Origin of the sequence: Bradyrhizobium sp. I1.14.4 (genome assembly GCF_050435825.1) — a bacterium.
GTDB lineage: Bacteria > Pseudomonadota > Alphaproteobacteria > Rhizobiales > Xanthobacteraceae > Bradyrhizobium.
Map to the genome: position 1 here is coordinate 115343 of NZ_JBNDLA010000007.1, position 113028 is coordinate 228370.

Annotated in this window: 106 protein-coding genes and 1 pseudogene (2 of these 107 only partly in view); 49 read left to right on the forward strand and 58 right to left on the reverse strand. The window is 63.3% G+C overall.

Features of this window, described 5'->3' with window-relative positions:
* On the forward strand, positions 1 to 808 hold the end of the coding sequence (locus ABIB78_RS16670; RefSeq protein WP_429026787.1) for a glycosyltransferase family 2 protein. 1472 nt of this gene lie to the left of the window's left edge; 808 of the gene's 2280 nt are visible here — the last part of the coding sequence; the start codon falls outside the window, past its left edge; it ends in the stop codon at positions 806 to 808.
* Here ABIB78_RS16670 and ABIB78_RS16675 read toward each other — a convergent pair.
* Positions 749 to 2524, reverse strand: a complete 1776-nt coding sequence (locus ABIB78_RS16675) for a glycosyltransferase family 2 protein (RefSeq protein ID WP_429026347.1) — start codon at positions 2522 to 2524, stop codon at positions 749 to 751. The genes ABIB78_RS16670 and ABIB78_RS16675 overlap by 60 nt on opposite strands.
* 27 nt (positions 2525 to 2551) lie before the next feature.
* On the opposite strand from ABIB78_RS16675, the gene ABIB78_RS16680 reads away from it, so the two are divergent.
* Positions 2552 to 2923, forward strand: coding sequence for a hypothetical protein (locus ABIB78_RS16680; protein WP_429026349.1), 372 nt, complete (start codon positions 2552 to 2554; stop codon positions 2921 to 2923).
* Between the two features lie 401 nt (positions 2924 to 3324).
* Entirely contained in the window at positions 3325 to 4632 is a 1308-nt protein-coding gene (locus ABIB78_RS16685; RefSeq protein ID WP_429026351.1) for a UDP-glucose dehydrogenase family protein, read from the forward strand.
* Positions 4633 to 4773: 141 nt separating this feature from the next.
* Here the strand turns inward: ABIB78_RS16685 and rfbD are convergent, their stop codons facing one another.
* Positions 4774 to 5685: a dTDP-4-dehydrorhamnose reductase gene (rfbD, locus tag ABIB78_RS16690; RefSeq protein WP_429026353.1), complete on the reverse strand. Its 912-nt coding sequence runs from the start codon at positions 5683 to 5685 to the stop codon at positions 4774 to 4776.
* Positions 5685 to 6239: a dTDP-4-dehydrorhamnose 3,5-epimerase gene (gene rfbC, locus ABIB78_RS16695; RefSeq protein ID WP_429026354.1), complete on the reverse strand. Its 555-nt coding sequence runs from the start codon at positions 6237 to 6239 to the stop codon at positions 5685 to 5687. Before rfbC ends, rfbD begins: the two co-directional genes overlap by 1 nt.
* Before the next feature lie 111 nt (positions 6240 to 6350).
* Between rfbC and rfbA the strand changes: the two genes are divergently transcribed.
* The 3 genes from rfbA (at position 6351) to ABIB78_RS16710 (ending at position 9053) form a co-directional block, all read left to right on the forward strand.
* Positions 6351 to 7262: a glucose-1-phosphate thymidylyltransferase RfbA gene (gene rfbA / locus ABIB78_RS16700; protein WP_429026357.1), complete on the forward strand. Its 912-nt coding sequence runs from the start codon at positions 6351 to 6353 to the stop codon at positions 7260 to 7262.
* Entirely contained in the window at positions 7252 to 8319 is a 1068-nt protein-coding gene (gene rfbB, locus ABIB78_RS16705; protein ID WP_429026359.1) for a dTDP-glucose 4,6-dehydratase, read from the forward strand. Before rfbA ends, rfbB begins: the two co-directional genes overlap by 11 nt.
* Before the next feature lie 167 nt (positions 8320 to 8486).
* Positions 8487 to 9053: a hypothetical protein gene (locus ABIB78_RS16710; RefSeq protein ID WP_429026361.1), complete on the forward strand. Its 567-nt coding sequence runs from the start codon at positions 8487 to 8489 to the stop codon at positions 9051 to 9053.
* Positions 9054 to 9189: 136 nt separating this feature from the next.
* Here the strand turns inward: ABIB78_RS16710 and ABIB78_RS16715 are convergent, their stop codons facing one another.
* The gene (locus tag ABIB78_RS16715; protein WP_429026789.1) at positions 9190 to 10434 is read right to left on the reverse strand and encodes a glycosyltransferase family 92 protein; all 1245 of its coding nucleotides are present in this window, start codon (positions 10432 to 10434) and stop codon (positions 9190 to 9192) included.
* Positions 10435 to 10659: 225 nt separating this feature from the next.
* On the opposite strand from ABIB78_RS16715, the gene ABIB78_RS16720 reads away from it, so the two are divergent.
* Positions 10660 to 11856, forward strand: a complete 1197-nt coding sequence (locus tag ABIB78_RS16720; protein ID WP_429026363.1) for a hypothetical protein — start codon at positions 10660 to 10662, stop codon at positions 11854 to 11856.
* A 109-nt stretch (positions 11857 to 11965) separates the two neighbouring features.
* On the opposite strand, the gene ABIB78_RS16725 is transcribed toward ABIB78_RS16720, so the two are convergent.
* The 13 genes from ABIB78_RS16725 to ABIB78_RS16785 form a co-directional block, all read right to left on the reverse strand.
* Positions 11966 to 12889 (reverse strand): glycosyltransferase family 2 protein, encoded by a 924-nt coding sequence (locus ABIB78_RS16725; RefSeq protein WP_429026365.1) that lies wholly within the window; start codon positions 12887 to 12889, stop codon positions 11966 to 11968.
* 8 nt (positions 12890 to 12897) lie between these two features.
* A complete protein-coding gene (locus ABIB78_RS16730) occupies positions 12898 to 15102 on the reverse strand; it encodes a glycosyltransferase WbsX family protein (protein WP_429026367.1) in 2205 nt (734 codons plus the stop codon).
* Positions 15099 to 15230 carry a hypothetical protein gene (locus ABIB78_RS16735; protein ID WP_429026369.1) on the reverse strand — a complete coding sequence of 44 codons (132 nt, stop codon included), beginning with the start codon at positions 15228 to 15230 and terminating at the stop codon, positions 15099 to 15101. The genes ABIB78_RS16730 and ABIB78_RS16735 overlap by 4 nt, the downstream gene beginning before the upstream one ends.
* Positions 15231 to 15436: 206 nt before the next feature.
* Positions 15437 to 17473 (reverse strand): SEL1-like repeat protein, encoded by a 2037-nt coding sequence (locus tag ABIB78_RS16740; protein WP_429026371.1) that lies wholly within the window; start codon positions 17471 to 17473, stop codon positions 15437 to 15439.
* Positions 17470 to 18816, reverse strand: a complete 1347-nt coding sequence (locus ABIB78_RS16745; protein WP_429026373.1) for an HlyD family type I secretion periplasmic adaptor subunit — start codon at positions 18814 to 18816, stop codon at positions 17470 to 17472. The genes ABIB78_RS16740 and ABIB78_RS16745 overlap by 4 nt, the downstream gene beginning before the upstream one ends.
* The gene (locus tag ABIB78_RS16750) at positions 18806 to 21040 is read right to left on the reverse strand and encodes a peptidase domain-containing ABC transporter (protein WP_429026375.1); all 2235 of its coding nucleotides are present in this window, start codon (positions 21038 to 21040) and stop codon (positions 18806 to 18808) included. Before ABIB78_RS16750 ends, ABIB78_RS16745 begins: the two co-directional genes overlap by 11 nt.
* A 193-nt stretch (positions 21041 to 21233) precedes the next feature.
* Positions 21234 to 21848, reverse strand: a complete 615-nt coding sequence (locus ABIB78_RS16755; protein ID WP_429026377.1) for a class I SAM-dependent methyltransferase — start codon at positions 21846 to 21848, stop codon at positions 21234 to 21236.
* Positions 21849 to 22197: 349 nt separating this feature from the next.
* Positions 22198 to 24090 carry a calcium-binding protein gene (locus tag ABIB78_RS16760; protein ID WP_429026379.1) on the reverse strand — a complete coding sequence of 631 codons (1893 nt, stop codon included), beginning with the start codon at positions 24088 to 24090 and terminating at the stop codon, positions 22198 to 22200.
* Between the two features lie 195 nt (positions 24091 to 24285).
* Positions 24286 to 25557: a calcium-binding protein gene (locus tag ABIB78_RS16765; RefSeq protein ID WP_429026381.1), complete on the reverse strand. Its 1272-nt coding sequence runs from the start codon at positions 25555 to 25557 to the stop codon at positions 24286 to 24288.
* A gap of 672 nt (positions 25558 to 26229) precedes the next feature.
* Positions 26230 to 27384, reverse strand: a complete 1155-nt coding sequence (locus tag ABIB78_RS16770; RefSeq protein ID WP_429026383.1) for a glycosyltransferase — start codon at positions 27382 to 27384, stop codon at positions 26230 to 26232.
* The gene (locus tag ABIB78_RS16775; protein ID WP_429026386.1) at positions 27381 to 29372 is read right to left on the reverse strand and encodes an alginate lyase family protein; all 1992 of its coding nucleotides are present in this window, start codon (positions 29370 to 29372) and stop codon (positions 27381 to 27383) included. Before ABIB78_RS16775 ends, ABIB78_RS16770 begins: the two co-directional genes overlap by 4 nt.
* Positions 29369 to 31555: a bi-domain-containing oxidoreductase gene (locus ABIB78_RS16780; RefSeq protein ID WP_429026389.1), complete on the reverse strand. Its 2187-nt coding sequence runs from the start codon at positions 31553 to 31555 to the stop codon at positions 29369 to 29371. Before ABIB78_RS16780 ends, ABIB78_RS16775 begins: the two co-directional genes overlap by 4 nt.
* Before the next feature lie 111 nt (positions 31556 to 31666).
* Positions 31667 to 32905 (reverse strand): glycosyl hydrolase, encoded by a 1239-nt coding sequence (locus ABIB78_RS16785; protein WP_429026392.1) that lies wholly within the window; start codon positions 32903 to 32905, stop codon positions 31667 to 31669.
* A gap of 117 nt (positions 32906 to 33022) precedes the next feature.
* Here ABIB78_RS16785 and ABIB78_RS16790 point away from each other — a divergent pair, with 117 nt between their 5' ends.
* From ABIB78_RS16790 to ABIB78_RS16800, 3 genes are all read left to right on the forward strand, one after another.
* A complete protein-coding gene (locus ABIB78_RS16790; protein ID WP_429026393.1) occupies positions 33023 to 34345 on the forward strand; it encodes a glycosyltransferase family 4 protein in 1323 nt (440 codons plus the stop codon).
* A gap of 79 nt (positions 34346 to 34424) precedes the next feature.
* A complete protein-coding gene (locus ABIB78_RS16795) occupies positions 34425 to 35735 on the forward strand; it encodes a nucleotide sugar dehydrogenase (RefSeq protein WP_429026395.1) in 1311 nt (436 codons plus the stop codon).
* Between the two features lie 8 nt (positions 35736 to 35743).
* The gene (locus tag ABIB78_RS16800; protein WP_429026398.1) at positions 35744 to 36463 is read left to right on the forward strand and encodes a class I SAM-dependent methyltransferase; all 720 of its coding nucleotides are present in this window, start codon (positions 35744 to 35746) and stop codon (positions 36461 to 36463) included.
* A gap of 21 nt (positions 36464 to 36484) precedes the next feature.
* On the opposite strand, the gene ABIB78_RS16805 is transcribed toward ABIB78_RS16800, so the two are convergent.
* The 8 genes from ABIB78_RS16805 to ABIB78_RS16840 all read right to left on the reverse strand — a co-directional run bounded on the left by ABIB78_RS16805 (position 36485) and on the right by ABIB78_RS16840 (position 46368).
* A complete protein-coding gene (locus ABIB78_RS16805; RefSeq protein WP_429026401.1) occupies positions 36485 to 37156 on the reverse strand; it encodes a class I SAM-dependent methyltransferase in 672 nt (223 codons plus the stop codon).
* A gap of 85 nt (positions 37157 to 37241) precedes the next feature.
* Complete coding sequence (locus ABIB78_RS16810; RefSeq protein WP_429026403.1) at positions 37242 to 37868, reverse strand: class I SAM-dependent methyltransferase; 627 nt, start codon at positions 37866 to 37868, stop codon at positions 37242 to 37244.
* Positions 37865 to 39184: a polysaccharide transporter gene (locus ABIB78_RS16815; protein WP_429026409.1), complete on the reverse strand. Its 1320-nt coding sequence runs from the start codon at positions 39182 to 39184 to the stop codon at positions 37865 to 37867. The genes ABIB78_RS16810 and ABIB78_RS16815 overlap by 4 nt, the downstream gene beginning before the upstream one ends.
* Positions 39181 to 40473, reverse strand: a complete 1293-nt coding sequence (locus ABIB78_RS16820; RefSeq protein ID WP_429026411.1) for an O-antigen ligase family protein — start codon at positions 40471 to 40473, stop codon at positions 39181 to 39183. The genes ABIB78_RS16815 and ABIB78_RS16820 overlap by 4 nt, the downstream gene beginning before the upstream one ends.
* Entirely contained in the window at positions 40470 to 41585 is a 1116-nt protein-coding gene (locus ABIB78_RS16825; RefSeq protein WP_429026413.1) for a glycosyltransferase family 4 protein, read from the reverse strand. Before ABIB78_RS16825 ends, ABIB78_RS16820 begins: the two co-directional genes overlap by 4 nt.
* 3 nt (positions 41586 to 41588) lie before the next feature.
* Positions 41589 to 42347, reverse strand: a complete 759-nt coding sequence (locus ABIB78_RS16830) for a methyltransferase domain-containing protein (protein WP_429026415.1) — start codon at positions 42345 to 42347, stop codon at positions 41589 to 41591.
* A 29-nt stretch (positions 42348 to 42376) separates the two neighbouring features.
* Entirely contained in the window at positions 42377 to 44650 is a 2274-nt protein-coding gene (locus tag ABIB78_RS16835) for a polysaccharide biosynthesis tyrosine autokinase (protein WP_429026416.1), read from the reverse strand.
* A gap of 584 nt (positions 44651 to 45234) precedes the next feature.
* Positions 45235 to 46368, reverse strand: a complete 1134-nt coding sequence (locus ABIB78_RS16840; protein ID WP_429026418.1) for a polysaccharide biosynthesis/export family protein — start codon at positions 46366 to 46368, stop codon at positions 45235 to 45237.
* Between the two features lie 298 nt (positions 46369 to 46666).
* Here ABIB78_RS16840 and ABIB78_RS16845 point away from each other — a divergent pair, with 298 nt between their 5' ends.
* From ABIB78_RS16845 to ABIB78_RS16865, 5 genes are all read left to right on the forward strand, one after another.
* Entirely contained in the window at positions 46667 to 46963 is a 297-nt protein-coding gene (locus ABIB78_RS16845) for a hypothetical protein (RefSeq protein WP_429026420.1), read from the forward strand.
* A gap of 93 nt (positions 46964 to 47056) precedes the next feature.
* Positions 47057 to 47335, forward strand: coding sequence for a hypothetical protein (locus tag ABIB78_RS16850; protein WP_429026423.1), 279 nt, complete (start codon positions 47057 to 47059; stop codon positions 47333 to 47335).
* 125 nt (positions 47336 to 47460) lie between these two features.
* The gene (locus ABIB78_RS16855) at positions 47461 to 48750 is read left to right on the forward strand and encodes a hypothetical protein (protein ID WP_429026425.1); all 1290 of its coding nucleotides are present in this window, start codon (positions 47461 to 47463) and stop codon (positions 48748 to 48750) included.
* Positions 48751 to 48757: 7 nt separating this feature from the next.
* Positions 48758 to 49537 (forward strand): metallophosphoesterase family protein, encoded by a 780-nt coding sequence (locus ABIB78_RS16860; RefSeq protein ID WP_429026427.1) that lies wholly within the window; start codon positions 48758 to 48760, stop codon positions 49535 to 49537.
* The gene (locus ABIB78_RS16865) at positions 49530 to 50126 is read left to right on the forward strand and encodes a hypothetical protein (protein ID WP_429026429.1); all 597 of its coding nucleotides are present in this window, start codon (positions 49530 to 49532) and stop codon (positions 50124 to 50126) included. The genes ABIB78_RS16860 and ABIB78_RS16865 overlap by 8 nt, the downstream gene beginning before the upstream one ends.
* Before the next feature lie 53 nt (positions 50127 to 50179).
* On the opposite strand, the gene ABIB78_RS16870 is transcribed toward ABIB78_RS16865, so the two are convergent.
* Complete coding sequence (locus tag ABIB78_RS16870) at positions 50180 to 51562, reverse strand: undecaprenyl-phosphate glucose phosphotransferase (protein WP_429026432.1); 1383 nt, start codon at positions 51560 to 51562, stop codon at positions 50180 to 50182.
* 155 nt (positions 51563 to 51717) lie between these two features.
* On the opposite strand from ABIB78_RS16870, the gene ABIB78_RS16875 reads away from it, so the two are divergent.
* Positions 51718 to 52023, forward strand: a complete 306-nt coding sequence (locus tag ABIB78_RS16875; protein ID WP_429026434.1) for a hypothetical protein — start codon at positions 51718 to 51720, stop codon at positions 52021 to 52023.
* Positions 52024 to 52058: 35 nt separating this feature from the next.
* On the opposite strand, the gene ABIB78_RS16880 is transcribed toward ABIB78_RS16875, so the two are convergent.
* Positions 52059 to 52433 carry a transposase gene (locus ABIB78_RS16880; protein ID WP_429026436.1) on the reverse strand — a complete coding sequence of 125 codons (375 nt, stop codon included), beginning with the start codon at positions 52431 to 52433 and terminating at the stop codon, positions 52059 to 52061.
* 656 nt (positions 52434 to 53089) lie between these two features.
* Between ABIB78_RS16880 and ABIB78_RS16885 the strand changes: the two genes are divergently transcribed.
* On the forward strand, positions 53090 to 53278 hold the full coding sequence (locus ABIB78_RS16885) for a hypothetical protein (protein ID WP_429026438.1): 189 nt from the start codon (positions 53090 to 53092) through the stop codon (positions 53276 to 53278).
* 239 nt (positions 53279 to 53517) lie between these two features.
* On the opposite strand, the gene ABIB78_RS16890 is transcribed toward ABIB78_RS16885, so the two are convergent.
* The gene (locus ABIB78_RS16890) at positions 53518 to 53727 is read right to left on the reverse strand and encodes a hypothetical protein (RefSeq protein WP_429026441.1); all 210 of its coding nucleotides are present in this window, start codon (positions 53725 to 53727) and stop codon (positions 53518 to 53520) included.
* 28 nt (positions 53728 to 53755) lie between these two features.
* Here ABIB78_RS16890 and ABIB78_RS16895 point away from each other — a divergent pair, with 28 nt between their 5' ends.
* A complete protein-coding gene (locus ABIB78_RS16895) occupies positions 53756 to 54013 on the forward strand; it encodes a hypothetical protein (RefSeq protein ID WP_429026443.1) in 258 nt (85 codons plus the stop codon).
* 559 nt (positions 54014 to 54572) lie between these two features.
* On the opposite strand, the gene ABIB78_RS16900 is transcribed toward ABIB78_RS16895, so the two are convergent.
* From ABIB78_RS16900 to ABIB78_RS16920, 5 genes are all read right to left on the reverse strand, one after another.
* Positions 54573 to 54830: a hypothetical protein gene (locus ABIB78_RS16900; RefSeq protein ID WP_429026445.1), complete on the reverse strand. Its 258-nt coding sequence runs from the start codon at positions 54828 to 54830 to the stop codon at positions 54573 to 54575.
* 179 nt (positions 54831 to 55009) lie between these two features.
* Complete coding sequence (locus ABIB78_RS16905) at positions 55010 to 56035, reverse strand: NAD-dependent epimerase (RefSeq protein ID WP_429026447.1); 1026 nt, start codon at positions 56033 to 56035, stop codon at positions 55010 to 55012.
* 97 nt (positions 56036 to 56132) lie between these two features.
* Positions 56133 to 56549, reverse strand: coding sequence for a hypothetical protein (locus ABIB78_RS16910; protein ID WP_429026449.1), 417 nt, complete (start codon positions 56547 to 56549; stop codon positions 56133 to 56135).
* Positions 56550 to 56604: 55 nt separating this feature from the next.
* Positions 56605 to 56874 (reverse strand): hypothetical protein, encoded by a 270-nt coding sequence (locus ABIB78_RS16915; RefSeq protein WP_429026451.1) that lies wholly within the window; start codon positions 56872 to 56874, stop codon positions 56605 to 56607.
* A 536-nt stretch (positions 56875 to 57410) separates the two neighbouring features.
* Complete coding sequence (locus ABIB78_RS16920; protein WP_429026453.1) at positions 57411 to 57569, reverse strand: hypothetical protein; 159 nt, start codon at positions 57567 to 57569, stop codon at positions 57411 to 57413.
* Between the two features lie 105 nt (positions 57570 to 57674).
* On the opposite strand from ABIB78_RS16920, the gene ABIB78_RS16925 reads away from it, so the two are divergent.
* From ABIB78_RS16925 to ABIB78_RS16935, 3 genes are all read left to right on the forward strand, one after another.
* Positions 57675 to 58256, forward strand: a complete 582-nt coding sequence (locus ABIB78_RS16925; RefSeq protein ID WP_429026804.1) for a hypothetical protein — start codon at positions 57675 to 57677, stop codon at positions 58254 to 58256.
* Positions 58257 to 58504: 248 nt separating this feature from the next.
* A complete protein-coding gene (locus ABIB78_RS16930) occupies positions 58505 to 59494 on the forward strand; it encodes a Ku protein (protein ID WP_429026455.1) in 990 nt (329 codons plus the stop codon).
* A 62-nt stretch (positions 59495 to 59556) separates the two neighbouring features.
* The gene (locus ABIB78_RS16935; protein WP_429026790.1) at positions 59557 to 59793 is read left to right on the forward strand and encodes a hypothetical protein; all 237 of its coding nucleotides are present in this window, start codon (positions 59557 to 59559) and stop codon (positions 59791 to 59793) included.
* Between the two features lie 31 nt (positions 59794 to 59824).
* On the opposite strand, the gene ABIB78_RS16940 is transcribed toward ABIB78_RS16935, so the two are convergent.
* Positions 59825 to 59989 (reverse strand): Flp family type IVb pilin, encoded by a 165-nt coding sequence (locus ABIB78_RS16940; RefSeq protein ID WP_429026457.1) that lies wholly within the window; start codon positions 59987 to 59989, stop codon positions 59825 to 59827.
* Between the two features lie 322 nt (positions 59990 to 60311).
* Here ABIB78_RS16940 and ABIB78_RS16945 point away from each other — a divergent pair, with 322 nt between their 5' ends.
* The gene (locus ABIB78_RS16945) at positions 60312 to 61946 is read left to right on the forward strand and encodes a thiamine pyrophosphate-requiring protein (RefSeq protein WP_429026459.1); all 1635 of its coding nucleotides are present in this window, start codon (positions 60312 to 60314) and stop codon (positions 61944 to 61946) included.
* 90 nt (positions 61947 to 62036) lie between these two features.
* Positions 62037 to 63251, forward strand: coding sequence for an NAD(P)/FAD-dependent oxidoreductase (locus ABIB78_RS16950; RefSeq protein WP_429026461.1), 1215 nt, complete (start codon positions 62037 to 62039; stop codon positions 63249 to 63251).
* Between the two features lie 130 nt (positions 63252 to 63381).
* Here ABIB78_RS16950 and ABIB78_RS16955 read toward each other — a convergent pair whose 3' ends face one another.
* The 7 genes from ABIB78_RS16955 to ABIB78_RS16985 form a co-directional block, all read right to left on the reverse strand.
* Positions 63382 to 64632, reverse strand: coding sequence for an ABC transporter substrate-binding protein (locus tag ABIB78_RS16955; protein WP_429026463.1), 1251 nt, complete (start codon positions 64630 to 64632; stop codon positions 63382 to 63384).
* A gap of 40 nt (positions 64633 to 64672) precedes the next feature.
* Positions 64673 to 66154 (reverse strand): ATP-binding cassette domain-containing protein, encoded by a 1482-nt coding sequence (locus ABIB78_RS16960; protein WP_429026465.1) that lies wholly within the window; start codon positions 66152 to 66154, stop codon positions 64673 to 64675.
* The gene (locus ABIB78_RS16965) at positions 66154 to 67080 is read right to left on the reverse strand and encodes a branched-chain amino acid ABC transporter permease (protein ID WP_429026467.1); all 927 of its coding nucleotides are present in this window, start codon (positions 67078 to 67080) and stop codon (positions 66154 to 66156) included. Before ABIB78_RS16965 ends, ABIB78_RS16960 begins: the two co-directional genes overlap by 1 nt.
* Before the next feature lies 1 nt (position 67081).
* Positions 67082 to 67957 carry a branched-chain amino acid ABC transporter permease gene (locus ABIB78_RS16970; protein WP_429026470.1) on the reverse strand — a complete coding sequence of 292 codons (876 nt, stop codon included), beginning with the start codon at positions 67955 to 67957 and terminating at the stop codon, positions 67082 to 67084.
* A gap of 94 nt (positions 67958 to 68051) precedes the next feature.
* Entirely contained in the window at positions 68052 to 69275 is a 1224-nt protein-coding gene (locus ABIB78_RS16975; RefSeq protein ID WP_429026791.1) for an ABC transporter substrate-binding protein, read from the reverse strand.
* Between the two features lie 467 nt (positions 69276 to 69742).
* Entirely contained in the window at positions 69743 to 71335 is a 1593-nt protein-coding gene (locus ABIB78_RS16980) for an MDR family MFS transporter (protein WP_429026473.1), read from the reverse strand.
* Between the two features lie 178 nt (positions 71336 to 71513).
* On the reverse strand, positions 71514 to 72050 hold the full coding sequence (locus tag ABIB78_RS16985) for a YcgN family cysteine cluster protein (protein ID WP_429026476.1): 537 nt from the start codon (positions 72048 to 72050) through the stop codon (positions 71514 to 71516).
* A gap of 276 nt (positions 72051 to 72326) precedes the next feature.
* On the opposite strand from ABIB78_RS16985, the gene ABIB78_RS16990 reads away from it, so the two are divergent.
* From ABIB78_RS16990 to ABIB78_RS17000, 3 genes are read left to right on the forward strand one after another with little or no spacing between them, the layout of a single operon-like run.
* On the forward strand, positions 72327 to 74603 hold the full coding sequence (locus ABIB78_RS16990) for a transglycosylase domain-containing protein (RefSeq protein ID WP_429026479.1): 2277 nt from the start codon (positions 72327 to 72329) through the stop codon (positions 74601 to 74603).
* Between the two features lies 1 nt (position 74604).
* Positions 74605 to 75183, forward strand: coding sequence for a DUF1214 domain-containing protein (locus ABIB78_RS16995; RefSeq protein WP_429026482.1), 579 nt, complete (start codon positions 74605 to 74607; stop codon positions 75181 to 75183).
* Positions 75180 to 75800 (forward strand): DUF1254 domain-containing protein, encoded by a 621-nt coding sequence (locus ABIB78_RS17000; protein WP_429026483.1) that lies wholly within the window; start codon positions 75180 to 75182, stop codon positions 75798 to 75800. Before ABIB78_RS16995 ends, ABIB78_RS17000 begins: the two co-directional genes overlap by 4 nt.
* Here ABIB78_RS17000 and ABIB78_RS17005 read toward each other — a convergent pair.
* Positions 75797 to 76639, reverse strand: coding sequence for an MBL fold metallo-hydrolase (locus ABIB78_RS17005; RefSeq protein WP_429026486.1), 843 nt, complete (start codon positions 76637 to 76639; stop codon positions 75797 to 75799). The two genes, ABIB78_RS17000 and ABIB78_RS17005, sit on opposite strands and share 4 nt — an antisense overlap.
* Positions 76640 to 76730: 91 nt before the next feature.
* Between ABIB78_RS17005 and ABIB78_RS17010 the strand changes: the two are divergent.
* Positions 76731 to 77587, forward strand: a pseudogene (locus ABIB78_RS17010) (LysR family transcriptional regulator).
* Here ABIB78_RS17010 and ABIB78_RS17015 read toward each other — a convergent pair.
* Together ABIB78_RS17015 and ABIB78_RS17020 are read right to left on the reverse strand one after the other, a co-directional pair.
* Positions 77584 to 78351, reverse strand: a complete 768-nt coding sequence (locus ABIB78_RS17015) for a hypothetical protein (RefSeq protein WP_429026489.1) — start codon at positions 78349 to 78351, stop codon at positions 77584 to 77586. The pseudogene ABIB78_RS17010 and the gene ABIB78_RS17015 sit on opposite strands and share 4 nt — an antisense overlap.
* A 16-nt stretch (positions 78352 to 78367) precedes the next feature.
* Complete coding sequence (locus tag ABIB78_RS17020) at positions 78368 to 78562, reverse strand: hypothetical protein (protein WP_429026491.1); 195 nt, start codon at positions 78560 to 78562, stop codon at positions 78368 to 78370.
* 237 nt (positions 78563 to 78799) lie between these two features.
* Between ABIB78_RS17020 and ABIB78_RS17025 the strand changes: the two genes are divergently transcribed.
* The 3 genes from ABIB78_RS17025 (at position 78800) to ABIB78_RS17035 (ending at position 79957) form a co-directional block, all read left to right on the forward strand.
* Positions 78800 to 79036: a hypothetical protein gene (locus ABIB78_RS17025; RefSeq protein WP_429026493.1), complete on the forward strand. Its 237-nt coding sequence runs from the start codon at positions 78800 to 78802 to the stop codon at positions 79034 to 79036.
* Positions 79037 to 79555: 519 nt separating this feature from the next.
* Entirely contained in the window at positions 79556 to 79747 is a 192-nt protein-coding gene (locus ABIB78_RS17030) for a hypothetical protein (RefSeq protein ID WP_429026496.1), read from the forward strand.
* Between the two features lie 18 nt (positions 79748 to 79765).
* Positions 79766 to 79957: a hypothetical protein gene (locus tag ABIB78_RS17035; RefSeq protein WP_429026499.1), complete on the forward strand. Its 192-nt coding sequence runs from the start codon at positions 79766 to 79768 to the stop codon at positions 79955 to 79957.
* 132 nt (positions 79958 to 80089) lie between these two features.
* Here the strand turns inward: ABIB78_RS17035 and ABIB78_RS17040 are convergent, their stop codons facing one another.
* Complete coding sequence (locus tag ABIB78_RS17040) at positions 80090 to 80323, reverse strand: glycoside hydrolase family protein (RefSeq protein WP_429026793.1); 234 nt, start codon at positions 80321 to 80323, stop codon at positions 80090 to 80092.
* Positions 80223 to 80594: a glycoside hydrolase family protein gene (locus ABIB78_RS17045; RefSeq protein ID WP_429026795.1), complete on the reverse strand. Its 372-nt coding sequence runs from the start codon at positions 80592 to 80594 to the stop codon at positions 80223 to 80225. Before ABIB78_RS17045 ends, ABIB78_RS17040 begins: the two co-directional genes overlap by 101 nt.
* Before the next feature lie 123 nt (positions 80595 to 80717).
* On the opposite strand from ABIB78_RS17045, the gene ABIB78_RS17050 reads away from it, so the two are divergent.
* Positions 80718 to 81629, forward strand: a complete 912-nt coding sequence (locus ABIB78_RS17050; RefSeq protein WP_429026501.1) for a class I SAM-dependent methyltransferase — start codon at positions 80718 to 80720, stop codon at positions 81627 to 81629.
* A gap of 134 nt (positions 81630 to 81763) precedes the next feature.
* Here the strand turns inward: ABIB78_RS17050 and ABIB78_RS17055 are convergent, their stop codons facing one another.
* Together ABIB78_RS17055 and ABIB78_RS17060 are read right to left on the reverse strand one after the other, a co-directional pair.
* Positions 81764 to 82510 (reverse strand): hypothetical protein, encoded by a 747-nt coding sequence (locus ABIB78_RS17055; RefSeq protein ID WP_429026503.1) that lies wholly within the window; start codon positions 82508 to 82510, stop codon positions 81764 to 81766.
* On the reverse strand, positions 82510 to 82869 hold the full coding sequence (locus ABIB78_RS17060; RefSeq protein ID WP_429026505.1) for a hypothetical protein: 360 nt from the start codon (positions 82867 to 82869) through the stop codon (positions 82510 to 82512). Before ABIB78_RS17060 ends, ABIB78_RS17055 begins: the two co-directional genes overlap by 1 nt.
* Positions 82870 to 83514: 645 nt before the next feature.
* Here ABIB78_RS17060 and ABIB78_RS17065 point away from each other — a divergent pair.
* Positions 83515 to 83955 carry a hypothetical protein gene (locus ABIB78_RS17065; RefSeq protein ID WP_429026507.1) on the forward strand — a complete coding sequence of 147 codons (441 nt, stop codon included), beginning with the start codon at positions 83515 to 83517 and terminating at the stop codon, positions 83953 to 83955.
* Between the two features lie 182 nt (positions 83956 to 84137).
* Positions 84138 to 85109, forward strand: a complete 972-nt coding sequence (locus ABIB78_RS17070) for a DUF2336 domain-containing protein (RefSeq protein ID WP_429026509.1) — start codon at positions 84138 to 84140, stop codon at positions 85107 to 85109.
* Here the strand turns inward: ABIB78_RS17070 and ABIB78_RS17075 are convergent.
* Complete coding sequence (locus ABIB78_RS17075) at positions 85106 to 85450, reverse strand: DUF1491 family protein (RefSeq protein ID WP_429026512.1); 345 nt, start codon at positions 85448 to 85450, stop codon at positions 85106 to 85108. The genes ABIB78_RS17070 and ABIB78_RS17075 overlap by 4 nt on opposite strands.
* A gap of 226 nt (positions 85451 to 85676) precedes the next feature.
* Here ABIB78_RS17075 and ABIB78_RS17080 point away from each other — a divergent pair, with 226 nt between their 5' ends.
* Entirely contained in the window at positions 85677 to 87320 is a 1644-nt protein-coding gene (locus tag ABIB78_RS17080; protein ID WP_429026514.1) for an ankyrin repeat domain-containing protein, read from the forward strand.
* A gap of 70 nt (positions 87321 to 87390) precedes the next feature.
* On the opposite strand, the gene ABIB78_RS17085 is transcribed toward ABIB78_RS17080, so the two are convergent.
* Together ABIB78_RS17085 and ABIB78_RS17090 are read right to left on the reverse strand one after the other, a co-directional pair.
* Positions 87391 to 88140 carry a peptidoglycan-binding domain-containing protein gene (locus tag ABIB78_RS17085; RefSeq protein ID WP_429026516.1) on the reverse strand — a complete coding sequence of 250 codons (750 nt, stop codon included), beginning with the start codon at positions 88138 to 88140 and terminating at the stop codon, positions 87391 to 87393.
* Positions 88133 to 89941 (reverse strand): PAS domain-containing sensor histidine kinase, encoded by a 1809-nt coding sequence (locus ABIB78_RS17090; protein ID WP_429026518.1) that lies wholly within the window; start codon positions 89939 to 89941, stop codon positions 88133 to 88135. Before ABIB78_RS17090 ends, ABIB78_RS17085 begins: the two co-directional genes overlap by 8 nt.
* Before the next feature lie 436 nt (positions 89942 to 90377).
* Here ABIB78_RS17090 and ABIB78_RS17095 point away from each other — a divergent pair, with 436 nt between their 5' ends.
* A complete protein-coding gene (locus tag ABIB78_RS17095; RefSeq protein WP_429026797.1) occupies positions 90378 to 90761 on the forward strand; it encodes a DUF5330 domain-containing protein in 384 nt (127 codons plus the stop codon).
* A 146-nt stretch (positions 90762 to 90907) separates the two neighbouring features.
* Positions 90908 to 91339 carry a SufE family protein gene (locus tag ABIB78_RS17100; RefSeq protein WP_429026520.1) on the forward strand — a complete coding sequence of 144 codons (432 nt, stop codon included), beginning with the start codon at positions 90908 to 90910 and terminating at the stop codon, positions 91337 to 91339.
* A 4-nt stretch (positions 91340 to 91343) separates the two neighbouring features.
* Here ABIB78_RS17100 and ABIB78_RS17105 read toward each other — a convergent pair whose 3' ends face one another.
* Positions 91344 to 91757, reverse strand: a complete 414-nt coding sequence (locus ABIB78_RS17105; protein ID WP_429026523.1) for a MucR family transcriptional regulator — start codon at positions 91755 to 91757, stop codon at positions 91344 to 91346.
* Positions 91758 to 91934: 177 nt separating this feature from the next.
* A complete protein-coding gene (locus ABIB78_RS17110) occupies positions 91935 to 92861 on the reverse strand; it encodes a DUF308 domain-containing protein (protein ID WP_429026524.1) in 927 nt (308 codons plus the stop codon).
* A gap of 284 nt (positions 92862 to 93145) precedes the next feature.
* Here ABIB78_RS17110 and ABIB78_RS17115 point away from each other — a divergent pair, with 284 nt between their 5' ends.
* Together ABIB78_RS17115 and ABIB78_RS17120 are read left to right on the forward strand one after the other, a co-directional pair.
* A complete protein-coding gene (locus ABIB78_RS17115) occupies positions 93146 to 94795 on the forward strand; it encodes a glycosyltransferase family 39 protein (protein ID WP_429026526.1) in 1650 nt (549 codons plus the stop codon).
* A gap of 169 nt (positions 94796 to 94964) precedes the next feature.
* Complete coding sequence (locus ABIB78_RS17120) at positions 94965 to 95744, forward strand: class II aldolase/adducin family protein (RefSeq protein ID WP_429026529.1); 780 nt, start codon at positions 94965 to 94967, stop codon at positions 95742 to 95744.
* A 106-nt stretch (positions 95745 to 95850) separates the two neighbouring features.
* Here the strand turns inward: ABIB78_RS17120 and ABIB78_RS17125 are convergent, their stop codons facing one another.
* From ABIB78_RS17125 to ABIB78_RS17135, 3 genes are read right to left on the reverse strand one after another with little or no spacing between them, the layout of a single operon-like run.
* Positions 95851 to 97251 (reverse strand): M20/M25/M40 family metallo-hydrolase, encoded by a 1401-nt coding sequence (locus ABIB78_RS17125; protein ID WP_429026532.1) that lies wholly within the window; start codon positions 97249 to 97251, stop codon positions 95851 to 95853.
* Between the two features lie 10 nt (positions 97252 to 97261).
* The gene (locus tag ABIB78_RS17130) at positions 97262 to 98575 is read right to left on the reverse strand and encodes a glycosyltransferase family 87 protein (RefSeq protein ID WP_429026535.1); all 1314 of its coding nucleotides are present in this window, start codon (positions 98573 to 98575) and stop codon (positions 97262 to 97264) included.
* A 50-nt stretch (positions 98576 to 98625) separates the two neighbouring features.
* On the reverse strand, positions 98626 to 100248 hold the full coding sequence (locus ABIB78_RS17135) for a helicase HerA-like domain-containing protein (RefSeq protein ID WP_429026538.1): 1623 nt from the start codon (positions 100246 to 100248) through the stop codon (positions 98626 to 98628).
* Between the two features lie 394 nt (positions 100249 to 100642).
* Here ABIB78_RS17135 and ABIB78_RS17140 point away from each other — a divergent pair, with 394 nt between their 5' ends.
* The 11 genes from ABIB78_RS17140 to ABIB78_RS17190 all read left to right on the forward strand — a co-directional run bounded on the left by ABIB78_RS17140 (position 100643) and on the right by ABIB78_RS17190 (position 111614).
* Positions 100643 to 101008 (forward strand): DUF2267 domain-containing protein, encoded by a 366-nt coding sequence (locus ABIB78_RS17140; RefSeq protein WP_429026799.1) that lies wholly within the window; start codon positions 100643 to 100645, stop codon positions 101006 to 101008.
* A gap of 56 nt (positions 101009 to 101064) precedes the next feature.
* On the forward strand, positions 101065 to 101472 hold the full coding sequence (locus ABIB78_RS17145; protein ID WP_016841850.1) for a DUF4332 domain-containing protein: 408 nt from the start codon (positions 101065 to 101067) through the stop codon (positions 101470 to 101472).
* A 100-nt stretch (positions 101473 to 101572) separates the two neighbouring features.
* The gene (gene folP, locus ABIB78_RS17150) at positions 101573 to 102430 is read left to right on the forward strand and encodes a dihydropteroate synthase (RefSeq protein ID WP_429026541.1); all 858 of its coding nucleotides are present in this window, start codon (positions 101573 to 101575) and stop codon (positions 102428 to 102430) included.
* A complete protein-coding gene (gene folB, locus ABIB78_RS17155) occupies positions 102427 to 102807 on the forward strand; it encodes a dihydroneopterin aldolase (protein WP_429026543.1) in 381 nt (126 codons plus the stop codon). Before folP ends, folB begins: the two co-directional genes overlap by 4 nt.
* Positions 102808 to 102841: 34 nt before the next feature.
* Positions 102842 to 103333 (forward strand): 2-amino-4-hydroxy-6-hydroxymethyldihydropteridine diphosphokinase, encoded by a 492-nt coding sequence (gene folK / locus ABIB78_RS17160; protein ID WP_429026545.1) that lies wholly within the window; start codon positions 102842 to 102844, stop codon positions 103331 to 103333.
* Positions 103334 to 103438: 105 nt separating this feature from the next.
* Positions 103439 to 105313, forward strand: coding sequence for a methylmalonyl-CoA mutase family protein (locus tag ABIB78_RS17165; RefSeq protein WP_429026547.1), 1875 nt, complete (start codon positions 103439 to 103441; stop codon positions 105311 to 105313).
* The gene (locus tag ABIB78_RS17170) at positions 105310 to 105780 is read left to right on the forward strand and encodes a GFA family protein (protein ID WP_429026549.1); all 471 of its coding nucleotides are present in this window, start codon (positions 105310 to 105312) and stop codon (positions 105778 to 105780) included. The genes ABIB78_RS17165 and ABIB78_RS17170 overlap by 4 nt, the downstream gene beginning before the upstream one ends.
* A 12-nt stretch (positions 105781 to 105792) precedes the next feature.
* Positions 105793 to 107949: a methylmalonyl-CoA mutase gene (gene scpA / locus ABIB78_RS17175; RefSeq protein ID WP_429026551.1), complete on the forward strand. Its 2157-nt coding sequence runs from the start codon at positions 105793 to 105795 to the stop codon at positions 107947 to 107949.
* Between the two features lie 419 nt (positions 107950 to 108368).
* Complete coding sequence (gene meaB, locus ABIB78_RS17180) at positions 108369 to 109361, forward strand: methylmalonyl Co-A mutase-associated GTPase MeaB (RefSeq protein ID WP_429026553.1); 993 nt, start codon at positions 108369 to 108371, stop codon at positions 109359 to 109361.
* The gene (locus ABIB78_RS17185; protein WP_429026556.1) at positions 109358 to 110005 is read left to right on the forward strand and encodes a pyroglutamyl-peptidase I; all 648 of its coding nucleotides are present in this window, start codon (positions 109358 to 109360) and stop codon (positions 110003 to 110005) included. Before meaB ends, ABIB78_RS17185 begins: the two co-directional genes overlap by 4 nt.
* 238 nt (positions 110006 to 110243) lie before the next feature.
* A complete protein-coding gene (locus ABIB78_RS17190) occupies positions 110244 to 111614 on the forward strand; it encodes a TIGR03808 family TAT-translocated repetitive protein (protein WP_429026557.1) in 1371 nt (456 codons plus the stop codon).
* Positions 111615 to 111699: 85 nt separating this feature from the next.
* Here the strand turns inward: ABIB78_RS17190 and ABIB78_RS17195 are convergent, their stop codons facing one another.
* Entirely contained in the window at positions 111700 to 112194 is a 495-nt protein-coding gene (locus tag ABIB78_RS17195) for a TIGR03809 family protein (protein WP_429026560.1), read from the reverse strand.
* A 558-nt stretch (positions 112195 to 112752) separates the two neighbouring features.
* Positions 112753 to 113028 carry the 3' portion of a hypothetical protein gene (locus ABIB78_RS17200; RefSeq protein WP_429026562.1) on the reverse strand. Its footprint extends 24 nt past the window's final position, so only the last 276 of its 300 coding nucleotides appear in the window; the start codon falls outside the window, past its right edge; it ends in the stop codon at positions 112753 to 112755.

A 113028-nucleotide genomic window follows, 5' to 3' on the forward strand; every position in this document is an offset into this window, starting at 1 on the left:
CGAAGCTCTTCTGAAGCTTCTCGCCGATCTCGAAATCCGGTCGCTCGAGATTGCGGAACCGAACCGCATCCCCGGCGCATGTCTGGCGCAGCTCACGCACCATTTCGCCTACGACCTCCTGATCACCGACACCGCACTCGCGATGCGCAGCGCGGTTGGATCAGGCGCCCATCCGGATTGGAAAGGCCTGATCGCCGGGACGCGGCGCGTGACAGCGATCGGTGAAGACGGGGCAGCTTTTTCGGAAACGGTTCTCGGCCTGCAAGTGGCCCGGCTGACCGATCCGCCCGCACCACGCGCACTGCATCGCGCCGAGAGCGGCCCGACGCGTCTCGGCGTGCTTGCCCTGCACGCCAGCGCGGTCGAATTCCGCTTCATAAGAGCGTTAAGCGATCGAATGGCCGACGCCGACGAAAACGTCGAGATCGTCGTGCTGGGCACCACGCTCGACGATCTCAAGCTGATGCAGCGGCCGAACGTCACGGTCAGCGGCGAAATCGCCGTCGACGAGATTGCCACGCTCATCGAAGGTCACGGCATCGCGAAATTGGTTCTCGACATCGGCCAACCGGCGTTTGGGCATCCGCTGGTGGACGCGCTCCTGGCAACCGGACTGCCGGCCGCAGCGACGGTGTGGATTCCGACACCGCCGGCGCGCGGCCGGACAACCGACCTGAGGCTGCAGCCGGGCCTTGATGCCGACCAAACGATTGCGGCCGTGCTCGGCTGGGTGGTCGAGGATGTCCAGCTACATCCCGAGCGGAGGAGCGGTCGGCACAGGCGGCAGGTTGGCACGCGGCTTCCATGATCGCGGCGGCCATGCAAGCGAAGAGAACGGCGTCGAGTCCAACCCCAGCAACGGGCTGTAATAGGGATCGTCGAGCAGCACCTCTCCCCACTTCGCGCGCAGCATCGACAGCTCCCGGTTGAAGCGCGCTCTGCGATCCGACGCGGAATCGCGACCTCGACTCGCTGACTCCAAATGAACGAGCTTCGCATCCGGCGTGAATACGATCCGCTTTCCGAGCTGGCGCAGCTTCAGGCACAGATCGATATCGTTGAAGCTGATCGGAAAGCGGATCTCATCCATCCCGCCGACGGCCAGGAAATCGCGCTTGCGCATCAGCAGACACGCTGCCGTCACCGCCGAACATTCGTGCGCCACCTGGAGGAGATCGCCGTAGCCGGGATCGCCATCCATCCGGTCGTTGAAGGCGTGCGCAGCCGAGAAATTGGCCCCCAGCACCACCCCGCCATGTTGCACGACGCTGCTCGGCCAGAGCAGCTTTGCGCCGACGGCTCCGACATCGGGAGCGGCGAGCCGCCACAGCAATTCCGCCAGCCAGCCATCGTCGAGCGCCGCGACGTCGTTGTTGAGAAGGCAGATATTCTCGGTGTCGACGCATTCGACGGCGGCATTGTTGATGGATGCGAAGTTGAAAGGACCCTCGACCGAGATGACGTCGATCTCCTCCGCGGACAGGCTTTCCAGGTAGTCCAGCGTTTCAGGCTCGGTCGAGCTGTTATCGACGACAAGAATCCGGGCGTTCGTCTCATTTGCGGCCGGCGTGACCGTCTCGATACATCGCTTGAGGAGTTCGGCTCGATTTCTGGTCGGGATAATGATTGTGGTGCGCTCGTTCCAATCGACGGCGCGCTTGACCTGAACGGCCGGAAGAAGACCTGCTTTCCTCGGCTCGACATTCGCCTCGATACCGGCTCTGGCAAAATAGGCCTTGCTTGCCGCCACCAGTTCGGTGGTCGCAGCCGGCGCATCAATCCGCGGCAATGCCGCAACCGATCCCGGAAGATGATAGGTTCGATCAGGCTCCACGCAGGACAGGAAGATATCGTAGAGCGACGCCGCCGATCGCAGCGCTTCGAGGGCGCGTTCCCGGCGCACCGCAAAACAATACGCCCCATAGCCCTGCTCGAGCGCGCGTTCGAGATCGAATGCGGAAAACGCCAGCGGCCAGACAGCGCCGGCGCCTGCCGAGACCTCGACGTCGCCATAAGCCAGATCACAGCCGGGTTCAGACGCGAAGACATCGGCGAAGCGCTGCAAGGCATCTTCGGCGAGGATCGTCCCGCTCAGGCAGAAAACAAAGAACTCACTGTTGGCGGCATCGCCATCGACAAACTCGCGCGCCGCTTTCGGATCGAACTGGCTGAACGCCCGCGCCGGCAGGCATACCGCCGACCAGGCCGAGTGCCGCTGGGCTTCGAGGCTTTCGATGCTTTCGTCCACCCTGGCATCGCCGATCAGGACGACCGCGGCTTCGGATGGAACGTCGGGCTGTTCAGACTCCGGTGTCGGCGAGAAGCGCTCCTTCCAGCCGCAATAGGCGTGAAATGGCATCGAGGCCGGCAGCACCCGGTCGAACAGCTGTCCGCGAAGCCGCTCGCTATCCCAGCGCCCGAGATCCGCGAGCGTCTGCTCCAATCCGCGCTCGAAAGCGACAAAGGCAATCGGCTCCGAGATCAGACTCCGTCCCGAAATCGTCCGCGCGGAAAGTCCACGCATCCGACCGTCCGCAAAATGCTCGGGTAGATGAAAATCGATCCGGCGACCGACGCCGAACTCGCCTCCACGCGCAACATTGGTCCATCCGGTTGGCCTCACGGTCATCACCGGCCGTTGTGCGATCAGGATCTCGATGTCTTCGTCGATGTCCTGAGCGAGCCAGCCCTCGAAGCGCAAGGCTCCGACCCATGCGATATCGCCGATGCGGTGCCACCGCGCTTCCGCTGCAGCGACATCGCACCGAATCGGAGCACCGACCGGACTTCCGATATTTGCCAGTCTCGCCTCGACGATCTTGGCGCTCGAGCTGACCTCATCCTGCACGTTGAAGGTGAAGCCAAATCGACCGTCGCCGATCCCGGCATCGGCGAGCTCTGTTACAAACTCGTCACACAATGATGACATGTATGGCTCGCCGTCGACGAGCAGTTCGACGGTGTAGCGTCGGCCGAGATCGGCGCGGTCGTAAACAAATCCAGAAAACGTCGTGCGATCGTATCTGGAGAATTGCGTTTGTAACGACGCGTATCCAGCTCCCGAGGACCTCTGCTTGCCAATCGTCATCGTGCTCATGTCCACCCCTCAAACGGCGGCTCGATTGTCGGTCGATTTCAAGTTGAGAATGTGTCCATGGCGCGCCCAAGGTGACTAGCGAGCACTCACCTGCACTGATGCGATCACCGTTTGCACAAAAAGCCGCCGACCTTCAACACAAACTATGCGTTATAAAATTTGGCGTTATCGGCGCCAATTGTGCTAGTGCTAACTCCTCCTCTCCACACTGATCGACGAGCGGATTCATGAAGATTGCAATGGTTGGAACGGGATATGTAGGTCTCGTGTCCGGAGCGTGTTTTGCCGATTTCGGCCATCAGGTCGTTTGCGTCGACAAGGACGCCGGCAAGATCGAAGCCCTGAAGCGCGGCAAGATCCCGATCTATGAAACCGACCTCGATAAGCTCGTCGAGACCAACACCGGCGCCGGACGTCTGACCTTCACGACGGAGCTCGCCGGAGCCGTCGCAGATGCTGACGCGGTGTTCATCGCGGTTGGAACACCCTCGCGGCGCGGCGACGGCCATGCAGACCTGAGCTACGTCTATGCGGCCGCCAAAGAGATCGGCGCCGCGCTCACGAAGTTCACCGTGGTGGTGACGAAGTCGACCGTTCCCGTCGGCACCGGCGACGAGGTCGAACGCCTGATCCGCGAGACCAGTCCCGACGCCGATTTCGCCGTGGCCTCGAACCCCGAATTCCTGCGCGAAGGCGCCGCAATCCAGGATTTCCGCCACCCCGACCGGATCGTCGTCGGCACCGAGGACGATCGGGCCAAGAGGGTGATGGGCGAAGTCTACCGCCCACTCTACCTGAACCAGGCGCCGATCCTCTATACCGCGCGACGCACGGCGGAACTGATCAAATACGCCGCAAATGCCTTCCTTGCCACCAAGATCACCTTCATCAACGAGATCGCCGATCTTTCCGAAAAGGTCGGGGCGAACGTGCAGGAGGTCGCGCGCGGGATCGGGCTCGACAACCGGATCGGAACCAAGTTCCTGCATGCCGGCGCGGGCTATGGCGGTTCGTGCTTCCCGAAGGACACCCGTGCGCTGTTCAAGACGGCGCTCGACCACGACGTCCAGCTGAAAATCGTCGAAGCCACCTTGACCGCAAACGACAATCGCAAGCGCGCGATGGCGCGCAAGGTCGCCAACGTGCTCGGCGGAGAGCTGCGCGGCAAGACAATCGGCGTGCTTGGCCTGACCTTCAAGCCCGATACGGACGACATGCGCGAGGCCCCCTCGATCCCGCTGATCAACGGCCTGATCGACTTCGGCGCCAAGGTTCGGGCCTACGATCCCATTGGCATGGAGCAGGCCCGCAAGGAATTGCCGGAGATCGAGTACTGCAAGGACGCCTATGCATGCGCGCGCCAGGCGGATGCGCTGGTGATCGTGACCGAGTGGCGCCAGTTCCGCGCCCTCGATCTCAAGCGCATCAGGCAGGAGATGAAGCATCCGGTCGTCGTCGACCTGCGCAACATCTACCGTCCGGACGAGATGGCCGCGCACGGCTTCACCTACGACAGCATCGGCCGGCCGCGCTGAGCGGCCGCACCTGACCGGCGACGATCGCCGCCGGTCAGCTCGATCTTTTGCTCGATCCTGGAGCCTCGTTCCGATTGAATCGAAACGGGGCTCTGGTTTTTCTGACGCGCTTTCTTCGCGCAAACCTCTCTTGATAACGCTCTAGGCGGGCGCCGGCGCGCCGAGCTGAACAAATGCATCCAGCTCGCGGGCGAGCGCTTCCTGCCAGGTCGGCATCGTCACACCGAACTGCGCCTTCAGCCGCGACAGATCCAGCCGCGAATTGCCTGGACGCACCGCCTTGGTCGGGAAATCGGCCGTGGCAATCGGAACGATGTTTTCGACCGCCAGCGTGACGCCGCGCGACCGCAGCCCGCCGACAATGGCCGTTGCGAAGCCGTGCCAGCTGGTTTCGCCGGCGCAAACGAGATTGACGACGCCGCCCCTGCGCGCGAGCTGATCGTGCAACGTGGTGAGGTTCGGCAGAACGATGCCGGCGACCGCACTGGCGATCGCTTGCGCCGTCGTCGGCGCGCCGATCTGATCGGCCACGATCCGCAGCTCCTTACGCTCGCCGGCGAGCCGCGCGATGGTGCGCAGGAAATTGGTGCCCTTTGCGGCATAGACCCATGAGGTGCGCGCGATCAGATGCGCCCCGCCCGCCGCCTGGATCGCGACATCGCCGGCAAGCTTGCTGGCGCCATAGGCCGACAATGGTTCGGTCGGGCTGTCCTCGCGCCACAGCCTGTCGCCTGAGCCATTGAAGACGTAGTCCGTGGAGAAATGCACCAGCGGCACACGGTTCGTTGCGGCCCATTTGGCGATCGCTTCAGGCCCCTTTGCGTTGACCAGGAACGCCAGCTCGCGCTCGTCCTCGGCGCGATCGACGGCCGTATAGGCCGCCGGATTGATGATGAGATCGGGCTTCAAGCTCTCAAGCTGGCCCGTCAGCATCTCCGGCTTCGACAGATCGAACTCCGCCGTCGGCGGCGCGATGATCGTGCCATGGCTTTCCAGCAGCGGCTTGAGCGCACTGCCAACCTGGCCGCGTGTTCCCGTCAACAAGATCCGCATCAGATTTGTCCATAGGTCGGAAGATTGCTGGCGTCGGCCAGGAGCGGCGCGTCCGCATCCTTCGCCGACAGCTGTGGCTTATCGACACCCCATTTGATCCCGATCGCCGGATCGTTCCACCGGATCGAGAGCTCGTCCTTGGGACTGTAGAAGTCGTCGCATTTGTAGAAGAAGTCAGCGGTTTCCGAGAGCACCACGAAGCCGTGGGCAAAGCCGCGCGGCACCCATAATTGCCGGCGGTTGTCCTCGCTCAATTCAACCGCGACATGCTTGCCGAAATTCGGGCTGCCGACACGCACGTCGACGGCAACGTCGAGCACCTTGCCGCGCAGCACGGTCACGAGCTTGCCCTGGGTGACCGGGTTTTGCAGATGCAGCCCGCGCAGCACGCCATAGGCCGAGCGGGACATGTTGTCCTGCACGAAGGGGCGCGCGATGCCGTGCTCGACATAACGGGGAGACTGGTAGGTCTCGAGGAAGAAGCCGCGCTGGTCGCCGAACAGCTTCGGCTCGACGATCAGGACTTCAGGAAGCTCGGTCTTGATGACGTTCATTTGACGAAGGTTCCAGTTTGGAGCAGGCCCGAAATGTTAATTTGCCTCTCATAACAAACTTGTGCAGCGCACGCTATCTGTTATGTTCTGATAGTCAAATTGTGAGGGACCATGAAAGGCATTATCCTTGCCGGTGGAACCGGCTCGCGCCTCTACCCCGTGACTACTGTCGTCTCCAAGCAGCTGCTGCCTGTGTTCGACAAGCCGATGATCTACTATCCGCTGTCGACGCTGATGCTCGGCGGAATTCGCGACATTTTGATCATTTCGACGCCGCAGGACAAGCCGCTGTTTCAGCGGCTGCTCGGCGACGGCAGTGAGATGGGTGTCCGGTTCGCCTATGCTACGCAGGAGACCCCGCGGGGCCTTGCCGACGCCTTTATCGTCGGACGTGACTTCATCGGCGATGACTCCGTCGCCCTTGTGTTAGGGGATAACATTTTCTACGGCCATGGCCTGCCGAGCATGCTATCGGCCGCCTCGGTCCGCAAGAAGGGCGCCACCGTGTTCGGCTACGTCGTGAACGCGCCGGAACAGTATGGCGTGATCGAGCTGGACGGGACCGGCCGGGCGCTGTCGATCGAGGAGAAGCCGAAGCGGCCGAAGTCCAACGTCGCCGTCACCGGCCTCTACTTCTACGACAACGACGTGGTGGACATCGCCGCCGGCATCAAGCCGTCGCCCCGCGGCGAGATCGAGATCACCGACGTGAACAAGGCCTATCTCGAGCGCGGCGACCTCTATGTCGAGGTGCTCGGCCGCGGCTTTGCCTGGCTCGACACCGGCACCCACTCCTCGCTCGTTGAGGCCAGCCATTTCGTCCAGATCCTGGAGCAGCGCCAGGGCTTGCGTATCGCCTGCCCGGAGGAGATCGCGCTGCGCCAGGGCTACATCTCACTCGAAGCCTTCGCGAAGGTAGCCCAGAAGACCGCCAAGAGCAGCTACGGCGAGTATCTGCTGTCGGTCTACCGCTCGTTCCAGGGCCAGCCGCGCACGGCGGAGGTATTCAGACATGCGGTTTAAGGGATCGACGATTTTCGTCACCGGCGGCGCCGGTTTCATCGGCTCCGCCGTGGTCCGCCACTTGCTGCGGGACACCCACGCCCGCGTCGTCAACATCGACAAGTTGACCTATGCGGCAAACACGGCCTCACTGCCCAGCGCCACCGAAAACCTGAACTATACCTTCGAAAAGGCCTGCATCTGCGAAGGGCCGATCCTGCGCCGGCTGTTCGAGAAATATCAGCCCGATGCGGTGATGAATCTCGCGGCGGAGAGCCACGTCGACCGCTCGATCGACGGCCCCAGCGAATTTATCCAGACCAACATCGTCGGCACCTTCACGATCCTGCAGGAGGCGCTGCGCTACTGGCGCGCGCTTTCGCCCGAGAAGCGCGACCAGTTCCGTTTCCTGCATATCTCGACCGACGAGGTGTTCGGTTCGCTCGGTGACGAAGGGCTGTTCACCGAGACCACTGCGTATGCGCCGAACTCGCCCTATTCGGCCAGCAAGGCATCGTCCGATCATCTGGTGCGCGCCTGGCGCGAGACCTACGAGCTGCCGACCCTGGTGACCAACTGCTCCAATAATTACGGCCCCTATCACTTCCCGGAAAAGCTGATCCCGCACATGATCATCAAGGGGCTCGCCGGCGAGCCGCTGCCGGTCTATGGCGACGGCCAGAACATCCGCGACTGGCTGTTCGTCGAGGACCACGCCAGGGCGCTGACCTTGGTGCTGGAGCGCGGCGAGGTCGGCGAGACCTACAATGTCGGCGGCCGCAACGAGCGCACCAACCTGCACGTGGTCGAGAGCATCTGCGACCTGCTCGACGAGGTCATGCCGGCTGCGGCAGGCCCGCGGCGCCAGCTCATCAACTTCGTCGCCGATCGGCCCGGCCACGACCGCCGCTACGCCATCGACGCCACCAAGCTCGAAACCGAGCTCGGCTGGCGCGCCGCGGAGAATTTCGAAACCGGCATCGCCAAGACGGTGCGCTGGTATGTCGACGAGCAACCCTGGTGGCGCGCGATCCTGGAGCGCGGCTACAAGGTGGAGCGCGTCGGGCTGAACCAGTAGTCCGCCGATCTCTCTAGATCACCGGCGTGGATAGCCAACAAGAAGCCGAGAAGCGCGATGACGATTCAACCAGATCTCATCGCAGCTTGACGAGCCGCGACCGTCTTCCGACGGTGGATTGGCAGCCACCCGCCAGACATCAATTCGAGAAACCACAGGATTCCGCCATGAATATCGCAATGGACGGTCAGGAACAGACGTTGTTCAAAAGCTTCGTGGATCTCTCGACGCGCTATCTGGAATTTGGCTCAGGAGGAAGCACCTGGCTGGCCTGTCAAACAAAGAAGGAGTGGGTCATTTCCATTGATTCCTCCTCGGAATGGCTCTCCAAGGTTGGCGAAGCCACAAGCGGTGCGAGCACCAAGCCGCTGCTGCTGCACGTCGATATCGGCAAGCTGCGCGAGTGGGGCTATCCGGTGGACAAGGACAGGGAGAGTTCCTGGCCCGACTATCACGAACGCATCTGGGAGCGTCCGGAGAGCAAGACGGCCGACTTGTACTTCATCGACGGCCGATTTCGCGTGGCTTGCTTCGTGCAGTGCGTGCTTCACGCCGCGCCGGGAGCCTTCATCGCAATTCACGACTTCTCGAACCGTCCCCACTACCATTCCGTGCGGACGGTCGCCCGGGAAATCGCGCGTGCCAACAACATGTCCATCTTCCAAAGGCCGGCAGAGATCAATCGCGCCGCGGCAGAGCAGCTGCTTGAGAAATACCGTCTGGAGCCTTTGTAGCTGAGCGCTGCGATCTAAAATCGTGTCAAGTACAATACGCCGTTGACCGGCTGCGCCGCCTGGCGCGCCCTCCCCCAGCGAGGGCATCGCTGTTCCGAGATTCAGATTCAGCGGTCCTGGATTCAGTGTCTTGGATTCAGCTCTGGACCAGCTTCTTCAACTCCGGAAGAAACCGTTGAATCGTTGCGTCTTCCACATCGTTGCGATCCCGCAACGTGAAGAACTCCATCGCACGGATCTTTTCAGGATCTCCGTCGGCCAACGGCCTGCCGCGCTCACGCTTCTTCAGCAATTGCTCGCGTGACTTCGTGTAATAGTGATTGATCACGAGCTTGTTCCGCTTGGGAGCAGTACAGCGCCCGCCGATCGGGAAAACAGGGGTGCCGTCTTCCTGGACGTAGCAACCCAGAACAAGGGACTGATGAGGATGCAGGTAGGACACGATGGTGTCAGGTCGCACGATTGACTTCATGATGAAATGATCCGGGAAGTCGTCCGGCGCGCGACGCGTAAAGGACTCGATGCACAAGCCGGCCGGCCGAGCGTCGTGACCGTTCGACCCGAAGTTCAGCCAGTGTACCGCAACCGCCGGCGCCGGGCCGACCTCTGCCAGGACGTCCTTGATGTTGCCGGCTTGCGTCGGAAACAGATACTCATCGGCATCGATAAAGGCACACCATTCCGAACAATTGCGATAGCTGTCTATCGCATGCGAGAAGGCACGCATCTGGCCGAATTCGCCCGCCACGAAATGATAGGTGATCATTTCGGGCCACGGGAACGACTCAATGACGGCACGCGTGTTATCGGTGCTGCCGTTGTCGTAGAGGTAGAAGTGGTCCACTCCTACCAGCCTGTGAAAGTGCAGCCATTCCAAGAGATCGTCGCCCTCATTCTTGACGGCGCACACGACAGCCAGGCCGTGCTTCTTCCGATCGACCCCGACATAGAGTTTCTTCGCCTCCATCACGCGCAGGAGGCCGGCAAACTCCCGCCGCAGATTTTCGCTCTTCGGGGCCGCAACGAGCGCGGAAAGATAGACGTCCTGCGCTTCATGGGCAGACCCCATGTTGAGATCCGCGATTGCAAGGCGATGCAATACCCGCGAGTCGGATGGCATCTGCTTGACAAGGTCGAGAAGGATTGCACGCGCTCCGGCGAAATCACAGGCCTGCACAAGCGCTGCCGCCTTTGCAAACTGGAATTCCTTGTAGTCACCGAATTGCTGCTCCAACTGCTCGACCGATTGGATGAGCTCGTCGGGCTTCGGATTTGCGATCCGCCCGGAAAAGAATTCTCTAAGCCTTGTCTCGATCTCACTTGCTGGAAGCGCATCGAGATTCACGCCTGAGCTGAAACTAGACAATGCAGGAATTTCCATGTCCAACCTGAGCCGCTCCCCACGAGATCAACAAGCTATTACCATTGGTTCGCACCACGAATTCCCTATTAGCGCACTTATCCTACAAGAATAAGGCTATAACACGCGGTGCTCACATTTAACTGTTGTAAGGTTATTTCGAGGAAAATCAATACAATAGAGTAGAGGGCTCGGTGTCATTTGCACAAAACCGTCGCACAGGACGGGAACGACCGGAGATCGCCAATGGACCATGGGAACGAAGCAGTCCGTAAGCCGTTCGCGCTTACAAGAAGGATGTTTTTGACATCGTTATCGGCAAGCCTCCTGCCCGGCTCGCTCAGCTTCCTGGGTTCCGCCCACCCGGCTGCGGCCGCGGCGCCTTCCAGACCTCTCGTCGGAGCAATTCGATGGGACGCGTGGTATTCGCCCGGCTCGCAGCCGACGGAAGCCGTCAAGCAGTCGCTCGGTCCTCAGAAATATCGTTGGCGGGCTCCCTTCTTCGGCACGCCAATCAATCGCGATCCCAACGCGCTTGATTTCTCGGCCTCGATCCAGGTCGAGATGGACAAGGAAATTGACCAGGCCATCTTTGCAGGATTGGACTATTGGGCATTTGCCGCCTACGGGGCAAACCACCCGATGTCCAAAGCCCTCTACACGTTCCGAGCCCGTCCGAAGGCAGCCGAACTGAGATACTGCATGTTTACCGAGCTCGGTCGATGGGGATCGGCAGCCAAGCTGTCCTCACTCCCCCAGGAGCACATCGGCCTGATGGCGGACAAGAACTATCTGAGGGTGGAGAACGATCGGCCGCTTTACTTCCTGGGCTTCATCAAGGGAGCGGATGTGCAGCGAAGCTGGGGAGGCGTGCAAGGTCTGCGCACCCAGCTGAGCAAGTTCAAATCCGACGCGAACGGAGCTGGGCTCGCGGATCCCTACATCGTGCTGGCAGGAGACGCGAAATTCCTGAGCCAGGAGGCCGCCAATCTGGGCGCCGACGCGGTCGGGTCATATGCGATCACAACCGGCAACGGCCGAGGAAGTTTTGCAGACCTCGCGAAGTATGCCGAAAAGGGCTGGAATGATCTTGCCGCCAGCCAAGTCCCGGTTGTGCCCACGGTGATGACAGGATGGGACCGGCGCCCGCGCATCGAACGTCCCGTGCCCTGGGAGACCAAGCAGCGTCCCGGCGATGGGATCAACAATTTCTATACAGCTCCGACGAAGAAGGAATTGGCTGGCCATCTGGCGCAATCGATCAGCTGGGTGAACAGCCGTGCGCCTGATCGCCGGGCCCCCGCGGTGCTGATCTATGCATGGAATGAGAATGACGAGGGTGGGTGGCTGGTCCCAACCCTGCCCTGCCAAACTGACCGGCTGGAAGCACTGCGCGAAGTTCTCAAAGCGACGGCACGGGCGGCGTCGAAAAACCTTTGCTAGATCCTTTCGAGCAAAGTGTGTCCGGTTTGAGTGAAGACGACGCGCCGAACCTCAATCAAGGCTCCGTTCCGATACTGACGGAACGGAGCGGCCGACTTACGCTCCTCGATCAGCGCCAACGAATCGGCCTGGTCCGATCGTTCGATTCCACCGTCCGATGTTCCAGATGGTAGGGCGCGTAGATCTGCTTGACCCAATAATTGAAGTTCGGGTGAAGCTTCACGAAGTCATAGAATGAATCGCCGAAATTGGACGGACTGAGGCAAGTCTTGTTCTGCGGCCTCGACGTGATTGCGTTCAGGCAATACGACACCATGCATGCCTTCGTCTCGCTCTCTGCCACCTTGCTCAGACTTCGGAAGCTGTTGGTTGAATGAAGTCGATACAGATAGCGGTCGGCCTCGAGATAGGTCGGCTCGACCTTGGTTACAGCGCGCAAGGCGAAGTCCCAGTCATGGCAGTATTTGAGATCGGCAAGCCAACCCACCTGCCGCAGCAATTCACGGCTGAAGACGAAGTTGCCGGTTGATGCCGCAATCTGGGAATCCAGGAATGTCCATGACAGCGGCGCCCCTGCAATCTGAGCCCGATCGATTGCATAGCGCAGGCGCGTCGGAAACTGGTAGTTGTTGATCGACTTGCCATGTTCGTCGATCGGCTCAACGGCGGAGAAACCGAAGAACAACCGTTCATCGGCGTGCTTGTCCGCGAACAGTCGAACGCGATCCTTCGAGAAGGCATCGTCCGAGTTCAAAAGAAAGATCATGTCGCCCTTTGTCAGCGACAATGCCCTGTTCCAGGTGTAGTGGGCGCCAAGATTTTGAGGGTTCTTGAGCAGCTTGCAGGAGACGAAGCGCTTTCCAAACGACCTCTTCTTGATAACCCTCTGCGCGACTTCAAAACTCTTGTCCGGCGAATGGTCGTCCACAATGACGAGCTCGATGTCGGCAAAAGTCTGTTGATAGACAGTCTCGAGGCATTCCTCGAGATACTGCTCGTGCTTGTAGCAGGCGATGACGACACTTGCGAGCATCGGCGACCTCAACGTCTCACGATGATCGAGTGGCGGGACCTCACCAGTGCACTGGCTCCGTCGCCGACCTCCAGGACGGCGAGTTGATACTCGCCATCCGGCAAATCCCGAATCGAGAAGGACAGCTGAAAACCGAAATAGCAGTCCTTGCTCTCGGCCTTCATATATTCCTTCACGTCCACGCGCTCGTGCCAATCAACGATCAGGCAGTACCCGCCCTTGGCCGCGCTCTCCGGAGCAAGCGCCGACAGCATCAGGAATCCCGTTCTTTGTCTGCTTGCCTCGAAAATATTGCCTGCGCAGATCCATCCACGCACCAATACCTCAAAGCGCGGATCAACGATCACCCGCTCGCCCGTTTGAGAATTGATGTTTTCGATGACCAGCAACGAACCTGCCGGATTGTCGGACGCACCTTCCGCCTCAACCGGAGTGCCGCTTCTGAGGCGCTGCACCCCCGAGTGAGTGAGGCCCGACCGGTGCAGGCTTGCGAGCACTTCGACATGCGTCGAGGCTTCTTTCACCGCCCACTCAAGCTCCTGCCGGCTGAGGCAGTCCAGCAGATCCGGACTATTTCGGATCTGGGCCGAAATAGGCTCGGCCGAAGCGACCCTTCGCACGACCTCGAGAAACGCGCGTCCATAGCGCGAATCCGGCTCGAGATGAGCACCCTCCGCCCACTCGTTCCAGGAATTGATAAACACCAATGACTCGGAAAAACTGTTGCCTTTGGCCCGCAGGGTCGCATCGCGAAGCCAAACCTCGAACGCCTCCGGACTGGACCTGGTAAAGACGTGACCGCGCGGCCCCTTGCGAGGCGTGTTATCCCACCGCGGCATCACGGCAGGAAAAAACGGAAAATCGTAGGTCTTGCCGATGGACGACCGCATGGCGTCGACATAGTCGTACACCTTTCCGGCGAAGGTCGGCGGCGCATCGACTTCGGTCGGCGGCACCTCCCTCGTCGAGACCGTGTGCGGCGGAAACTCGATTGCCGCATCACAATTGACGTCGCGCGGATCGAACTCGCCGAAGGTCATCGCATTGCAAATGAGAAGCTCGCCGATTCCGAGTTCTCGGGCTCTCTCGCGCCAAATCTCGAACAAGCGCTGCTTGTCCGGCAGCAATGACGGCCTGTAGATGACGATGACCTTTCGACCATCGACGGTTATGTAGCGCTCATCGAGCAGCAGGTCGGCCATGTCGTCGATAAAGCGAACATCGTCATCGAGCGAGTGATTTTGTCCCAGCAGAAGTTCGGCATCCGAGCCGTCCCACCGGCGAGACCAGTTCTCGTTCGCCCAGCAAATGCAGAAAGGCAGGTTCGGCTCACCGTCCTCAAGCAGCAGCTGAAGCGGCTTTTCCAGCAGCCTTCGACCCTGGAACCAATACACGTAGTAGCAGAATCCATCGATGCCGTACTTGCGGGCGAGCTCGCCCTGCTGACGACGCGTTTCCGGCAGTCGGACGTCATAGAATCCAAGATCGGCCGGCAACCATGGGGATTCATGTGCCGGAAACTGGGCGCGCATCCGCGCGACGTTCGTCCATTCGGAGAACCCCGGTCCCCACCACCTGTCATTTTCTTCGAATGAATGGAATTGCGGCAGGTAGAAGCAAATGTAGCGCACCTCCTTGGGGGAAGCGTCCGCCAGTCCACCAACTATCCTGTCGTTGTTGGGAAACAACAGGTCGTCGTAGTCTTCAGTCGAAAAGCCCAGCGCAACGACCACTTCGCTCGGCGTAAAATTCTCGAACAGGGGTATCTCGTAGTATTCGCCATCGTTCAGGCTGATGCGGAGATAGATCTGCGCATGTGTGGGGTCCACAAGCGCGTTTCTCAGGGCGCGCGCCAGGCGACGGCGCACCCCTGGCGCGGACAGATCGATACGAAATCCGGGACGTCCGATCACGCTCCGCGGACCTACGCGGACCGGCATCGAGCGGCCTGTTCGTCCCTCTTCGACACAATGGGAAGCGACAAAGAGCGCTATCGAAACGGTTGAAGCAGGCGACTGGGCATCGACGATCCAACCGGAGATCCCTCGCCCCGAATATTCGAGTATCGCGCCACGCAGCCGCGGTCCGGACTGGAGATCGCTTACGTCCGGATCCAAGAACAGGCTCTGCGGATGGTCTTCCTGCTGAACCGGACTGGCAACGGGCAACATATCCTTCGTATCCCTGACGCTCCGTTCGACCATCTTGTTCATTGCCAATCAATCTCCTGCCAACGTTTAGCATTGGCTCCAGTTTCTTTCCCGGTCATGCGGAAGTTCGATCCCGAGATCACGTTGCCTGACACGCCCCAGATCGTGACCTCTTGCTGCTTATCGATCATCTTCACACAACCAGAGGTACAATGAGCATTCATTCCGCGAACACAACATTAGCGCAATCTCTCTGTCGTCGATATGAAAGCCATTGTTAGTTCTGCCTAGATTGTCACGCGGACGTGCCCGCTTCCGTGCCTTCGCGCTCAAAAACAAAGCCGTTCACCATCTCCGCCCTTGCCTGCGCGCGACGAGATGCCCGCCTCCAACAATCTCAGCCGACGCTCTCGCCCATTGCCTGCAGACGACGTCGCGCGCCTTCGTTGTTCTGCTGCGCCGCTTGTCGATACCAGCTCAGCGCCTGATCGCGATCCTGCGCGACACCGTTACCGGCGCGCAGTGCATCGCCAATGGCGAGTTGGGCTTCGACCATGCCCTGCTTCGCAGCTGCCTCGAACCACTCGGCCGCTTTTGCTGGATCGGCCTCGCGGCCCTGTCCCCGCCCCAGCATCACGGCAAGGTTGTATTGCGCCGTCGTGTGGCCCTGGCGCGCTGCGGCCTCGTACCACGTCACGCCCTGGGCAAGGTCCTGCTCGACGCCCTGCCCGGTGCAATACATGACGGCAAGCTTGAACTGCGCGGCGGCGTTGCCGCCATCGGCCGCCTTGACGATCCAACCGGCGGCGGCCTGCGCATCCTTGAGGCCGCTCTTGGGATCGGAATACAGCAGCGCCAAGGTGTGCTGGGCCTCGACATGGCCGGCACTTGCCGCACGCTTGAACCATTGCGCCGCGGCCGGAAGATCGACGGCCCCGCCGGACCTTCCCATGTGGAGCCCGCCCAATTGGAACGCCGCAGCGGGATGGCCCACCTCGGCGGCGTCGGTCAGAAGCGTGCGTGCTTGCGCAAGACGCTCTTCGGACGGCTCATGCTGGATGAGAAACACGGCATAGGCTGTCTTCGCTTCGGCGTCGCCGCCCTTCGCTGCCTTGCTGAGCCATTCCGCCGCGCGCACCTGATCGCGCGGCACGCCGTTGCCCGCCGAGTAGAGCCGGCCAAGTTGCACGCCCGCGGCGCTGATGCCTCCCTCGGACGCGCGCTCGAACCACTTGATCGCGGTCGCGACATCGCGCGTCACGCCGTTGCCGTTGAGATAGAACACCGCAATGTTATGGGCCGCCGTGGCATGCCCGCTCTCGGCTGCGCGTTCGAACCATTTCGCAGCCTGGCGGATGCTGGGCGGAACGCCGGTGCCGGTTGCATAGAAACGCCCGGTAAAGAACTGCGCCTGCACATCGCCGCGCTCGGCCGCCTTCTCATACCAATACGCCGCCTCGCGCAGATCCGGCTCGGCTGCGGTGCCGAGCGCATAAAACTCAGCCAGCGCCTGGATCGCCGGCAAGTAATCCTTCCGGGCCGCCTTGCGCAACGCGGTCTCGGCCTTGTCGAGATCCTTGGCCACACCTTTGCCGCTCAGCCGCAACAGCGCAATGTTGTAGAGCGCGATCGTATCGTCATGCGCAGCAGCACTCTGGAACAGCCGCGCCGCCTCCTCGACATTTTCGGGAAGCCCGGTGCCCTTGAGGCACATGAAAGCAAGCGCAACCTGCGCGCGTACATGGCCTTGCTGCGCGGCCTTGTGATACCAGATCGCGGCCTGCGCGAAATCAACGGGAACGCCGCGCCCCTGATAATGCACATCGCCGAGCGCGAATTCCCCGGATGCCGCGTTCTGCTCGGCCGCAGCTTCGTACCAGCGCAGGGCGGCAGCATGATCCTTCGTGCACCCCATTCCGTTGGCGTACATGTCGCCGAGGATCGCTTGCGCCTCCGCCTTGCCGGCTTCCGCCGCCACCGAAATCCAGAGGAAGGCGGCGTCGATATCCTTGGGCACGCCGATTCCGTTCGGGAAGACCAGATCGTGGAGGTTGATCGCCTTCTCGCCCAGGCGCGCCGCAGTGGATTGTCGCCACATCTCGGGCCTGTTCGGTCCGACCGTGGCCTGGACTCCGTTGAGGTAGATCAGGCCGAGCTGGAATTGCGCATCGGTATGTCCCTTCAGGGCGGCGCGGTCATACCACGCGACCGCGTCCGGAATGTTGCCGATAACGCCCTCGTTCCTCGCATAGAGCAGCCCGATCCGGTAATCCGCCTCCGGGTTGCCCGCTTGCGACGCATTTCTCCAGAGGCGCAACGCCTCGAGATATTGCCGGTTCTCGTACGCCTCCAGTCCCCGTTCAAACTGCGATGAGTCTGAACGGGACGAGCCGGGTCGGAGCAAGTCGAGAAGGGATCGCGCCGACACCGTCATGGCTCGCGCATCGCTTCTTTTGCACTGCGCAGCATGCCGCCGAGCAGATACATCGCCACCGATCGGGTGCCGACATTGACATCGCCCTGCAGCGTCATGCCGGGGATGAGGCGAAAGTTCTTCGGAACATCCTTGAAGTTGGTTTCGTCGACAGAGCATCGCGCCTTGTAGTAGGCGTCGACCGGCTTTCCGTCATCATCGGTCGTGAAGGCGCCTTCGCTGATCCAGCGAATCTTGCCCTGCGCCGTGCCGTGCTCGGCCGCGTTGAAGGCGTCGACCTTCATCGTGCAAGGGTCGTTCGGCCGAACGAAGCCGACGTCGCGCGACAGGATCTGGATCTCGGCCTCGAGCCGGGTCTTGAGCGGCATCAGCGTGATGAAGGGATCGCCCGGCTTCAGCACCGATCCGACCGAGAGCTTGGCGAGGGTAAGAACGACCGACGGCTCGGCAGCCGTCCACCGCACGAGGTCCTGATGCTTGATCGCCTTGTCATAGTTCGAACGGGCGGTATCCAGGCTGTTGCGCGTCGTGACCAGGTCCTGGCTCAGCTGCGCATTCCATTGCTCGGTGAAGGCATTGCGATCGGCTTTCAACGATTCCAGCTGGTGTTGGGCTTCCAGCAAGGTGTTGTGCGTGTTGTCGATCTGACGCAACAATTCCAGACGATTGTCCTGGGACAGATACAGGTTCAGCTTGGACCCGCTGCCGCTTTCGGCAAGCGTCGAGCGCATGTCCTCGATCTTGCCGGCGATCTCGGCGCGCTGACTGTAACGCTCGTCGTCCTTCTTCGACTTCTGGATCGTCGCCTCGGTCTGGCTGATCTTGGAGTCGTAGCTATTCACCTGCGCGTTGTACTGGGCAACGCGCTGGTCGTAGAGCGCCTTTTGCAGGGCGTTGTACCTGGTGACATCCGGATCCTTGGATTGGCCGAACGACAGCGGCTTTCCGGACAATTCGGCCTCGTCGCGGGCAACCTGCGCGTCAAGACTGGCAATCTGCAGCTTGTACTGCGTGACATCGGCCGCGGTGAAGGTCGAGTCAAGGGTCGCGAGCAGCTGCCCCGTCTCGACCTGCTCACCTTCCCGAACATCGATCGTCTTGATGATCGACGCGTCCAGGGCCTGCAGCACGTTGATCTGATCGACGGGAACGATCCTGCCACCCACGCTCGTGATGACGCGGTCGACGCGCGTGAGGCACATGATTGCCACGATGGAGACCATGAATGCCGACAGCACGAACAGCGTCGCACGAGCCAGCAACGGCTCAGCGGCTTCGCGGATGGCGTCGGTTTCGGACTGGAACTGGCGAACGGTCGCGAGCGAAGCTTGATTAGGAGACAAGGGTCGGACTCCTGAAGTTCTTTTCGTTGCGGCCCGTCGGCGCAAGATGCGTATTTTGCTGGTACCAAAGCGAGCTATAGATGTCGTTTCGTTCCAGAAGCTCCTCGTGACGGCCGATATCGTTGACCACGCCGCGATTGAGCACGAGGATCGCATCGGCCTTGGTCAGCGACGACAGGCGGTGCGAGATGATGATCAGGGTCCGACCTTGTGCGATCCGCGAGATGTTCGCGTTCACGATCGTCTCGCTCTCCGCATCGAGCGCACTGGTCGCTTCGTCCAGGATCAGGATCGGCGGATTGACGATCAGAGCCCGCGCGATTGCGAGGCGCTGACGCTGCCCGCCGGAGAGGTTGGTGGATCCCTCGTAGATATAGGTCTCGTAGCCGCGCGGCAGCTTGTCGATGAACTCCTCGGCCCCTGCCAATCGCGCCGCCCGGACGATGTCGTCGAAGGTCGCATCGGGCTTTGCGGCGGATATATTCTCGCGGATCGTGCCGCTGAACAGGAAGTTCTCCTGCAGCACGACGCCGACATTGCGCCGGAGATGGTCCACATCGTATTCGCGAACATCGATACCGTCGACCTTGATCAACCCGCCGTAATCGGAGTGCAGGCGCTGCAACAGCCGCGTGATCGTGGTCTTGCCCGAGCCGCTCTTGCCCATCACGCCCAGCGTCGTGCCGAGCGGAATCTCGAAGGAGATATTGTTCAGCGCCGGCGATACCGCGCCCTTGTACTTGAACGTGACGCCGGAGAATTCGACCAGTCCCTTCAGCGGCACCCTCACGCCATGGCCGGAACGTCCCTCCTCGGGCGGCTGATTGACCAGTCTGCCGACGATCGTGACCGCCGTGCGCGCCTCGTCATACTGGTTGATGAGTTGGGCCATCTGCATCAGTGGGCCGGCAACACGTTGCGACAGCATCAGAAAGGCAAACAGCGCCCCAACATAGACCGGATCGCCGCTCGACACCGCCAGGTAGACGCCGAACGCATAGGGAGCGCTCACCGCCAGCCGCTCCAACGGACGCACCACCGTCTGGATGGCGGTTCCGGTCAAGCCTTCCGCAAGGCGAGCCTTGGCGACGCGCGCCACAAGCACATCCCACATGTGCCGCTGCCGCGTGTCGAGCGCCAGCGATTTGATCGTCCGCATGCCGTTCAGGCTCTGGATCAGAAATGCGCCCTGGGCGCCTTCGGCCGCCAGAGTTGCCGAGGACTTCTTCCGGTAGGTCGGCAGCATCAGGACCAGCCAGGTTACGATCACCCCGGCAAAGGCAAGAACCATCAGCGTCATGATCGGACTGAAGAAGAACATGACGGGCAGGAAGAAGAACAGCGTCGTCGAATCGAGAATGGTCCCGAACAACTGCCCGGTCAGAAAGCCGCGAATTCGAAACACCTCGCGGATATCCCGGGAAATCAGGCCGACAGGGTTCTGTTCGAAGTAATCGATCGGCAGATTGAGCATCTTCTCGAACACATAGGTCGACAATTTGACGTCAAGACGTGCCGTCAAACGCTGAACCAGGTACTGCCGCAGGAACGTGAACGCCGCCTCGAACATGATGACCACGAACATGGCAATACACAGCACGTAGAACGTGTTGTAGGCCTTGTAGAAAATGACCTTGTCCGAGAGCAGCCGCCAGAACATGATCGGCGCCAGGCCCATGAAGCCCAGGATCAGCGCCGCGATCGCGACGTCGCGCAGGATGCGCCGTTCGCGGAACAGCAACGCGGTGACAAAGCCGAAACTGAACGGCTGGGTCTCGTCGGAAATCTCGTAGTCGCGCTTGGCCATCACGACGTCGCCCGACCAGATGTCCTCAAAGCGCGGCTGATCGATGATGAGGAGCGCATCCTCACTCGCGTTCGGATCCTGCAAGACCACCCGCGAGCTGTTTTCGTCTCCCTCGAGGCGCAGCAACACCATATGGCTGCCATCGCGCAGGCGAACGATTGCCGGCAGCGCCCGCTTGAGATGGCTCAGCCCCTTCCAGTCCAGCGTGACGGCCTTTGCCGTCATGCCCGAGGAATTCGCGCACTTCAAAAGCTCGGGCAGCGTGACTTCCTGGTCACCCAGGAGATTGTCGTGGATGAGCTGGGACGGGGTCAGATGCAGACCATGCTGCCTGGCCACGATGACGAGACAAGCGAGACCCGAGGGTGGCAGCGCCTCCACCGAAGGTGCGCCGACAAGCGAGAGGTGTTTGGTCATGGATGCCTCGAAGTTTCGACTGCGCAAGATCCGGTCTCTGGCGAGATATAACTTATCACTGTTAGTTCGCTAACGCAGCATTTTCAGCGCACCGCCCAAAAAGATATGTGCGACGACAAGCTGAAAAGCCAGTTTCGAACACGGCCGCGGACGATTTAACACGGAACTTTATAACATTGTTTAACATCGACAGTCACGAGTCGGCGGTCACCGTCTCGCGGAAGTCGAAGCCGCACGCCTCCAGTTGTGGCCGGATCCGCTCCTCCCTGGCCCCCGGCATCAGCGCCAGTGCGCAGACCTCAAAATTCCCGCTGCGGACGGAGACAGTCGGAAAACCGGCACTGAGCAGCAGGTTCCCCATCCGCTCGGCGGAAAAGCCGGTCTTGTGCGCCATGTGGTGGCGCCCCTGCTCGATTGCGCCGGAATGCCCGTAGATCATATCCAGCGGCCGGATCGGGCCGGCCGGCGAGACATAGGCGACGGCACCGAGACCATGGATCAACATGTGCTGAGCGACCGCCTCGAGGTCGGGGGACATGATCAGCGCAAAGCCGTCCGGCTTGAGGACCTCGCGGAACTGAACGAATGTGGGGTGAACCTCATGGGCAAAGAGATGCTCCATGACATGAGAGCACCAGATCGCGTCGAACGAGGCCAGCGGGAACAAGCGCGAGAGATCGGTGATCGATCCGACGACGTCCGGACTCACGCCTCCGTCGACATCGAGCCGAATCTCTTCCCATTCGTGCGATGTCATAAGCGGCTCGATGCGCTTGGTGACCGTCGATCCAGCGCCGGCATTCAGCATTTTCTTCTTGGCCAATTCGAGAGCTCCGCAGGTTCGCGCATTAAGCGGCTGAATTCTTCAGCGATGGTTCGTCTTGATCACCGGTGCCACGGCCGGCGAAAGCGATCGGCCGCAGTTCCGTTGTGTTAAGCCAGCACCACGCCTTTACAAAAGCTACGTGGTCCGAATGTGACGATCCAGCCTCTAACATCCATTGGCGGACATGCGTAACGCGGAACTTGTGATGGAGGTCGGTGCATCCGACGCGGGTCGGCCGACAAGGTTCCGACCAGCATGGTCGCATGCAAAGAAAAAACGCCGCCTCAACCCCGGCTGAGGCGCTGCCTTCGCTTGGTGGGGACCCGGGATCTTACAGCTTGATCGAGTGACCATCGCTGAAGATCAGGTATTCGATGTTGCTGATCTGGGTCACCTGGCCATTGCTGAAGTTGATGTCCAGGGAACCGTCCTTGCCCGCGGTGATGCCGGTCACGTCGGTCGAGGCGTGATCGAGGAAGGTCAGCGAGTCCTTGCTGCCGGCGCCGCCGTCGATGCTGTCACTGCTGGCGGCGTTGCTCAGGTAGAAGTAATCCTGACCAAAGCCGCCAACCATCGAGGCCGTACCGGTGCCGGAGCCGACGAACGAATCCTTGCCGTCGCCGCCGATCAGCGTCTGGTTGCCCGAACCGGCGACCAGCGTATCGCTGCCGGAGCCGCCATAAAGCGTGTCGTTGCCGGCACCGCCGTAGAGCGAGTCGTTGCCGTCACCGCCATAGAGTGCGGTCGCGTGCGACGCATCGCTGCCCGAGTAGAGGATGTCGTTGTCGTTGCCGCTGCCACCGTACTCCGCGACGGTGCCCGTGCCGCCGACCAGCAGGTCGTTGCCGGCACCGCCGTACAGCGTGTCGGCACCAACACCGCCATACAGCGCGTCGTTGCCGGTGCCGCCATCGAGCGCGGTCACGTGCGACGCATCGCTGCCTGAGTAGAGGATGTCGTTACCGCTGCCACAGTACTCCGCAACGGTGCCGGCGCTGCCGACCAGCAGGTCGTTGCCGGCGCCGCCATCCAGACTGTCAGCACCCGCACCGCCATACAGCGAGTCGTTGCCGGCACCGCCGTCGAGGATCGAGCCGTGCAACGCATCCGAGTGCGAGTAGATTGCATCGTTGCCGCTGCCGCCATACTCCGCAACGGTTCCGGCAGCGCCGATGAGCAGGTCGTTGCCGGCGCCGCCGTCCAGCGTGTCGGAACCGATATTGGCAGGATTATACCCTGCACCGGCAACCAGCGTGTCGTCGCCCTCACCGCCATCGAGCAACGTGCCGAGCGTATAACCGGCGCCTGACTTCAGAACGTCGTTACCGCTGCCACCGTACTCCGCAACAGTGCTGACGCCGCCCTGCAGCAGGTCGTCACCGGCGCCGCCATCCAGCGTGTCGGCTTCGGCACTGGCACCACCCTCCAGCGTGTCGTTGCCGTCGCCGCCCGACAGGAACGAGCCGTACCACGCAAACAAGTTCGCGTAGAGCAGGTCGTCGCCGGCGCCGCCGTAGATCTGATCGCTGTATACGCCGGCGACCAGCGTGTCATTGCCCGTGCCGCCGTCGAGAGTCTCGTTGCCGAAACCCGCGCTCAACCAGTCGTCACCGGCGCCACCATACAGGCGATCATTGCCCCAGCCACCGAACAGCACGTCGTTGCCGCTACCGCCATCCAGCGTGTTGATCCGGTCCAGTGAGTCCAGCGAACTGCCGGACAGCAAAGTATCGTCGCCGCTCCCGCCATGCAGGTCCGACCAGTTGCTGCCCCAAAGCCAGTCGTTGCCGGCGCCGCCATACATCTGGCTGTGACCCACGCCACCTCCGTACACCGTGTCATTGCCAGCGCCGGCAAGAACCGTCGTGCCGCGGTTGTTGTTGATGGTGATGTCGTCGTTGCCGTCGCTGGTCGCGACCAGCACCGGGGCGGCGCCGTTCACGGTCAGCGTCACGTCGCTCTTGGTGGCTTCGATGATCGCCTTCAGCTTGGCATCAAGCTTGATCGTATTATTGGCGTTGGTTTCGATCAGAACATTGGCGTTCGGATCCGGGTTGCTGATCCCGGCGCCTTCCTGCACCGGGATGGTCGCGCCATCATCCGGGCTGGTGTAACCGATCCCCGCGCTGATCAGATAGTCGAGAATCTGTTGCCGGGTTGCGTGATCGATCGTGGAGCTAATCGCGGCCTTGAGCTCCGTCTGGTTCAGGTTTTGCGTCACCATCGATGGAGCCCCTGCTTCGACGCGCTACATAGTCGCTAAGCAAATACTTCAATTATCTCGATGACTCACAATTGGAGCAGGCTGCAACACTGCAAGATTATCAGACAGCATTTCAGAGCACCACCTGCAATCGCAAAAAAGCGCCGCCTCAACCAGAGTTGAGGCGGCGCCTTCGCTTAGTGCAGACCTAGGATCTTACACCTTGGTCGACTGACCATCGTTGAAGATCAGGTATTCGATGTTGCTGATCTGGGTCACCTGGCCATTGCTGAAGTTGACGTCCAGAGAACCGTCCTTCCCCGCGCTGATGTCGGTCACATCGGTCGAAGCGTGATCCAGGAAGGTCAGCGAGTCCTTGTTGCCGCCACCGCCGTCGATGGTGTCGCTGCTGGTAGCATTGTTCAGGTAGAAGTAGTCCTGACCAGAGCCGCCAACCATCGAGGCTGTACCGGTGTCGGAGCCGACGAACGAATCCTTGCCGCCGCCGCCGATCAGCGTCTGGTTGCCCGAACCGGCGACCAGCGTATCGCTTCCGGAGCCGCCGTACAGCGTGTCGTTGCCGGCACCGCCGTAGAGCGAGTCGTTGCCGTCACCGCCATAGAGCGAGGTCGCGTGCGACGCATCGCTGCCCGAGTAGAGCACGTCCTTGCCGCTGCCGCCGTACTCGGCAACAGTGCCGGTGCCGCCGACCAGCAGGTCGTTGCCGGCGCCGCCATACAGCGTATCGGCACCCGTACCGCCATACAGCGAGTCGTTGCCGGCACCGCCAACCAGGCTATCGTTGCCTGCACCACTGTACAGCGCATCGTTGCCCTTGCCGCCATCCAGCGTGCTGGAATTGCCCGCAGTGCTGCCAGACACCAGCACGTCGTTGCCGGTACCGCCATGCAGCTCGGACGAGCTGCCGCCGTACAGCGTGTCGCTGCCCGAGCCACCGTTCAGGGTGTCGGCACCGGTGCCGACCAGCAGATCATTGCCCTTGCCGCCATCCAGCGTGCTGTGACCGGAGACGTTGTCGATCAGCACGTCATTGCCGGAGCCCGCATCGATCGAGTCGTGACCGGCACCACCGAAGATCGTGTCGTTGCCGGAGCCGGTGAGAACCGTCGTATCACCGGTGTTGTTGATGAACACCTGATCGTTGCCGTGACCGGTAGCGACCAGCACCGGGGTGCTGCCGTTCACCGTCAGCGTCACGTCGCTGTTGGTGTTTTCAATGATCGCCTTCAAGTTGGCGTCAGTGTTCACGGTGTTGATCGGGTTGTTCTCGATCAGAACATTGGCGTTCGGATCCGGATTGGTGATTCCAGACCCCTCCTGGACCGGGATCGTCGCGCCGTTATCCGGGCTGGTGTACCCGACCCCAGCGTTGATCAGATAGTCAAGAATCTGTTGCTGGGTCGCGTGATCGATCGTTCCGTTGATCGCGTGTTTGAGGTCAGTTTGGTCGAGATTGTAAGTCGCCATCGATGTAGCCCCTGCTTGGGATACGAGGATTCAAGCCGCTCGCCCACATCTAAGCTGTTGATTCACAACTGGTTTGTTGCGACGCAACCCGAATGTGGACACACGTTACGAACTTGTTAAGTCCATTGTTAAGACCGCGATGCCGAAGTGTCAATCAGCAATGTGCTATTAACGTCCGGTTCCGTGTGATTTATGTGAGACTTAGCACCATTTCGGATGCCACCTAACATTCAGCGCTGACCGATCACAAATGTTAGCCGCGGCGCAAAAAAGGGTAGTGATTATACGGGGTTTCATCGGGTCCCGGGATCGCGCCGGAGCGCCGAATTTCGCAGCCGCTGCGCGTGCTTCGACGCGATTTTCTGATCTGAAAAAAATATTTCTGCGCCGCACGAGAGCTTTTCCAAAAAAGCGTCAAACTTCACAACCGGCCGGCAGTCAGGCCGGCGTTATGGCGGGTTCTGGCTATAGGTGACGGCTCCAGCCGGCGAAAACCGGATGATCAATCGCAGAATCGGGGCAATTCAACCGCCCCGGCCAGCCCTGGCGCGGTGCCGGACCAGGCAGCGATATAACAAATTAACACCAGATTTGTCGCGATTTGTTGGTGGCGAGGACGCGGAAGCGGTGAGACCAAGCCCGATCACGGGCCGAAGTGGCCATCCGCGGCGATCATCCGACAGCGGCGCGCCCGTAAATCGCCTCGAGCAGCCGGAGGTTCTCATCCGGCGCGTAAAGCTCGAGATAGGCTGCCCGTGCGGCCCGTCCCCACGCTACCGCAAGGTCCGCGGCACCCAGAAGGTCAGCGATCCGGCCCCGGAGTGCGGCCGCATCGCCCGGCGGCACCAATGCACCGGTCTTGCCGGCGGTCACCACCTCGGCAAGTCCGCCGATCTCGGACGCGATCACCGGCGTTCCCCGCGCAAAGGCTTCGACCACGACCATCGGAAATCCCTCGTACCATAGCGACGGCACGACCAATGCCCGGGCATTCGCCATTTCCCGAAGCACCTCAGCGCGCGAGAGTGTACCAAGGAACGTGACATTGCCGGGCGCCCGGGCCTCGAGCGCAACGCGCTCCGGCCCTTCGCCCACGATCCGCAAGGGCACGCCGGTCGCGGCAACAGCCTCGAGCAGCACGCCGACGCCCTTCTCGCGGCTCAGCCGTCCGACGTAAAGCAGCCCGGCGCGCGGCGTCGCCGGATCGGGCGCACCCGGATCGGTCATGAAGTTCGGCTTCACGTCGATCCGGTCTGCGCTGAAGCCGGCCTGCGTGAACAGGGTTTTGGCAAACTGCGTCAGCGCGATCAGGCGCAGCCCGGGACGGGTCCAGGTGCCGCGGCGCTGGTGCTGCGCGATCATGTGGGCCGAGGCCATCGAGCCCGGAAGCGACCCGCGGTAGCAGCGGTGCGCGACGCCCCAGAGATGGCCGTGGTCCAGGCACTTGTGGCAGATGCGGCCGTCGCGCAGCAGCATGCCGCCGGTGCAGATCGTGCGATAATTGTGCAGCGTCACCACCGCTGGCACGCGCTTTTGCCGGCACAGATCGAACACCGCGGGCGATAGCAGCGGGAAGAAGTTGTGGACGTGCACGACGTCAGGGCGAAAGCGGTCGATCGCCTCAGCCACGACCCGCCTTCCCTCCGCATTATCAGCGATCGACAGCGTGGCCGAAATCCGCGCGGCGAGCGAATTGATTGCCGCGTTGCTCACCGTGAGCGTTTCAACGCTGTGTCCCGCGCTGCGCAACAGGTCGACTTCCGCTTCGAAGACGACGTCCTCGCCGCCGCGCCCCTGGTACCTGTTGTGGGCGACCAGGATCTTCATGACCGGCGCGTCGGACCTGAAGACCAGCGTAGCTCCGTCACCAGGCTTTGGTCGGCGGCGAGCGTCCCCGAGCCGATCAGCGTCGTTGCCGGCACCTTGAGATCGAAGGACGGCGAATACCAGCCCGCCGGCATGATCTCGTCGCCGCGATACGACATCCAGCTGAGCGCTGCCGGCAGATCGAGCTCGCCGTGTCCGCCAGGCCACGCGAGCTGCGCGGTGCGCCCTTCGAGCTTGCATTCGACCTCGGGACCGAGATGCCAGCTGAGGCTCGCCGGCACCGCAAACCCTTCATCAGCAATCACAATATCGGTGACGACGAGCCGCGCCGCCTGACGCAGCAATCGCACCGAGCGGCGATGCACGAGACCCGCTTCGTCCTGATATCCCGCGTGCTCCGCGACCCAGCTCGCGTCCGCATCACGATCGTCCAGACCGTTCGATGCGATCAGCCGGCTGTGCGCATGCCGGATCCAGAGAAACGGCCCGCCCGACACCGACTGGTCGCGCGCGAACAGGCAGAGCGTATTGTGCGCCAGTGTGGAACGGAAGTAGGCGCGCCATCGCGGATCGCCGTGGTAGCAATAGGTGCCGGGATCGGCGAGGATATCGACCCCGCCGATCCTGCATTCGAGCGACAGCGCATCCGCATGGGCATGCGCCGCGATGCGGCCGAAGCCATGCGGACCGTGGTCGCAGCGGCACCACACCGCTCTGTCGGCATCGACGAGAAAGGCCTGCCCCGCCTCCTCCAGCAGATGCGGACGATGCTGCGGCCGCACGGCAATCGGACGCGCCGTAATGCCGTCGGTCAGAAAAAATGTACGCAGATCGGGCTCCGGCAGTCCGGGCCACCATGGCAGATCGCCAAACAGGCGCGCGCCGGTGGCGAGCAAACCGAGCCAACGATTGCCGTCGTGATCGTCGAGCAACAGGCCCGTGCCGTCGTCGCCATCGCCCTGACGCGGCGGATGAGCGCGATCATCCAGCATCGCGGCAATGACGTCACTCATGCGGCACATCGTGATCCAGACCGCATCGTCAAGCGGATGTCCCGACGCCTCGCCCTGCACCGCCGCCGCGAGCAGGAGTTCGAGGACAAAGCCGTGGTAGTCGGTCGCGAGCTCGCTGTTGCTGCCGCAGGCAAGCGTTTGCGCAACGGCTTCGTGTGCCAGTGTGCCGGCGGATTGCTCGCGCCATCGCGCACTGTCGCGGAAAAACGGAAACGCACTGGCCGCCACGAACTGCCCGGCAGCCTCCGCGATGATGTGGTTGTTGGCGGACGAACCACGGCTCGGGAACTGCGACAGCCAGTATTGATGTGCGTAGAGCTGCGTCAGGAACAGCTCATTGTCCTCGAACAGCGCAGGAGCGCCGGGCCAGTTCTGGAGCAGTTGGCGCGCCCAGGTCCAGGAGATTAGCCGCACGCCAAGTTCGATCCCGCTGATCCAGTGCGGGCCGTGCGGGAATGGATTTTCGCGCCACCAGCTCGCCAGATGCTCGGCCACGCGCCTGGCGTAACGCTCGTCAGAGGTCAGGTAGTACGCAGCCGCGAGCACCGTGAGATGGTGGTGACGCGACGGCTCCCAGATGTATTTGATGTTTCCGACCGCGGCTTCGTCGCGATAAGGAATCGCAAACGCGTACAGGTCAGCGGGCGCCCGCTTGCCGCTGCGGACATCGACAAACCAGTCGGGCCGTTCGCCCAGGGCCCCATGATCTCTGGCAAAAATCCGCCAGCGGCCGGCGAGAATCTGGTCGGCACGATGGATCAGCCGCCCGGCGGCCTGCCGCGGAGCGTCGGCAGACAAAGGCAGCCGCTTCAGACGCGGCTGCCGCGAGCCAGGAGCGAGCCTGGCGCCGGCGTATCGTGCGATATCGGGCGGAGTGATGCGCCAGAGCAGGCGCAGCAGCTGGTCGTTCACCCGTCCCGCAAGCTCGGAGGGCTCCATGCGCTGCAGCCGGCGCAGATACCAGGCCGGATTCATCTTACGCCGGTCGAGGCACGCGCGACGCCCTGCTCTGCCGTGCCAGGCGTCAGATTGACCCGCATCCCGGTCGCCGCGCTTTCCTGCACCGCGAGCGTTGCGCGGGTTGTCGCAAGCAGCGATTCGAGTGCGATCGGCATCGCGGCCCCCGATGCGACCGCCGCGGTGAACGCATCCAGCATCGGCCGCTGGCCCTTGTCGAGCCGCGCTTTCTTCGCCATCCGCTGGCCGGCGTACCAGAGCTCAAAGCCCGAGAAATTATCAAAGGCGGCAAAGCCCGTGCCTGCCGATATTTCGAGCGCTTCCTTCGGCACACGCGGATCGCCGCCGGTGAGATAGCTGAGGCTTGCGACCGAACCATCGGCAAAGTCGAAGGTGGCGACGAGATTGTCGACATCCTTGCCCGTAGCACTTGCGGAGACACGCACCGGCTCGGCGCCGAGCCACCAGGACAACACGTCGATGAAGTGGCCACCCTCGCCGACGAAGCGGCTGCCTTCGCTCTCAGTCTGCAGATACCAGGATGATTTCTCCAGCGGGCCGGCGATGACGCGATATTGCAGGGTCTGCGGCCCTGCCGGCGTGAACGCCGCGCGCATGCCCCGCAGCAGCGGCGAGAAGCGGCGATTGAAGCCGACCATCAACCTGTTGTTGCCGGTGTCGCGGATGGTCTGCACCAATTGATCGAATGAGTTTGGATCGATCGCTAGCGGCTTCTCGACAAACACCGCCTTGCCGGCGCGCAGCGCCCGCGCCGCGAGATCGGCATGGGAGGCGTGGCGCGTCGCGATCAGCACCGCGTCGATATCGTGGGCCTCGATCGCCGAGGCCGCATCCGTCGAGGCGCGCGCGAAGCCGAACTTGCGCACTGCGGTGGCGCCGCTCAGGCCGGTATTCGTGGCGACCTCGACAAGATCGACGCGCTCGTTTTTCGCAAGCTGCGGCAACAGCATGCTGGAGGCATAATTGCCTGCACCGATGACGCCGAGCCGCACCCGGCCGCTGTGCACGGCAACGGCCGGACGATAAATCATCTGCATCGCGCGCGGAGCGGCGTCCGGATAGGCGAACACCATGCCGAGACTGACCTCACCCCGGCTCATGCGCTCGAACGCCGACGTCGCCTGCTCCAGCGGCACCGCTTCGGAAATCAGCGAGGAAAAATCGAGCCGCCCGTCGGCCAGCAGCGCAACGATGGCCTCCATGTTTCGCTTCTCGGTCCAGCGCACATGGCCGATCGGATAGTCGATGCCGCCCTCCTCGTAGAGCGGATCATATCGGCCGGGGCCGTAGGAGCGCGAGAACCGAACGTCGAGTTCCTTGTCGTAGAATTCATTCCACGGCAGGTTTAGCGTGCATTTGCCGATATCGACGATGCGGCCGCGGTCGCGCAGCAACCCGGCCGAACGCGCCGCGAGATCAGGATCGTCGCTGCCCGCCGTGATGAACACGCAATCGACGCCGTTTGCTGCCGTCAGCTGGTCGATCCGCGCGCGAAACTCGGCCGCGGCGTCACCCGATGCAACCGCACAAATCGCGGCGCCCGCCGCCTCGGCCTGACGACAGCGCGCCTCCAGCCTGTCAAGCCCGACGACCACGACACCGGCGCTGCGCAGCAGGCGCACCATGATCTGCCCGATCAGGCCGAGGCCGATCACGCAGGCGGTCTCACCGAAACGGATTTCCGACTGGCGCATCGCCTGCAGCGCGATCGAGGCGATCGTGGTGAATGCGGCCTGGTCGAGCGCGGCACCGTCCGGCAGCGGCACGCAGAGGTTCACCGGCACCCAATTGTATTCGGCGTGGGTCGCATATTGATTGCCGCCGCAGCAGACGCGCTGTCCGATCGAGAGGCCGCCGACGCCCTCGCCGACTTCCACGACGGTGCCCGACAGCGAGTAACCGAGCGGCGTGTAGGAATCGAGGCGGTTCATCACTTTCTGATAGGTCGCAACCAATCCCTGCTGGCGGACCGAACGCACCACCTTGGCAACCTGATCGGGTCGCGCGCGCGCCTTGCCGAGCAGCGACAGGCGGCCTTCGGTGAACTTCATCATCTCGGTGCCGGTCGAAACCGCCGAGAACGCCGTGCGCACCAAGACCCCGCCGGGGCGGCAGCGCGGCGCCGGCACGTCGATCAGCGTGAGCTCGCCGCTCTTATAATTCTGCGCGATCTGCTTCACAGTCGGTCAATCGCCTCAAGTTAACAGCGCTCCTTGTATCGCGCCCGCCGCTCGCAATGAAGCCAAGAACATCGTCATAGTTATCTCATTGCTCGCGAAATAACATCGTTATCATTCCAGCAACAGAACCGGTTTGGGCGAGATTTCGACCTCGCCGTTTGCGACAGGTCCTTCGCCACCGTCGAGGCCCTGGTAACGGCTGAAACGCGGGTCGACCCGGTAAAAGGACCGGCCCTTGGTGGTCCAGAGGATCAAGCCGTTGCGGCCATCCTGCATGCGAAGCTCGACGCGCCAAGTCGACGGTGACGTCCGCGAAGCGGTCACGACGCTGGCGCCAACCAACCATGACTGGACCGTACGGTAAGCCACTCCGCTCGGCAGCAGCCCGCGCGCCGGGTCCCATAATTTTCCAAAGTCGCTGCCGCCGCCGGCGAACTCATACCAATAGAACCGGTCGACGCCGCTGATCCATTTCAGGATATAGGCGCGCGCCAGACACCCGTCCGGATTGTCCTCATAGGACGACCAGCCGGCCTCGGTGTCCCAGATCGGCCTTGCGGACAGATCGTGCGCGGCGAGGATCTGCTTGAAGCGCGCAATGATTCCAAGCACCGCTTCGGGTTCGCTCGTGTAGCCGTGGAAAGCGAAGACATCGGCATATTGTCCGCCGCCTTGCGCCACGAATGCTTGTTGCCAACGATACCCATCCGGTGTGCCATTGGATGGCGGGGTCAGCACGATCAAGCTGGGATCGCTGGCCTTGATGATCTCGTAGGCTCGTTTTTGCATCTGGACCATGGTCGCGATATCGCCCGAGTAATATTTGGGATCCTCGGGTTCGTTCCAGATTTCCCAGTATTTGATGCGTCCGGCGGCGCGCGCAACGGCCGCGCGCACCCATTCATCCCATGACGCCAGATCGGCCGGCGGCGAGCTTGCACCGGGCGTGAACGCCGGCGGCGCATCCTTCACCGACGCGGCCCATCGCGGCGTGTAGGCGAGATTGAGAACGATATCGACGTGCTCGCGCTCCGCCGCCGCGAGGATGGCGTCGAAGCGCGCCCAATTATAGATGCCGGGCGCCGGGTTGATCTGCGCCCAGTAGATCGCGCCCCACACCCGAACGCCGTCGAATTTGAGCTCGGGCCATGGCTGCGACTGCCCGATCGCGTTGATCGTCATGCCGAAAAGCGTCGGCGGGATCACCGCATTCACGCGGCTCGCATTGAGTGCATCGTTTGCCGTCGAACCGTTCCACTGCAGCGGCCATTTGGAGGCCAGCGGCGCGAGCGCGCTCAAAACCAGTGCAATCAATGCCCTTTGGCCCCAATCCCTCACCTTGCCTGCCATGTCCCTGTCTCGTCGCCGTCACATCCTTGCCGGGATTGCATAATGGAAGCCGCGCATGTTAATGCCGATGTTAGTCGGATTGTGATGTTGTTAGGTCAATGGTATAGATCATCGCAGATGTCGAGAGCTGAACCATCACCGCGGCGGATCCTGATCATCGTCGAGAACCTTCCGGTTCCTTTCGATCGCAGGGTGTGGTGCGAAGCAACGTCGCTGCGCAAGGCGGGCTATGAAGTTTCGGTGATCTGCCCGAAGGGCCGCAGTCATAACGCGTCCTATGAATGCCTCGAGGGCATTCACATTTATCGCCATCCGATGCCGGTGGAAGCGCGCGGGATCGCCGCCTATCTCATCGAATATCCGGTCGCGCTGTTCTGGGAAACGTGGCTCGCGATCAGGGTCGCGTGGAAGTACGGCTTTGACGTGATCCAGGGCTGCAATCCGCCCGACCTGATCTTCCTGATCGGCCTCCTGTTCAAACTCGGCGGCAAGCGCTTCGTGTTCGATCATCACGACGTCAATCCCGAGCTCTACGAAGCAAAATTCGGCCGCAGGGACATGTTCTGGCATCTGCTGCGGCTGGTCGAATATCTCACCTTCAAGACGGCGAGCATCTCGATCGCGACCAACGAATCCTATCGCGATATCGCGATCACGCGCGGCGGCATGCCGGCCAATCGCGTCTTTGTGGTGCGCTCCGGCCCCAATCTCGACCGGGTGCGCTCGCGCCCGACCGATCCGGCCTGGCGCAACGGCCGGCGCTACAGCGTCGGCTATGTCGGCGTGATCGGCCAGTCGGAAGGCATCGATCTCCTGCTGCAGTCGATCGGCCACATCGTGCACGATCTCGGACGCACCGACATCCAGTTCAACATCGCCGGCACCGGGCCGGAGTGGAGTGCAGTCGTCAAGCTGTGCAAGGAGATGCGGCTCTCCGACTATGTGAACTTCACCGGCGCCGTCGCCGACGACGCGCTGTTCACGATGCTCTCGACCGCCGACGTCTGCGTCAATCCGGACCGCGTCACGCCGATGAACGACATCTCCACCATGAACAAGATCATGGAATACATGGCGCTCGGACGGCCGATCGTTCAATTCGACGTCCGCGAGGGCCGCCGCTCGGCGCTCGATGCCTCGCTCTATGCAGCGAAGAACGACCCGAAGGATTTTGCCAGCAAGATCATTGCGTTGATCGACGATCCGTCATTGCGGCAGACGATGGGTGCATTTGGCCGCAGCCGCATCGAGGACGAATTGTCCTGGACCCATGAGGAACCGAAGCTGCTCGCTGCCTACGAGGCATTGTTCGCCAAGAACGTCCCTTCGAAGGTTTCCTGGCAGAGCCGCGCCCCGCGCGCGAATGCAGCCGCCGAGCGATCGACCTCACAGGCATCCAGCGTCAACGCCAATGCGGCTGCCGGGCGGGCATCGCGTTGAACGCCCTGCCGCCTCACGCACGTCAAACGCGACGCGGCCGCGGCCGGTCGCACGTCCCTGGATTGTTGAAGGTCGAAGCATGAACGTCAGCATTTTCGGCCTGGGCTATGTCGGAACGGTCTGCGCCGCCTGCTTCACCGAACTTGGCCACCAGATCATCGGCGTCGACAAGAGCGTCGCGAAAGTCGACCTGATCCGCGAAGGCAGATCGCCGGTGATCGAGCCGGGCATCTCGGACAAGGTGGCGCGCGCGGTTGCAATCGGTCAGCTGACCGCGACCACCGACGCCACCGAGGCGATCGTCAACAGCGACATCTCGATGGTCTGTGTCGGCACGCCATCGTCCGGCAATGGCAACCTCGACCTGACCGCCATACGACAGGTCGCCATCGAGATCGGCCGCGGATTGCGCGCCAAGAACGCGCCGCATACCGTGACGATCCGCTCCACCGTGCTGCCCGGCACCACCCGCGGCACCGTCGGACCGCTAATCGAGGAAGCATCCGGCAACAGGATCGGACGCGATTTCGACCTCGCCTTCAATCCGGAGTTCCTGCGCGAAGGCAGCGCGATTGCGGACTTCAACGCGCCGTCCAAGACCGTGGTCGGCGCCTTCAATCAGGAAACCGCCGATCGCGTGATGGCGCTCTACAAGGATCTGCCGGGCGCCAAGATCACGCCGCCGGTCGAGACCGCCGAGCTGGTGAAATATGTCGACAACAGCTGGCATGCGCTGAAGGTCAGCTTTGCCAACGAGATCGGGACGATCGCGAAGACGCTCGGCATCGACGGACGCGACGTCATGAACATCTTCCTGCAGGACACGCGGCTCAACATCTCGCCGGCCTATCTGCGGCCGGGTTTTGCTTTCGGCGGCTCTTGCCTGCCCAAGGACGTCAAGGCGTTGAAACACCTGGCACACAGCCGCGGGCTGTCGACGCCGGTGCTCGAAAGCATCCTGCCGAGCAACGACATGATCATGTCGCGCGGCGCCGACTGGATCCTGTCGCATGAGGGCCGCCGCATTGCCTTCCTCGGCATCAGCTTCAAGGCCGGCACCGACGATGTTCGCGACAGCCCCTTCGTTGAGCTGGTCAAAAGCTTGCGCGGTGAGCAGCGCGACATCCGGATCTACGACCCCAACGTGCGGCTGTCGCAACTGATCGGCGCCAACCGGGACTTCATGATGCGCAACCCGGATTTGGTCGGTTTGCTGCATGACGATGTGACGGCGACAATCGAATGGGCCGACATTATTGTGCTGACGACGGCCGATCCGTGCTTCGTTGCGGCGCTGAAGGCGACCCGCCCCGACCAGGTCGTGCTCGAACTGTCGGAGATCGGATTGCCCCGCGAGGTGCGCGCCAAAGTGAGCGGCTTCCACTGGTAGGGATGACCATGGCCACCATGGGCCAGACCCGCGACCGACCCGAAATCCGCTTCCACGACGAGATTTCGTCGGAGTGGGAGGCGCTGCACCAGAGCCGCACCTTCAGGGCGCGCACGGCCGCGATGTTCGATCTACTCGGAAACGCGGACCTCAACGGGCAGCGCTGGCTGGATGCGGGTTGCGGCACCGGAACGCTCTCCCGCCTGCTCGCCGCACGCGGCTGCGACGTCACGGGCGTCGACGCCTCGTCGGAGATGATTGCGGCCGCACGCGGCCGCCCCGCCGACGGCACGCCGGCCAGACGGCTCACGTTCCAGCAGATCCCGACCATCGCCAGCCTGCCGTTTGCCGATCGATCCTTCGACGGCGTGCTCTGCGCGAGCGTGCTGGAATACGTCCCCGACGTGGCACAGTGCCTTAGCCAGATCCATCGCGTGCTCAGGCCCGGCGGGCTGCTCTTGGTCTCGATCCCCAACCGTGGATCGCTGCTGCGCCAGAGCTACAAGCTCGCGTATGCGGCCTCTTCGCGCGTGTCGGCGCGGCCGCTGTTCCGCTATCTCGCTTTCTCCAAATTCGACGCCTCGCCGGCCGCGATGCAGGGCCTGCTGCGACAACACGGTCTCACCATACTGGGTGCCAGTTTTGCCGGCTCTCCGCTGCCGCCGGCGCTCGACCGCCGGCCCGCAGTCGGCACGCTGATCAATATCCTTGCGCGGCGCGACGACTGATGCGGCAAGCAGGTGCCTGCGTCATGCCTTGATCGCCATCAGCGACTTGGTCATGCCGAGATATCGTTCGCGATAGATCTTTGCGTCCGGAAACGTTTCCGTCATTTCGCGCCAGTCGAACAGATGCCAGTCCGGCGCGGTCCGCTTGAACCAGAAGCGGTTGAAAACTCCGATTAGCGCGATCTGCAGCCGCCTGGGCAACAGGACGATGATGCCGGGCAGCCAGGTATGGCTCTCGATCGGAAAGTATCGATACGGCGTCTGCACGTAAAAAGACCTTGCGACCCGCGAGATCTCGCCCGCAAAGCGGTTCTGGTGCTCCCGCGCGATACTCCGGAAGGCCGCGTCGTTCTCGATCATCACGACGTCCTGCTTCGGTCCGGTGACGTGTTCGATCACCGACGAGCAGAAGCAGAAGTCGAACGCCTGATCGTCGAACGGCAGGCGCTCGGTTTCCTGCAGCAGCACCGTCTTGAAGCCAAAACGCTCGCGCGCAGCCTTCAGATCCTCGGCCGATATGTCGCAAACCGTGATGTCGGCATGGCGGGGCAGGATCGCGCGAATATGCCGGCCGGTCCCGCCGCCGAGATCGAGGATTTTCGCATCGAGCGGCAGGTTCACAGCGCGGACCAGGAACTCGCCGCGCCGCTTGCGCGCTGCACTGGAAAATCGGGCTTGAATTGCGCCCAGCAATGTCAGTCTCCTGCTACCGGTCGGTTCGATCTAGCACGGCGCGCGCGATCCTTCACGCAACTGAGCGTCGATTTGCCTGTCGCGCTCACTTGATGGCCTCGAAGAAGATCGACTCGTCCGGCCGGTTGTCGAGCCGGTCGATGTCGGGACAGATGCCCTCGCGATAGGCCCGGGTGTGGGTCTGCGAACACCCCGCGTCGCGGAACAGCGCCGCGAGCGAGGCGCGGGTAAAGCCCCAATGATGGGCGAAGGCAGCCTCCTTGCGGCGCTCGATCTCGAACACGCCTTTGAGGAAGGCCTGCGGCGCGGCCGGATCATAGAGCGCGACGATTCGCTCCATATCGGGGACGACAATGCGGCATACCCCGCCCGGCGCCAGCACCCGGGCGATCTCGCGCGCCAACCGCTCGACCTCGTCGGGAAACAAATGCTCGAAGACATGCGCGCTGAACACCGCCGACAGGCTGCCAGCCGCGAACGGCAGCGGCTTGGTCAGATCCATGTAGCGGAGCCCGGCGAACTTGCCTTGGCGGTGCTCGGCGTAGCGGGCATCGCCCAGCAGGCCGGCGAGATGCAGCGCCTTCGCCGCGAACGGCACCCGCGCGATCCACAGATGCATCGTGATGTCGGTATTGATCCAGCCCTCGATACCGCAATTGAAGGCGCCGATATGCAGCCGCTGCAGCAAGCGGCCGGGTGCATCGTCGGTCATGTCCGCTCCCGCGCCGAATTGGTCAGCACAACGGTTATCACCGACGCCGCGCTGGAGGCCACCATCGCCGCAACCGCGCCCATCACCTGCCAAGCCGCTGCCGCGAACGGCAGGACGCAGCACAGCGCAGCGAGGCCGGCGATCCGGCTCAGCATGAATCGCTGCGGCTTGCCGGTCGCAAACAGCGGCAGCGCCAGGCCGAGCCACACCGCGTCGAGCGCCATCGCAGCGGCCATCAGGGCGAGGCTGCCGGTGCCGATCTCGTAACTCTGCCCGTGGATCACAAGCGCGAGAATGCGCTGGCCGAGCAGCACGACCGCCGCGCCATAGGCCACCGCGATCGAACCGAGCAGTAGGGCATTTTCGCGCGCGGCAACGGCGACCGCGCTGCGCCTGCCGGCGCGCAGCTCGGCCGCGATTTCCGGCAGGCGCACCGAAAACATCGTCGCGCAGAATTGGCTGAGCGGTGCGAACACCAAAAGCAGGATCCGCAGCGACGCGCTCGCGTCCAGCCCGATGAGAAGGGCGCAAACCGGGATCAGCCCGATGCTGCCGATCCAGTAGGTGAGCGAGGTCGCGACGAACCAGCGGCCGTTCCTGAACAGCCGCCGCAGCGAGCCATGAAGGATCCTGGTTTGCGGCCACGCCAGTTCGCTTGTGTAGGCCAGTAGCAGGTTGCCGGCGATCGCCGCCGAGATCGCGATGCACGTCATCGCCGCAGCAGCGCCGGAGAGCTTGAGGGCGATCATCAGCCCGGCCGAAGTGACGAGCGCCACGCAGTAGGTCAGCGAGGCCATGACTGCGCGCGGCAGCCGTCCGTCGAGATAGGCGATGCGGCGGAACATGCTTTGCAGACGGACCGCCGGGATTGCGAGCCCGGTCGCAATCATCAGTCCGCCCGCGCTACTACCGACCGCAACCATCGCGAAGCCTGCAATCACCAGCAGCAGGCCAAACGCAGCCGAGACCAGCAGCGACGACAGATAGAGACCGAGCCGCAGTTGCGCCCATAGCGATTTCGGGATCCGATGCGCGGTCGCCGGCAGGCCGTCGTCGAACAGACCGCGCAGACACACCGCCTCGATCAGGATCGAGAACGACCAGGCGACGCTGAAGCTGCCGAACGCATTGATATCGAGCACATTGGCCAGCACGATCGTCAGCCCGAAGGCCGAGCCGCTGAGCATCGCCTGGTCGACCAGGCCGAGCCCGACATTGCCCCCGGCGCGCCGCAGCCGGCGGAGCGCTCCGCTCACGGCACCGGCGACCCTGGTCTGGGTTGCCACGCGATCCAACATGTCGGTCAACGCACTCACGCCTCACTCACACGCAGTCTGGCGAACGCCCGACGCGGCGCCACTTGCAGCCTGGTCTCCGGACCGAAATAGCACCAGAACACCAGCACGCAGCCGAAATAATTGTGCAGCAGCTGGCTCGAGTCGTTGGCCGACGCGATCACGACGAACAGCAGCATCGCGAACGGCGCCAGCCAGTACATCCCTTTCCGTTCGAACGTGAAGACGATGGTGTTCCACAACGCCCGCGCCAGCAGCAGCACATAGAGTACGCCGCCGAGCAGACCGAACTGGAGAAAGGCGTCGAGATAGGAATTCTCGAACGAGCCGAACTCGGTATTCCAGGGCGCCATGCTCGTCAGCTCGTTCGCAGGCGAGTTCGGCAGTTCGTTGAAGAACCCTGAGAAGCCGTAGCCGAGCCAGGGGTGTTGCCAGAAGAAGTACGGCCAGACCGACCAGAGGAACGAGCGGCCGGTCAGGTTTCCACTGCGGCCGACCAATCCATACAACTCGTCGCTCGGCACAGTGAACACGACGAGCGCGACAAAAGCGAGGCAAAGCCAGTAGACCGAGGCGGCCCCCCTGTGCCCGAGCACCACCAGCAGCAGCCCGAAAGTCACGGCGAGCGCCGTCAACATGCTGATCAGCGGTCCTGCAGCACCGGCCGCGGCAAGCGCAAATAGATGACATCCCATCAGCAACAGCGACCAGCCGAACTGCCGCCGCGGCCCCGCCAGCATGCGCACGAAACTGATCAGCACCATAAGACCGAAGAAGGCGCCCGCGAGATTCTTGTGGCCGAACACGCCGGCATAGGCCTGGGTCCCCAGCACCGTCGGCCGATGCAGCGGGTCGTAGTCCCATTGCGAGCCGATCACCGGAAACAGCAGGACGTGAACGATCAGCACCACGATCCCGATCCGGAACAACGTGTCGACGAGACGGTCGACGGGACAACTGATCACGACCCATGCCGAGAACATCGTGGTCAGGAGATACATCGCGAACTTGATCGACGAGCCCGCGGGATCGGCACTCAGCGCCAGCGACACCAGCGCGAAGGCAATGAACGTCAGATAAAGATGCGACCGCAGCATCAGCAGGCCGAAGCGCTTCCGATCGACCGCAACGTGCAGCGTCAGGAGGACATAGAGTAGCAGCCACGCGCCGCGGAACAACGTGGATTCGCCGGCTCTTTCCGCGAACGAGATGCCCTCGATGAAATTGAACAGGAAATAGATGCAGCCGAGCACCATCACCAGATAGGCGTGCAGAAAGACATCGGTTCGCAGCCACCATCTGCCGATCATTGCAAGACTTCCTGCCGGGCCGGCGCCCTCAAGAGATGATCGACCGCGGCAGCGAAGCGCGCAGTGGCGTTCTGAAGCGCGCCTCGTCGCACGCTTCGCCGGGACTGCTGCGACATCTCCTCCCAGCGCGCGGGATGTTCGAGCAGGCCGCGCGCCGCGTCGACCCACATTTGTTCATCGAGCGCACAAACATGGCCATTCTCGTGATCGCGGACCAGTTCGCCGCCCGCCCCGACATGAGGCGACACCAGGCAGGGAACCCCGCACTGCAGGGCCTCGTTGCACACCAGCCCCCACGGTTCCAGCAGCGAGGGCAGCAGCAGCAGCCGTGATTGCAGGTAGATCTCCGATATCGCCTGCCACGGCACATAGCTGTCGTGACTGACATCGATTCCGGCGCCGCCAAGCCGCGCCAGCATGCGCCCCTCGGCGGTGCCGGACCCGACCACCCGGACCTTCAGGCCGGGCAAGATCCTGCCGAGCGCGATCGCGACGTTCTCGAAGAAGATCGCGTTCTTGGCGTCGTCATTGATGCGGGCACACCAGAGTAGATGAAATGGACGGTCGTGGAAGTCAGGCACCGTGTCCGGCGGCTCCCATGCCGGCACCAGTGGCACCACGAACAGATCGTCGTCGCGAACGCCCTGATCGCGGAAATAGGCCCTGCCCTTGTCGCTGCAGCACACGACCGCGCCGCACTGCCGCAGCAGCCAGGGCCGCGCCAGACGGTGATAGGCGGTATCCGGCATCGTCTCGCGCCAGCCGTCGATCGTCAGCGCGAGCGCCTTGCCGTTGGCGCGCGCCCATGCCGCGCCGGCCAACATCGAGGGATAAAAGCCGTTGACGAAGAGCAGATCGGGCGCGAGCGCGTTCAAGGCACGGCCGATCCCGACATTGAGATGGGTGTGACGCGACCGCGACAGCGGGATCGATACGCCGGGCACGGTGCGCGTCGTGTAGCGCGGCGTGAACGAGCCGGCCCAGAAGCGATCGGCCTCCTGCGCGGTACAGGACAGCACGGCGAGATCCAGCCCCCGGTCAACCAGCTCGTTGTAGAGACGGTTGGTGTAGGGTGTGATCATGTTGTTGAAGACGACCACGCGCGGCGCCATGGCTTATCGGTCCGGCGGCGGCACCGGCGCCTCGTCGCGCCGGCAGAGCGCCCCGCAATGATAGGTCGCAAGCCTGGTCGCGAGCGCCGGGCTGACCGACAACAGCGACTTCCGCACGACGCTCTTCGCGAGCCCCGTCAGCCGCGACGAATGGAATGCGTGCACCGGCGGGCTGTGGTCATAGGTGCCGAAGCCCGTGACATGGAGCCCCGCGGTCTCCAGCACCAGGCGGAACGTGTCGGGCGTGTAGAAATTGATGTGGCCGATGTCGAGGGTCGATTGCAACGCCCGGCGATTGGTCCGCGCGTGCAGCTCGCACGGCACTTCGACATAGATGAAGGTCCGCGCCACCCGGGCGAGCTCGTGCAGGAATGTGCGCGGTTCGGGCACGTGCTCCAGGACGTGGCTGGCATAGACGAGATCGAACGACCCGTCGGCGAACGGGATCGTTGCACCATCATAGCTGGACCAGCGGAACGGGGCCGCGGCAGCACCGTCGGTCTCCAGATTGGTCGCGGGATCGATGACGTCGATGCCGGTGAAGTCGCGGCCGACGCCGATCGCAGACAGCCGCGCCAGCACGGCGCCGGTGCCGCAGCCGACCTCGAGCACACTGCCGATCTTGGCGGCGGAGGGACCGAGCAGGCCGGCGATGTGATCGGCCTTGTCGACGGCGCAGACGCGGCGCCAGTCGCGCTCGCGCGCCGAATAGACGCCCTCATAATGCGCGTTGTGCTGTCCGACGCTGAATTCCATCGTCATGGTGTGGCTATCGCTCCGGGTCGCGCGTCTCACTCGGTGTAGCCATATCGCCCATAGTGCGAGTTGTAATAGTAGTTCTTGCCGCCGTAGCCGCTATAGCGGCTCATCGCGGCGATATCGGCCTTGTTGAGCACGACGCCGAGCAAGTTCTCGTTGACCGAGCGCGCGCTGCGCAGCGCCCGCTCGACCACCTGAACCTGGGTCTTGCCCCATTCCACGATGAAGACGAAGGAGTCGACGAAGTGCGCGGTGATGCGGACATCGACCACCGGCGTGAGCGGCGGGAAATCGACGATCACGTAGTCATACTGGCTGCGGGCCCCGTCGATGAAATCCTTCATCTGATCGGAAGCCAGCACCTCGTGCGAATGCGCGATACGCGACCGTGTGGCGCCTGGCAGGAAGGCAAGGCCGGTCTCGGGATCGCGCCACACCGTGTCCTGCAATGTCGCATTGTTCGACAACACGTCGAGAATGCCGCGCTCGGCATTCGCGGCGACCTTGCGGCTGAGCGAGGGATTGCGCAGGTCGCAATCGATCAGGAGCACCCGCGCCCCGCTTTGGGCGACCAGTTGCGCGAACACGAAGGCCAGCGTCGACTTGCCCTCGTTCGGCAGCGCCGAGGTCAGGCCAAGGATCTTTGACGGCTTGGTGACATTGAGGTCCGCATTGACCTTGATCGAGCGGATCGCTTCCGAGAACCGCGAGAATGGCGAATCAATCGCGGCCCACAGCACCGGCTCATCGCCGCGCTGGATCATGCGCGCGCCGACCGGCAGGTTGGGACGACCGGCCACCAGCGCCTTGAGCTGGCTGGGCGAGATGCGGGGAACGATCGCGACGCAATCGGCGTCCAGGATGGTCTCAACCATGTCGGCGGTGCGGAATACCCGGTCATAGAGATCGCGCAGCACGCCGAGCCCGAGCCCGGCGATCAGGCCACCGAGCGCCGAGAGCGCAAGCACCACGAAGGTCTGCGGATGGCTCTTGCTGAGCGGACGCGAGGCACGGGTAATCACCCGCGCCTCGCTGACCGGGAACGACTGCTGCTGCACATTCTCCATGTAGCGCTGCAGGAAATTGTCGTACAGCGAGCGATAGGTCTGCGCCGAGCTCTCGAGCTCGCGCAGCGTGACCTGCGCCTGGTTGGTGGACTGCGACTGCGACACCGAGTCGTTCACGGCGCGCTCGATCTCGTCCTGGCGCTGCAGGGCGATCGCATAGTCGCTCTTATAGCTCTCGGCGAGCCGCTTCAGCTCGTCCATGATCGACGACTGGATCTCGCGCATCTGGTTGCGCAGATTCACGGCGGCCAAATGATTATAGCCATAGCGCGACGACCAGTCGGCCTCGCGATTGGCCAGCTCGAGATATTGCGAGCGCAGCTTGGTGATGACCTGGTTGTTCAGGGTATCGGCCACCGTCGCATCGGGGACGCCCCCCTTCACCACCGCCTCGATGCGGTCAAGCTTGGCCTTGGCGTCGGTGACCTGCGACTTCACGTGGAGCAGCTGCGTGTTGAGCTCGCCGAGCTGTTGCTCGTTGAGCAGCTTGCCGCTGGAGGTGACGATGTTGTTGGTCTTCTTGTAATCGAGCACCGCGCGCTCGGCATTGGATGCCTGCGTGCGCAGCTCCTGGATGCGGTCCTGCAGCCAGACGCTGGCGCGGCGCGTCGCCTGATATTTGGAGTCGAGCTGGTCGACGATGTAGGCGTCAGCGACGGCGTTGGCGATCTGCGCCGCGCGTTCGGGATAGAGCGAGCGGAAGCCGACCTCGATCACATAGGTCATGCCGCGGCGGCGGACGTCGAGCTGCTTCTGGAAGGTGCGGACCGCGCGCCGGGTCCGGTCGAACTCGTTGGGCGGCGCGCCGCCGGCGAGCAGGCCGGACACGAAATCGAGCACGGCTCCCGCCGCGCCGGTCCTCGAGCCGATGAATTCCGGATCCTCGTTGAGCTTGAGGTCGCGGATCACCGCGAGCGCCACGTTCTCCGATTTCAGGATTTCGACCTGGCTCTCGACCGCCGAGGAATCGACCGGGAGTTCACTCACCGGCGATTGCTGCTGGAAGGCCTGAAATTTGCGCGTGTCGATGATCATCGTGGCGAGCGCGGTATAGCTCGGCGCCGCCGTCATCAGATAGCAGATGCCGCCGAACAGGCAGAGCCCGGCGGTCCCGAGGATGACCCAATACTGCCGCAGCAGATAGGTGACGAAGGCGTCGAAGGTTTCCGCCAGCGACGGCAGTTCAGCCGGACGATTTCTCAGATCGACAGAAGGCGAAATCTGATTGCGCTGAAGCATCTCGTCCTATCGCCGCGCCGGCAGGACGCATCCTGCCCTCGCGCCCTCCAATGATCCTTCGAAGCGTCCCGCCGCCGACACCGAAGCGCGTTGCTGCAGAAAGTTCGCCATTGCCGATCGGAGGCCTGCTCAGGGAGTAACTGTTAATATCGAAACACGTGTCGTGCCGGTGCTCGCACCGGTCGTCTGAGGGAGCCGGCTCTGTCCACCGGGAGCTTGCGCCCTTGCGGCGCCGCCGGGCGCCGCGAACACGGACATGAGCCACACCACGGGACACGACGCGGAAAAGCCGCCGGATCGCTCAAATGTGAACACAACCATCTCCCTGACGACGACTAACAGTTCGTTAGCATAATCGGAGTTATCACGCCAATTAAATACCCTTGCTAAATACCCTTGCCGGCCGCCGCCCCGGCACGACCCGCCAAATCAACGTTAACTGGCGGGCCGAATGACAACCCTGGCGCCATGACCGCTGCGGCCGCTGCCGGCCCCCTCTCTGGAGCAGAAGGACTGTGACAGGCCCGCCCCCGGCAAGGCCGCCATAACAACGACATAACCGGTGATCCGGAACGATAACTCGATCATTGAATGGCTTGCACCGGCGTAGTCGCGAACTTGATCGAGTTGCGGAGCAGCGTCGCGTTGTAGGCGGCCACGATCGGATCGTTCACCGTTGCGGTCACGAGGCGGATCTGCTGCATGAGCTTGGCGTCCTCGACCGACGCCGCGTTCGACGCATAAAGCACGTCCTTGTTGCGCAACTGGAAACGCGTGGCCAGGAAATAGCCGGCCGGATCGCGGAAATTGATGTTGTAAACGACCGGGATGATCGGCCCGGAATATTTGCTGACGTCGACGCCGAGCTTGGCGGCCACTTCGGGCAGCTCGCCGCGATAGACGAACACCGAGGCCGGATCGGCCGACGAATCGTTCAGGCCGCCTGCCTTGGCGACGGCCTCGGCGAGCGAGATGCGCCACGCTTCGAAATTGAACTGGCCCTGCGCGCCTGAAGCGCCGAAGGCGACGAAGGTCTGCGGCTCGCGGTAGACATAGATGGTGTCGCCCGGATGCGCGTAGATGTTGCTCTTTGGCTCGTAGACCAGCTGGCCGAACGGCACGGTGGTGCGCTTGCCGTCCCGCTCGAGCATCACCCAGGTATCGAAGCCCTGCCCTTTCGGGCCGCCGGCGCGCGTGATGGCGTCGAGCACGTGCTCGCCCGCGGCATTGGCGGGAAAACGGTTCGGCGCGTTGACCTCGCCGAGCACAGAGATCAGCGAGGTGCGCTGCTCGATCAGGGCGACCACCGCCTGCGGCTCGATCGCGCGGTTCTTCAGCGCATCGACGATCGAGCGCTGCACCTCCGTCGGCGTGCGGTTCTTGGCGCGGATCGCGCCGGCATAGGGCACCGAGATGTTGCCATCGGTATCGACGTTCTGGTTCGGCAGAGTGATGTAGTTGCCGGGACGCACGCCTGCCTCGACCGGAATGAACAGGCCACCGGCGGCGGCCTCGAAGATCGTGACGCTGACGACATCGCCGATGCCGAAGCGGATGTCCTTGGGCGGCGGGCCTTGAATGCCTCCGGCGAGTTGCGGCGCGAACGACGCCAGTACGTTCTCGACCTGCGGCGTGATCTTGACCACCGCGTAGGGCAGGCTTTCCGGATCCCGCTGCCCGGCGACGACATCAGAACTCGTCGGACCGTTGGTCGGCATGTAATGGCAACCGCTGACCCAACAGGCGGCCGCAAGCAATAACATTCCTCGAATGAAATTCGCACGCGACATACAAATACTCCGGCCGTGCCGTAACACGCCGACTATCACAATCACAAGATTCCGCGGTATGTTGCACCACAATTGATAAGGAATGTTAGCAAGGTGAGGCAATTTAGCGACACCGACGCGTCGCCGTGAGGAAAATGGCCGGCGCGACATCACTCCGGCTTTGATTTGGTGTGATGTTCCGATTATCTGTGAATGAGATGGTTTGAGTTAACCGATTGAGGGTTCGATGGCCCGCATGAAGCCACTGGCGATCGCATTGGGAACCGTCGCCTTGCTGCTTGGCAGCTCCGGCGTTTTCGCCGCTGAGCTGGGCATTTCCCCGGCCCCACGCGCCGTGCAGCGGGCGAGCAGCGACTGCCAGCGGCTGCAATATTGTCATGGCGACGTCTGCCAGTGGAAACGGGTTTGCTGGCACGGTTGTCCGGACCGTTACTCCTGCGCGCCGCTCTACGGCGCCTACGGGCCGCACGGCGGCCGCGATTATTGGGCCGCCTATAGCTATGGCGACCTGCGCCCGTTCTGAATGTTAATCAACTAACAAAATCACCGGCCATTCGAACATTGCCCGACGGATTCGCGACGATCAGGTTAACCCCTGCTTAGGACCCGGCCCGCTATGATGCGGGCACAGGGTTTGGTTATGTTATTTGTTTTCGTTGGTAATTTGATCGGCGGCGCCGTTCTCGGGTTGCGCCAGCAGTGCCTGGTGCTGGCCCCGGTCGCGCTTGTGGAACTCACGCTGCTCGCCGCCATCGGAGGCACATGGCCGGAGACCATGCTGCTCATGATCACCGCCGTCGTGTCGCTGCAAGGCGGATATCTCGCGAGCACATTCGCGCCGCTGTTCTGGTCTCGCACCTCGATTCCACTTCTCGCCCTGCGCCGCCCGCACTAGCGTGGCTCGACGCTGCCTCATTTGACGTGCCCGATTTCGATTGACCTCGCGGCGAGCCCGGGGCATCCCGCTGCCTTGCGTTCTCATCCTCCGCAGGATCTGTTTCCCAAGGATTTGCCCCTCTCGTGTGGAACGTCACGGCCTTTATCTGCATCTTGATCGGGGCGTCGATTCCGGTGGGTCTGTTCGACGCATCGCTCGCAACCGGCCTCGTCGGCGCCGCAACCTCGCTTGGGCTGCTGGCAAGCCTGATGGCGATCCGTCCGGGTGAACTTTCGTTCCTGAAGTCGGTTGTCGGCCCCGCTGTTGCGGCGGCGCTCGTGCCGATGTTCTGGATCATCCTGCAGATGCTTCCGCTCTCGTTCTGGGCGCATCCGGTGTGGAAGTTCGCCGGCGAAACACTGGGTGCACCGCTCAGCGGCAGCGTCACGATCGACACCGGCGCCAGCCTTGGCGCGCTGCTGCTCTGGCTGTCGCTGCTATCAGTCATAATCACCGCCGCCGCGATCGCGATCGATGTCCGCCGCGCCGACATGGTGGCCCGCACCATTGCAGCAACGGCTACGGTCGCGGCCCTGATCCTGCTGTTGGACAGCGATCCCGTCAAAGTGTGGCTTGGCGTTGCCGGCGCTGCGCGCGATGAGACGGCAAACGGATTCCTGGTCATCGCTCTCGTTGGCGTTCCGCTCAGCCTGGCGCGCGCACTCGACACTCGCGGACATGCCGGCCGCGCGGCGGTTCGGTTGGCGCAGCTGCGCGGGTTGCTCGCCGCCAGCGCGCTGTTTTGCGCCGCCTGCGCCTGCTGGTACGGGCGTCGCGGCGCCGCGATCGCACTCGCTGCCGGCATCGCTCTCGTCGTGATGACCTTCGCCGCGCGAAAGCTTCATTTGCATCGCTGGAGCAGCGCCGGAGCGGCGGCCGCAATCGCGCTGATCGCGCTGGCGACGGCGATCGCCAACCGTCATCCCGATGTCGCGCTTGCCGTCGCCTTCGTCCATGCGCCGGCCGATCTCGTGCAATCGACCCACAATCTGCTCGCCGACCTGCCCGCACTCGGCAGCGGCGCCGGCACCACGGCGACGCTGGCATCGACATATATGGACTGGCAAGGCGCAACCACGCGGCCCGTGATTGCGACCAGCGCCGCCGCCTTGATCACCCAGTTCGGTTCCGCCATGTTCTGGACTTTACTCGCGGTTACGATCCTGGGCATCGCCGCATTCACGGCCGGCGCACGCAATCGCGGCCGTGACTGGTCCTATCCCGCGGCGGCCGCGGCCGTGATGCTGACGCTGCTGCTTGCCGCCTTCACCTTGCCGGAATTGCCGGCGCTGCCCGGAGTGATCGTGTTGGGAGCCGTGATCGGAACAGGACTGGCCCAGCGGATCAGCCGTTCACGGTTGCAGACGGGCTAGACGACAGATGCGCAGCCTCCTCCGGCGCATTGTCGGCCAGACCGGCGACCTCGAACATGACGAGGGCGACGAGCCCTGCATCTACGCCGTCGGCGATATCCACGGACACGCCGACCTGCTGCACGAGATCTGCGCACGCATCGATGCCGATATCCGCAGGTCGCGGCCGGCGCGGCCGATCCAGGTGTTCCTCGGCGACTACATCGATCGCGGACCGGATTCGCGCGATGTGATCGCCATGCTCGATCAACGCCGCCAGACCCGTAGCATGGTCTGCCTGCTCGGCAATCACGAGGCCTGCCTGCTGGAGTTTCTGGTCAATCCCGACATGCTCGCGCAGTGGCGGCAGTTCGGCGGCCTGCAAACGCTGATGTCCTATGGACTGACACCCTCGCCCAATCCCGACGCCGCGGAACGGCAGGCGCTCGCCCAGCAATTGGTGCGCCAGATGCCGCCGGCCCATCTCGCCTTCCTGCGATCGCTACCGATCACCTATTCCTCCGGCCAATATTTCTTCGTGCATGCCGGCGTCAGGCCCGGCATCGCGCTCAAGCAACAGCGCAAGGAGGACCTGCTCTGGATCCGCGACGACTTCCTGATGTCGGAAGATGATTTCGGCAAGGTCGTGGTCCACGGCCACACGCCGGTGCATGAGGCCGAACTGCTGCGCAATCGCATCAATGTCGACACCGGCGCCTATGCGACCGGCCGCCTGACCTGCGTCAAGCTGGAGGGAGCACGGCGAACCCTGCTGACGACCGGCAACCGGGCCGCACGCCATGGCTAGCGCGAAGGCTGACGCGATCAACCGGTACGCGCGGCACCTGTCGCCGGCCTTCGTGCCGGCCGCGGCTGCGATCGGCGCCGCGACGCTGGCGTTGTCGGCCTGGTGGCTCGGCGCGGAAGCGTTGCGCGGCAAGCCTTCGCTCGCGGCCGATGTCGGCGTGATCAGAAGCGAGCTCTGGCTGCGCGAGGGCTGGAGCGAACTGCAGACGTCGCCCGAGACGGCCGAAGCCGCCTTCACGCGCGCGCTTCGCCTCTCGCCGATGGACGCCGGCGCCTGGTTCGGCCTCGCCTCGGCGACCGGGCGGTTCGACTGGCTGAACCCGACCGCATCGAAGGCGCTGAAGATGTCATACTACACCGGCTTCAACCGTAGCGACCTGATCGCGCCGCGCCTGGTCCTGCTCGCGCAGGTCGACACGACACGCGATGTGGAGCTGGTCGATCTGCTGCAGCGGCAGATCCGCCTGATCCTCACCCGCGCGCCGGAGCTGAAGGGCGCTATCGTCCAGGCCTATCGCGTGGCGACCGACGCCAACCGCCGCATCATCGAGGCGGAATTCAAGGACGCCAACCAGAGCTTTCCGGAGTAACGCGCGCCAGCACGTTGGCGGCGTCAGATGCCCAGCCGTCAGGCACCCGGCCGTCAGATGCCTTTGTGGCGCAGCACCGCACCGACCGTGCGCAACAGGATGCGCAGGTCAAGCACGAAGCTCCAGCTCTTGATGTAGATGAGGTCGTGCGCGACGCGCAGCTGCATGTCCTCGATCGCCGGCGTCGCGCCGCGCAACCCCTGCACCTGGGCGAGACCCGTGATGCCGGGCTTGACGTGCTGGCGCTGCGCATAGCTCGCGATCAGCTTCGAATATTTGTCGTCATGTGCCAGCGCGTGCGGCCGCGGCCCGACCAGCGACATGTCGCCGCGCAGCACGTTCACCAGCTGCGGCAGTTCATCAATGCTGCGCCGGCGCAGCGTTGCGCCGATCCCGGTCAGCCGCGGATCGTTCTGACGAGCCTGGGTGATGACGTCGCCATCCTCGAGCACATGCATCGAGCGGAATTTGAGGATATGGAACTGCTTGCCGTCAAACCCGTTGCGGCGCTGCCGGAACAGGATCGGCCCCCTGGAGTCGAGCTTGATCGCAATCGCCGTCCCGATCAACAGCGGCGCGAACAGCACCAGCAGGCCGCTGGATGCCACGATGTCGAACAGGCGCTTGCCGGCTCGCTCGAGCGAGGTAAGTGGCGAGCGCTGCATTTCCAGCGTCGGTATCGGCCCGGTCGCCACCATCCGCAGCGCCAGGAATCGTTCCGCGGTCCGATCGGGCAGCAGCCGCACCGGCAGCGGTGACGCCCGTAGCTGATCGCACACGAACTGGATGCGCGGCTCCTGCTGCCAGGGCATGGCAAGGATGATCTCGTCGGCGCCGCACTCCCGCGCCGCGTGGATCGCGGCTGCTACGGCCGCCCGATCGCTCACGTCGTCTGACAATCCGGAAAGCTGGATCCGTCGCACCTCGCTGAGGCCGAAATCGCGCAGCAGGTTCGATTGCCGCACCCGGGACAATTCGTCCGCCATCCCGACCACGACGGCGCGGCGCGTGGCCAGCATGCCGCGGTCGATCGCGCGTTGCAGCGGCGCCTGCAGCAACATCCGTCCGGTCACCAGCCCAAGGCTGCCGATCAGACCAAATGACATCACCGATCCGCGCGAGACGCCGGAGCCAACCTTCAAGAGGAAGATGATCAGGGTCATCAGCAGGACAACCAGCAGCCAGCCGCCGAGCAGGCTACTCCAGCGCCGGTCGAGACCGGCCAGTACCTGGGCATTGTAGAGGCCCTGCGACTTCGCCACGAACATGTGAAGGATCGCGGCGAGGACCCCGATCCCTAGAAAACCCTCAAAGCTGTTGCTATAAACCGTGTGGTAGTAGAACAGATGATAGGCCGCGCCACCAATGATGCTGGACAGCACGACGATGATCATCTCGAAGGCGACAGCAAACGCTTCGAGAGAGGCAAAAGCCAACGAGAAGGCGCCGAAGTTAACCGGTACCTTCGCTATTCGAGCGTCCGAAAGGTCGGTCATCGGGAATTAACATTCGTGTTAACAATTCATATGTGTATTATCAGGCAGGTTGTGAGCTCGCAAGGCCTGCCGGCAATATCGGACAGAGAGCGTCTATGACTTCATCGGCTGGCGAAACCGAGGCCGCGCTGGTGGCCCTCCTTCACTTGATCCGCCTGATGGGCGCCGAGCTCGTCGCAGGCCAGCACCGCGACGACGTCGAGGTGCTGGTCAAGGCGGTTGAAACAAAGCTGCGATCGGCCCGCTTTCCGGCCGAAATGCCGAATCAGGACATCGTCAGAGGTCTGGACCTGGCACAGGCCAAACTACGTCCAATCCTCGAGGAGCTGCGCGCAAGATCGGAAAAGGCGCATCTGAGCGACCAGCTGCTGCTGGCTCCCAGGCCCCCACGTATCCATTAACGGATCAGCCTTCTCGATTAACGGATCAGCCTTCGTCAGCTCTGGACTTCACCACGGCGAGACAGACCGCTCCCGCTACGAGACCTGAGCGCAAGCTTTTCCTCGATCTTCATTTTCTCGAGCAGCAGGTCAGTCACGATCCGGCGTAGCCGTTCATTTTCCAGCCGCAATTCGTCAATACGGTTGCGGACAGGGGGAGGTCCATCTCGATCATCGGTGTGAGCTGCGAATTCGGTAACAGTACCATTCGCGTGGTGGCCGCGCGCGGCCTCCTGCTTGCGCCAGCGGTGAAATGTCATCACGCTAACACCCAGCACCTTGCACGCTTGGGCTTGTGATTGCCCCCGCGCCATGAGTTCCTCGGCCTGTTTGACCTTGGAAGTGATCTCGTCAGTAGAATGACGCCTCATTGGTCATCTCATTGCCCCCTAGATTAGCAATCATCGCATGGCCTATAAGCTATGTAAATGCAATAGGAAATTCAAATTGAGGATTTCCCGGGGGTCTTTCGGGAGCCTCGAACTTGCCGTCGGCAACAACGCATTTTGCGAAGAAACGCCGAAGCCGCAAGGTGTTTGCTGAAATATATGTGCAATATTCCCCCTCAGAAGGGATCCGGCAGAAAAAGTTATACGACTTTCTGCGTATGAGAATTTGATCTGGATAACTGGCGCACCGTTTGCATTCACAAGTGAGAGTATCCAATCGGTCCTGCGACAGGTTGTGAGTCCACCATGCCTCTCCGTGATAGTCGCGCCGCCAGTCAAGCGAGAGTTTCACAAAATTCTAACAAATTAAACGCGCGACCTCAGCGTCCGGCGGCTTGCCGGCACGCACGCCCAGCAGTAGTTACTGAGGCGTTAGGTGTCATGAGGATTTCAAAATATTTGAGGATTATTTTCACGAAATCTAACATTCATAGCTCGATCCGCGAATTATCAATTAGGCACTTTCCTACACGAGGGCCATCCGGCGGAACCACGACCGCCCGACAATCCGCGAACTATCCTGTGCTGACGCTTGTCAGAGCCCATCTCTGATCAACATTTTTGCGAGGATCGACACTATGGCGCGTCTCAAGGTCTTCGAGGGCAAACGATCCGCGTCCAGCGAGGCGAACGATGCCCTGGAACGTCTCGTCGCAGAGAATTTCGAGCTCCGGCACACCGCCGTCGAGCTGGTCCTGCAGACTTGGATCCTGCGCGAGCGCCTGTCCGATGTCGGGGCACACAAGTCTGTGCCTCAAGAGCACTGACGGCCCTCGCCTCGCTCTCAAGCGCAACACTTGTCGTGGAAGCCGTCGGACGGCCTGCGGAGCAGCTTGTTCGGGCCCGAGGCAATTTGGGCCCGCAGCAACTCGAGCCCGCAGCAATCTGGGCCAATACGCTTCGCAATTTTAAATTGAGTTATCCACGACCGTCGACAAACCACCACTCTCGCCGAGCCGGCGCGGAAATGGTGGCAATTGCTCGGTGAGGAATTCGCCGACGAACGTCAGCGATGAACCCGGCGCAACGCGGCGCGCGGGCTGGTCTGCTCACGGGATACACCGTACGAACGAGACGCAATCGGGCGCTCGTGAATTTCACGCAGTTCAGCGATATCAAGCATCAGCGCAACGACCTCGTTGCGCAGCGATTGATTGGTCGCGAGCAACGCCTCTTCGATCGGCTGATGCAAGTCTTGAATCTTGTGCTGCTTCATGGCGCGCCCTCGCTCTGCGGTTAGGGGTATGAGCGATGTGATTGAAGTTTCGATGACAGAGTTGGATCGCACACATGGAAAGGGGTTAATGGGGCAGGTTTGCGACCAACGCGCCCCTGACGAAAATTTTCCAATTGGGTTCCACAACCTGATAGCGAAACGTTTAATCGATGGCTGTATTGTGTCGTCGCGATGGGATGGCAGCGGCAGCGATGCGACGCGCGGCGAAACAGCACGGCCGGCGCCGACCATCAGGCGCCACCAAGAGCATGAAATCATTCGATGATCGTTGATTGCAGCAATCGCGATTGAAACCGGAGGGCGCCTGCGCGCCATCACAATCTCGCCGCGTCAATGGCTCGCGCCTTGAAGCGGCGTTCCGCTTCAAACCAGATATTCCACCAAGGACGGCGTGCACACACTAAATCTGCTGCCCTCCGATCCATCGGATTCGCTCTGCGCATAACAGGTTGGACCGAACGGCATGGGAGGTTGCAACGGACACGGCCGTCGCACTGATCGCAAAATGTTTCGAACCGTTACGAACATCGCGGCATCGTCCGATTTATCCCCCGTTGATCTGATGCTGCGACGGAAGGTTCAACGCTCCACGTGCAGCCACGCGCAAGATTCGCCTCGATGAGGGCCGAACGCGACGATGCTATTCTAATTCCAAGATGAGCGGCGTTGATGCGCTTCGGCCAGGACCAGATTGAGCAAGCGCCTTCGTGCTTCGTGCACTAAATTGCGTCTGCGCATTGCACACGAACATCGCAACGAAGTCCAGTTCGCGCCGCCAACCGCCATAAGCATCTCTAATTCGCAGCGCGCGTCGCGGCCACGCGCTATTTTGATCTGGGAGCGGTGCCGTCGTCCATCTTGCCACCATTGGCGACGCACTTGTTGAAATAGTCCCGCTGATCCTTTGCGCCGCCCCGCGGGCTGCCGGAAGCCGGATTGCCGGGCTGTCGCGGTGGAAATGCCTTCGCGACCAATGCATCGCAGGCGCGCGCGACCTGGGCGTCGATTGCGTGCGCCGGAAGCATTGCACCGGAGACGATGATCACGGCTGAAGCAACCGCAAAACCAGTGATAACTCTCATTGCCGCACTCCGTTCCGTGGCGAACCAGGTTTTTCTCGAGCCTGGATTCGCGAGGAGCGCACTAGAGCATGATCCGGAAAAGTGCGAAGCGATTTTCCCCTCGCGACGAACGCAAAGCGTTTGCGCGGAGGTCATGCTCAAGCAAGGAGCTGAAGCGCGATGGCGATTCTCGTCGCGCTTTAGGTGCGATCGACGTCGTGATAAGCCCGATACCAGGCGACAAATCTGGCAATGCCATCCTCGATCCGCGTCTGCGGCCGAAAGCCGATTTCGCGCTCCAGATCTGAGACATCGGCTGACGTCTCCAGGACATCCCCTGGTTGCATCGGTAACAACTGCTTTTCGGCCTGCCGGCCGAAGCCCTGCTCGAGCAGCGCCACCACGTGCATCAGTTCTTCCGGCCGGCTGTTGCCGATGTTGTAGACCCGCCAGGGCGCCCTGCTCGAACCCGGATCGGGATGCGCTCCCGACCAGTTGACGTCGCCCTCGGGCGCACGGCCGATCAACCGCACCATCGCCTCGACCACGTCATCGACATAGGTGAAGTCGCGCCGCATATTGCCGTTGTTGAACAGCTGGATCGGCGTCCGCTTGGTAATCGCGTCGGCGAACGCATAGAGCGCCATGTCCGGCCGATACCACGTCCCATACACGGTGAAAAACCGCAGCCCGGTCGTCGGTATGCGATAGAGGTGGCTATAGGAATGGGCGAGCAGTTCGTTGGCCTTCTTGGTCGCGGCGTACAGGCTGACCGGATGATCGACGTTGTCGTGGATCGAAAACGGCAGCTTGGTGTTGGCGCCGTAGACCGACGACGACGACGCAAACAGCAGGTGCCGGCATCCGGTATGCCGGCAGCCCTCCAGGATGTTGAGGAAGCCCTCCAGATTGGAATCCACATAAGCATGCGGGTTCTGCAGGGAATAGCGCACGCCGGCCTGCGCAGCGAGATGCACCACGACCTCGAAGCGATAACGCTCGAACAGCGCTTTCATCCCGGCGCGGTCGGCGAGGTCGAGTTCCAGGAAGGTGAAGCCGCGGTGCTGCTTGAGCAGATCGAGGCGCGCGTGCTTGAGCGCCGGATCATAGTAGCCGTTCAGATTGTCGATGCCGATGACCGGCTGCCCTGACCGCAGCAAATGCTCAGCCAGATGGAGGCCGATAAAGCCGGCGCAGCCCGTGACGAGTAGATTGCCTGCGATCATCACGTTTTGCCTGTGCCTTTCGCCTTGCGCCGGACCAGGCCGAATAGGCCGTCAAATGCCGCCGCAGCGGCCGTCTTCGCGTTCCGGCCGCAGGGCGTCAGTTGCTGGCGGCCGGAGATTTGTAGTCCGGAAAGCGGCTCAGGACCGCGGCCTTCATGAACTTGAAGTGCGCGATCTCGGTCGCCAATTCCTTCAGCCGGCGCTGGCCGTTGGAGATTTCGGCGTCAAACAGGTCTTGATGATAGTTGTCAAGCGCCTCGCGTTCCAGATATTCGTCGGTGCCGTTGCCGAGGGTTACCGCGGCACGGGCGAGAACATCATCGACACGACGGCCAAGGCCGGATTGCTCGCTTTCGGCCGCCTGCAACGCGGCCTCGATTGCGGCCATGATCGATCCGATCCGGGCGCGATCGGTCTCGGCATCCCGCTCGGCCGAGCGTGCCTTGAAACCTTCCTCGCCACGCCGCGACCTGATCAGGTCATGCGCGCGAGCCCGCAAAAACAGCTGAAACATCTGTCAGTATCCGGTTCGGGCCCATTCAGGCAGGATAGGTCAAAATCGCCCGGTCTTAGTTAAAAAAGAGTGAATTGCCCTCGTACCGGTCCCTCAGATCGGCCTTCCACTTGATCCAGGCCTTGTCGTGCTTGTCGTAGAGTTCGAGCCACCGTCCCTCGCCGGCTGACGGCAGAAGGCCCGCATCCCGGTCTCCGCGCTCCGCCAGCGAGGAATCCAGGCCCTCGAACTCCGACGTCTCTTCCGGCGTGAGGCCGACCAGCACGCGCCGGCCACTGACATCGACGACATACCGCCTCGGCGAATGCCCCCTGAGATCATTCATGTTGTGAAAGTTCCCTTGCGATCCGCGGGGCCGGCGGCGAGATCAGGCTGGCGCCGGCACACGACCAGCCCGGCGGCAGCAACGGACGGAGACAAGGTGATCGATTGCATATTGTCCGCCAACCCCAACTCACCCTGCCGCCGCGTCAGCTGATCGGACCCGCCGACGTCCCGAGCTAGAACGCGCGGCGCATGTGGCCGAACGCGCTGACCGGCTGTTCTCGCCTCGACGATTTAGCGGCTGACGGCGCCACATACGGCGCATAGATCCGATATCGCGCGCGGCGCTTGTGCGATCGCCACGAGCGCGCGGCGAAACCGGAGAGGAAGCCTGCGACGAATGCCGCCGCGAGAATGAGAACAGGAGAAAGCATCACAGTCGTCCACGTGTTCGCCCCGATGTTATTAACATTCCGAAGTTATGACGACATCATGATTGCGCACGCCGAAAGATTGTTCAGCCGCTGGAATTTTTGTGCAATCGAACGGCGCAACAATGGTCAGGCGCCAACTAGAGTTGTTCTCGCGAGAGAAACCTCAGGAGAACCACCAGAGCATGAATTTCAGGAACAACGAGCTGAGAAGATAAATCCACCCCGCCATCGCCAGCACCGTCAGTCCGACGAAGACGCCTGATACGCTTTTCTCCTTGAGGCGCACCAACAACGAGTTTTTTTCTTCTTGCCGATACAACATCTCAAGCTCAAGACGGATCTGATTCAAATCAGCTAGCAGTCAATTTCGATGATCTCATGACGCGCCGCTGCTGCTGCAATTCGCCCGGAGCATCACAGACCATCATTGCAAAATCTTGTGAAGCCGCGAGCCGTCACTCAAGAAAAATTCCTGGCTCAAGAAAACCTTGGCTCGAGAAAATCTTGGCTCAAGAAAATTCTACTCGACATGATCCGGGATTTGACTTCGATCGCGGCGGCCGTTTGCGGGAATTTTCGTTTGCATGATATTCCGGCCGGCCTTGATATTCTGGCCGGTCTTGCAGATGAGTATCGTGTGTCAAGACGATCGCGCAGCTTGACTATGCCACGCGGCCCGCATGCCCGGCCGCGGCCAGAAGCAAGCGTGATCGACCGCACACATTTTCACAAGCGCGTCGCTCACAAGCGGATCGCTCACAAGCGGATCGCGGCCCGTTCTCCCCTGCATCTCGGTTTAACAATGAAGACCTCGCAGGCGGGAGAAATGATAGCGGCGCTACACGCGGAAGAAGGCGAACCAGACAATGCCGAGGATCAGGACAGCAAGCCCAGTCGAGGCCGTGAGCAGCGCGAGAACAGATGGTCCCGGTTCGGCCTGACGCGCCTCGGTAGGGATTTCGACGATCTGACCGTGCCGTTCCGTTGCCATGGCGACCTCTTTGCTTAAGTGCCTGTAATTCCGGCCATTGCCGCTCCCCTTCGAAAGGCCAACGCGTGATCCGGAGTGATGTTCCGAGCGGTTTGACGGCTGCCCGACGGCCGTCCGGGCACCGCGTCAAGCGGGCCCAGGGTTGGAGGCCACGGTTAACGCCGTTACGAGATTCACCGGGCCGGGTTGTTTCAAACTGGGGTTCCCAGTGTTATCCTTGACCGATCCGTCAGTTGCGTAATCGGAGTTTTCCCGGAGTTTTGCCTATGGCCCCCCGCGCCAACTGGAAGGGCTTTTTGCGCCTTTCGCTCGTGACCTGCCCGGTTGCCCTGTACCCGGCAACCTCGGATACCGAAAAGGTCTCCTTCAACCAGATCAACCGCAAGACCGGCCACCGGATCAAATACGCCAAGGTCGATGCGGAGACCGGCGAGGAAGTCTCCACCGAAGACATCGTGAAGGGCTACAAGGTCGACACCGATACCTACATCGAGGTCACCAAGGAAGAGCTCGACGACATCGCGCTGGATTCGACCCGCACCATCGAGATCGACGAATTCGTCCCGCGCAGCGAGATCGACAGCCGCTATCTGATCCGCCCCTACTACCTCGTTCCCGACGGCAAGGTCGGCCACGACGCCTTTGCAGTGATCCGCGAGACCATCCGCAGCCTGAACAAGGTCGCAATCGGCCGCGTGGTGCTGACCAACCGCGAGCACATCATCGCGCTCGAGCCGCTCGACAACGGACTGATGGGCACGCTGTTGCGCTACCCGTACGAGGTCCGCAGCGAGAAGGAGTATTTCGACGACATCCAGGATGTGAAGATCACCAAGGACATGCTCGATCTCGCAAGGCACATCGTCGAGCAGAAGTCCGCCGAGTTCGATCCGGAGGAATTCGAGGACCGCTACGAGCAGGCGCTGATCGACCTGATCAACCAGAAGCGCAACGGCATCAAGGTCGCCAAGCCCGCGGCGAAGACCAGCGGCAACGTCATCAACCTGATGGACGCGCTGAAGAAGAGCCTCGCCAACGAAAAACAGACCGCTCCCGCCAAGGCTGAAGCAAAGGCCGAGGCAAAGGCGGCAAAGGGCAAGAAACCGAAGAAGCGCATCGAGGGCCAGCGCGAAATGCTGCTGCCGATCTCGGGCAGCGGCAAGCGCGAGCCCAAGGAGGCCGCCAAGCCCGAGCCGAAGAAGGCCGAGAAGACTGCGCGCGCCCAGGGCACCGCGGCGCGCAAGAAGGCGGGCTGAGGACGAAGCGCGGCGATTGCCAGATGACCCCGATCCGCCGCGCCTGAGACGTCTTGGTCGAGATGCCCTGGTCGACACCGTTTGACGAACCGATCGCGCTGCATCGCGGCGGCGCGCTGGTGACGCTGCAGCAGGCCGCCGACTACATCATGAAGCTATCTGAAGACGCCCAGCGGGAGCCACGCTGGCAGATTGCGGTCGAGCATCTGATCAACGCGGCGGAACGCGGCGCCGGCTGGCTGATGTTCGCGCGCATCGCGATGCTGCGCGCGCTGAATGGAGACCGCGGAGGCGGCTGAACCGGAAAGTGTGAAGCGTGTCCGGCAGCGCTTACTTGAACGCCGCACCGACGGCACTGAATTGGCCGCTCACACTGGTGCCGATGCTCTTGACGCCGGCGACGATCACGATGCTGATGCCGCCGGCAATGATGGCGTATTCGATCGCCGTCGCCCCGACTTCGTCACGCAGAAATCTTGCCAGCAACGCGCGCATGAAAAGCTCCTGTCCGACGCCCGCGGCTTTTTCTCCCGCGCCGTAGTAATATGCCTGCCAAACTAGGCCACATTGGTTGACGGCCCATTGATGGACAGAATGAACGATCGCTTAAGGGTTGCAGAGAAACTCGCTGCTAGTTCTGCCTGTATCGTGCCGTCGCCCCGCGAGGCGGCTAGCCGCGATTGGGCGTAAACGCATATCAGGACTACTTGATCCGGCCCCGGCCGCGCTTTACCGGTCGGCGGAATCCTGTTCCTTTATCGGACAGGACGACAACGAGGCCGGAACGAACCGGCCGCATGCAAAGGGAGTGACCGTCATGAAGCTCGGCACCGCGATCGCGGAAATCATGAAGCGCGAGGGGATTGAGATCCTCACGGGCTATCCGGTCAACCATTTGATCGAATACGCCGCAAATGCCGACATCCGCCCCGTGATGGTGCGCCAGGAGCGCATCGGCGTGCACATGGCGGACGCGATCTCCCGTGTCACCTCGGGCGAAAAGATCGGCGCGTTCTGCATGCAGCACGGCCCGGGCGCCGAAAACGCAATGGGCGGCGTCGCGCAGTGCTACGGCGAATCCGTGCCGGTGCTGGTGCTGCCGATGGGCTATGCGCGCCGGCTGGCGAACATCGATCCGAACTTCAATTCCAGCCAGGCGATGAAGGCGTTCTCGAAATCCTCGGAGCCGATCAACATCGCCGCGGAAGTCTGCAACATCTTCCGCCGCGCCTTCACCAGGCTGAAGAACGGCCGTGGCGGGCCGGTGATCGTCGAAATCCCCGCCGACATGTGGAATGAGGAGGTGCCGGAGCCCCTGAACTACACGCCGGTGCTGCGCACCCGCTATGGCGCCGACCCCGTCCATGTGAAGGAAGCGGCCGCCCTCCTCGTCAACGCCAAGCGCGCGGTGATCTATGCCGGCCAGGGCGTGCACTACGCCAAGGCCTGGCCGCAGCTCAAGCGCCTCGCCGAGCGGCTCGCGATTCCCGTCACCACGAGTCTCGGCGGCAAGTCATCATTCCCGGAGACGCATCCGTTGTCGCTCGGCTCCGGCGGCCTGGCCGTGCCGCGCGCGGTGCCGAAATTCCTGGGCGAAGCCGACGTGACCTTCGGCATCGGCTGCTCCTTTACCGAGACGTCGTTCGGCATCGCGATGCCGAAGGGCAAGACCATCATCCATTCGACGCTCGATCCGAACCACATCAACAAGGATGTCGAGGCCAGGATCGGGCTCGTCGGCGACGCCGGCCTCGTGCTCGACGCGCTGCTGGAGGAGATCGGCAAGACCGTGACCTCGGACCGCAATGCGAGCGCGGTCGCGGAAGAGATCGCCGCTTCGCACAAGGAATGGCTCGCCAAGTGGATGCCGAAGCTGACGCACAACGATGCGCCGCTCAATCCCTACCGCGTGCTGTGGGATCTGCAGCACACCGTCGACATCCACAACACCATCATCACCCATGACGCCGGCAGCCCGCGCGACCAGCTGTCGCCGTTCTGGAAATCGGTCGAGCCGCTATCCTATATCGGCTGGGGCAAGACCACGCAGCTCGGCTACGGTCTGGGTCTCGCGATGGGCGCCAAACTGGCAAAACCGGACAAGCTCTGCATCAATGTCTGGGGCGATGCCGCGATCGGCTTTACGGGGATGGATTTCGAGACCGCGGTGCGCGAACGGATTCCGATCATGTCGATCCTCTTGAACAATTTCTCGATGGCGATCGAACTGAAGGTGATGCCGATCTCGACCGAGAAGTATCGCTCGACCGACATCTCCGGCGATTACGCCGCGATGGCCCGGGCCTTCGGCGGCTACGGCGAGCGGGTGACGAAGCCGGAAGACATCATCCCCGCGATCAAGCGCGGCATCCAGAAGACCAGAGAAGGCGTGCCGGTGCTGCTGGAATTCATCACCAGCAAGGAGACCGAGGTGTCGCGGCCGGGGACGTGAGGCATCACGCAGCAACTCGGACGCCACCCGCCCACTTGATTGACCCGACCCGCGCGGGCAAGCTCCTTCGCGAGAGGATCGGAGGGAGAGATGGCGCGCATCCTGGTGCTGGGGGCCGGCTTTGCCGGGCTATGGGCCGCGCTCGGCGCGGCCCGCAAGCGCGACGAGATCGGCGCGCGCGCGGCCGACACCGAGATTCTTGTCGTCGATCGCAACGCCTATCACAACATCCGGGTGCGCAATTACGAGGTCGATCTCGGCGAGGTCGCGCTGCCGCTCAACGATCTGCTCGATCCGGTCGGCGTCCGACATAGGGTGGCTGAGGTCGCGGCGATCGATCCGGCGAAGCGCGAAGTCGTGGTCAGGACGAGCGCAGGCGCGGACACGCTGACCTACGACCGGCTGGTGCTGACGACCGGCAGCGAGCTGGTCCGCCCTGCCATCCCCGGCTTGGCCGCGCACAGTTTCGACGTCGACACCTACCAGGCGGCGATGCGGCTCGACACGCATCTGGCGGCGCTCGGCAAGCAGCAGCCATCGCAGGCACGTTCAACGGTCGCGGTCGTCGGCGCCGGCTTCACCGGGATCGAGGTCGCGGCCGAGATGCCGGCCAAGCTCGCGCACGCCGGCATCACCGGCGATCACCGCATCATCCTGATCGATCCCAACGCGGCGGTCGGCGCAACGTTTGGCGCCCATGGCCGCCCGGTGATCAACGAGGCGCTGGCCGCGCTCGGCGTCGAGATGCGGCTTAGCGCCAGGGTCAACGCCGTCGGCGCCGTCGGCATCACGCTCGATACCGGCGAGATCATTCCGGCCGCGACCGTGGTGTGGTGCGCCGGCATGCACGCGAGCCCGCTCGCTGCGACGGTTGCGGTCAAGCGCGATGGGCTCGGCCGCCTCGCGGTGGACCACTGCATGCGCGTCGAGGGCCTCAATGGTGTATTCGCCGCCGGCGACGTCGCCGCCTGCCTGATCGACGGCGAGCATTCGACCGTGATGTCCTGCCAGTTCGCGCGGCCGATGGGCCGCTTTGCCGGTCATAATGTGGTTGCTGACTTGTTCGGCGAAGAACTGCTGCCGCTCACCATCGACTGGTATGTGACGGTGCTCGATCTCGGCGCCTGGGGCGCCCTCTACACCACCGGCTGGGACCGCGAGGTGCACACCACCGGCGCCGCCGCCAAGCTCACCAAGCAGACCATCAACCAGCAGCGCATCTATCCGCCGCGCAACGGCGATCGCGCCGCACTGCTTGCGGCCGCCGCGCCGACGATCCAGGCGGCACCGCCGACGCGAATGTAGTTCTGGAACTGACGTTTCCGCATCGTCATGGCCGGGCCTGTCCCGGCCATCCACGTCTTTATTCGCATGGATGCAAAAGACGTGGATGCCCGGGACAAGCCCGGGCATGACGAGTATGTAGCTCGCGCCGTTACTGCGACAGCTTCACAAAATCCGGAAACTTCAGCTTCCCTTCCGCGATCGCCTTCGGCCAGACCGTGATCTGCTTGCCGCCCTGCCACTGGAACACGAGGCCGGTGACGGCGCCCGGGCCGGACTTGATGCCGTGGGTGAACTCGTCGTTCTTGCCGTAGAACTGGATCTTGCCGATCGTGCCCTCGAAGTCGGTCGTCTCGAGCTCGGCGACCATCTTGTCCGGATCGGTCGAGCCGGCGCGCTGGATCGCCTCGGCGATGATGTAGACCTCGTCATAGGCGGTGTAGCCGGTATAGGCCGGCGGCGTGCCGAACTTGGCCTTGAAGGCCGCCGCGAACGGCTTGGTCTTCGGCGTGACCGCGACGTCGGGCGTCGCCACCGCGAGCGAGGGCACGCCTTCGGCCGCGCCGTTGGTGTCGCCCCAAAACGTCGGGCTCAGCGCCTGCGCGCTGATGCCGAACATCGGGATCGGCACCTGCTGGTTCTTCCACTGCACCGTGGGCTGGACGCCGACATGCGAGATGCCGGTGACGATCACGTCGGGCTTGGCGGCTTCCATCTTGTTGAAGATCGGCGTGAAGTCGGTGGTGTCGGGCGAGAAGCGGACGTGCTCGACGACTTTCAGGCCGGCCTTCGGCAGGCAGGCCTCGTAGCCGACATCGAGCGGCTTGGTCCAGGCCGCATCCTCGCTCATGATCGCGACCGACTTGAACTTGAGCTGGTCGACCAAGAGCTCCTTGGCCGCGTCGCAGACCAGCTGCGCCTGCGCGGCCGAGGTCAGGTAGCCGTGGAAGGTGTACTTGTTCTTTTCATAGTCGTTGTGAACAGCCTTGGTGATCTCGTTCGAGGCGGCGCCGGGCGTGATCAGCGGCATCTTCAGCCGCGAGGCCCACGGCTCGAGCGCCAGCACGACCTCGCTGATGTAGCTCGCGATCACGGCCGAAACCTTGTCCTCGCTGACCGCGCGCTGGAACGCGCGCACTGAATCGGCCGACGAGCTCTTGTTGTCGTAGGTGACGATCTCGATCTTGCGGCCCATCACGCCGCCCTTGGCGTTGATCTCGTCGGCCGCGATCTGCGCGCCGCCCGGCGTCGCCGCACCCGCGATCGACTGCACCTCGGCGATGATGCCGATCTTGATCGGATCCTTGGACTGCGCATAGGCCGGCGCCGCGAGGCAGAGCGCGAGCGCCGAAGCCAGCGGCAAAAGCGCCGCGCGTGCGGTGGTTGAATATCGTGACATCATGATCTCCCTTGCTTTGTTTTGTTGTTTAAATTTTCGAGCGTCAGAGAAAGTCCTTGCCGGCCTCCGCGGCGAACCGGCCCGGATCGCCCTCCCAGACGATCCGCGCGTGCTCCAGCACATAGACGCGGTCAGCATGCGGAAGCGCGAAGGTCACGTTCTGCTCGCCGAGCAGCACCGTGATCTTGGTGGTCTGGCGCAGCTTCTCCAGCGCCTTCGACAGCAGTTCGAGGATGACCGGCGCCAGGCCCAGCGTCGGCTCGTCGAGGATCAGGATCTGCGGCTGCATCATCAGCGCGCGGCCGATCGCCAGCATCTGCTGCTCGCCGCCGGACAGCGTCTGCGCCATCTGGCCCTGACGCTCCTTGAGGATCGGGAACAGTTCGAACAGCCAGGCGAGCTGCCTCGCCCTCGCCGCATCGTCGAGATGCTGGCCGCCGAGATCGAGGTTTTCCCGCACCGTCATCTCGCCGAACAATTCGCGCGATTCCGGGCACTGCACGAGGCCCTGGCGGGCGATCTTCGCCGGCCCGGTGCCGCGCAACTTCTCGCCACCGCGCAGGATCTCGCCGGTGTAGGGCAGGAAGCCCGAGATGGTGTTGAACAACGTGGTCTTGCCGGCGCCGTTGAGGCCGACGATGGAGACGAACTCGCCCTCATGGACGTGGATCGAGACGTTCTCCAGCGCCTGCGCCTTGCCGTAATGCACGCTGACATTCTCGACCTGCAGCAGCGGCACCTTGTCCTTGAAGGAGGTCTCGGGCCGCGCATGGATCTCGATCGCGCCGCCGAGATAGACCCGCCGCACGGTCTCGTTCTTCATCACGTCCTCGGCGCGGCCGGTCGTGATCTCCTCGCCGAGATACATCGCGAGCACGCGGTCGACCAGCGCCGCAACGCTCTTGACGTTGTGGTCGACCAGCATCACTGCGCGACCCTCGTCGCGGAAGCTGCGGATCAGTTGCGAGAACACGCCGACCTCGGCGCTGGTGAGGCCAGCGAAGGGCTCGTCGACCAGCACGACTTTCGGATCACGCGCGATCGCCTTGGCCAGTTCGAGCCGGCGCAGATCGGCGAACGGCAGCGTCGGCGGACGGCGGTCCATCACCGTGCCGAGCCCGACGCGCTCGGCGATCCACTTGGCGCGCTCGGTCAGCGCCTTGTCGGGAAACAGCATGAGCAGGCTGTCGGGCAGCAGCGCGACCATGATGTTCTCTAGCACGGTCTGCCGGTTCAGCGGCCGCGAGTGCTGGAACACCATGCCAAAGCCCTTGCGCGCGATCTTGTGCGCAGGCAGCCCGGCGACGTTCTCGCCCTCGAACAGCACCTCGCCCGCGGTCGGGCGCTCGATGCCCATCACGCTCTTCATCGCAGTCGACTTGCCCGAGCCGTTTGGACCGATCAGGCCGAGGATCTCGCCGGGGCGCAGCTCGAAGCTCAGATTCTTCACCGCGGTCAGGCCGCCGAACCGCTTGGTCAGGCCGCGAACCGCGAGCGTCGGAGTGGTGATCACAGTCTGATCCATTACGAGCGCGCCTCGCGTGACAGGGCCGCTCCGAGGAAACCGCCGGGGAAGAACAGCACGACGAGCAGCGCCACCGCCGAGACGATGAAGGTCGCAAGCTCGCCGGTCGGGCGCAGGAACTCGCCGGCCACGATCAGGAAGATCGCGCCGAGCGCCGCGCCCAGCACCGTGCGCCGGCCGCCGAGTACGGCGGACACGATCACGTTCACGCCGACCGCTACATCGACCACGGTGCCGACCGAGGCGGTGCCGAAGTAGAACACCAGCAGCGCCCCCGACAGTCCCGAGAAGAAGGCGCTGACGATGAAGGCCGCGAGCTTGTGCTTGACGATGTTGAAGCCGAGCGCGCCGGCCTGCACCGGGTCCTGCCCGCTTGCCTGCAGCACGAGTCCGACCGGCGATTGCGACAGGCCGTAGAGGATCGCGGCGCTCACGGTCATGAAGCCGAGCGCAATCCAGTAATTGGCGCCGGCATTGATGGTGATGACATCAGGGATGGTGAGCCCGATCTCGCCGCCGGTGAGATCGGCGAACACCACGATGAAGTTCTGCAGCATCAGCACCGCCACCAGCGTGGTCAGGCCGAAATACGGTCCCCTCACCCGCAGCGCCGGCAGCGCCAGTACGAAGCCCGCGACAACCGAGGCCAGCGCGCCGAGCAGAATGCAGAGATAGACCGACCAGCCGAACTGGTTGTTGAGGATACCGGCGGTGTAGGCGCCGGTGCCGATCAGGAAGGTCGGCCCGAAATTGACCTCGCCGGCAAAGCCGAACAGGAGGTCCCAGGCCATCGCGAACACGCCGAAATAGAACGCGACGGTGAGCAGCCCGAGGATGTAGCCCGAGACGTAGAGCGGCAGCGTCGCGGCAACCGCCACGCAGGCCAGCGAAATGAAGAACAGGCGCGACGTGAAGAAGTTGGCCATCTCAGCGCCTCCCCAAGAGGCCCTGGGGCCGGATATACATCACGAACACCAGCAGCAGCAGCGCCGGGATGGTGCGATAGGCCGGCGAGATCATGTAGGCGGTGATGGTCTCGAGATAGCCGACGACGAAGGCTGCGATCAGCGAGCCCGAGACGCTGCCGAGGCCGCCGAGCACCACAATCGAGAACGCGCTCGCGGTCAGCGGCCCGACGCTGTAGGAGCTGACGCCGAGGAACATGCCGAGCAGCACGCCGGCGATGCCGGCCAGGATGCCGTAGATGCCCCACACCACGATGTAGATCTGGGTGAGCTCGAGGCCGAGCAAGGTGACGCCGCGCGGGTTCATCGAGGCCGCCAGCACCGCCTTGCCGGTCCTGGTCCGGTTCACCAGCAGCCACAGCAGGCCGATCACGAGGCAGCACACCAGCGCGGTGAAGATATTGTTGCGCGGCGTGCGGTTGCCGAAGATGTCGACGACGCCTTCGACGATCGGCAGCACCGTCTTGGCGTTGTTGGTGAAGAAATAGGCGATCAGCTCCTGGATCATGATGCCCCACAGCAAGGTGCCGGTGAGGACGAAGATTTCCTTCTCCTCGTTGGGAATCCGCCTGGAATTCTGGATCGGCTTCACGACCGCGAAATAGGTCGCGAACGCCATGATCAGCGCCACGGCGACGCCGACCAGCGCGCCGGTGTAGATGTCGAGGTGCAGCACGCTGGCCGCGGCCCAGGCCGCGACCGCTGCCGCCACCATGATGGCACCGTGGGAGAGGTTGAGAACGCCGGAGACACCGAAGATCAGGGTGAAGCCGGTAGCGCCGAGTGCATAGAGCGCACTGATGGCAAAGCCATCGATCAGGATTTGTAAGGCAAGCATCTCATATCGGCCGCGGCAGCAGGACTGCCTGTTGTGGAGGACGCGGAACTGAATAACGATGCTCCCGGGGCCGGCCCGGGAGTATTGTCATCGGTTAGTTGGTGGTGAGCTTGATGAAGCTCGGGAACTTGAGGTCGCTCTTGGCGACCTCCTTCGGCCAGACCGCGACCTGCTTGCCGCCCTGCCACTGCAGCATCAGCCCGGTGATCAGGCCCTTGCCATACTTGATCGAATGGGTGAACGGATCGTCCTTGCCGTAGAACTGGACGCGTCCGATCGTGCCTTCCCAATCCGTCTTCTCCAGCGCATCGACCATCTTGTCGGCCTCGACCGAGCCGGCACGCTTCACCGCATCCGCAATGTAGTAGACCTCGTCATAGGCGGTGTAGCCCGCGTAGGATGGATAGTTGCCGTAGCGCTTCTTGAAGCCCTCCGCGAACGGCACTGACTTCGGCGTCACCGCGACGTTCGGGCCCGACACGCCCTGATACAGCACGCCTTCCGCCGCGTCGTTGGTGTCCTTGCCGAAGGTCTCGTTGGTCGCCTGCGAGGAAATGCCGAACATCGGGATCGGCACCTGCTGATTCTTCCACTGCACCGTCGGCTGCACGCCGACATGCGAGATGCCGGTGATGATCACGTCGGGCTTCGCGGCCTCGACCTTGTTGAAGATCGGCGTGAAGTCGGTGGTATCAGGCGAGAAGCGGATATGGTCGACGACCTTGAGCCCGATCTTCGGCAGGCATTCCTCGTAGCCGACATCGAGCGGCTTGGTCCAGGCCGCATCCTCGCTCATGATGACCGCGGTCTTCATGTGCTTCTGATCGACCAGCAGATTCTTGGCGGCGTCGCAGACCGACAGCGCCAGCGCCGCCGAAGTCAGGTAGCCGTGGAAGGTGTACTTGTTCTTCTCGTAGTCGGCGTGGACGCTCTTGCTGATCTCGTTGGAGGCGGCGCCGGGCGTGACGAACGGCGTCTTGAGGCGCGAAGCCCAGGGCTCGAGCGCCAGCACCACCTCGCTGATGTAGCTCGAGATGACGACGTTGACCTTGTCTTCGTTGACCGCGCGCTGGAATGCGCGCACCGAATCCGCCGAGGATGAGTGATTGTCGTAGCTGACGACCTCGATCTTGCGGCCGTCGATGCCGCCCTTCGCGTTGATTTCGTCGGCGGCCAGCTGCGCCGCCTGCGGGATCGACGCGCCGGCAATCGCCTGCGCTTCGGCGATCACGCCGATCTTGAGGGTGTCGGCAGCCAGCGCTCCGCTGGGAGCCGCAGCCAAAAGGCCCAACACGGCCGCTCCGGCAAGTTGCTGCATCGCATGAACAGGCAGTCGCGATGTTCTTGTCACCCTGTTTCTCTCCTTTTTTGACTTTTGTTCGGCCGCTTCGAGCTCTTGGGGCCGGACTATAGCCGCGACAAAATGCGCAGCAAGTGAAACTGCGCGCAGATCGCCATGCATGGACGGCAACTAAAGTAGTGGGTGGGACTCTGCGGCTGAACAAAGATGAGGCAGCGCGGGAATAAAAGCGCGGGGTGCCAATCACTGAGTTGCCCGACGGCGCAAGCGCCACAGTAAAAATATTTCGCTTTATCCGAAGTGCAGCTCGGTGCACAACTGTCATCGCCCGCGAAAGCGGGCGATCCAGTACGCCGCGGCCTCTCGGCTCACACACTGCTGTCTCTGGAATACTGGATCACCCGCTTTCGCGGGTGATGACATCGTGCTGCTTGACGTCCATCCGGGATGTCATCCCGGCATTCGCGGGAGCAAAAGTGCCCGCCCTACTCCGCCATCTCGGCCGGTGGCACGCCGGGACCAGCCAGCGGGCGCTCTTCCATCGTGATCATGCAGATGGAAGCGGTGGTCAGCAGCACGGCGGCGGCGCCGAACACGTAGCGGAACGCCGTGATCATGTCGGCCATCGGGATCGCGCTCACGGTGCTGGCAGCCGCGGCATGATGCTCGCCGGCGAGCGAGATGTCGGTCCCCAGCGTCATCAGCAGGATCGTGGTGAACGCGGCGACCGTGAAGGAGGCCATCATCGCGCGGAAGAAGTTCATCGCGCCGGTCACGGTGCCGACCTGCGGGCGCGCCACCGCGTTCTGCAGCGACACCACGCTGATTGGAAATGTGGTGCCGAGCCCGAGCGCGAACACGCTCATCAACAGCAGCAATCCCCACAATGGCAGCGTCGTCACGGCCATCCCGACGGCACAGATCGCAGCCACCGAGGTGCCGACGATGGCGACGCGCTTGTAGTGCCTGGCCTTCGCCATGGTCCGGCCGGCGATCGCCGCACCGAAGGTCGAGATCGCCGCGAGCGGGATCAGCGCGAGGCCGGCCTCGCTGGCGGTGAGGTGGTAGACCACCTCGTAATAGAGCGGCAGATGCACGGTGAGGCCGACCATGGCGCCGAGCGCACAGCCGCCCGCCCCCATCGCGAACGGCACCACCGAGCCGCCGAGCAGCGACAGCGGCAGAAACGGCTCGTCGGCCCGGCGCGCGTGCCAGACGAACGCGCCGGCGAGCGCGATCGAGGCGCCGATCATCGCCGTAATGGTCGGCGACAGCCAGGAGAGACGGGTTCCGCCCCAGGTCAGCACCAGCATCAGCACGACGGCCGAGGCCATCAGCAGGATGCCGCCGAGCCAGTCGACCTTGCGCTTGCGGTGGAACACCGGGATCTTCTTCATCTTCGGCAGCAGCAGCGCCAGCGCCGCCGCCGCGAGCGGCAGGTTGATCCAGAAGATCATCGACCAGTGCAGATGCTCGGCGAACACGCCGCCGACCACCGGCCCGAGAATGCCGCCGGCCATCCAGACGCTGGAGAAATAGGCCTGATAGCGGCCCCGCTCGCGCGGGCTGACCACGTCGGAGATCACGGTCTGGACCACGGGCATGATGCCGCCGCCGCCGAGCCCCTGCAGGCCTCGGGCAACGATCAGCATGGTCATGCTGGGCGCGATCGCGCACAGCACCGAGCCGACCACGAACAGGCTGAGCGAGGTGATGATCATGACGCGGCGGCCATAGATGTCGCTCAGCGTGCCGAACACCGGCGCGACCGCCGTGGAGGCGAGCAGATAGGCCGTGATCACCCAGGACAGATTGGTCACGTCGTGAAACTGGCGCCCGATCGTGGGCAGCGCGGTCGCGACGATGGTCTGGTCGAGCGCGGCCAGGAACATCGTCAGCATCAGGCTGATCACGATGGTGCGGACTTCATCCGGATTGAGCGGTGCCGGCGGCGCCAGCGGCGGCGCGTCGCTGAGTTCGATCACCTCGCTCGGGAGGTGAGACAGCTCTTCGGCAATGTCGTCGGGCAATGTCTCTTGGTCGGCAGGAATCCGGCTCTGCCGTTCATACTTGTTCATTTGAGGCGTAATGCTGCTGCTGAGGCGTAATGCTGTTGCGCGGGCTGATCCCGCGATGGAATCATTCTCTGCTTCGCAATTTATGCAGCAATTCGCTGCTGAGGCAGGCACCTCAGCGCATGGGTGCATCCCGCCGCGGCGTTCTCGCGGTGACGTGATCGCGGACGCCGCGACGACGTCACGCTTTGGTCGTTTTGCCGAGCACCTTCGGCCGCTTCTTCAACCGCGCCTGCTTCGGCAGCAGACCCGGCCATCGCACAATGTGATCCTCGAGATCGGCGTCGTTGACATCGAGTTCGGTGCCCTGCACCCGCCCGCGCACCGAGACCCCGGCTTCATGAACGGTGTTTGGATCGCCCGAGATCAGCGGATGCCACCAATAGAGGTCACGTCCCTCGGCCACGAGCCGGTAGCCGCAGCTCGGCGGCAGCCAGTTCAGGGTTCGAACGTTTTCGGGCGTCAGGCGGACGCAATCCGGAACCTGGTCGGAACGGTTCGGGTAGTCCTTGCAGGTGCAGAGGCCGGCATCGAGCAGCTTGCAAGAGATATGGGTGAAATAGATCTTGCCGGTGTCCTCGTCCTCGAGCTTCTCCAGGCAGCAACGCGCGCAGCCATCACACAGGCTTTCCCATTCGACATTGGACATTTCTTCCAACGTCTTGGTTTTCCAGAAGAATCCCTCCTGGTCCGACGGGCGCTTGGGCGGTGCGGTCATGATATCCCTGAAATGGTGGTGCAGCTCTTCTTGGGATGCCGGCGCGGGGTGCGCAAGGGGGTGCTATTGCGGGGTCGCAAAAGCCGGTGGGCAGCGTTAGGGCTTTCATTAAATTCACGAGCCGCGCCATTGGTTTATGGCAGCCGCTCGGATAGAACAACGAACGAGTCCCCAACGACGCAAAAGCGCCTTGGGATTGCCGCAACATCGAAGCAAGACGCTGGCCTGTGCCCAGTTTGGGCGCACGCAGCGCTGTCAAACTGATCAAGGGTCCCGGTGCCGTCGCATTGGAAACAGAAGGTCCGGAACTTTTTCCTGGACCTCGATGCGCGTATCGACTCGACGCTGTTCTCGTCGGGCAAGGGCCTGCGCGAACTCTACGAGCGCTATTCCACCTTCATGGACCGCTTCTACATCGGCCGCTGGAAGCGCTGGGTATTCATCGAGCCGCTGTCGGAAGCCGCGACCATCGGGCTCGGCGGCATGATCCTGATGCTGACGCTCGCGATCCCCGCCTTCCGCGAAACCGCCGACGAGGACTGGCTGAAGAAGTCCGACCTCGCGGTGACCTTCCTCGACCGTTACGGCAACCCGATTGGCAGCCGCGGCATCAAGCACAATGACTCGATCCCGCTGGAGGACTTTCCGGACAATCTGATCAAGGCGACGCTCGCGACCGAAGACCGCCGCTTCTATGACCATTTCGGCATCGACGTTCCGGGCCTGGCGCGTGCGCTCGTCACCAACGCGCAGGCCGGCGGCGTCCGCCAGGGCGGTTCGTCGATCACCCAGCAGCTCGCCAAGAACCTGTTCCTGAACAACGAGCGCACCATCGAGCGCAAGGTGAAGGAAGCGTTCCTTGCGATCTGGCTGGAGACGCGGCTTTCCAAGAACGAGATCCTGAAGCTCTATCTCGACCGCGCCTATATGGGCGGCGGCACCTTCGGCGTCGACGGCGCGGCGCACTTCTACTTCAACAAATCGGTGCGCGACGTGAATCTCGCGGAAGCCGCGATGCTCGCCGGCCTATTCAAGGCGCCGACCAAATACGCTCCGCACATCAACCTGCCCGCAGCGCGCGCCCGCGCCAACGTCGTGCTCGACAACCTCGTCGATGCCGGCTTCATGACCGAGGGCCAGGTGTTCGGCGCCCGCCGCAATCCAGCGGTAGCGGTCGACCGGCGCGACGAGAATTCGCCGAACTACTATCTCGACTACGCCTTCGACGAGATGCGCAAGCTGGTCGACACCTTCCCGAAATCCTACACCGAGCGCGTCTTCGTGGTCCGCACCGCGATCGACATGAACGTGCAGAAGGCGGCCGAGGACGCGATCGAGAACCAGCTCCGCCAGTTCGGACGCGATTATCACGCGACGCAGGCGGCGACCGTGGTGTCCGATCTCGATGGCGGCATCCGCGCCATGGTGGGCGGACGCGACTACGGCGCGAGCCAGTTCAACCGCGCCGTCGACGCCTATCGCCAGCCCGGCTCGTCGTTCAAGCCTTACGTCTACACCACAGCGCTATTGAACGGCTACACGCCGAACTCGAAGATTGTCGACGGCCCGGTCTGCATCGGCAACTGGTGCCCGCAGAACTATGGCCACTCCTATTCCGGCCAGGTGACGCTGACACAGGCGATCACCCGCTCGATCAACGTGGTGCCGGTCAAGCTTTCGATCGAGCTCGGCAAGAACATTGGTGGCCCGAAGGCCGGCCGCGCCAAGATCGTCGAGGTCGCGCGCCGCTTCGGCCTCAAGGCGCCGCTGCCCGATACGCCGTCGCTGCCGATCGGCTCCGACGAAGTCACGGTGATCGAGCACGCGGTGGCGTATGCGACCTTCCCGAACCGCGGCAAGGCGGTGACGCCGCATTCGGTGCTCGAGGTGCGCACCGGCGCCGGCGACCTGGTCTGGCGCTGGGACCGCGACGGCCCGAAGCCGCGGCAGGCCATCCCGCCGAACATCGCCGCCGACATGGCCGGCATGATGAGCCACGTGGTCAGCGAAGGCACTGCACGGCGCGCCGCGCTCGACGGCATCCCGACCGCCGGCAAGACCGGCACCACCAACGCCTATCGCGACGCCTGGTTCGTCGGCTACACCGGCAACTTCACCTGCGCGGTCTGGTACGGCAATGACGACTATTCGCCGACCAACCGCATGACCGGCGGCTCGCTGCCGGCGCAGACCTGGCACGACATCATGGTCGCCGCGCATCAGGGTGTTGAGGTGAAAGAACTCAACGGCGTCGGCATGGGCCAGAAGCTGCCGCCGCAGCCGGCGCAGGCCAATGCCCAGGCCAACGCAGCGCCGCGCATACTGGAGACCAAGCCGGGTCCGCCGCCGGTCTTGACCAAGCGCGGTGCGGATATCCTGGTGCGGGTCGAGAAGCTGCTCGACGAAGCGGCCAGGACCGCCAACAAGACCACGCTGAACGAGCGCTCGAAGAGCGGCAAGCCGGAATCCTCGAGCGCGCTGGCGTTCCCTGAAAATTACATTGCCGCCGCCGGGCCGGACGGCGCGACAACTCCTGCGCCACGCAAGAACTGACGTGCGGCTCCTCCTCACCACCTTGCTGGCACTCGTCATCGCCACCGCCGTTGGCCTCGGCCTGACCTACGCGACGGCGACGCGCGGCACCGATCTCGGCACGCTGAAGATCGGCGCCTGGACCGCGCGACCGAAGAACGGCACCTCCGATGTCGACCCCTATTCGCGCGCCACGATCGCGCGCAGCGGCGAGCTGCCGATCGGCACCGGCGACGGCATCGCGTTCTCGGCGACAACAGACGACAAGAACAAGCCGCTCGACGGCCGCTGCGACATCGTGGTCAGCGGCGTCACCCCGGCCGCGCGGTTCTGGACGCTGACGCTGTTCGACCGCAAGGGTCACCTCGTCGCGAACTCGCTGCAGCGTTACGGCTTCACCAGCCAGGAGATCATGCGCGCTTCCGACGGCACGTTCGAGATCCACATCGCCTCACGCACGCGCGCTGGCAACTGGCTGCCGACCGGCGGCATCGAGCGCTACGCACTGATGCTGCGCCTCTACGACACGCCGGTCGGGGTCGCGACCCGCACCCAGCGCGACGCGCCGATGCCCTCGATCGCAACGACGGGCTGCCCATGATCCGAGTCCTGTTGACGATCCTCGCAGGTGTGCTGCTCGGCGGCGTGGTCCATCTCGTCAGCGTGCTGGCGCTGCCGCGCATCGCCTCGCAGGACGCTTATTCGCGGCTGACGCCGATGACCAGGCTCAACGAGGTGACGCCGCTGCCGCTGGCCGACCCGGGCCACTCGCCGATGCCGCTGATGGATCCGGCATTCGCGGCGGCGATCTGCCGCTACGATCTCTCGACCGGGCCGCTCAAGCTCACCGTGCCGGTCAGCCAGGCCTACACATCGGTGTCGTTCTACACCCGCAACGAGGTCGCCTACTACGCGATCAACGACCGCTCCGCCGGCAAGAAGGTGATCGAGCTCGACCTGATGACGGAAGCGCAGCACAACGAGCTGCCGGAAGACGAGGAAATCACCGCGGCCGACCGGCTGATCATCGACTCGCCGACGACGACCGGCCTGATCCTCCTGAAGGCGCTGGCGCCGGAGCCCGGCCTGATGCCGCAGGCGCAGGCCTCGCTTGCGGCCTCGTCGTGCAAGGTGCAGGCCGAACCGGTCGCGGCCAAGCAGGAGGCACCGCCGCCTTTGCCCGTTCCGGCGCCTCCGCCCGCGGCACGCAAGCGCTAGCTCGCCACGAGCGCGTGCCGGCCGCAGCGGCAGGTCTCGTAGTCGACGGGATCGTGGCTGTTGACGATCGTGATGGTCGAAGCATGCGTCGCCTTCAATTGGCGCAACCGCTCCTGATTCTGGATGCGCCTCGCGCGATCCATATCCGCGCGGCGCTGGAACATGCCGAGCACCAGCGGGATCCGCGGCCTGGCATCGAGCTGCCTGTGATGGAAATAGGCATCGCCGGCGTGCAGCAGCCATCTGTCCCTGTCGCGCACGGCGATCCCGCAATGGCCGAGCGTGTGGCCCGGCAGCGGGACCATCAGGATGTCCGGCTCATGATCGCCCAGCGCGCGCACGCCCTTGAAGCCGAACCAATCCTCGCCGCCCTCGTCGTAGAACGTCCATGCCGGCCCGTGCTTCCACTGCGCCGCGATGTAGCGTCCCTCCGGCGGCGCGATCTGACGCGTCACCGCCATGTCGTACTCCTTGCGATGGACGTGCACCCCGGCCTTCGGAAAGTCCGGCATGCCGCCGGCGTGGTCGCGATCGAGATGCGTCAGCAGCACATGGCGCACGTCATCGGGCGAGAAGCCGAGCGCCTTCACCTGCTGGACGGCGGTCTCGGCCGGATCGAGCCGCGGCGTCGTCTGCCGCACCCATCTGCGCCCGAGCCGCGGCGGGTCGCCGATGTCGTCAAGCCCGATACCGGTGTCGACCAGCACGAGGCCGTCATTGCTCTCGACCAGCAGGCAGTGGCAGACCATCCGCGCCCGCTCGAAAATGCTGCCGCTGCCGTTCACGAGCCGCTTTCCGATCGGGCACATCGTGCCGGTGTTGAGGTGATGGATGCGCATGACAAATCCTCCGCTGATGCCGGCGTAGACTTGCCACTCGCGCTGCCATAGGTAAAATATTGTCTGTCTATCCCGACGATAGGATGTACCTATGGATATCCGCGAACTCCGCTACTTCACCGCGGTCTACCGGGAGCGCAATCTGACCGCCGCGGCGAAGCGCTGCTTCATCTCGCAGCCGTCGATCTCGGCGGCGATCACCAATCTCGAGGCCGAGCTCGGCACCACGCTGTTCATCCGGCACAAGAAGGGCATGGCGCCGACGGCGTCAGCCGCGCAGTTTCACGGCGTCGCCCGCAGGATCATCGACGAGGCGGATGCGGCGCGGAACCTGTTTCGCAAACCTGCGACAAGGCAGGCGCTGACGCTCGGCCTGTTGCGGACGCTCGATCAGGCGCGATCGCCCTGCTGAAGCCGCTGACGGGCAATGCGGATCTCGCGCTTCGGCTGGTCGGCGCAAATGAGAAAGCAGACGCGCGGATCGTCGCAAGGACCATGATCAACGCCGGCGAGCACTTCATCCCGCTCTGGAGCGAGCGCTACGTCGCGGCACTGCCGCCGTCGCATCCCCTGACCCTGAAGGAGACGCTCCGAACCACCGACTTCGCGGGCGTTCCGATGATCGATCGTTGCCATTGCGAGCAGCAGGAATTCTTCAAGCGCACGTCACCGCCGCGCAAGCCGGTGGCGATCGCGGAATCGGAGGAATGGGCGATGGCGCTGGTTGCGGCCGGGGTTGGCATCGCGATTGTTCCCGAAGGCGTGGCGCGCGGTAATCCGGATGTCGCGATGCGCGCAATCGATATCGATGTCACGCGCCAGGTAGGCCTCGCCTATCCCGCAGCCCATCCGCCCTCCGACGCGCTGAAGGAGTTCATTGCGAGCCTGCCGCGGCAACCGAACAGTCGCCGCGTCAGACCGACAACGAGGAAGATGAAGCGGGGTTAGCCCTTGGTCACCACGGCCCGGCCTGTAACCGGCGCAGAGATGAGCGGTGCATTGGCGGTGAGCCGGGCAAGCTCGTTGATCTGGCGTTCGGCGTCGGCGGCCATGCCGTCGGGGGCCTGGATCACGAGCCGCTCCAGCGCCCAGCGATAGGACGAAATCCTGCGCTCCAAGGCCTGCTGGACCCATTGCACGATCAGCGCGTTCTCTTCCATCCGCGCGATTGCGTCGGCCCGCTCGCGCGGCGAGACGTCGGCGATCATGTTGAGGCTGGCATTGCGCTTGCGATCGAGCTCGATCACCTGGATCGCGGTGGCGAAGAACGGCTCGAACCGGGTGATGTCGTCGCGGACCTCGTCGATCAGCAGCGAGTAGCGCGAGGCGAATGAGCGATGCGGCTCGTCGATCAGGTTGCGTCCATACGCGGTGCGGTCGAACACGACGTTCTGCCGCCAAGGCGCGGGCAACGGCTGATAGTCGCCGAACACGCTCTTCCACGCCGGACGCGACAGCGGCGGCTCGATGAACTGATAGGCGAGATCGCGCAGCTGACGCTCGTGTTCGGTGAGCTGGAATTGGGAGGCGTTCTTGCCGATGCTGCCGGTTGCCTCGGCACCGATCCAGCGATGCATGTCGTCGTTGCGGAAATCGGCGCGGGTGCGGCCGAAATCGCCGCCGCTGCAGCCCGCGAGCGCAGCGCCCGCCAACAGCAGGATCAGCGCCGGGAGTGACCGCCGGGCGACGGTCCGCTGCACAAGCTCCGGCATTGCACGATGTCCGCGGTCAGGAGCGGCGTCGGCGTCGGCGGCCCTGCGCAGTGCCCTGCTCCGGTCCACGACCACCGCCGGTCCCCTCCGCCGTTCGTTCGATCCGGACGACGGGAAGGATCAGCACGGTCCCCATGCCTTCGCCGGCAGCACCGGCCATGCTCGGCCGCCGCGCAGCCGCATCCGCCGGAAACTCAACGATGGTGCCCATGTTCCGTTCTCTCTGGCCCCGCACGGACATGATTTGCCCCGCGCTTGCCGAGTTAAGAACGCGCATGGTTAATGACATCTTAAGGCGCCGATACGCGCGGTTACGGATATGGCGCTGTGCCTTATTGGACACGCGCAAATTCGAGCATTCGCCTTCACGGCTTGTTTTCCTTAACTGCGTCTTGCCGTTAAGTCTTGATTTAGAATGCATCCGGTCCCCGACAAACGAGGAAAAGCGATGACTGAAGCCACTTCCAAAAGCCTGCCACGCACGCTCGGAGAACTGCGATCCTGCATGCACGGTTACCGCATTCGCGCGACCGGCAACGATGCCCGGATCAGCATAGCCTCCATCATCGCCAGCTGCCTCGACACGCTGAACGAGACCACCGATCCCGCGCACGCGCGGGCCATCACCCGGAACATGCGGATAGCGGCCCGTGACATGGCTGCCAAGGATCCCGCCATGGCCTAGCTGCCGGAATGGCGGCCGCGGATCGCCGCTAGTGCGCGCTCCTGACCGAGGAAAGGACCCTGGACGATGGCTGTTAAGAACTACCTCGTGAAGGCTGCCACCGATGACCCGCAGCTATTGATCCATGATTTGATCGAGCTAAAAATGCGGGCCGACGCTCTCGGCCTCTAACCCGCCGCTCGCGCGCTGAACAACGCCAAGAACGCTATCGGGTGGCAAATCGCTGGCTGGCAACATAGCCGAGGCTGACGCCGCCTCTACCCGGCGTTTGTGAGCAGGGAGCCCAATGGCTATTTCGCCCAGCCAGATCAAGGTCGGATCATCGTATAAGATGCCGTCTCACATGGTCGATATTCGGATCCTCTCTATCGAGACGCTACCCGGTGACTTCGTGCGAGCTCGGATCGAGACATCAGCGGCGAGAACATTGGCTTAATGCGCTGGGAAAATGTCGAATATCTGCGGCACGTCATCGTGCGTGAGATCACTTCGTCGCCATCCTAAACAGCGAGAAATCCTATGCCACGCAAGGAATACGAAGTGACGATACGCCGGAAAGCCGATGGCGCCGAAGTCAAGAAGCGGATATTCGCCGAGAATGAAGCGGTCGCCCGCGAGCGAGCCCCGGACCTTGCCAGGCGCGGCCTCGAGGCAATGGCCGATCGGGAATATGCCGAGTTTGAGGTCTTGGGCTGTACGGTGCTTTCGTAAGCCACAAAGGAACAGTAGATGAAGCACGACGATCTTCTGTACGCCACCTTCCAGCCCGATTGGGACAAGGCGACCAAAATTCACGACTGGCGAAACCACGTCCCGGACAAGATCAAGCAGACGTGGGCCACATTCACGGTTGAGCAGCGGATGGCTCTTGTCGAGTGGGCCCAGCACTTGGCGAACATCGAGCAGAAGCCAGATGGTTAAGGCGCATGGCTCAATGAAAGGTACAAGATCACCAAGAGTAGAAGCGCCGTTCCGAAAACAATGACAGTTCCGAGAGCGACTTCGCCTGCACTCTTTAGTGATTTCACTGCTTCCTCGCGTGAATGGCCGCCTTCAGTTCGCGCATGTCCTCGCGATACTCCTCGCGGGATGGCGCTGGAGCCTGCGGCATGGGTCCGTCGGGCGCGACAAGATGAGCGCCAGCGAGAGCCATGCAGCTTCGACCTTGCCCAGAAACATGATACGTTCAGCCTTGCGGCGCCGGGTCAGTCCGGCCATTTGACGGCCGCTCGCATTTTCGTACTGAAGCAGCGTCGTCATCGCGGCATCGATGTTTCCGGCATTGATCTTGTCGTCTACCGTTCCTTTCCCGAGCGCGAGGAACGAGACGAGCGCATCGAATTGCGGGCTGAGACAGCAGCACCTTGATCAATCGGCCTACGTCCTTTTCCACCGCGCCGAGATCAGCGGCCAGAATCTGGTCGCACTGCGCATCCGTGATCGTTATCCCGGCTACGACTTTCGGGGGTCCTGCCGCAGTCGTGTGCCCGTATCCAATGGTTGGAACAACAGTCCCATCATCGTAGGTCTTGAGGAACTTGCCCTCGAAAGCCTCGATGAACCCCGACCGTTGTCTGAGGTCTTCATTGTATCTCCAATAGAAAAGGCCGCCCGAAGGCGGCTGGGTTGCTCTATTAGGGGTTGCGGTGGTAGTGGTCCCGGAAACAGTCCGGAGTTCTCAATGTCTCAAGAGCAGGTAGCTAAAGCGTTCGGCTATAAATGGACCCACGACGCCGACTGGGGCATGTCAGGAACTACTGGCGTAGAGATGGACAACTGGTTTCTGCCACTGCTCGGCTTCAGGAGCAACGAAGAGTACGCGGCGTATTTTTCCCGGTTTAAACACGTTCTTGACGCCGGCTGCGGCAATGGACGCGAGACACGAAAGATCGCAACGCTCTGTCCGAATACTAAGGTGACCGGCATCGACGTGTCTGACGCCGTGAAGTCCGCGTCAGAGCACACACGCCATCTGCCCAACGTCACGATCCAGCAGCTTGACCTGACAACTGACTTCGCCAAGGGGAAGATGCCCTTCGATTGCATCATCTCCTTTGGCGTTCTCCACCACACCCCGGGCACTAAAGCAGCCTTCAAGAGCTTGGTGTCTGTGTTGGCGCCGGACGGCGAAATCACGATCGCCGTTTACATAAAGAAAGCGCCGATCCGGGAATTCGCAGACGACTATGTCCGGGAAGCAATCCAGCACCTGACGCCCGAAGAGGCGTGGCACGAGATGGAGAGCATCACACTTCTCGGCAAAGCCCTTTCCGATCTGAACGTCGATGTCACCATTCCAGAGGTCAAGACGCTCGGACTGAAAGCCGGAACGTTCAATCTTCAGCGTCTGGTCTATTACAGCATGTTCAAGTGCTACTGGCGGGACAGCTTCACGTTCCAAGAGAACGTCCACGTCAACTATGACTGGTATTATCCAAAGTTCGCCTGGCGCCACACCATCGAGGAAGTGCGTGTCTGGCTGAAAGACTTCCAGCTCGAAGAACTGGCCTTGCACGCTGATCAGTCCCAAATTTGCGTCAGAGCTCGACCGAACGATGACCTCGCCGCACTGAAAAGGCAGCGTCAGGGATAGAACATCGCAAGCCAAGTGGCTTGATCTACAACCGTGTAATTCGAAGCCAGTCCCTGCACCCAAGATGCCGTATTGGTGACGCCAGCAGGCACATAGAAATAGATATTGCCATCGGACGCCAAGACGCCGGGGATCTAATAGATGCCCCGGCGCCAGCGGTCGATATTTTGAGGCCAGGTCCTGATGTTGGCGTAGATGCCCGGCATGAAGTTTCCTGAATAGTTCTGCTGTTCGATGTCGTAGTCTGCGAGATCAACCCGGACGCAGTTCGACATTCCGGCAGCAACTACGCTCTTCAATGATAGCCAATTTCCAGCGGCGTCCTTGAAAGCGACGTTGGTTGAGACATCCACGAGAACCCACTGGCCGCCAAGCGATACCTCGATCAAGCTATGACCGACGTCGAAACTATCATCGTAAACATCGAGGTTCACATCTATGCCGGGCGTCGAAGCCGAATTGCCGGTCAGAAAGAAGACGGAGCGATACGTGATGCCGAGTTGCTGACACCAATACTCGACAAAGGATACAGTCGCGCCACAACGCATCCAAAGCGCTCTGGCTCGCGCAACGGACGCGCGCTGGACGTTCGTAAGGCTCTCATCAGAGATGCCATAACCGCACGCTCGCGCAAGAGACGCCATCAGCAGCATCACGTCGCTTTGGTAGACGATGACATTGCCAGCGTCGAATGAGGTGCCGCTGTTGGTAAAGAGCGTATAAAACCCCTCTCTCGTCACATCAACGTACTCGCCGTTATCGAACAGGTACGCTCTCGGCGAAATGACGAGCTGCCCTGATGGCCAAGGCGATCCTCTCGGCTTAGAGCCAACCGAGAAACGGTTCATATATTGGAAGAGCGCAACTCGATTGAAATTCATCAGACCCTGCGCGCTCCGATGTGGCCATAGGGTGCCGTATTATTTGGCGCTGTTGGCAGCGTCCCGCTTGCGCTGCTGATGTATGCGCTAACGGTAGAAATACTGCTTGTTGCGGTCGTTGTGAATGTCACCATCCCCTCAACGTCCCAATCACCAGCCGTCAGACTGATGCTGGTAACGTCGGCAGCCGTTCCTGTCGTCAATGCCACAGCCGAACCCGACGCGACGTTCGATGAGATGAACTCGCCGACGTTACCTGCCGAAGCATTATTGTTTGTGTTGGTCTCCTGTGTCGCAACGCCGCCCGTGCGTCGCAATGAAACAATGCCAGCGAGATCAAGAGCCGCAACCTTTCGCATCACATCTCATCGCCAGTGCGGGTCGTCGAGCAAGCGCAGATCCTTCAGCGCGATATGGCCTTCATGAAAGGCGACCGCAGGCGTGACCCCGAGTTTGATGGCACGTGGCGATCGCTGATCGAGGTCTATGAAACGACCCCGACAGCTCCTATTTCTAGATCAAGAGAACATCAGCGCAAAGCTATACCGCTTACATTAAGAAGCTTAAGAACCAGATCGGCGATCGCCGCATTGATGCGTGCGATGGTCGAGACGTTCGGCGATGGTTCAAGAAGTGGCGCACCGTCGATGAGCCGAAACCAAGGAAGGACGGCAAGCCCTCCAAGCGCGCCCCGAAGACAGACCAGCTAGGTGCCGCCCGTATGGCCTTGGCTGTGATGAAGGCCGCGCTTTCATTCGGCATCGTCTGCCGCTCAAGGGGGTGTGCCGAATTCAGGATGATGCTTCACGAGATGGACTTCGATATGCTGTCGTCGCGCACATTTGCCCCGACGGCCGAGCAGATCACCGAGGTTCAGAAAGCAGCTCACGCTGCGGGGCGCGCTGGAATGAGCCCTCGCCCATGCCATCCAGTTCGAGACCACCCTGCGGCAATGGGACCTAATCGGACAATGGGTCGATCTCGGCGATCCGCGGCCGTCAGCCGTGCTCGGCTACGGGATGAAGTGGATCGGCCCGACCTGGGCGGCGATCGACAGCAACCTGATCTTGGCCAAGGTAAAGCCCACCAACACCGAGGACACTTCTGAGGTCACGGTTTCGTTTGATCTGTCGGCCTGTCCGATGATCTGCGAGGAGCTCGATCATGTCCCGCAGGCCAAGCGCAAGGGACCGCTGATCTTGAATAAGGACACCGGCCTGCCCTACAGCCGGCACACGTTCCAGAACAGCTGGAAGGGCGACTTCAAAGCGGCCGGCCTGCCGAAGGGCATATGGAACCGCGATCTGCGCGCCAGCGGGATCACTGCCGGGGCATCCAAGGACGACCGCCGCAAGCTGGCCGGCCACACTAAAGAAGAGACGACTGAGATCTACGATCGCGACCAGGTGGAGGCCCACCGCCGCGTCATGCAGGCCCGGAAGTAATTCAGGGCGAGAACGGATAGTAAATAGGCGGTCCTGACGACCGGGACCGGATCGGACCGGATGCTTTTTAGATCACATGGTTAGGACAGGTTAATATTAACTGCGTCTTAAAACTGGCTGCGTAGGCTTGCTGCCACAAGGTTTTCAAACCGAGTCTTACTGGCAAGTCGCGTACGCCCGAGATGAGCGCAGCTCCGCTATTTCCTGGTTTCGATGGGCTGATGACGCTCTCCCGGCGCGAGGGCGTCGACATCCGCCCGACGCTGCTGCGCGTCCTGACCGACCTCTATGTGCAGACGAGCGCGCACTCCGCGGATGAGGAGCGCCAGTTCGTCGAGCTGACGTCGCGCCTGATCGACGAGGTCGACGACGCGACCCGCGCCGCCGTCCGCGCGCGGCTCGCGATCTATCCGGCAACGCCCGCCAGGATCATGGACAGGCTCGGGCTGCGCCGCATCGGTCCCGAGCAGCCGATGCCGGCGGCCGGTGCAATTCCCGTGCCCGCGCCGTCCGCGCCGCCTGCCAAGATCCCAACCGAAGCCGAGCTGCGGATGGCGGCGAGCCTCGCCATGCGGCCGAACGATGCCGCCGAAATCTCCGACATGTTCTTTGCCGCCGGCGCGAAAGAACGCGCGCAGATCCTGCACAATCTGCCGGAGACGCCGCTAAAGGCCGCGGCGCGGATTCCGGCGGCCCGCGCTGCGCGCGCGATCCATATCCTGGAGATGGCGGCGTTTGCGGAGGACCTCGATAACTTCACGCTCGAACTGGGTGAAGCATTGATCCTGCCGTCGCGGATCGCCGCCGACGTCGTCAACGATCCCGGCGGCGAGCCGCTCGCCTGCGCGATGCGAGCGCTTGACGTGTCGAGCGCCGCGTTCCAGCGCATCCTGATGTTCCTCAATCCGGAAGCCGGCTCGTCGGTCAACTATGTCTATCGGCTGTCGCGGCTCTACGATCGCCTCAGCGAGCGCTCCGCGCTGGTGATGCTGGCGGCGTGGCGCGGCTCGACCATGGCGGTGGCCCGCGCCAAGTATCGCTCCTCCCTCTATGACGATGAGCGCCATCACGTCCGCGCGGCACCGTCGCAGACGCGACCGGCGGTGCAGCCCCGCAGCACGCCCGCCATCCGCAACCAGAAGTCCGGAAGTTAGCTCTTCGCCAGATCGAGAAAATGCCGCCCGGCGCGGTCCTCGGTCTCGACGATCCAGGCATCGGGATCGAAGCGGAGCTCCTTGGTCAACCGCTCGTCGACCGAAGACTCGGACACCGGCTGCGGCGCCGTCGGCACGAACAGCCGCTCGGCCGGACGGCTGTCGTCGTAGACCGTCTGCGGCGCCGGTGCATACAACATCGCGTTGCCATCCATCAACGCCACCTTGACGAACACCGCACCGGCCTCCTCGGCGCCCTTCTTGCGGACTGCCCCGAACACGCCCTCGGTCTGGCAGCGACGCAGATACGCCGCGACCCATATGCTGGATTTCAATCGCATGCGCCGACCTATAGGCCAGCGGCGGCGCCACGTCCAATCGTCACAGATGTCGTCACGCAGCGCCGGGTTGACCGCTACAACGGTCGCTCATATCCTTGCATCTGCGGTGCAGGCCGCGCCCGGGTCCACGGGAAGGGTTGAACCCACTTGCACCGACTATGCGGCCAACCAAGCCTTTGTGCAGCCGGTTTTGTGGACCATCGGCGATTGATGCACGGAGGTTTCCATGAACCGATCGCCCGCGCGATTGAATCTCGAACATCTGAAGAAGCAGGCCAAGGAGCTCATCCGCCTCTACCGGCGGCAGGCGCCGGAGGCTTACGCCCGTTTCCGCCAGGCGCTTCCGGCTGCAGCCGGGCGCAGCGACGCGCAGATCGCCGCGCTTGATCTGCGACTCCACGACGCGCAGTCCTGCGTGGCGCGCGATCTCGGCTTCGCCTCGTGGCCGGACCTGCGGCGCTATGTCGAAGCCCAATTGCCGTCCGGCAAGAGCAAGGCCGACCGCGTACGGAGATGGTTGCAGCTGGTCTATGCCGCAGATATCGACGGCACCACCGATCGCGCCAATCCGCGCGTCGCGGTGCGGATGCTCACTGAGGACCCCGGCCTGGTGGCCGACGATCCCTATCTCGCTTGCGCCATTGGCGACGAGGAGACCGTGCGGCGCGCCGCCAACGACGATCCGGCATGGGTCAACCGTCCCGGCGGTCGGCTGAAACTGCCGCCGCTCGTCGCGGTCACGCATTCCAGCCTGCTGCAGATTCCGGAATTTCAAGCGCGGCTGCATCGCTGCGCGCGCCTGCTGCTGCAGGCCGGCGCCGATCCCGACCAGCACATCAGCAGCCGCTGGCCGCCAGGATCACTCGACGCGCCCGATGACAGCAATCCGCTGTCAGCACTGTACGGCGCCGCCGGGCGCAACCACGATCTCGCGCTGACCAGGCTGTTGCTCGAGGCGGGCGCAAATCCGAACGACAATGAATCGCTGTATCACTCGCTGGAAGGCTTCGTGACGACAGGCGCCCTGCTCGAGCACGGCGCGCGGATCGCGGGCACCAACGCGATGTACAAGGTGCTCGATGACGAGAACGTGGCGGCGGTCGAATTGCTGCTGCGGCACGGCGGCAATCCGAACGAGCCCGCCGGCAATGCGCCGCTGACGGATTGCGGTTCGCCGCTGATGTGGGCGATCCGCCGGCGGCGGTCGCCGAAGTGCATCGCGACCTTGCTCGACGCCGGCGCAGACCCGAACATCACGGCACCGGGCGGGCTGAGCGCCTACCGGTACGCGCTGCAGTTCGGCTTGACCGAGGTCGCCAAGCTGCTGCGCGAGCGGACCGGCGACGAGACACTTGCCGACGACGAGCGGTTCGTCGCGGCGTGCAGCAGTGGCAACGAGAGCGAGGCGCGGCGGATCCAGGCCAGCCGGCCCGACCTTCCGGGCGCGCTCTCAGCGCAGCAGTTGCGGTTGCTTCCCGAGCTCGCCGCGGCCGGCGGCGACGACGCGGTGCGGCTGATGGTCGAGCTCGGGTGGCCCGTTACAGTGCGTGGCGGCGATTGGGATGCGTCGACGCTCAATCATGCGGTGTTCCGCGGCAATGCCGAGCTGACACGCTTCCTGCTCGGGTACGGCGCAGAGTGGACCGAGCAGCACGGCTTTGGCGACGACGCGTCCGGAAGCCTGTCGTGGGCCTCCTGCAATGAGCCGGTCAGCGGCGGCGATTGGGTAGGCTGCGCGCAGGCCCTGCTCGAGCACGGCATGCCGCGCGCCATTCCGGATCGCGACGATCCGGAATGGGTGCTGCTGGCTGGCCGCAGGAAGCTGTTCTCCGACGACGTCAGGGACGTTCTGCTGGGCGACGCCGTCTGACGACACTTCAACGCGTCGACGAAAGACGTGCATGGCCGGGTAGAGCCCGGCCATGACGGCAGGACAAGACCTAGTCGATCGAATGCCCGATCATCACGCTGAGTTCGTGCACGACGCGATCGGACATCTGTCCGGTCACCGGCAGCTTGCGCGCGCGCTCGAATTTCGCGATCGCCGTCTGCGTGTCCGAACCGATCGTGCCGGTCGGCTTGAGCTGGCCGTAGCCGTATTCGGTCAGGGCACGCTGGACCGCGGCGATGCGCTTTCCGGCCGGGCTCAGATGCGGCGTCGGGATCGGCGCCGGCGGACGAATGACGTTAGACGGTGCGGCGGCCGGCGGCGCGGCAGTCGACTTCATCACCAGGCTGGCCATGGGATCGACCGGCTTCGCGTTAGCCGGCTTTGCTTCAGCGGATCTTGCCTCCACAGGCCCGGTTTCGGCCGGCTTCGTCTCCACCGGTTTCGCCTCGACGGGCTTGGGCGCCTCCACGGCGGCGGGCTCGACGGAGCGTGCAGCCGCCTCGGCCGGACGGGGACGCGGTATCGGGCTGGTGGCCGCCGCAACCGGGGCCGGCGGCGGCAGCGTCACCACCGAACCGCCGAACATCGGCGACGGATGACGGCCAGCCTGCAGGAACAGCGCATTGATCAGGATCGCAACAATGGCAGAAATTGCCAGCACGCCAGCGACGAGATCTTTCGGACTGTGCAGCAGCAGGCGCAGGACGAGGCCACGTTCCTCCTCGGCCGCGATGGCTACTGCCTTGGCGCCGCGCCGACGGCGCGGCGTTTCGTCATCATCCAAAGTCTGTCTAGGCACTCTTCTTCACCTGATGGGTTTGCTCTTGTGATCCGGACCGCAGCGCGGGCTTCAGGGTCGAGACATTGCTGGACGGCTCGACGGCGGCAGGCGGGGTGAAGGTGAGCGGCAGCGCGACCGACACGATGGTGCCCTCGTCCACCTTGCTCTCCACATTCATTTCGCCGTGGTGCAGACCAACCAGCCCCTTCACGATGGAAAGGCCAAGGCCCGTGCCTTCGTGGCGGCGCTGATAGGTCTTGCCGGCCTGGAAGAACGGATCGCCGATCCGCTTCAGGTCGTCGGCGGCGATGCCGACACCGGTGTCCGAGATGCGCAGCAGCAGCCGCGATCCCTCGACGCTCGCCGACACCGTCACCTTGCCGCCGCGCTCGGTGAACTTGACGGCATTGGAGACGAGATTGAGGACGATTTGCTTGAACGAGCGCGGATCGCCGTTCACGATCGGCAGGTCGTCGGGCACGCGGGTGACGAGGTCGACACCGCTCTCGCGCGCTTTCAACGCCACCAGATTGCAGCAATTGAGCAGCGCCGGCCGGGGCGCAAACGGCTCCGGCGAAATCTCGAAATTGCCGGACTCCATCTTCGACATGTCGAGGATGCCATTGACGACGGACAGCAGATGCTGACCGGAGTCGTTGATGAGCTGCGCGTATTCCTTGCGGCGGGCCGCGTCGATCCCGAGTACGTCTTCCTGCGCGATCATCTCGGAGAAGCCGATGATGGCGTTGAGCGGGGTCCGCAGCTCGTGGCTCATGGTGGCGAGGAAGCGCGTCTTCGACGCATCGGCCTGCTCAGCGGCATTGCGGGCCTGTTCGAGCGCCTGTTCCTGCATCTTGCGATCGGTCACGTCGCGGATCACGGCGACGACCTCGGCATCGGCGGAGGTCTGGTCGAGCGCACGGCAGCGCATTTCGGCCCAGATGAATTCGGCGGTCTCGCTCCGCCCACCGTCGCGGCGCACGCGGAACTCAACGCTACGGGACTCCCCGCGCGCGGCGTCCGACAGCGCGGTGAGATAGGCCGGGCGATCGGCGACATGAACGCGGTCGAACAGGCCGTGGCCCAATAGCCGCGATGGCGGGACGCCGAGCATGATCTCGGCCGCAGGCGAAATGAAGCGCACGGCGCCGTTGCGACTGTGCCGCGACAGCACGTCGCTTATGTTATGGGCGAGCAGGCGGTAGCGCTCTTCCTCGACATAGAGCAGCGCCACGCTGGTGCGCGCGAGCGACTCGGCACCGAAGGCGAGCCCGGCCGCATAGAAGATCGCCGACACGACGCCGAAGCCGACCAGCGTGCCGTTCGACGCAACCGCGGGATCGACCACCGGCAGCACGTGATAGTGTCCAAGCACGCTCAGCAACGCCGCGCAGATCATCGCCAGTGCGAACGCAAAGGCGACGACGCGCCGCGAGGCCGACAGCGCAGCCTCGATCGGGATGACGACGAGCCATACGGCAGCGAACGACGCGATGCCGCCGGTCGTCGCCGCGATCATCATCACGAGACCGGCAAGCGCCAGCGACGACAGCACATGCGCGCCCTCATAGCGGCCGGTGCGCGACAGGAACCAGGACAGCAGGATCGGCGCGATCAGCCAGGCGAATGCCGCGACCTCAATCGCCGTCGGCGCACCGCGCATCGCAAGAAATGCCGGGAACGAAGCCAGCGCCGCCAGGCTGCCGAGCAGCCGCGGTGCCATAAAGGCACGATGGCGCGCACGCGTCAGCGCATCATATTGCGCCGACGGATGCAGCAGCGCATCCAGGCAATCGCGGATCAGACTCAAACTACTCACAGCACTCGCGCTTCGGCTCAATCGTCAAGACAGACGCGCCGGAACGCCTCCTTCGTGATTGCAGGTCAACGTGTCAGAGCGAACTTAAGCGAACGCTAAGGCGGGGCGGCCTGCTGCCTAACACCGTGCATCGGCGAGGCTCCCACGCTGCCATTCACCGGTCATTTGTCAGGGATGGTGAACGGCTGGTTTCCGGATACGACGATCTATGGTTTCGAAATGGTGGACGCGCCTCAGTCTGCTCCATCCGGCGCCCGTCAGCGGCCATCAATCGAAAATTTACGGCGAATCAATTCAGGCAAATTTTCCGCGATTTTTCGGCGGATTTACTTCAATGCAGATACTTCCGATTTATCGACCGATGCTAACCCTGAAGGCAATAGCGGCATCGACCGCGCAAGAAGCAAAAGACAAGATAGACGACCGGGATTGCGCCATGTTCTTCCTGCTGCGTTTGGCATTCTGGCTCGGGCTTGTGCTCGTGCTGCTGCCGAGAGACAAAACACCTGAAGCGGACAAGACGCCGCAGGTCAGCGCGTCCGAAGCAGTATCGGCTGCGACCGCGACGATCAACGACATGGGTCAATTCTGCAAGCGTCAGCCTTCCGCCTGCGAAGTCGGCGGCCAGGCCGCGACTGCGATCGGCCAGCGCGCGACCGACGGGGCGCGCAAGCTCTACCAGATCATCACCGACAAGAAGCCGCCCGACCATACCGGCTCGATCGGCAAGGACGACACCGATTCAGCCATTACCGCATCCCGCGACACGCTGACGATGGACGATCAGACGATCGAATTCCGCCTGCCCCCGTCGCCGTGAGCGCAAATAGAAGCGGTTTCGAGTGGAGGCGGGTGCCGGTTCGGGTGAAGAAAACGCGTCAAAACAACAGGGAACCGGGTCCATTTCCGTCGCTTTCGCGGCCCACCTTCCTATATAAGCCGTTAAGGATAGGACGCGGGCCAACGATGACGACGATCGACGAAATCAGGGACAATTTTGCGCTGCTGGACGAGTGGGACGACCGTTACCGCTACGTCATCGAACTCGGCCGCACGCTCGAACCGTTATCGGAGGCGGAACATTCGGCCGAGAACAAGGTGCAGGGCTGCGTCAGCCAGGTCTGGCTGTCCAAGCGGATCGAGCGCGATGCCAATGGCGAACCGCGCCTGGTCTATATCGGCGACAGCGACGCCCACATCGTGCGCGGCCTGGTCGCGATCGTGCTGACGCTGTTTTCCGGCAATACGCCGAAGGACATCCTCGCCACCGACGCGCTCGCACTGTTTGACGAGTTCGGCTTCCGCGACCACCTGACGCCGCAGCGCTCGAATGGCCTCCGCTCGATGGTCGATCGCATCCGCAACGATGCGCGCGAGGCGCTGGCGTCCGCGGCGTAGGCAGCTACTTCCGCTTCCGCGCCTGCTGGCCAAGTCCCATCTTCTTGGCGAGCTGCGATCGTGCCACCGCATAGTTCGGCGCCACCATCGGATAGTCGGCCGGCAGTCCCCATTTGTCGCGATATTGTTCCGGCGTCATGTTGTACTGGGTCCGCAGATGCCGCTTGAGCGACTTGAAGCGCTTGCCGTCCTCGAGACACACCAGATATTCCGGCGTGATCGACTTCTTCATCGACACCGCAGGCTTGGCCGGCTCGTTCGGCGTGTCGGCGCGCCCGCTCGACACCCGCAGCAGCGCCGCGTGGACCTGGCTGATCAGGCTCGGAATATCCGAGGCCGGCGTCGGATTGTTGCTGAGATAGGCCGAAACGATGTTTGCGGTCAGCTCGACCGGCGTTTTGCCTGACGTATCGGACATGGCTCAATCTTCCCCGTGCTATCGACGGCCCGGCGCCCACCGGACAGTATCCACGTGCAGCAATACATCAATAGAATCGCGTACTACTTCGCAAATAATGAGCGGATTACAGCAAACCTGACAAGAACGGCTGTGTTTCCGGCTTCAAGCCGGCCACTCGCAAGTATTGGCGCCGATCTACGGTCGCTGCTCCAGATGCGACCTCAGCTCGTCGATCGAGGCAAACCGCATCATGCCCTCGGGCATCTGCGCCTCGATCGATCCGTCCGAATAGAGCGAATAGGCCATGCCGTCCACGACGCCCGATTTGAGCACGGTCACCGGCGGCTGCTCCTGGGGCGGCGGCGGATGGCCTGATGACGGCGACGCGGCCGCCGGCTGGGTCTCGCCGAAGGTTGATGGCCGGGGCGCGCGCCGCGGCGCGACATCGACCGACCTCTGCCGCTCGGCCTTCGGCCAGGCATCGTCGAACGTTGCCGGCGCCGGCTCCTCCGCCGCGGCCGGATTCGTCGGACGCAGCTCCGGCGACAACAGATCCGGCGTCAGCGGTTCAGCGCTCCGTGTCTGGGCGCGCTCGCGTTCCTTCCGCGAGGACGAAAATAACAGGTTGCGCCGCTTCGGCGGCGCCGCGCCGTCCGTGGGCGCTGCACCCGGTGCGGGCGGCGGCACCTCGCCCGGCGCGCCACGCTGGGCGATTTCGTCGTGCCAGGGCGGCGTCGACGGCGGGACCGGCGGGGGTGCGGCGACCTTGGGCTCGCGCGGCGGCGGGAAAACCGGATCGTCAGGGGCATTGCGCGGGGAAGTTGCAGATGGCAGTGGAGCCTCGGATCGCGCGCCCGCGGCAACGGGCTCGAGCCGCCTCGCGATGACCTGGAGTTCCCGAAGGACGGCGGCGAGCGCGAGCACGATCGCACCCGCGCATACGCCGGTCACGCCCGTCGTGATCAACGTGCCGCCGACGCTGAATTCCTTGTAGGGGATTCCCAAGCCGACCGCCGCCAGGCCCGCCACAACCAGGCCCACGCCGACGACCAACAGACCAACCATCATCGAACTAACCCCCGGCAGACCCGACCGAAAATCGGTGTGGGCCACCAACGCCACGATACCGTCATATTGCCCACACCGCCAACCGCCAATTGTAGACGGAGTTCCCTAAAATCCCGCTTAACCGGTGCCGGTGCGCTCCTGATCGCGGGCACGACGACTGCGCCGCAGCACAGCTCCCGTAGATTTACTGACGACGAATTGCTGCCAATTTATTGCAACGCATCTGGGAAATTACGCCACAATTACCAATTACTTGGAAACGGAACTGCGCTATGGATGCCGGGGAATGAGGCCCTAAAGCGCCAAACTGGGCCACAGGCACGCCGGTATCACTAGCTATGTCATCGATTACGACGTCTGCCATCGAGGCGCCTGCGCGGCGCTCGGTGGAGAAGACCTGCGACGATCTCGCATTCCTCGTCCTCGGCGTGGTCGCCGTGGTCGCCGGCCTCACATTTCGCGATTACGGCCTGGGCTGGGACGATTACACCCACGCTGAATATGCCGACCTCCTGCTGCGCATGTACGGGTCCGGGTTCAAGGACACCGGCGCGCTCTCGTTCGCCAATCTGTATATGTACGGCGGCGGCTTCGATATGGCAGCGGCGCTGCTGCACAAGGTCATCCCGCTCGAACTGTTCGAGACGCGGCGCCTGCTTGGCGCGATCGTCGGCGTAATCGGCCTTGCCGTAACCTGGCGCCTGGCGCGCCGCGTCGGTGGCCCGCTGGCGGGACTGGCGGCACTGCTGCTGCTCGCGCTGTGCCCGACCTTCTACGGTCACATGTTCATGAATCCGAAGGATGCACCGTTCGCCGTGGCGATGGTGGTCCTGATCATGGGCCTCGTCCGCCTGATCGAGGAATATCCGGCGCCCTCGCCGCGCTCGATCCTGATCGTGGGCCTCGGCGCCGGCTTGTCGATCGGCTGCCGCGTGCTTGGCGGCCTCGCTCTGATCTACGCAGTGGTCGGCTTCATCCCGCTCTGGATCGAGGAATTCCGCAAGCAGGGCGCGCGCGAGGCGACCCACCGCTTCGCCCGCGTCCTCTATGTGCTGCTCCCGGGGCTTGTTCTCGGCTATCTCGTGATGGGCCTGATCTGGCCGTGGTCGATCATGGAGCCCGGGCATCCGCTGGAGGCGGTGACCTACTTCTCGCACTTCTTCGAGAAACCGTGGAAGGAGATGTTCGACGGCGCGCTGGTGTCGGTGCCGGACATGCCGTGGTCCTATTTGCCCACTTTGTTCGCGTTGCAGCTTCCCGAAGTGCTGCTGGTGCTGCTGACCGCCGCCGTCATCACCACCTTGATGTCGCTGTCGCGCACCGATGTGACCGCGAAGCGCAAGTCGATCATGCTGATGCTGACGTTGGCGGCGACGCTGCCGTTGGTGATCGCAATGGTGAAACGGCCGGCGCTCTACAACGGCATCCGCCACTTCATCTTCGTGATCCCGCCGATGGCGGTGCTTGCCGGCGTCGCATTCTCCCGCGGCATGGACTGGCTCGGCGAGAGCCGCCGCGCCTGGCAGCCTGCGGCGCTCGCCGTGTTCGCATTCGGCCTGCTGCTGCCGCTCAGCGAAATGATCCGCCTGCATCCGTATCAGTATACGCACTTCAACCACATCGCCGGCACGGTGCGGACCGCCGACAACTTCTTCATGCTGGATTATTGGGGCCTAGCGCTGAAGCAGGCATCCGACGGGTTGCGCGAGCAGCTCGCGGAGCGGCAGGAAGTGCCGCCGCAGAACCGCAAATGGAAGGTCGCGGTCTGCGGACCGCAACGCCCCGCGCAGGTCGCACTCGGGCCCGACTTCACGATTGGCTGGGACAGCAATGCCGCCGACTTCGCGATGACGCTCGGCGAGTTCTACTGCAAGGGCCTTGCCGCGCCCGTGATGGTCGAGATCAAGCGCGACGACGTCGTGTTCGCCCGCGTCTACGACATCCGCGGCCGTAGCATCTCGAGCCTGCTGGCGATCCCGGCGCCGTAGCCCAAAGCGCGTCCGTTACGCGCTTACTCGCTGCCGGAGCAAGATCTTCCGGATCATGCGCCAGCCGTCACACGCCGGCATGACTGTCACGCCGGTACGCTGCCTTGCTGCGATCGGGCGGCGGCGTTAGGCTTGGGCCAAGCAACAGCCATCAATGGAGCAGTCGGCCATGTCGCCAGCGGAAGCGCGCCTGAAGGAAGTGCCGTCGGATATGAGTGCGGCGGAATGGGAGCAGCGGGTCAATCTCGCCGCCTGCTATCGGCTGGTCGCGCTCTATGGCTGGGACGATCTCGTCGACACTCACATTTCCGCCCGCGTGCCGGGGCCCGAGCATCACTTCCTGATCAACCCCTACGGGCTGATGTTTGACGAGATCACCGCCTCCAGCCTGGTCAAGGTCGATCTCGACGGCAACCAGCTGTCGAAGAGCGACTACTGCATCAATCCGGCCGGCTTCACCATCCATTCGGCGATCCACGAGGTGCGCGAGGACGCCGGCTGCGTGCTCCATCTGCACACGATCGACGGCACTGCGGTGTCGAGCGGCCCCGACGGGCTGCTGCCGCTGAACCAGACCGCGCAGCTCGTGACCCACGATCTTGCCTATCACGACTATGAAGGCATCGCGCTCGATCACGACGAGCGCCCGCGCCTGCAGCGCGATCTCGGCACCAAGAACCACATGCTGCTGCGCAATCACGGCACGCTGACGGTCGGCCGCTCGGTCGCCTCCGCCTTCGAGCGGATGTACCATCTGGAGCGCGCCTGCTCGATGCAGGTGGCGACCCGCGCGCTCGGACCGATCGCCTATCCGGTCGAGCAGCATGCGATCGACAAGAACACCGAGCTGCTCTCCAACCCGGACCGTGCCGAGTTGCGCTCGACGCAGCTGGTCTGGCCGCCGCTGCTGCGCAAGCTCGACCGGGTCAATCCCGGCTACCGTGATTGAAATTTCACAAATCTTCGGGTAAGCTGGCCGCCAACACCCTCTACACGACCTGAATCAAAACGCCGCCCAATTCCGGGCGGCGTTTTTACGTGCGGCGCCTCTCGCTTTACTTCGCGTCGGCGAAGGCGGCCAGGATCCGCGCCCAGGAGCGGATGCCCTTGTGGTAGCTCTTGAGGTCGTACTTCTCGTTCGGCGAATGGATGTTGTCGTCGTCGAGCCCGAAACCGACCAGCACGCTGTCGAGGCCCAGCGTGCGCTTGAAGTCGGCGACGATCGGGATCGAGGCGCCGGAGCCGATCAGGAGCGCCTCCTTGCCCCACTCATCGGTCAGCGCGCTGCGGGCGGCTGCCAGCGGCTTCATGTTCCAGTCGAGCGCGATCGCCGGCGCGCTGGAATGATCGGTGAACTCGGCCTTGCAATCCGCCGGCACCCGCGCCTTCACGAAATCGCGGAACGCCTTTCGGATTGTCTCGGGATCCTGTCCCTCGACCAGCCGGAACGAGACCTTCGCCGACGCTTCGGCAGGGATCACCGTCTTCGAGCCCTCGCCGGTGTAACCGCCGACGATACCGTTGACGTCGCAGGTTGGGCGCGAAGAGACCTGTTCGATCAGCAGCCGATCCTTTTCGCCGGCGGGCACAGAGAGGCCGATCGGCTTGAGAAAGCTGTCCGGCGTGAGGTTCAACTGCTTCCACTGCGCCAGAATGTCCGCCGGCAGATCCTTCACGCCGTCGTAGAAACCGGGGATGGTGATGTGGCCGTTCTCGTCATGCAGGCCGCCGAGAATCCGCGTCAGCACACGGATCGGGTTCTGCGCGCCGCCGCCGAACACACCGGAATGCAGGTCGCGATTGGCGGCCTTGATCTTGACCTCGTCATAGACCAGGCCGCGCAGCGAGGTCGTGATCGCCGGCGTATTGGGATCCCACATGCCGGTATCGCAGACCAATGCGAAGTCGGCCTTGAGCTCGCCCTTGTTCGCCTCGAGGAACGGCACAAAATTCTTCGAGCCGATCTCCTCCTCGCCCTCAATGATGATGGTGATGTCGACCGGCAGCGATCCCGTCACCGTCTTCCAGGCGCGGCACGCCTCGACAAAAGTCATCAACTGTCCCTTGTCGTCTTCTGCGCCGCGCGCGACGATGATCTTGCGGCCGTCGGCATGGTCGGTCACGACAGGCTCGAACGGCGGACGGTGCCAGAGGTTCAGGGGATCGACCGGCTGCACATCATAGTGGCCGTAGAACAGCACATGCGGGCGGCCATCGGTCGAGCCGTTCAGCTTGCCGACCACAGCCGGATGTCCGGCAGTCGGCCGCACCTCGGTCTTGAAGCCGAGGGTTGCGATATCCTTCGCGAGATGATCGGCAGCTGCCTTGCAGTCATTGGCAAACGCCGGATCGGCCGAGATCGATTTGATCCGCAAGAGCGTAAACAGCCGTTCGAGACTGTTGTCGAAATCGGCGTCGATGCGGTCGAGGACCGGCTGCAACTTGGCGTTGGACATCGCGGATATCCTATTGGTTGGGCGTTACGCCAGCTTGTAGCGCGCCGGGAGCCGGAGGCAAAGTAGCCCCACCTTCCTTCGGCGGAGACCTGAGGATGTGCCAGGTCAGGGCCGCGATCAGCAGAAAGGTCGCAGCAAGATTATTGCCGTAGGCCTGCAGCTCGATCGGATACAGCGGCAGCGAGAACCCCAGCAGGATGCAAGCCGCCGCAAGCACGACCCAGGTTCCGGTCCGCACCATCGGCCGCGGATCGAAGGTGGCGCGATGCATCAGTACCGCGATCGGGAAGAACAACCACATGAAGTAGTATTCCCTCGCCAATGGCGAAGCCACCGTCATCAGACAAAACAGGATACCGATCTCTTCCGCATCGGATTTTTCGGTCCGCAGCCAGGCCGGCGGCATCACCGCGATGTAGCCGAAGCCGATCAGAAGACCGACCGCGACAATGATCCAGTTCGCCGTCGCGAAGTCGAGATCGACGACGTTCATGTAGTGCGGCAGCCTGTGCGGATCATCCTGATTGAAGTTCACCGGACGCAGCAGCCGATGCGACACGGCAATGATGGACTGGTTGACCGACGACCAGTTCTGCTCGGCTCGCTGGCCAAACCCCTCGACCGAGCTCGTCCCGATCATGCCGTGGTACCAGGTCTTCAATTCCGCGGCGTTCTGCTGAAAGCCACGGAACGGAGCCGGCACGACCAACAGGAAGAGGACCAGGAACGCGGCCATGCCGGCGACCGCACCCCAACGCCTGCGCCAGATCAGATACGGCAACACCGCAACAGGAAACACCTTGATGGCGGTCGCCAACGCGAACATGCCGCCCGCAAGCCAGGGCCGCCCGCTCCGCAGCAGCCAGAAGCCGTAGAGCATCATCGCAAGCAGGATCAGGTTCGGCTGCCCAAGGTCGAAGATGTCGGTGACGAAGGTCACCGTGACGCAGCCCGGCAGCGCCTCGAGCCAGGGCCCCGGCTTGCGGCCTGACCCCGCCATCGCATGCGAAAACTGCGCGACCATCCACCACGCGATACAGTTGAGGAGTGAAAGGCATAGATAGAGCGGGATCTTGCCGAAGAATGCCGGAATCGCCAGCATGACCGCCGCTAGCGGCGGATAGATGTAGTCGAAATAGCCCGCAGGATCGGCCGGATAGAGGCCATTGCCGTGCAGCACCTGCTGCCCGGCCCAAAACCACAGGGGGTAGTCCTTCGTCTTGCCATGCCCCCAAATCTCGGGAGCAAGGACATCCGCTGTCAGCGCAAGACAGCAGACGAAGAACAACAGATCAAATGGCGCCCGCAGCGACGGGTATCTCAACGCACCGTTCCAAATGAAAAGACGGAAACGCCGAGATACTAGTTGTAATGTTACCTCCTTAGCAATCCACCGAGCGCGCCGCGCACCAGCGCGCGGCCGATCGAGCCGCCGACCGAACCACCGACCGATTTGCCGAGATCTGCGACCACGCCGCCGACCACCTTGTCGGTCACCGAGCGCGTGACGCTGCGCGCGATCACCTGCCCGGTCGACATGCGGCCGCGCTTGACATTGGTGCCGAATATCGAGGCGGCGATCGAGCCGATCTGGCCGAGGATGCCGCCACCCTCGCCACCACCCGCACCGTCCGCCGGCGCCGCCGCCCCTGACAGACGCTTCTGGATGATCTCATAGGCGGATTCGGCGTCGATGGCGGTGTCGTATTTACCCTTCACCGGGCTCGCATCCATGATCGCCTTGCGCTCCTCCGGCGTGATCGGCCCGATCCGCGCCGACGGCGGGCGCACCATGACACGCTCGACCATCGACGGCGTGCCGCCCCCCTCGAGGAACGACACCAGTGCCTCACCCTTGCCGAGTTCCATGATCACCCGCGCGGTGTCGAGCTTCGGATTGGGGCGGAAGGTCTGTGCGGCTGCGGCAACCGCCTTCTGGTCGCGCGGCGTGAAGGCGCGCAGCGCGTGCTGCATGCGGTTGCCGAGTTGCGCCAGCACCTTGTCCGGCACGTCGATCGGATTCTGGGTGACGAAATAGACACCGACGCCCTTGGAGCGGATCAGCCGCACTACCTGCTCGATCTTGTCCATCAGCGCCTTCGGCGCGTCGTTGAACAGCAAATGCGCCTCGTCGAAGAAGAACACCAGCTTCGGCTTCGGCAGGTCGCCGGCCTCCGGCAATTCCTCGAACAATTCCGAGAGCATCCAGAGCAGGAAGGTGGCGTAAAGCCGCGGGCTCTGCATCAGCTTGTCGGCGACGAGGATATTAACCATGCCGCGGCCGTCGCGGTCGGTCCGCATGAAATCCTTCAGCGTCAGGGCCGGCTCGCCGAAGAACTTCGTGCCACCCTGGTTCTCGAGCACCAGCAGCTGACGTTGGATCGTTCCGACCGTCGCCTTGGACACATTGCCGTAACTCTGTGCAGCCTTGCGGATCGACGCCAGCGGATCTTCCTCGTCGTCGGCGGCTTTCTTGCTGCCGTTGGGCGCGATCGCATCCAGCAGGGCGCGCAGATCCTTCATGTCGATCAGCGTGAGGCCATTCTCGTCGGCAACCCGGAAGGCAACATTGAGCACACCTTCCTGCACGTCGTTCAGATCGAGCATCCGCGAGAGCAACAGCGGTCCCATCTCGGTCACGGTGGCGCGCACCGGATGGCCCTGCTCGCCGAACACGTCCCAGAACACGGTCGAGAACTGATCCGGCTGGAAGGTCAAGCCCATTTCCTGGGCGCGCTTCAGGATAAAGTCCTTGGCCTCGCCGACTTCGGAGATACCGGAGAGATCGCCCTTGATGTCGGCTGCGAAAACCGGAACGCCGGCGCGCGCAAATCCTTCGGCCATGACTTGAAGCGAGACGGTCTTGCCGGTTCCGGTTGCGCCCGTGACGAGGCCATGCCGGTTGGCCAGCGCCAGCGTCAGCCAGGCCGTCGCCTCGCCCTTGCCGATAAAAATCGTCTCGTCGGTATCGGCCAACTTGTTGTCGGAGGTCGCCATCGCTTCGCCTCTATCGCGCAGATTTGGATCGTTTCGATCGCCGTACCCGGCTCGAACATCGTCGAACGCGGTTCGACGTCGACCCGGATTCGTAGATCGAACCAATGCCATCATATTGCATCTTGCGGGTCGATTGAAACCGTCAGCGGATGCCGACGTGTATTGTCGCGCCAACAGTTCCTCATACTTTATTCCCTTCAAAGTGACGAAAGGCATTGCGCATTGCGACAAGATGGTGTGAATCCGCCGCTCACTCTTGCAGCGAGGCAACAGTCACGGCGCGATCGCAAAAGAAAACGAACTGAAATGCGCGGATCGCTTGAATTTCGTGGCACAGGCGCTCAAGATAAATCCTCAAGAACGATCCGGCAAAGACCGGTTGAGGCGGGGCAAGATGGACGAATTGGTTGGGCAGCTGGCCGCGAAGGCCGGCATCGATGGTGCTGTCGCTGAAAAAACCATCGGCATCGTTCTGGGTTTCCTCCGTAACGAGGGACCCTCCGACAAAGTCCAGACTCTGATCGACCAAATCCCCGGCGCCGAAGCGGCAATCGCCGCCTCCAACAACAGCGGTGGTCTATCGCGGTTGATGGGCGGCGGGCTGATGGCTGTCGGCACCCGGCTGATGGCACTCGGATTGAGCATGAGTGAAATTCAGAACGTTGCGCGTGAACTTTTCAGGTTCGGTCGCGACAAAATCGGAGCGGATCAAATGGGCGAGATCATCTCGGGGACACCGGGCCTCAGCCAGTTTGCCTGAAGCACTCCTCGCAACGTCCTTGCACGTGCGCTCCCTTCTACCTGCATACGAGTATCATGACATACCCCCTCTCCGAGATCGAAGGCCTGTCCGCCTATTGTGCCACCAAACTGAAATCGCAGGGTATCCGTACGACCGACGCGCTGCTTGAAGCCGCCCGCACCGTCAAGGGACGCAAGGTGCTCGCCGCCAAGACCGGGATCAGCGAACAGCAACTGCTCGAATGGGCCAACATCTCCGACTACATGCGGATTCCGGGAATGGGCAAGGCGAAGGTCGGCCTGGTCCGCGCCGCCGGCGTCACCACGGTGCGCGAGCTCGCGCACCGCAACCCGTCGCGGCTGGCGCAAAGCATGAAGGACGCCAATGTGAGGCGTAAGCTCGTCCGTGTGATGCCGTCCGAGAAATCGGTCGAGCTGCTGATCGAAGAGGCACGCAAGCTGCCTCCCAAGATCACCTATTAGCATCATCTATTAGCTTGGCTTAACGGCATCCCGCCGCCGCCGGCGCCACGCATCTCCGCGACACCTTGACTTGCCGCTACGGTCAGCGCAAAGCCACCGCATGATGGCGACCAAGCCCATAGCATCGGCGGTGGCCGGCCCAGCCGTATCAGCTGTGCTGCCGGCGCTGCTGTCGAGGCCTTATCCGGCTGTGATGGGCATCCTGAACGTGACGCCGGACTCGTTCTCCGACGGCGGTCAGTTCATCACACCCGAACAGGCACTGGCGCAGGCCCGCAAGCTGGTCGCCGACGGCGCCGACATCGTCGACATCGGCGCGGAATCGACCCGCCCCTATGGCTCGCAGCCGGTCTCCGCCGAGGCAGAGATGGCGCGGCTGCAGCCGGTGCTGGCCGAGGTGATCGCGCTCGGCGTGCCGGTCTCGATCGACAGCATGAAATCCGAGGTCGTGGCCTGGGCGCTCGACCAGGGTGCTGCGATCGCCAATGACGTCTGGGGCCTGCAGCGCGATGCCGGCATGGCGCCGATCATCGCGGCACGCGGCGTGCCTGTGATCGTCATGCACAATCGCGAGCAGGTCGACCCGGCGATCGACATCATGCAGGACATCGCCGCATTCTTCACCCGCTCGCTCGAGATTGCGGCGAGCGCCGGCATTGCGCCAGACCGGATCGTGCTCGATCCCGGCATCGGCTTCGGCAAGACGCCGGAGCAGAGCATGATCGCGCTGGCGCGGCTCTCGGAGCTCAATGCGTTCCGCCTGCCGGTGCTGGTCGGCGCCTCGCGCAAGCGCTTCATCAGCACGGTCGTGGCCTCGGAGCCGCAACAGCGGATCGGCGGCTCGATCGCGGCCCACCTGATCGCCGCGCAGAATGGCGCCCGCATCATCCGCGCGCATGACGTCGCGGAAACCGTTCAGGCGCTGCGGGTGGCCGCAGCAATCGAGGGACAGCAATGACCGATACGATCTTCATCACCGGGATCGTCATTCATGCCCGCCATGGCGTGATGGAACATGAGACCGAAGTCGGGCAGCGCTTCGTCATCGACCTCGAGCTCTATACCGACCTCTCGGAATCCTCGCGCACCGACCGCCTCTCCGACACGGTGTCCTATTCCAACGTGGTGGCGACCGCGACATCGGCGTTCAAGAATACCAATTACAAGCTGCTGGAGCGCGCCGCCGGCGCGGTGGCCGAGGACATCCTGGCCACCTTCCCGCGCGTCAGGGCGGTCAAGGTCACCGTGCACAAGCCGCATGCGCCGATCGCGGCAATCTTCGACGACGTCGGCGTGGTGCTGACCCGCTCGCGCCATCCGCCGTCGCAGAGTTGAACGCCCATGGATGAACGCCCAAGGTTGAGCGCCTATGCCTGACGTCCTGATCGCCCTCGGCGGCAATGTCGGCGACGTCCGCGCCACGTTTCGCAAGGCGATCGCCAATATCTGCGGCATGACCCAGGCCGCCCTCTTGGCACGTTCGTCGGACTATTCGACGCCGCCCTGGGGCGAGCAGCAGCAGGACAGCTTCATCAATGCCTGCATCGAGATCGAGACCAGCCTCGATCCGCATGCACTGCTGTTCACGCTGCACAAGATCGAAACCAAATTCGGCCGCGACCGCACCAACGAACAGCGCTGGGGCCCGCGCACCCTCGACCTCGATCTGATCGCCTATGACGACATCACACTCAACAAGCCGGAACTGACACTGCCGCACCCGCGCCTGTTCGAGCGCGCGTTCGTGCTGGTACCGCTCGCCGAGATCGTTCCCGACCGCGTCATCGCCGGGCGGCTCGTCGCGGACGCGCTGGCTGAGGTCTCCGCCGACGGTATTTTCCGTCTAGCGGACCTCGATTAAGGCCAACCACCTCAAACAAAAGTTTGGCTTGGCCGCCCGCCCGTGGCAATTTCCGGCCCAATCAAGGGGGCTCGTCGCGGGCCCGATGAAGGACGATTTGGGCGGATGACGACCTCGACTGACGATTTGCCTCTGGCTTCGGATTTTCGACCGGCGAGCTATGACGACTGGCGCAAGCTCGTCGACGGCGTGCTGAAGGGCGCCCCGTTCGAGAAGCTGGTCGGCAAGACCTATGATGGCCTGAGGATCGATCCGATCTACCGCCGGGCCACCAACACCAGCCCGCTTGCCGGCCGCGCCGCTGCGACCCCCTGGCAGATCCTGCAGCGGGTCGACCATCCCGACGCCGCGCAGGCCAATGCGCAGGCGCTGCACGATCTCGAGAACGGGGCGAGCGGCCTCGAGTTCGAGTTCGCCGGCGGGCCCGGCACGCGCGGCTTCGGTCTTGCCGATGCCAGCAAGAAGACGCTGGCGCGGGCCTGCGGCGGCATCCATCTCGATGCCGGCATCATGATCGCGCTCAACCCGGTGCTCGGGCGCGAGAATGCCGGCGAGACGTTTGCCGACATGGTCGAGGACCGCAAGCTCGACCCGGCCAAGCTCGACCTGCATTTCAATTACCAGGCGCTCAGCACGGTTGCCGTGCGCGGAGCCGCGGCTATCGCCTGGCCCAATTACCAGAAGTCGTTCGGCCAGGTGGTCAACGGCCTGATCAAGCGCGGCTTCAAGGGACCGTTCGTGCTGGCCGACGGCCGGCCGGTGCATGATGCCGGCGGGTCCGAGGTGCAGGAGCTCGCCTTCACGCTCGCGGCGGGCCTCGCCTATCTGCGCATGCTGGAAGCCGCCGGTATCGACCTCGATCCGGCGCGCGCAGGCGTCTCGTTCCGGCTCAGCGCCGACGCCGACCAGTTCCTGACCATGGCGAAATTCCGCGCGCTGCGCCGCCTTTGGGCAAGGATCGAAGAGGCCTGCGGCCTTGCGCCGAAGCCGATCTTCGTCAACGCGCAAACCGCCTGGCGGATGCTGACCCAGCGCGACGCCAATGTGAACATGCTGCGCGCGACCATCGCGACCTTTGCCGCCGGGCTCGGCGGCGCCAATGCGATCACCGTGCTGCCGCACACGCTGGCGCTCGGCCTGCCCGATGATTTCGCCCGGCGCGTGGCGCGCAACACGCAACTCGTGCTGCTCGACGAGTCCAATCTTGCCAAGGTCTCCGATCCTGCGGCAGGCGCCGGGGGCATCGAGACGCTGACCTCGCAGCTTTGCGAGGCGGCGTGGACGCTGTTCCAGGAGATCGAGAAGGCGGGCGGCGTCTTCGCCGCGCTCGAGCAAGGGCTGCTGCAACAGAAAGTCGCCGCGACGCGGGCCCGGCGCGAAGCCAACGTGGCGAAACGCCGCGACGTGCTGACCGGTGCCAGCGAATTCCCTGATCTGCACGAGGCTGATCTCGCGGTGCTGGATGTGAAGCCGGCAGCGCCAATGTCCACGGCCGGTGCCAAGGTCACCTTCGATGCCCTCGCGCCGATGCGGCTCGCCGAACCGTTCGAGGCGCTGCGCGACAAGTCCGATGCCGCACTGAACGCCCATGGCGCGCGGCCGAAGATGTTCCTGGCCAATCTCGGCACGCCGGCGGATTTCACGGCCCGGGCGACCTTCGCCAAAAGCTACTTCGAGACCGGCGGGATCGAGGCCATTGACAGCGAGGGCTTTGCCGACGCGGCGGTGCTCGCCGCGGCCTTCAAGGCCTCGGGCGCGGCGATGGCGTGCATTTGTTCCTCGGATAGGGTCTATGCCGCCAGCGCCGCCGAGGCCGCCAAGGCCCTTCACGGCGCCGGAGCAAGGCATATCTATCTGGCAGGACGGCCCGGCGACCAGGAAGCGGCGCTGCGGGCGGCCGGCATCGGTGAGTTCGTCTTCGCCGGCGGTGACGCGCTGGCGACATTGCGCGACGCCTATCGGCGGATGGAGCAGACATGACGGCAGAGGCACCATCAACACCCGTTCTGACCGGCGGCTGCCAATGCGGCGCGGTCCGTTTCGCCGTCTCGGGCGTTCCGGCCAAGATCAGCATCTGCCATTGCCGGATGTGCCAAAAAGCCTCCGGGGCGCCGTTCGCTTCCTTCGCCGACATCGAGCGAACCAATTTCACCTGGACCCGTGGCAAGCCGGCGGCATTCAAATCCTCGTCGATCGCCGAGCGCGACTTCTGTGCGGCCTGCGGCACGCCGCTCAGCTTCCGACGGATCGACGGTCCCCGCATCGAGATCATGACCGGCGCCTTCGACCGGCCCGACCGGGTGATTCCGACGCAGCAATATGGAACCGAGTCCCGGCTCGGCTGGGTGGTGGGCATCGCCAATCTGCCGAGCCAGACCACGATGCAGAATTACGGACCGGACAAGATGGCGACCATCGTCAGCCATCAGCATCCGGACCATGACTAAGGAAGCCAAGGAATGACCCGCATTCCCAATTTCGCCGATGTCGCCTTCCAGCCCGTTGCCACGGCGATGCCGGCTGCGAGCGCCGAGCCGTGGCTGACGCCCGAAGGCATTCCGGTGAAATCCGTCTATAGCGAGGCCGATCTGGAAGGCATCGACTTCCTCGAGACCTGGCCTGGCATCGCGCCCTATCTGCGCGGCCCCTACCCGACCATGTACGTCAACCAGCCCTGGACCATCCGGCAATATGCCGGCTTCTCGACGGCCGAGGACTCCAATGCCTTCTACCGCCGCAACCTTGCGGCCGGACAAAAAGGCCTGTCGGTCGCGTTCGACCTCGCCACCCACCGCGGCTACGACTCGGACCACCCGCGCGTCTCCGGCGACGTCGGCATGGCCGGTGTCGCGATCGATTCCATCTACGACATGCGCACGCTGTTTGCCGGCATTCCGCTCGACCAGATGAGCGTATCGATGACCATGAACGGCGCGGTGCTGCCGATCCTCGCGCTGTTCGTTGCGGCCGCCGAGGAACAGGGCGTGCCGCCGGAGAAACTCTCGGGCACCATTCAGAACGACATTCTGAAAGAGTTCATGGTGCGCAACACCTATATCTATCCGCCGGTGCCCTCGATGCGGATTATCTCCGACATCTTCGCCTACACCTCGCAGCGGATGCCGAAATACAACTCGATCTCGATCTCCGGCTACCACATGCAGGAAGCCGGCGCGACGCAGGACCTTGAGCTCGCCTATACGCTGGCAGACGGCGTCGAATATCTGCGCGCGGGACTAGCCGCGGGCCTCGACGTCGACCGCTTCGCGCCACGGCTGTCGTTCTTCTGGGCGATCGGCATGAACTTCTTCATGGAAGTCGCCAAGATGCGCGCGGCACGGCTGCTGTGGGCCAAGCTGCTCAAGCCGTTCAATCCGAAGGATCCGCGCTCGCTGTCGCTGCGCACACATTGCCAGACCTCGGGCTGGTCGCTGACCGCGCAGGACGTATTCAACAACGTGATGCGCACCACCATCGAGGCGATGGCGGCAACGCAAGGCCACACCCAGTCGCTGCACACCAATGCGCTCGACGAGGCCTTGGCGCTGCCGACCGATTTCTCAGCGCGCATTGCCCGCAACACGCAGCTGTTCCTGCAGCAGGAGAGCGGCACCAACCGCATCATCGATCCCTGGGGCGGCTCCTACTATGTCGAGCGGCTGACTCGCGATCTCGCGGCCAAAGCCTGGGGCCATATCCAGGAGGTCGAGGAACTCGGCGGCATGGCCAAGGCGATCGAGGCCGGCGTGCCGAAGCTGCGGATCGAGGAAGCCTCCGCCAAGACCCAGGCGCGCATCGATGCCGGCCGGCAGGCGGTGATCGGCGTCAACAAGTACAAGCCGGAGAACGAGCGGCCGATCGACGTCTTGAAGGTGGAGAACTCCACCGTGCGCCGGCTGCAGATCGACAAGCTGGCTCGGCTCAAGAAGGAGCGCAACCAGAAAGACGTCGATGCGGCGCTGGCCGCGCTCACCCGCTCGGCGGGCGAAGGCAACGGCAACCTGCTCGCGCTCGCAATCGACGCCGCGCGCGCCAAGGCCACCGTCGGCGAGATTTCGGACGCGATGGAAAAAGTGTTCGGCCGCCACCGTGCCGAGATCAAGTCCATCACCGGCGTCTACAAGCGAGAGGCAGCGGCGATGTCCAACAAGGTCGAAAAGGTGCAAGAGCTGATCGACGCCTTCGAGGAAGCCGAGGGCCGCCGCCCGCGCATCCTCGTCGCCAAGATCGGCCAGGACGGCCATGACCGCGGCCAGAAGGTGATCGCATCCGCCTTCGCCGATGTCGGCTTCGACGTCGATATCGGACCGCTGTTTGCAACCGCCGACGAAGCGGCCCGGCAGGCGGTCGAGAACGACGTGCATATCCTCGGCGTCTCCTCGCTCGCCGCGGCGCATCTCACCGCGGTGCCGGAATTGAAGGCCGCGCTGAAGAAGCACGGCCGCGAGGACATCATGATCATCATCGGCGGCGTGGTGCCGCCGCAGGATTATGATGCGCTCTATGCAGCCGGCGCCGAGGCGATCTTCCCGCCGGGCACGGTGATCTCGGATGCCGCCGAGGAGCTGATCCACAAGCTCAACGCCCGGCTCGGCCATAGCGAGGCGGCGGAGTAGGACTGGTTCAACGTCTTGCATGGCCGTGAAGCCGTATCTGACGCCGGAAGGCGCCAGGATCTTCGGCGGCGCGCGGCCGAAGGGCGACACGGACGATCCGCTATAGGCGTCATCAACAAGCCTCGCCGGCGCTACCCGCGTTCCCCTCGCATGCCATGGCCAGCCGTTGTAAAGCTAGAACAAGATGGATTTACGCCAAACCGAGCAGCGAGCTCCGCTTCACCTCGCCCCGCGTGCGGGGAGAGGTCGGAACGTATCGTCAAAAGCGTTCCGGGTGAGGGGGAATCTCCGCAGATGCAGCTATCTCCGAATACGCGTAGAGAGCCCCTCACCCCAACCCTCTCCCCGTAAGGACGGGAGAGGGAGCGCAGCGCCCTCGCCGTCGCTATTCGACCCAAACTCATCGCGCTCTTAGGCCCATGATCGCCTCGAAGCCTGCCTCTCCCGACATCCGCGCCCTCGCCAAGGATCTTCGCGCCGGCCACCGCGCCGCGCTGGCACGGGCGATCACGCTGGTCGAGAGCCGGCGCGGCGATCACCAGGCGGCAGCGCGCGAGCTGGTGCAGGCGCTGTTGCCCGACACCGGCAAGGCGGTTCGGGTCGGCATCACCGGCTCGCCCGGCGTCGGGAAATCGACCACCATCGATGCGCTCGGCATGTTCCTGATCGAGCGCGGCCACAAGGTCGCGGTGCTGGCGGTCGATCCTTCCTCGGCGCGCACCGGCGGCTCGATCCTCGGCGACAAGACGCGGATGGCACAGCTCGCGATCTCCGATCAGGCCTTCATCCGCCCCTCGCCCTCCTCGGGCACGCTCGGCGGCGTCGCGGCAAAAACCCGCGAGGCGATGCTGTTGTGCGAGGCCGCCGGCTTCGACGTGGTGCTGGTCGAGACCGTCGGCATCGGCCAGTCCGAGACCGCGGTCTGCGACATGACCGACTTCTTCCTGGCGCTGATGCTGCCGGGTGCCGGCGACGAGCTGCAAGGCATCAAGAAGGGTCTCGTCGAGCTCGCCGACATGATCGCGATCAACAAAGCCGACGGCGACAACCTCAAGCGCGCCAACCTCGCGGCCGCCGACTATCGCAGCGCGCTGCACATCCTCGCGCCGCGCTCCGAGCACTGGCATCCGCCGGTCGAAACCTATTCCGCATTGACTGGCGCCGGGCTCGACCGGCTGTGGCAGAAGATCCTCGACCACCGCACCGCGATGAACGCCTCGGGCGAATTCGAGGCCCGCCGACGCGAGCAGCAGGTGAAGTGGATGTGGTCGATGCTGGAGAGCCGGATGATGGCGCGGCTGCGCTCGGACGCCGCGATCCGCGCCAGGGTGAAGAAGATGGAGGCCGAGGTCGCCGGCGGCCGCATCTCGCCCGCGGTCGCCGCCGAACAGATCGCGGAGATGCTGCATTGAGCGGCAGGTTGCGCATCCTCGTCACCGGCTTCGGATCGTTCCCGGGTGCGCCGTTCAACCCGACCATGCCGCTGGTGAAGCGGCTGGCCGGGCTACGCCGCCCGGCCTTCGACAACGTCGCGCTGACCAGTTACATCTTCCACGTCACCTACGCGGCCATCGATCGCGAATTGCCCGAGCTGATCGCACAACATCGCCCACAGGCGCTCTTGATGTTCGGCCTCGCCGGCCGCAGCTCACACCTGCGGATCGAAAGCCGCGCCCGCAACGCGGTGACCACGCGCTTCCCCGATGCCGGCCGCCAGCATCCGCGCAAGGGATCGATCGAGGGCGGCGCCGATGCGCGGACGTTCGGGCCGCACAGCGAAAAGCTGCTGCGCGCGGCGCTTACGACCGGCATCGATGCACGGCTCTCGCGCGATGCCGGCAGCTATCTCTGCAACTATCTGAGCTGGCGCGCGATCGAGGCCGTGAACAGCGACCACGGGCTGCGCCTTGCACAATTCGTCCATGTTCCACCGCTCGCCCATGACGGCACGGCTGCGCCCGGCAAATCATCCATCACGCTGGAAGCGCTCGTCGATGCCGGCGAAGCCATGCTGCTGGAGCTGGTGAAACTGACCCGGCAGGCCGTGCGCGGGTGAGCGATCCAGTACGCCGCGGCCCCTCGGCTCAGCACTGGCGTCTCTGGAATACTGGATCACCCGCTACGCGGGTGATGACACCGAGCTGTATGACCACGTGAATCTGTTGCACCGGGGATTAACCCTACCGCCAACAATCGCTCCGTAGCGTCGGCGTCTTCACCATGCCGCGCCGCATTTCGCGCTACCACTCGGGCGCGAACGTCACCGCTCGCGACTATTTGCGAGGGCTGTGCCCATGGACGTCAACCGTCGCCATCTGATCGGCACCTCCGCCGCCGGCATCGCCGGCGCGCTTGCCATGTCGCCGGATGCTGCGCGCGCCGCCGCTCCGACCGGCTCGCTCGGCCGCGACGTCACGCAATATGGCGTCCGTCCGGGTAGCAACGACGACCAGACCCGCAATCTGCAGCGCGCAATCGACGACGCCGCACGCGCGCAGGTGCCGCTGGCATTTCCCCCCGGCGTCTACCGCACCGGCCTGTTGCGCCTTGCGCCGGGCAGCCAGTTGATCGGCGTGCGCGGCGCCAGCCGGCTGGTGTTCAACGGCGGCGCCTCGATGCTGGAAGGCGAAGGCGCCGGCGGCCTCGTCCTGATGGGCCTCACCTTCGACGGCGGCAACGTGCCGCTGCCGAACCGGCGCGGCCTCGTGCACTGCCTGTCCGGTCGCGACATCCGCATCACCGATTGCCAGTTCATCGGCAGCGGCGGCGCCGGCATCTGGTTCGAGCAGATGTCGGGCGACGTCAGCAACAACATCTTCACCGACATCGCAAGCACTGCGCTGGTGTCGTTCGACGCGCTCGGCCTGATCGTCTCGCGCAACACCATCAAGGGCACCAACGACAACGGCATCGAGATCCTGCGCACCGCGATCGGCGACGACGGCTCCATCGTCGCCGACAACCGCATCGAGGACATCAAGGCCGGCCCCGGCGGCTCCGGGCAGTACGGCAACGCCATCAACGCGTTCCGCGCCGGCAATGTGATTGTACGCGGCAACCGCATCAGGAACTGCGACTTCTCGGCGGTGCGCGGCAACTCGGCCTCCAACATCCACATCACGGACAACAGTGTCAGCAATGTCCGCGAGGTCGCGCTCTACTCGGAATTCTCGTTCGAGGCCGCTGTCATCGCCAACAACACCGTCGACGGCGCCGCGCTCGGCGTCTCCGTGTGCAATTTCAACGAAGGCGGCCGCATCGCGGTGGTCCAGGGCAACATCATCCGCAACCTGTTGCCGAAGCGCCCTGCCGGCACCGACCCGAACGACGGGGCCGGCATCGGCATCTATGTCGAGGCCGACACATCAGTCACCGGCAATGTGATCGAGAACGCGCCGACCTTCGGCATCGTCGCAGGCTGGGGCAAATATCTGCGCGACGTCGCGATATCAGGCAATGTCGTCCGCAACTCCCTCATCGGCATCGGCGTCTCGGTGGTGCCGGGCGCGGGCACGGCGCTGATCAACAACAACATGATCTCGGAAACCCCGCGCGGCGCGGTGGTCGGGCTCGACCATGCCCGCCCGATCACGTCAGACCTGTCGGCGGGCGGCGCCCAGCAATATGCGCAGCTCATGGTCGGCGCGAACGCGGTGCGGCGCTAGATCCTGATCCGGAAAAGTGCGAAGCGGTTTTCCCTCGCGACAAACGCGGAACGCGTTTGCGCGGAGATCATGCTCAAACAGGAGGCTACAGCGCGTTGCGCAGCAGCGGATAGCGCCGCTGGATGGTGTCGAGATCAAGCACCGGCGGCGGCATGACCGGAGGCGGCATCTCCAGCGAAGGCGCGTCGGCCACGGTGGGCGGCTGCTCCAGGACCTCGGCCGCCGTCTCCAGCGCAGCCGCGACCGCGTTCATTGCAGCCTCCGCCAACGCCGCAGCCTCCGAGCGGCGCTCAGGCGGCGGCGAGATGTCGCGCGGCGGCAATTTCGACTTGCCACGGCCGAGCCAGGACAGATCGATCGGCGAATTGTCGAGCGAGGCTTCGCGCGACAGCAATTCGCGCCAGATCTCGACCGCGGCCCGGGCTTCCCTGATGTTCTCGAGAAAGGCCTGCTCGCTGTGATAGCGGCGCCAGCGTCCGGTTTCGAACAGCTCGTTGAGGTGTTCCAGCCTTTGCTCGGCAAGGTTGCACCAGCGTGCAACGATCTCCTGGCCTCTGGCCACGTCGGTCCGATGTGTCATTCAACTTGCCCGCAGGGAAAGAAACGGACGCAGACGCAACCGAACCGAACCGAATCAACTGGACGTGACGCCGATATTCTGTGGAAAAGGTAAATAAAGTCTAACTAAATTCTTAATCGCGAACGGTTGTTGAAAGAAGTCCGCTCTACTACGGAGTTTCTTGCGCGAACCATCGTCAGGTCATCGACTTGCATGGTTGCGGTGCGCATCGTTCCCCCGCACCGCGCGGCCCGATGATCCACAGCAAACTGTCGCAACCGTCGCGCGCCTGCCGTCGCGATCGCGCTGCGCCGTCGGCGCCATCGGTTGCGTTCGGCCAAGACGGCCATGCAAGGTGGCCCAAAATGAAAGACCCGTCCGGGGGGACAACCGGACGGGTCAAAGCCATATGGGCGCTTGGGGTGGATGGGCGCTCGCGCCTGATATAGCCGGGGAGGGATAAACCGCTCCCACACACATAAGTCGTGAGAGGAAGGCGGACGTTCAAATCCTCGGCGATTTTTTTGACCTTCTCGCCGCGCGGTTCCATCGCACCATTGCAGGCGTTTGCGCCGAAAATCACTGCGCAGCACGGTGATTTGCAGCGAAATCGTCCGATGCGATCGATGGCGCGGTATCATTCAGCACGCGGCTCACGGAAGTGTTATTGCCGTCCACTTCCTGTACAGGCTGCGACGGTTTGTCCGCGGTAGCCGCGACGGGAGCATTGGTCGCCGCCATCACCGCGGCAAGAGCATCCGCCTCCCCCGCCCCGAACAAACTCTGGGCGTAGGCGGAGCCGGCAAGACAAGCCAGCAACAACGCTGCGGCCGCGACGGCCGCTCTGTTCGTCGA

Excerpts from the sequence above, each read along its gene's own strand:
- ABIB78_RS16850 (WP_429026423.1), top strand. The coding sequence starts at position 47,057 with ATGATGCGGGCACAGGGTTTGGTTATGTTATTTGTTTTCGTTGGTAAT.
- scpA (WP_429026551.1), top strand. The coding sequence starts at position 105,793 with ATGACCCGCATTCCCAATTTCGCCGATGTCGCCTTCCAGCCCGTTGCC.
- ABIB78_RS17055 (WP_429026503.1), bottom strand. The coding sequence starts at position 82,510 with ATGAATTTCAATCGAGTTGCGCTCTTCCAATATATGAACCGTTTCTCG.
- ABIB78_RS16715 (WP_429026789.1), bottom strand. The coding sequence starts at position 10,434 with ATGGAAATTCCTGCATTGTCTAGTTTCAGCTCAGGCGTGAATCTCGAT.
- ABIB78_RS16905 (WP_429026447.1), bottom strand. The coding sequence starts at position 56,035 with ATGATCGCAGGCAATCTACTCGTCACGGGCTGCGCCGGCTTTATCGGC.
- ABIB78_RS17145 (WP_016841850.1), top strand. The coding sequence starts at position 101,065 with ATGACATACCCCCTCTCCGAGATCGAAGGCCTGTCCGCCTATTGTGCC.
- ABIB78_RS16940 (WP_429026457.1), bottom strand. The coding sequence starts at position 59,989 with ATGCGCGCGTTGCTGGCAAGATTTCTGCGTGACGAAGTCGGGGCGACG.
- ABIB78_RS16985 (WP_429026476.1), bottom strand. The coding sequence starts at position 72,050 with ATGACCGCACCGCCCAAGCGCCCGTCGGACCAGGAGGGATTCTTCTGG.
- ABIB78_RS16895 (WP_429026443.1), top strand. The coding sequence starts at position 53,756 with ATGAGCGATGTGATTGAAGTTTCGATGACAGAGTTGGATCGCACACAT.
- ABIB78_RS16975 (WP_429026791.1), bottom strand. The coding sequence starts at position 69,275 with ATGCAGCAACTTGCCGGAGCGGCCGTGTTGGGCCTTTTGGCTGCGGCT.
- ABIB78_RS16685 (WP_429026351.1), top strand. The coding sequence starts at position 3,325 with ATGAAGATTGCAATGGTTGGAACGGGATATGTAGGTCTCGTGTCCGGA.
- ABIB78_RS16835 (WP_429026416.1), bottom strand. The coding sequence starts at position 44,650 with ATGCTTCAGCGCAATCAGATTTCGCCTTCTGTCGATCTGAGAAATCGT.
- ABIB78_RS16810 (WP_429026403.1), bottom strand. The coding sequence starts at position 37,868 with ATGACCGACGATGCACCCGGCCGCTTGCTGCAGCGGCTGCATATCGGC.
- ABIB78_RS16885 (WP_429026438.1), top strand. The coding sequence starts at position 53,090 with ATGGCGCGTCTCAAGGTCTTCGAGGGCAAACGATCCGCGTCCAGCGAG.
- ABIB78_RS16920 (WP_429026453.1), bottom strand. The coding sequence starts at position 57,569 with ATGTTGTATCGGCAAGAAGAAAAAAACTCGTTGTTGGTGCGCCTCAAG.
- ABIB78_RS16675 (WP_429026347.1), bottom strand. The coding sequence starts at position 2,524 with ATGCGTGGACTTTCCGCGCGGACGATTTCGGGACGGAGTCTGATCTCG.
- ABIB78_RS16730 (WP_429026367.1), bottom strand. The coding sequence starts at position 15,102 with ATGAACAAGATGGTCGAACGGAGCGTCAGGGATACGAAGGATATGTTG.
- ABIB78_RS16825 (WP_429026413.1), bottom strand. The coding sequence starts at position 41,585 with ATGGCGCCGCGCGTGGTCGTCTTCAACAACATGATCACACCCTACACC.
- ABIB78_RS16765 (WP_429026381.1), bottom strand. The coding sequence starts at position 25,557 with ATGGCGACTTACAATCTCGACCAAACTGACCTCAAACACGCGATCAAC.
- ABIB78_RS17000 (WP_429026483.1), top strand. The coding sequence starts at position 75,180 with ATGATCCGAGTCCTGTTGACGATCCTCGCAGGTGTGCTGCTCGGCGGC.
- folK (WP_429026545.1), top strand. The coding sequence starts at position 102,842 with ATGCCTGACGTCCTGATCGCCCTCGGCGGCAATGTCGGCGACGTCCGC.
- rfbD (WP_429026353.1), bottom strand. The coding sequence starts at position 5,685 with ATGCGGATCTTGTTGACGGGAACACGCGGCCAGGTTGGCAGTGCGCTC.
- ABIB78_RS17020 (WP_429026491.1), bottom strand. The coding sequence starts at position 78,562 with ATGGGCACCATCGTTGAGTTTCCGGCGGATGCGGCTGCGCGGCGGCCG.
- ABIB78_RS17190 (WP_429026557.1), top strand. The coding sequence starts at position 110,244 with ATGGACGTCAACCGTCGCCATCTGATCGGCACCTCCGCCGCCGGCATC.
- folB (WP_429026543.1), top strand. The coding sequence starts at position 102,427 with ATGACCGATACGATCTTCATCACCGGGATCGTCATTCATGCCCGCCAT.
- ABIB78_RS17025 (WP_429026493.1), top strand. The coding sequence starts at position 78,800 with ATGACTGAAGCCACTTCCAAAAGCCTGCCACGCACGCTCGGAGAACTG.
- ABIB78_RS16880 (WP_429026436.1), bottom strand. The coding sequence starts at position 52,433 with ATGAGGCGTCATTCTACTGACGAGATCACTTCCAAGGTCAAACAGGCC.
- ABIB78_RS16955 (WP_429026463.1), bottom strand. The coding sequence starts at position 64,632 with ATGATGTCACGATATTCAACCACCGCACGCGCGGCGCTTTTGCCGCTG.
- ABIB78_RS16935 (WP_429026790.1), top strand. The coding sequence starts at position 59,557 with ATGCCCTGGTCGACACCGTTTGACGAACCGATCGCGCTGCATCGCGGC.
- ABIB78_RS17135 (WP_429026538.1), bottom strand. The coding sequence starts at position 100,248 with ATGGCGACCTCCGACAACAAGTTGGCCGATACCGACGAGACGATTTTT.
- ABIB78_RS16795 (WP_429026395.1), top strand. The coding sequence starts at position 34,425 with ATGAACGTCAGCATTTTCGGCCTGGGCTATGTCGGAACGGTCTGCGCC.
- ABIB78_RS17070 (WP_429026509.1), top strand. The coding sequence starts at position 84,138 with ATGAGCGCAGCTCCGCTATTTCCTGGTTTCGATGGGCTGATGACGCTC.
- ABIB78_RS16680 (WP_429026349.1), top strand. The coding sequence starts at position 2,552 with ATGAAAATCGATCCGGCGACCGACGCCGAACTCGCCTCCACGCGCAAC.
- ABIB78_RS17120 (WP_429026529.1), top strand. The coding sequence starts at position 94,965 with ATGTCGCCAGCGGAAGCGCGCCTGAAGGAAGTGCCGTCGGATATGAGT.
- ABIB78_RS17080 (WP_429026514.1), top strand. The coding sequence starts at position 85,677 with ATGAACCGATCGCCCGCGCGATTGAATCTCGAACATCTGAAGAAGCAG.
- ABIB78_RS16735 (WP_429026369.1), bottom strand. The coding sequence starts at position 15,230 with ATGATCGATAAGCAGCAAGAGGTCACGATCTGGGGCGTGTCAGGCAAC.
- ABIB78_RS17075 (WP_429026512.1), bottom strand. The coding sequence starts at position 85,450 with ATGCGATTGAAATCCAGCATATGGGTCGCGGCGTATCTGCGTCGCTGC.
- ABIB78_RS16840 (WP_429026418.1), bottom strand. The coding sequence starts at position 46,368 with ATGCCGACCAACGGTCCGACGAGTTCTGATGTCGTCGCCGGGCAGCGG.
- ABIB78_RS17035 (WP_429026499.1), top strand. The coding sequence starts at position 79,766 with ATGAAGCACGACGATCTTCTGTACGCCACCTTCCAGCCCGATTGGGAC.
- ABIB78_RS17140 (WP_429026799.1), top strand. The coding sequence starts at position 100,643 with ATGGACGAATTGGTTGGGCAGCTGGCCGCGAAGGCCGGCATCGATGGT.
- ABIB78_RS16980 (WP_429026473.1), bottom strand. The coding sequence starts at position 71,335 with ATGAACAAGTATGAACGGCAGAGCCGGATTCCTGCCGACCAAGAGACA.
- ABIB78_RS17195 (WP_429026560.1), bottom strand. The coding sequence starts at position 112,194 with ATGACACATCGGACCGACGTGGCCAGAGGCCAGGAGATCGTTGCACGC.
- ABIB78_RS16820 (WP_429026411.1), bottom strand. The coding sequence starts at position 40,473 with ATGATCGGCAGATGGTGGCTGCGAACCGATGTCTTTCTGCACGCCTAT.
- meaB (WP_429026553.1), top strand. The coding sequence starts at position 108,369 with ATGATCGCCTCGAAGCCTGCCTCTCCCGACATCCGCGCCCTCGCCAAG.
- ABIB78_RS16785 (WP_429026392.1), bottom strand. The coding sequence starts at position 32,905 with ATGGCAGGCAAGGTGAGGGATTGGGGCCAAAGGGCATTGATTGCACTG.
- ABIB78_RS16800 (WP_429026398.1), top strand. The coding sequence starts at position 35,744 with ATGGCCACCATGGGCCAGACCCGCGACCGACCCGAAATCCGCTTCCAC.
- ABIB78_RS17115 (WP_429026526.1), top strand. The coding sequence starts at position 93,146 with ATGTCATCGATTACGACGTCTGCCATCGAGGCGCCTGCGCGGCGCTCG.
- ABIB78_RS16945 (WP_429026459.1), top strand. The coding sequence starts at position 60,312 with ATGAAGCTCGGCACCGCGATCGCGGAAATCATGAAGCGCGAGGGGATT.
- ABIB78_RS16950 (WP_429026461.1), top strand. The coding sequence starts at position 62,037 with ATGGCGCGCATCCTGGTGCTGGGGGCCGGCTTTGCCGGGCTATGGGCC.
- ABIB78_RS16760 (WP_429026379.1), bottom strand. The coding sequence starts at position 24,090 with ATGGTGACGCAAAACCTGAACCAGACGGAGCTCAAGGCCGCGATTAGC.
- ABIB78_RS17165 (WP_429026547.1), top strand. The coding sequence starts at position 103,439 with ATGACGACCTCGACTGACGATTTGCCTCTGGCTTCGGATTTTCGACCG.
- ABIB78_RS17095 (WP_429026797.1), top strand. The coding sequence starts at position 90,378 with ATGTTCTTCCTGCTGCGTTTGGCATTCTGGCTCGGGCTTGTGCTCGTG.
- rfbB (WP_429026359.1), top strand. The coding sequence starts at position 7,252 with ATGCGGTTTAAGGGATCGACGATTTTCGTCACCGGCGGCGCCGGTTTC.
- ABIB78_RS17005 (WP_429026486.1), bottom strand. The coding sequence starts at position 76,639 with ATGCGCATCCATCACCTCAACACCGGCACGATGTGCCCGATCGGAAAG.
- folP (WP_429026541.1), top strand. The coding sequence starts at position 101,573 with ATGATGGCGACCAAGCCCATAGCATCGGCGGTGGCCGGCCCAGCCGTA.
- ABIB78_RS16910 (WP_429026449.1), bottom strand. The coding sequence starts at position 56,549 with ATGTTTCAGCTGTTTTTGCGGGCTCGCGCGCATGACCTGATCAGGTCG.
- ABIB78_RS16720 (WP_429026363.1), top strand. The coding sequence starts at position 10,660 with ATGGACCATGGGAACGAAGCAGTCCGTAAGCCGTTCGCGCTTACAAGA.
- rfbA (WP_429026357.1), top strand. The coding sequence starts at position 6,351 with ATGAAAGGCATTATCCTTGCCGGTGGAACCGGCTCGCGCCTCTACCCC.
- ABIB78_RS16970 (WP_429026470.1), bottom strand. The coding sequence starts at position 67,957 with ATGCTTGCCTTACAAATCCTGATCGATGGCTTTGCCATCAGTGCGCTC.
- ABIB78_RS17060 (WP_429026505.1), bottom strand. The coding sequence starts at position 82,869 with ATGCGAAAGGTTGCGGCTCTTGATCTCGCTGGCATTGTTTCATTGCGA.
- rfbC (WP_429026354.1), bottom strand. The coding sequence starts at position 6,239 with ATGAACGTCATCAAGACCGAGCTTCCTGAAGTCCTGATCGTCGAGCCG.
- ABIB78_RS16930 (WP_429026455.1), top strand. The coding sequence starts at position 58,505 with ATGGCCCCCCGCGCCAACTGGAAGGGCTTTTTGCGCCTTTCGCTCGTG.
- ABIB78_RS16845 (WP_429026420.1), top strand. The coding sequence starts at position 46,667 with ATGGCCCGCATGAAGCCACTGGCGATCGCATTGGGAACCGTCGCCTTG.
- ABIB78_RS16740 (WP_429026371.1), bottom strand. The coding sequence starts at position 17,473 with ATGACGGTGTCGGCGCGATCCCTTCTCGACTTGCTCCGACCCGGCTCG.
- ABIB78_RS16900 (WP_429026445.1), bottom strand. The coding sequence starts at position 54,830 with ATGAGAGTTATCACTGGTTTTGCGGTTGCTTCAGCCGTGATCATCGTC.
- ABIB78_RS16915 (WP_429026451.1), bottom strand. The coding sequence starts at position 56,874 with ATGAATGATCTCAGGGGGCATTCGCCGAGGCGGTATGTCGTCGATGTC.
- ABIB78_RS16790 (WP_429026393.1), top strand. The coding sequence starts at position 33,023 with ATGTCGAGAGCTGAACCATCACCGCGGCGGATCCTGATCATCGTCGAG.
- ABIB78_RS16750 (WP_429026375.1), bottom strand. The coding sequence starts at position 21,040 with ATGACCAAACACCTCTCGCTTGTCGGCGCACCTTCGGTGGAGGCGCTG.
- ABIB78_RS16755 (WP_429026377.1), bottom strand. The coding sequence starts at position 21,848 with ATGCTGAATGCCGGCGCTGGATCGACGGTCACCAAGCGCATCGAGCCG.
- ABIB78_RS17050 (WP_429026501.1), top strand. The coding sequence starts at position 80,718 with ATGTCTCAAGAGCAGGTAGCTAAAGCGTTCGGCTATAAATGGACCCAC.
- ABIB78_RS16725 (WP_429026365.1), bottom strand. The coding sequence starts at position 12,889 with ATGCTCGCAAGTGTCGTCATCGCCTGCTACAAGCACGAGCAGTATCTC.
- ABIB78_RS17105 (WP_429026523.1), bottom strand. The coding sequence starts at position 91,757 with ATGTCCGATACGTCAGGCAAAACGCCGGTCGAGCTGACCGCAAACATC.
- ABIB78_RS16875 (WP_429026434.1), top strand. The coding sequence starts at position 51,718 with ATGACTTCATCGGCTGGCGAAACCGAGGCCGCGCTGGTGGCCCTCCTT.
- ABIB78_RS16860 (WP_429026427.1), top strand. The coding sequence starts at position 48,758 with ATGCGCAGCCTCCTCCGGCGCATTGTCGGCCAGACCGGCGACCTCGAA.
- ABIB78_RS17125 (WP_429026532.1), bottom strand. The coding sequence starts at position 97,251 with ATGTCCAACGCCAAGTTGCAGCCGGTCCTCGACCGCATCGACGCCGAT.
- ABIB78_RS17170 (WP_429026549.1), top strand. The coding sequence starts at position 105,310 with ATGACGGCAGAGGCACCATCAACACCCGTTCTGACCGGCGGCTGCCAA.
- ABIB78_RS17030 (WP_429026496.1), top strand. The coding sequence starts at position 79,556 with ATGCCACGCAAGGAATACGAAGTGACGATACGCCGGAAAGCCGATGGC.
- ABIB78_RS16710 (WP_429026361.1), top strand. The coding sequence starts at position 8,487 with ATGAATATCGCAATGGACGGTCAGGAACAGACGTTGTTCAAAAGCTTC.
- ABIB78_RS17100 (WP_429026520.1), top strand. The coding sequence starts at position 90,908 with ATGACGACGATCGACGAAATCAGGGACAATTTTGCGCTGCTGGACGAG.
- ABIB78_RS16770 (WP_429026383.1), bottom strand. The coding sequence starts at position 27,384 with ATGAAGATCCTGGTCGCCCACAACAGGTACCAGGGGCGCGGCGGCGAG.
- ABIB78_RS16890 (WP_429026441.1), bottom strand. The coding sequence starts at position 53,727 with ATGAAGCAGCACAAGATTCAAGACTTGCATCAGCCGATCGAAGAGGCG.
- ABIB78_RS16775 (WP_429026386.1), bottom strand. The coding sequence starts at position 29,372 with ATGAATCCGGCCTGGTATCTGCGCCGGCTGCAGCGCATGGAGCCCTCC.
- ABIB78_RS16865 (WP_429026429.1), top strand. The coding sequence starts at position 49,530 with ATGGCTAGCGCGAAGGCTGACGCGATCAACCGGTACGCGCGGCACCTG.
- ABIB78_RS17015 (WP_429026489.1), bottom strand. The coding sequence starts at position 78,351 with ATGCCGGAGCTTGTGCAGCGGACCGTCGCCCGGCGGTCACTCCCGGCG.
- ABIB78_RS16960 (WP_429026465.1), bottom strand. The coding sequence starts at position 66,154 with ATGGATCAGACTGTGATCACCACTCCGACGCTCGCGGTTCGCGGCCTG.
- ABIB78_RS16830 (WP_429026415.1), bottom strand. The coding sequence starts at position 42,347 with ATGACGATGGAATTCAGCGTCGGACAGCACAACGCGCATTATGAGGGC.
- ABIB78_RS16965 (WP_429026467.1), bottom strand. The coding sequence starts at position 67,080 with ATGGCCAACTTCTTCACGTCGCGCCTGTTCTTCATTTCGCTGGCCTGC.